Raw genomic sequence first — 115,343 nt, 5'->3', positions numbered from 1 at the left:
GGGTGGCAATGGCACCGCGATTGGCAATCAAAACCTTGTTGAACATGACTTTTTCTCTTGTCGGGCTGTCTCTGGGACAGATGACGGGCCGTCCCGTCTTTATAGCCTTGGCCGCCGGGGTCGTCCCCAGGGAAATTGGTCGGTGCTCAGTCGTTCCAGATAAGAACGTCAATGGGTGTCGGGTTGTAACCGTTGCAGGGATTGTTCAACTGAGGACAGTTGGAAATGAGGATCAGCGTATCCATGCAGGCGGTCAGTTCAACGTATTTACCCGGGGCAGAAATGCCGTCTTCAAAGGTCAGGCCGCCTTCGGCCGTCACCGGCACATTCATAAAGAAGTTGATGTTGTGGGTGATGTCCTGCTTGGCAAGATGGAATTCCGGGTGCTGGTTAATGGCCAGCATCCAGCTGTCACGACAGGCATGCATGCAGCGCTTTTCCAGACTGTAACGCACGGTATTGCTTTCGGTGGCGCAAGCGCCGCCCAGCGTGTCGTGGCGACCACAGGTATCGGCAACGATTTTTAGCAACGGGTTCATGCGGTTGCTCATCAGTACGGTGCCGGCGGTGAGATACACATTGCCCTGTTCACGGATGGTATCCACGGCGCTGTAACGCTCAGCAGGATCTGCCGCATTGTAGAACAGGGTGTCGGCAGCCTGGTTGCCCTCCAGATCCAGCAGGCGAACAGTCTGGCCTTTCTTGATGATACGGATGAAATAGTCGCCGGCCGCCACTTCTTCACGGAAGAAGGCCTGCTCCGGTTGACGTTGGCTTTCTTTGATCATGGGTCTTTCCTTGGCGCCTCAAACAGCGCTTTTACTGAAAATTACAGGCCCAAGTGATACAGGCGATTGTTTTCAAAGGCGCGGCCGTTTTCAGGGCGGGCATTTTTGCAGTAGTCATCGTCCGCTACAGGGGCAGCTTTCAGCATCTCAATTTGTACTGGCTTGATGGGGTAGTCTTCGGCCGGATTCAGTGGATGCGGGCAGGTGTGCATTATCACCAGGGTGTCCATTTCGAAACGCAGGGTGACGTGTGCACCGGCTCTTGCCGCAGATGGATCGAATACCAGCTTGCCGTCGTTATCGGCGGCGACTTTGGAAAACAGATTCAGATTGGCTGCCATATCCCGTTCGGTAAGGCCGTATTTGGCCAGTTCGGTGAGGAAGCAGTGCTCCCCGCTCAAGGTCCACTGGTTGTGGCAGTCCTGGTAGGAACGCACGGCATATTTTTCTTGCAGGGCTTTTTCGCTAAGGGTGCCGCACACGGTGTCGTGCCAGCCAAATTCATCCTCCACGATGGAGGCGAAGACACGGCCCATGTCGGAGTACAGGCAATTTCCTTTGGTGAGCTTGAAGGTGTGCTGCCCCTTGAGGCTATCTGGCGCGTTATAGCGCTCCAGCGGCATCTCCGGGTTGTACATCAGCATTGAGAGATTGGCGCCGCCTTGCGGGTCGGTGAGACGCAGTTGCATACCGCGGCGTACGCGCAGGGACCAGTGGGCACTGCCGGGCAGGATGGTGGTGTAAAGGCTTTCGCTCATGATGAAGTCCTTGTCGTCTTACAAAGTGTCGTTGAGAACGCGGCTGGTACGCCCCACGTTCTGGTTGATGTCGCTAAGGGTGCCGCTCTGGCAGTCGCCCACCGGCAGGTCGTAGGTCACCCGGGCGCCGTAGGCGTCGGGGGCCTGCGGGTCCAGCCGAGGCTTGTCGAATACCCACAATCGTGTACCCAGATAGAAGCCTTCAGTAATGTCGTGGGTGATCATGAACACGGTCAGCTTTTGCTCTTTCCAGAGTGTCAGCACCAGCGTGTGCATGTCGGCACGAATGCCCGGGTCCAGGGCGCCAAAAGGTTCGTCCAGCAGCAGGATACGTGGCTTTTTGATCAGAGCCTGGGCAAGTGCAAGACGCTGCTGCATACCGCCGGAAAGCTCGTGGGGGTACTTGTCGACCGCCTGGCCAAGGCCCACGGATTCGAGCATTTTCAAGGCATCCTTACGAAGTTGGCGCCGTGTCTTGCCGAAGCTGATGCCCAGCCAGCGGTTGCTCTGCAATTCGCCGCCCAGCATCACGTTTTCCAAAGAGGTCAGGTGATTGAGTACCGAGTAACGCTGGAACACGATGCCACGGCTTTCGTCCGGCTCCGCCGGCAGCCGCTGACCATCCAGCAGCAGCTCGCCTCGGGTGGCTTGTTCGGTGCCGAGCAGAAGTTTCAGGAAAGTGGTCTTGCCGCAGCCAGAGGCGCCGACAATGGTGACGAATTCGCCTTCTTCCACAGTGGCGTTCAGCCGTTCCAGCACGACTTGTTCACCGTATTCTTTCCACAGATTTTTCATTTCGATAATCGCCATGGTGCACGCTCCTTAATGGCCTTTCTGGTGGAACCAAGGGTGGCGCCATTGCGAATAGCGGCTGAGAATTAAGTCTATTGCGAAGGCCAACAGAGTGATCCACACCACGTAGGGCAGAATCACATCCATGGACAGGTAGCGACGTACCAGGAAGATCCGGTAGCCCAGCCCTTCGGTGGCAGCGATGGCTTCGGCGGCGATCAGGAAAAGCCAGGCGGGGCCTAGCGACAAACGCACTGCGCTGATTAGCCGTGGCATCAGTTGCGGCCACACCAGCCGGGTGATGATCTGCCAAGTATTGGCGCCTAACGTCTGCAGCTTGATGATTTGTTCTGCAGGAATTTCCATCGCCCGCTGTTGCAGGTCACGAATCATGAAGGGCGTGATACCGATGATAATGAGCATCACCTTGGCCAGTTCGCCCAGCCCGAAAATGATGAACAGCACCGGCAGCATGGCCATGGGGGGAACCAGCGACAACCCTGTGACCAGCGGTGAAAATGTGGAGCGGATCAGGGGGATGCTGCCGTTGCCAATGCCCACGATAATGGCGACCAGGGCGCTGATGGCTACACCGATAGCCAAACGTTGCAGGCTGGCCAGGGTATCGGCGAGAAGCAGGTACTCACCGCTGCGTTTGCTGGGCTCGAATGCCATGCGATTAATGGCCTGAACAAAACTGTCCAGTGCAGGCAGGAGTTTGTCGTTTGGATTGTCGGCAAGACGTGCATCTGATGCCAACATGTAAACGACAATCAGCAGTGCAAAGGGAAGTAGCCCCAATGCCCAGCTTGCTGCCCTGCTGGGCTGTCTGTTGATCAGTTTCTTCATGGGGGTTCCCACTGGTAAGTGTCGGAGCTAGTGCAATGGTCGACGCCGAAAAAAGCTAACTCTGTCCGGCCTCGACCTGAGCCTTCAGGTGTTACAGCTTCCCGTCGGCGGCCATGGCCATGTAATCGGCGATAAAGCGCAGCTGCACATTGCTTTCGCTACCGAATACGCCAACCGGGGTTTCGATACCGACGAAGCCGGCGTTCGGAGCGCCTTCCCCGAGCAGGCCGTGATCGAATGAAAACTCCGCCACTTTCTGCATGGTGTCTTTCAGCTCGGGGCTGTTGACGAACGTCACCGCTTCGCTGGCCTTGTAGAACATGCGGGTTGACGCCAGCTGAGCGTCGTATCCGGCTAGATCGGTGCCGGACGCTTTGGCCATGAAGGTGCGGGCAGCCTTGCCGGCATCGTCATCGGCGGACATGGTGGCCATGATTTCATACCACGCACCGGTGAGTGCCTTACCGAAGTTCGGGTTGGCTTTGAGGGTCTCGGTGTTCACCACCATCAGGTCGATGATTTCGCCCGGGATCTTTGAAGAGTCGAAGACCTTGTGGCTGTCCGGCATGGCGGTGATTTCGCTGAGTAGGGGATTCCAGGTGGCCACAGCAGTGACCCCCTTGGTAGTGAAGGCGGCCACCATGTCGGCGTCGGAGGTGTTCACCACGGTCAGGTCCTTTTCGCTTAAGTTGACAGTGTCGAGTGCGCGGGCCAACAAGTAGTGAGAAACGGACAGTTCTACCAGATTTACATCCTGGCCCTTGATGTTGGCTAGCGTGTCAGTGCCCTTGAGCACCACGCCATCGTTACCGTTGGAAAAATCCCCCACAATCAGGGCAGTAGAGTCCACACCCCCGGCGGCGGGAATGGTCAGGGCATCCATGTTGGTCATGGCGCAGCCGTCGTAGGCACCGGCAGTGTACTGGTTGATGGATTCCACATAGTCGTTGATCTGAACCACATCGATGGTGATGTCGTATTTGGCTGCCCACTTGTCGACGATCTTTTGCTGGGCGCCATAGTCCCATGGCATCCAGCCCACGTAGATAGACCAGCAGACGCTAAAAGAATCTTTGGCCAGTGCAGTAACAGGTGTGAGCGTGGTAAACAGAACGAGTGCTGCAGCTGCAGCTATTTTGCATAGGGAACGGGTCATGTCGGACCTCCTTGGCTACGGACGAAGAGGAATCCAATGACACTGCTGTCATCGTGTCCTCCCGGGCTTTTGTCCCGCCGTGTAACCCCCTGCCGGTAGATGCTGCTGCCAATCTATCGGCGCCAAGAAGGTCGAAGGCTCTCGGACCAGGCATCGGCTGCTGGCGTAGCCGATCGGAACCCTAGCTTTCTATTGGTGCAGATTGTGTTGAGTGCTTGATGGCAACAAAGCCATTCGATTCCTCTACCCGTAATAAAGCAAAGGAAGTGCCAACCTGAATCAGGAAAGGCGAAAAGGCCGTGTCTGCCGCACAAGGCACGGCTTGGCATTGGAAATTAGGGGGAGGGGAGCAGAATTGGGGATACCATGCCGGCGCGATGAAGTGTGCCGGCATGGTGCATGGCGCGCGTCTTTGCGCTCGGGTGGTGCGGGTTACTCCGGCTGTTCCAGGAAGTCGATCAGTGCCTCCCAGCTCACCTGATCCGCATGAGCGCTGTAGGCCAGGGGCATTTCGAATCGCTCACCGGCAGCATCGGCCCCGGGGTTAGTGAAGCCGTGCTTGGCCTCCGGGAAACTCAGTAATTGGAAATCGGCTCCGGCAGCGGTCATCTCGCTGACAAAACCACTTACTTGTTTTGCGGGCACCATGGGGTCAGCCTGCCCTGTAGCGACTAGAACCCGAGCTTTCAGCTCGCCGGATTTTGCCGGGTTCTCGGTGCCCAGGCTGCCATGGAAGCTGGCTACGCCGGCCAAATCAGTACCCCGGCGGGCCTGTTCCAGCACCACTGCGCCACCAAAACAGTAGCCGATGGCAAACAGGCGCCCTGGCTCAACTTGCTGCTGTTTGAGCATCAGGGTGCGAGCAGCCTGAAAGCGGGCATTCATGGTTTCCGGGTTTGATAATGCGGTTTCCATAAAACTTTTCGCATCTTTCGGATGGCTGGCAACTTTGCCGGTGCCGTACATATCTACCGCAAAAGCGGTGTAACCCGCTTCCGCCAACATGTGCGCGCGGTTACGGGCATAGTCATCCAAGCCCCACCATTCGTGCACTACAATGACTCCGGGGCCCGGGTCTTTCTGGCGATCATTGAGGTACATGACGCCCTTACCTAGGCCGTCAGGCAGGGTAACTTCGGTTTCAATGATGTCGGTGTAGCCGGTTTGGCCGGCAAAGATAAGGGATGCGAGTAAGATGAGCCGTTTCATAGACCTGTCCTTGCTAAGTTTCAGCGAAATTATTTATTTTGCCAGACCCAACGAAGTGGTTCGCCGAAGTCGTCGTAAATGAGTTTACGTCGTGGCTGGGCATTGAGCTGTTGGCGATGAGGTTTATGTTTGCGAGAGTCTATGTTGGCAGCCACTTGACTCAGATCTGTGCGCTGATTCTGGCGGGGGCCATTAAACAGCACGGTTTGGTGCCCTTTGCCGGATACAGCATCAGCGCCACTCACACCGTTCGGTACCTCATTAATGGCCCCGCCTTCAGAAAGAAAGCGTTCCATATCGCGTTCCAAGCGATGCCGCTGTTGTTCTTTACTGTTACGAACTTTCACGGGGCTCATCGGGGCTGATGGGTGGATCAATCACAATAACAGGCTCATATAGAGGCTGCCACCATGATAATTGCGGTTACGGTTAGGTTTTGTGTCGAATCAGCCCTGGCGCAGGGAGGTGAGAATCTGTGGTGGCGCCTGCTAGCGGAACCTTATGTCCGTTGGTAAGTGATCGTTAAAGGTGCATATCGCTAATTCGGGGAATAAAGAGTAAAGGGCGAGGGTGGATTGCTCATCACCCTGCCCAAGGGCGGTGGATCGTTACTTTGCGGCCAAAGGCGGAGTATCAAAAGCCACATTGGTCAGCCCATGACGCATGAGAGTGCGGATATTGGCGTGGTCGTTGCCGTCTGGATTACCCAGAACATGGTCGCGGTAAAAGTGACCGAAGCAGGCCAGCGTCTGAGCGTCAGAAAGAAAGTTGATTTTGGCAAAGGCCAGTATCTTGCAGGACCCTTCATTCGTACCAGCGTCATTGTACACGCAATCATCACCGTGGCCGTTGCTGAAGGCTGCAGGCGTGTAATGGTAATGTTCTGTAATCACGGCTTGTACTGCGTCGAAGGTAACGGTGTCCGGGTCGGCTTTTAGGGTGTCTAACAGGGTGTTTAGCGAAGAGGCCATCGTTCTTCCTATGCCAGGTTGAAACAGGGCCTGAAGGCAGCCCATGCAGAGCTGACAATCAGGCTGTTAGAGAGTTGGGGGTATTACTGGGCGGCGGAATCTTTGGGCAGAACCATACCGGTGCTTTGCAGCGGGTTACAGTTCTTAATGACCACCTTACCTTCTAGCATATTGCCGCGGGAATATTCGCGGAAAATGCATTGGTTGGTTTCCGGGTCGTAGTTTTCAATCCACAGGTTGTCATCTTTCCACGTGGCATTTAGATGGTACTGCTCTTCTGGCACGGAAATATGCATGGTGCCGCCAAAGCGCTTCACAAACACCTGCTGTAACCAGAAATAATAGGCGATGGTAGCGGTGAGCCAGATAATCACAGCGATAATCACGGCAGGCTTCCATTTGCCTAACCGTACGCCAACACCAAATAGTGCACCAATGACTAGTGCTGCTACCAGGAACCAATAGAGATAGGTAACCATACTTGCATCCTTGTCGTTTGAGGTTTGTTGTAATGGCGCTTAAGTGCGCGAAGTGTCTCTGGCATCATAGCAGTCAACGCAGGGGTGGGTGTAAAACCATGCAACAGTGGTGGCTATATATGCTGGAGTGTGCGGATCGGTCGCTGTATACCGGTATCAGCACGGAGCCGGCGCGTCGGGTTCATGAACATAACACTAGCCTGAAAGGCGCACGTTATACGCGGGCTCGCCGTCCAGTACGCCCGGTATTATTGCTGCCGGCGGGCGATAGAGCTTCTGCCAGCCAGTTGGAGGCTCGCATTAAGCGTTTAAGCCGCCGCGACAAGCAGCTCCTGCTGGTGGCGCTGGAAATGGAAAAACGGCAGCGACCGCTGTCTGTCTGGATTGAGTCACTAACTGAGTCAGTCAGGCATTTGGAATAATCAAACATCATGATGGAGAAACGATCGATGACAAATACGCTGAGCGCCAGGTCAATGCCGCGCCTGAATACTTTTTGGCGCAGTGCTTTGCTGGTCTTGCTAGTAGGCTGGTTAAGTGGTTGTGGTATTAACAATATCCCGACCTATGACGAGCAGGTGAAAGCCGCTTGGTCACAGGTAGAAAACCAATATCAGCGCCGCGCCGACTTGATACCCAACTTGGTGAATACGGTTAAAGGCTATGCTAGCCACGAGAGAGAAGTGTTGGTGGATGTTACCCAAGCCCGAGCTAAGGTGGGCTCCATTCAGGTGGATGGCAACATGCTTAACAATCCAGAAAAGCTAAAGCAGTTCGAACAGGCTCAGCGCCAGCTTGGTTCTGCTTTGCAGCGTTTGATGGTGGTGGCCGAGCGCTATCCAGATCTGAAGGCTAATCAGAATTTTTTGGCCCTGCAATCGCAACTGGAGGGCACGGAAAACCGCATCAGCGTGGCACGCCGGGATTACATTGCGGCCGTGCAACGGTATAACACCGAGATTCGTACCTTTCCCGGTCGTCTCTGGCACAGCTTTTTGTACAGTGACATGGAAACCCGCGAAACCTATGAAGCCACGGCTGAAAATGCGGACCAGGCCCCCAGCGTGAACTTTAACTGATGCGCTATTTCGCACTGATCGCCCTATTGCTTAGCACCTCGTTGTGGGCGGCGCCGGAATTTCCGGCGCTGTCTGGACGGGTGGTGGACGAAGCGGGGTTGCTGACCCCCGCTCAAACTCAGAGCCTTACCCAGGCGCTGGCGGCGGCGGAGCAAAATACGTCTAACCAGCTGGTGGTAGTTACCCTGTCCGATTTGCAGGGCTATGACATCGCCGATTATGGCTATCAATTGGGCCGTGAGTGGGGCATTGGCAGCAAAGAAAATAATAATGGCGTGCTGCTGATCGTGGCGCCCAATGATCGCAAGGTACGCATTGAGGTGGGCTATGGTTTGGAAGGCGTGCTCACTGATGCCCTGTCCAGTGTGATCATCCAGCAGGAAATTTTGCCCGCGTTCCGCCAAGGTCAGTTTTATGGCGGCATTCAGGCTGGGGTGACGAGCATCCAAGCCGCCATTCAGGGTGAATATCAAGGCGAGCGCCAACCCCGCGACAAACCCAGCGGCCTCAAGGCTTTGCTGATGCTGATCGGCATGGTAGTGGTCACCTTCCTATTGTCATTTGGGGGTGGCGGAGGCCGGGGTGGCCGCCGTGGCGGCATGTTCCTGCCGGTGCCCATGGGCGGCTTTGGCGGCGGTGGTGGATTCGGTGGCGGCGGCTTCGGCGGCGGCGGTGGTGGTTTTGGAGGCGGTGGCGCCTCGGGAGGTTGGTAATGTTGCTGGATCACGATGCTCAGAGCGCTTTGGCCCGCGTCATCAGCGAACAGGAAGCGCGTACCGATGCGGAAATGGTGACCGTGCTGGCGCGTCAGGCGGACGACTACCGTTATGTGACAGTCATGTGGGCTGCGCTGTTATCGCTGTTAGTGCCAGCGTTACTGCTTTTCCTGCCGGTGTGGCTTACCCCGCTTGAAGCCTTGCTGCTGCAGTGGGGGGTGTTGTTGGCGCTCGCGGTGCTGTTTCGGCTGAAACCGATCCAGTTTCGCCTAGTGCCACGGCGGTTACAGCAAACCCGCGCGGCTGGGCTGGCGCGCCAGTCGTTTCTGCAACAGGGGCTTCATCGCACCAAAGGCGCAACCGGCGTGCTGATTTTTGTTAGCGAAGCCGAGCACTATGTGGAAATTTTGGCCGATCAGGGTATCGCCCAGCATGTGCCAGACAGTGAATGGCAAAGCATGGTGGATGCCTTTATTGCAAAGCTGAAAAACGGTGAAGTGGCAGAGGGCTTCCAAGAATGCGTGGCTGCCTGCGGCGACAAGCTAGCAACCTACGTGCCTGCCACTGAGCAGAAAAATGAATTGCCTAATCATCTGGTGGTTCTCTGAATTAAAAGGTGAAGGAAGGTTGTTTTCAAGAAAGGGGCCATTCGGCCCCTTTTATCTATAGTCATGAACGGCTTCAGGGCTCCCGCTTCAACGGTCCTGTTATCGAGACCTCCGAGTAGTTTCATCAGCATGACCCTGCTCAATCCGGGTAAGAAAAAGTGCATGGGGAAGTGCAGGGAACCGTGTCGCCGCCGTCAGGCGCTGTGTCTTGATGTGGTGGCCTAGTGGGCACCGACGACTTCTGGGGCGCCGATTTTAGCTCTGGCCTCGATAACCTGAAATTGCGCGGCAGCGTGTGCGGCTATGTTCTGCAAAGTTTAAGACGCTCAAATTGTTCTGACTCTTCAGCAATTACTCAAAATCCTCAATCTCTTCGATCGTGGGGCGCTGCTTGACGGCGGTTGTCAGTGTCATGCCCAGAGTCTGGAGATAGAAGGCAACTGTCAAAATACGCCCGGTGAACTTGCCCTTCTCAATCTTGATGACGTCGTTGCGATGGATAAGACTTCGTCTCGCCACCTCCTCCTGAGTTAGGCCCATCGCCTTTCTTCGGCTTCTGCCGTCACTTCCAATTTTTTCCAAGTTGTACATGACGGCCACTAATTTGCACTAATATTGCTGCAAACTACTTTTTTTCCATCTAAATGCAATGATATTTGTGCAAAGCCCCCCTTGCTTCTGCGCTTGCCAAGAGAGCTGGTGCGAGCCTGGCAGTGATTAAAGGGCATGTTGGAGGGTGTAAACAAAAAAAACCGGCTAAGCGGGTTTTTGTTGACCCCATTTTGACCCCGGCGCGGATCGGGGATGGGGTTATGTCTCGTGGATTTTCGTAACCTACTGATCCAAAAGACTGAATTGGTAGCAAGGGGCGGACTTGAACCGCCGACCCCAGCATTATGAGTGCTGTGCTCTAACCAGCTGAGCTACCTTGCCATTTGAGGCCGCGAATTTTCCGTGAGGGAGAGGCAGGTGTCAAGCACTGCTGGTGTGGCTGGGCAATGTTTAACCAGAAGTTGCCTGTGGGGCGTGGAATCTGCCATAGTTGCAGTGTAAATGAAAATCACTATCATTAAATGATTGGGTTCATTGGCCTTACGGGCAAGAATACTTGACCAAATTGCTCAGGATTACTACTCTCACTCTTAGAATACACGCAAGAAAGGTGTGGATATGCGTTTGACGACTAAAGGCCGCTATGCGGTAACTGCTATGTTGGATCTGGCGCTGCATGCTGCGACGGGGCCGGTGTCGTTGGCGGATATTTCTGAGCGTCAGGGCATTTCCATTTCTTATCTGGAACAGTTGTTTGCCAAGCTGCGTCGCAATGGCCTGGTGAGCAGCGTGCGTGGCCCCGGTGGCGGTTATCAGCTTAGCCGTAATAGTGGGCAGATTGATGTGGCCGCGGTGATTGCGGCGGTGGATGAGTCCGTTGATGCCACGCGCTGTGGCGGCCATGGGGATTGTCAGGAAGGGGATATCTGCCTGACTCACCACCTATGGTGCGATTTGTCTGGCCAGATTCAGGATTTTCTCAGCGGGATTACGCTGGGGGAGCTGGTGGCCCGCCAGGAAGTGCGGCAGGTGGCCCAGCGTCAGGATCGACACCAGCAGCGTTTGCCCGTTAGCAGCCTTTGATTGTGTGCCGGCAGTGCCGGCTTCTGTAACCCAATACCAGCCATACGATACCCATCATGAGTAATGCCGTTTATTTGGACTATGCGGCGACCACTCCGGTAGACCCGGCAGTGGTGGACGCTATGGTCCGTCATCTTGGCCCTGAGGGCACCTTTGCCAACCCTGCGTCCCGCAGCCACCTTTATGGTTGGCTGGCGGAGGAAGCCGTGGAGTCCGCCCGTCGCCAGGTGGCTGATTTGTTGAATGCCGATCCCCGTGAAGTGGTGTGGACCAGTGGTGCTACAGAGGCCAATAATTTGGCCTTGAAAGGCGTGCTCGATGCCTGTGGAGGCGGCCATGTGATTACGGGTGCGACGGAGCACAAAGCGGTGCTCGATGCCTGTGGCTGGCTGGAGACGAAGGGCTACGCTGTGACCTACCTGAAACCGCAAAGCAATGGCCAGATAAGCCCTGAGAGTGTTGCCGCGGCGCTCCGAGACGACACCGTGCTGGTGAGCGTAATGCATGCCAATAATGAAACCGGTGTGATTAACGATATTGCTGCCATTGGTGGGGTGTGCCGTGAGCGGGGTGTGCTGTTCCATACCGATGCGGCCCAGTCTGTGGGGAAGTTACCCCTAGACGTAAAAAACTTGCCGGTGGATCTGGTGTCAGTGTGTGCTCACAAGGTCTATGGGCCAAAGGGAATAGGGGCTTTGTATGTGCGCCGTTCCCCGGATGTAAAGGTGGCCGCACAAATTCATGGCGGTGGCCATGAGCGGGGCATGCGTTCTGGCACTTTGGCAACCCACCAGATTGTGGGCATGGGTGAAGCTTTTGCGTTGGCTGGCTCTTTGAAGGATGAGGAAGGGCCGCGTATCTGCGCGTTGCGTGATCGGCTGTGGCGTGGCATCGCGGCGCTGGGTGGTGTGAGCGTCAATGGTGAGGGTGCTGCGCGCTTGCCTGGCCATTTAAATGTGGCGTTCGAGGGTGTGGATGGTGAAATGCTGCTCACGGCCATGAATGGGGTGGCGGTGTCTTCAGGGTCCGCTTGTACCTCCGCGTCGCTAGAGCCTTCTTACGTTCTCAAAGCTATGGGCGTGACCGATGCGCTGGCCCATGGGTCGATCCGTTTTTCGGTGGGGCGTTTTACTTCACCGGAGGATATTGAGCGGGCGATAAGCTCGGTGGTTGATGCCGTAAACCGCTTGCGCACGGTATCCGCTTAACGCCCCTGGTGATGTGGTTTTCTATGCCGGGCCGGGCTCGACCAGCGCCCCTGTTTTCGGGGGCGATGTTGCGGAGAAGGAAAGAAAGCCTGAGTTCAGGCGGCTAGCTGGGTGGCCTGTTGCTTGATTTTGGCGACCATGGCACGCAGGCCGTTGCCGCGGGTAGGGCTCAGGTGGCTGAGCAAGTCGATACGCTCAAAGAAGGCGTCCATGTCGTAGTCGCGGGCGCCCTCAGGGGATTGCCGATTCAGTGCAGAAAGCACAATGGCGGCTAAGCCTTTAACGATGAGCGCATCGGAATCTACCGCCAAGTACAGAGTGCCAGCGTCGTTGTCGTAATCGGTTTCCAGCCACACTTGGCTTTGGCAGCCGCGTACGAAACGGTCCTCGGTTTTTAAGTCCTCCGGCAGGGCTGGCAGCTGTTTGCCCAAGTCTATGATATAGCGGTAGCGCTCTTCCCAGTCATCCAGAAATTCTAGATCTTCGGCGATATCTTCCGCGGTAATCTCATTGCCAAGCTTAATGCTGCGAATATCAAAATCAGACACGTTGTTGAGCTCCGTGGCCTGACGCTGGATGCCTGACGCCAAAGGCTAACCGCTGTCGTGGTTTTGCGCGTCTGGCGTTTGGCGTCCGGGGTCCGGCGTAAACTAAAACATCCCCAGCTCGAGCTGGGCTTCTTCGCTGATCATTTCGCGGCTCCAGGGCGGGTCGAACACTAGGGCCACTTCCACCTTGTCTACATTGGGAACCTTGCCCAAGCGGTCTTCCACGTCGCCCACCAGCACTGGGCCCATGCCGCAGTTGGGGGCGGTGAGAGTCATGCGGACCTGCACCACATTTTGTCCGTCTCGTTGAATAACGTCGCAGCCGTAGACCAGGCCCAAGGCCATAATGCTCACCGGAATTTCCGGATCGAAAATGGTTTCCAAGACGGTGTTCAGGTCGTCGTCGCGGACGCTGCCATCGTCATTGGCGGGGGCAAAGTTTAGCTCCAGAGGCTCTTGGCCGATGGCATCCGCATCGGTGCCGTCGATGCGCGCCATATTGCCATTAATGGTAACGGTATAGGTGCCGCCCAGCGCCTGGCGCAGGTTGACGAAGCTGTTCTTGGGAATGGTTATACGGGTGCCGTCCGGTACCTTGCGGGCCGGAACGTCGCGTTGAACCACTACCGTGCGTTGGTCTGCCATTATTTATCCGGGCTACGGGTTAGACGTCGTCGACGGTAAAGCTTTCGCCGCAACCGCATTCGCCGGTGGCGTTGGGATTGCGAAACTTGAACAGGCTGTTGACCCCTTCGGTGACGTAGTCGATAACCAGACCATTCAGCATGGGCAGCCATTTTTCCGGCACGTAGAGGTTTACGCCGTCGATTTTGAACAGCTTGTCGCCGTCTTTGGCGCTTTCCACGAAGTCCAGGGTGTACATGAAGCCGGAGCAGCCGGACTCGTCCAGATCCAGACGAATACCGGTGGCACCGGCCCGCTGGATCTCGCGCAGGGCTTGTTGGTTGGCGGCCTCGGTCAGGTGCAGTGTGACCTGGCCGGGGTGGAATGTCTGAACTGTCATGTTGTACCTTCCTTGCGAGCTTGCGAGGAGTGAGTTGCACGTTCAAAGTTTAACGTTGAAAAGGCGCAGGCATGGGCAGAAAACCTTTCCATCATGCGTGTGCGCTATGGGTAATTCTGAGCTGTCGCTGCTGTTTTAGTTTAGCGTCAATACGCGACTACGCTTAAACTTTGAGCTTTCAACGTCCGCTGCATGAATATTTCAGTCAGTGGGGCAATCAGTAGCGCCCTAATTTTCAGAGAAATGTTTTCACTTTCTCTAGTCCTTCGAACAAGCGATCTACCTCTTCCAGAGTATTATAAATCGAGAATGAGGCCCTAACAGTGCCGGGTATGCCTAGGGTATCCATCAGGGGCATGGTGCAGTGGTGGCCGGTGCGTACGGCAATGCCTTGTTTGTCCAGCAGCATGCCCACATCGGCTGGGTGGCCGCCATCCAACAGAAAGGACAGCACACTGACTTTATTGGCGGCGGTACCGATGATTTTCAAGCCGTCGCAGGCTTGGGCCCGCTCTGTGGCATGGGCCAGCAGGGCGTCTTCGTGGGCCGCCAGTGCCGGGCGGTCCTGTTGTCGCAGCCACGCAATGGCGGCGGCCAGGCTGATGGCGCCGGCAATGTTTGGGGTGCCGGCTTCGAATTTGTAGGGCAGCTGGTTCCAGGTGCTTTTTTCGAAGCTCACCGTTTCAATCATTTCGCCGCCGGTCTGGTAGGGCGGCATAGCCTCGAGCTGTTCGCGGCGACCGTAGAGTACGCCTATGCCAGTGGGGCCAAATAACTTGTGGCCGGAAAAGGCGTAGAAATCCACGTCCAAGTCCTGCACGTCCACCGGGAAGTGCGCCACCGCTTGAGCGCCGTCGACCAGGGTAATGGCGCCGGCGGCTTTTGCCTTGGCGACCATCGCTTTTACCGGATTCAGGGTGCCCAGCGCATTGCTGGCATGGCCGATGGCGAAAATCTTTGTTTTGCTGCTGAGTAACTGCTCAAAGGCGGCCTGATCTAGGCTGCAATCATCGTGCAGCGGGATCACTTTCAGGGTGGCGCCGGTGGCGGCGCAGGCCTGTTGCCAAGGCACGATATTGGCGTGGTGCTCACTGGTGCCAATCAGTACTTCGTCGCCCGGCTGCAGGCGCTCACGGGCAACGCACTGGGCCACCATGTTGATGGACTCGGTGGTGCCCTTGGTCCACAAAATCTCTTCGCGGCTGGCGTTGAGGAAATCCGCCACGGTTTGGCGGGCGCCTTCAAACTGGCCGGTGGCCTCGTCACTCAGATAGTGGGCGCCGCGATGTACGTTGGAGTTCACCGTGCGGTAGTAGTTGTCCAGTGCGTTGAGCACTGCTACCGGTTTTTGGGTGGTGGCGCCGTTATCCAAGTACACCAGCGGTTTGCCGTTGACTTGCTGATCCAGAATCGGAAATTGCGCACGCAGGGCCTGAATATCCATCACGCGGCAGACTCTTGCGCCGGCGAGGCGTGGGTCAGTTCGGCTTCCAGCCAGGGTGTGGCCCACTGTGCCACTTTTTCGTGGGGCAGGGTCATCAGCAGTTCGTTAACAAAACCTAGGCTTAGCATGCGCTTGGCTTCGGCTGCCGGGATGCCGCGCGATTGCAGGTAAAATTGCTGCATGGCATCGAGCTGGCCTACGGTGGTGCCGTGGGCACATTTCACGTCATCGTTGTAGATTTCCAGCTCCGGCTTGGTGTTGATCTCCGCGCCGGGGTTGAGCAGCAGGTTCTTGTTGGATAGCCCGGCATTGGTGCCGCTGGCACCGGGGTGGATATGGATGCGGCCGTTGAACACCGCCTTGCCTCTTTCGCCGGCTAGGCCTTTGAAGTTCTGATCCGATTCCCCGTTGGGAACCGCGTGCTCCACGCACATCTGGTTGTCCACGTGGCTGTTATCCCGCACCACGAAGATACCTTTCATGTTTAGCTCGGCGCCGCTCTTGTTCATTAGGGCGCGTACATCGTTGCGGCGCAGGCGGTTGCCGGTCATCAGCTGGTAGCTGTCCACCTTGCTGGCGCCTTGCTGATCAATGATCAGGGTGCCGATATGTATGGTGGATGCCTGTTCGCCTTGCAGCCGGTAGTGGGTCAGCTGCGCGTTGTCGGCGGTGATCAGGGCGGTGACCGCATTGGTCAACGCCTTGCCTTGCGCATGGTAGTGTTCGATCACGGCGGCTTCGGCACCCTGATTGAGTACCACTACCAGACGGGGGTTGCAGTGTGCAGGAGTATCACTGGCCGCCTGAATTTGTACATGAATGGGCTGCTCGATGCGCGTATTGGCAGCCACAGTAAGCACGATGGGCTGGCTGGCAACGGCGCTGTTATAGAACGCAAAGGGCGTCTGCAGGCCGTTGATGGCGGGGCCATCGTGGGACAAGGTCACGCCGTCGGGCAGGTTGTGGTCGACTAACTTCCCGTTGTTGATGGTCACCACATGCTCAGACAGGGCGGGCAGCGGCGGGTTGATTTCGCCGTCGGCAATGGCGTTGAGGTGGCCATCGGCCAGCGCCTGCAAGGAGGTGTACTTCCAGCTCTCGGTCTTGCGTTCCGGGAAGCTGGCGGCTTGCAGCGCGGCCAAAGCATCGCCTGCGCTGCCGCTACGCTGTGCGTTGGCGAGCGCTTGGGTTTTTAATTCCTGTGCTAGAGAGGAAGCAGAGAGACTCATGCGGATTCCTCTTCTCCGGTAAGCCAGCCGTAACCTTTTTCTTCCAGTTCGAGAGCCAGTTCTTTACCCCCGGATTTGATGATTTGGCCATTGGACAGGACGTGCACGAAGTCCGGCACAATATAGTCCAGCAGGCGTTGATAGTGGGTTACCAGCACGATGCCGCGCTCGGGGCTACGCAGGGAATTGACGCCCTTGGCCACGGTTTGCAGGGCGTCGATGTCGAGGCCGGAGTCGGTTTCATCGAGCAGCGCCAGTTTCGGTTCCATCAGCAGCATTTGCATGATTTCGTTGCGCTTTTTCTCGCCGCCAGAGAAGCCTTCGTTAACCCCGCGCTTGAGAAAGCTGGCATCGAGATTGACTTGCTTGCAGGCTGCGCGGGCCTGGCGCAGTAGCGTAACCGAATCCCACTCTTCCTTACCTTGGGCACCGCGCACAGATTCCAGTGCGGCTTTCAGAAATTCCATGTTGGAGACGCCGGGAATTTCCACCGGGTACTGGAAGGCCAGGAACAGGCCAGCCTGGGCGCGTTCTTCCGGTTCTAGGTCTGCCAGGCTTTTGCCTTCGAAAAGGGCTTCACCACCGGTGATTGCGTAATTGTCACGACCCGCCAGCACGTTGGCCAGAGTGGATTTGCCGGAGCCATTGGGGCCCATGATGGCGTGCACTTCACCCGGTTTAACGGTCAGGTTCAGGCCCTTGAGAATCGGCTTGTCCGCCACGGTGGCGTGCAGATCACGAATTTCCAGCATATTTTGATGCGCCTTTCGGTTGGGCTGGGAGGCCAGCCCGGGTTGATTCGGTTTGCGGTGGGCGCCGGCCTGCTCGCGATCCATGATTGGTAAAGGGTGAATCGCTTGCGGGCAAACTCCCACACAGTCATTTTCAGGGTGAGGGCTTAGCCCACTGCGCCTTCTAGGCTAACTTCCAGCAACTTACCCGCTTCCACGGCAAATTCCATGGGCAGTTCCTTGAACACCTCTTTACAGAAGCCGTTCACAATCATGGAAACCGCCTTTTCCGGGTCGATGCCGCGTTGCCGGCACAGGAACATTTGGTCGTCACTCACCTTGGAGGTGGTGGCCTCGTGTTCGATGGTGGCCGTGGGGTTTTTCGACTCGATGTACGGGAAAGTGTGTGCACCGCAAGTGTCACCGAGCAACAGTGAGTCGCACTGGGTGAAGTTACGGGCGTTTTCTGCCCGCGGGCTGATGCGCACTAAGCCACGGTAGCTGTTGCTACTGCGCCCGGCGGAGATGCCCTTGGAAATAATGGTGCTCTTGGTGTTCTTGCCCAAGTGGATCATCTTGGTGCCGGTGTCTGCTTGTTGCATGTGGCGGGTCAGCGCTACGGAGTAAAACTCACCGATGCTGTTGTCGCCACGCAAGATCACGGACGGATACTTCCACGTGATAGCGGAGCCCGTTTCTACCTGGGTCCAGCTAATTTTGCTGTTGTCGTGGGCGATACCGCGCTTGGTCACGAAGTTATAAATGCCGCCTTTGCCGTTCTCATCACCGGGGTACCAATTCTGTACGGTGGAGTACTTGATCTCGGCGCCGGGTAGAGCAACCAGTTCAACTACCGCCGCGTGCAGCTGGTTTTCGTCGCGCTGAGGTGCGGTGCAGCCTTCCAGGTAGCTCACGTAGCTGCCTTCGTCGGCAATGATCAGGGTGCGCTCGAACTGGCCGGTGTTGGCTTCGTTGATGCGGAAATAGGTGGACAGCTCCATGGGGCAGCGTACGCCCTTGGGGATGTAGACGAAGGAGCCGTCAGAGAATACTGCACTGTTCAAAGCGGCGTAGAAGTTGTCGCCTTTGGGCACCACGGAGCCCATGTATTTCTGCACCAACTCCGGGTATTCCTGAATGGCTTCGGAAATAGAGCAGAAAATTACTCCGGCTTCCCATAGCTTCTCTTTGAAGGTGGTGAATACCGAGGAGGAATCGAACACTACGTCTACAGCGACACCGGCCAGCATTTCCTGTTCGTGCAGGGGGATGCCCAGTTTTTCATAGGTGGCGAGTAGCTCTGGGTCCACTTCATCTAGGCTTTTGGGGGCGTCGTCCAAGCTTTTGGGCTTGGAGTAGTAAGACACCTCGTTAAAGTCGATGGGCGGGTGGTGCAGATGCGCCCAGCCCGGTGTGGGCATCTCCTGCCACTTGCGGTAGCTGTCTAGGCGCCACTCAAGCATCCATTCCGGTTCGCCTTTTTTGGCGGACAGAAAACGGATGACTTCCTCGCTCAGCCCAGGGGGCAGGGTCTCGGTGTCCACCGTGGTGGTAAAACCGGCCTCGTAATTGGAGCGAATCAGCTTGTCCAGTTCGGCTTGGCTCATAGATCAGGGCCTGCAGTTGAATACCAGAGTAATTTAGTCGGGTATTATACGCCTTTACAGGGCGCTGTCGAATGAGGGGGCGGTAAGAAAACGGGCGCCCCCGCAACGGCAGGGCATGGGCGCCTCCGACGGGGTCGCAACGGTATCATAATTCGCCCCGCATGCGTATAATGCGCCGGTTCCAAGGGAGGGTGAAACTGGCGGCTTTGGCCGGCCTGCAATCCCTCCTGTCATTGCCCCGGGCAGCCCTTGCTGTAGCCGAGGACCATTTAACGCAAATCTGGAGTGAACTGACTGATGGCTGTTGAGCGCACACTCTCTATCATCAAGCCTGATGCCGTGGCCAAGAACGTGATCGGCGAAATCGTTACCCGTTTCGAAAAGGCTGGCCTGAGCGTGGTTGCCATGAAAATGGTACACCTGAGCGACGAAAAAGCGGGCGGCTTCTATGCTGAGCACAAAGAGCGTCCTTTCTTCAAGGATCTGGTGGGCTTCATGACCAGCGGTCCTGTGGTTGTACAGGTGCTGGAAGGTGAAGATGCGGTTGCCAAAAACCGTGACCTGATGGGTGCTACCAACCCGAAAGAAGCGGAAGCTGGCACTATCCGTGCAGATTTTGCGGAAACTATCGACGCAAACGCGGTCCATGGTTCTGACTCCACCGAGTCTGCTGCCCGCGAAGTGGCCTATTTCTTCTCCGATGAAGAAGTGTGCCCGCGCGCTAGCTAATGTCAGCCAGCGTGCAATACCAGCCACGGCCTTGTGCCGTGGCTGGCGTTTAAAGGAAACCCGGTTTCCTATTGGAGAATGTTATGACTGCCCAACAGAAGGTGAATCTGCTCGGCCTTTCTCGCCCGCAAATGGAAGAATTCTTCCTGACCATGGGGGAGAAGAAGTTCCGTGCCCAGCAGGTGCTCAAATGGATCCACCACCACCAGGCGGATTCCTTCGAGCAAATGACCGATGTGGGTAAGGCATTGCGCCAGAAATTGTCCGAGGTCGCGGAAATACGCGGCCCGAAGGTAACCCACGAGAGTATTAGCCGTGACGGCACCCGCAAATGGGTGTTCGAAATGGATAACGGCGGTGCCGTGGAAACCGTTTTTATTCCCGATGGTCGGCGCGGCACCTTGTGTGTGTCATCCCAGGTGGGCTGTGCAGTGGACTGCAGCTTCTGTTCCACCGGTAAGCAGGGCTTTCAGCGCGACATGACCAGCGCCGAGATCATCGGCCAGGTGTGGCAGGCTAGCCGCGCCTTTGGCCCGCGCCGTAATTTGGGCCAGCATCCGATTACCAATGTGGTGATGATGGGCATGGGTGAGCCCCTGCTTAATTACGACAAGGTGCTTACGGCCATGCGGATCATGAAAGATGATCTAGGTTACGGTATTGGCAAAAAACGCATCACCGTGTCCACTTCCGGGGTGATTCCGAAAATGAATCAGCTTAGTGAAGATCTGGACGTGTCATTGGCGGTGAGCCTGCACGCACCCAATGACGAGCTGCGTAATCAGCTGGTGCCATTGAATCGTAAGTACCCGCTAAAAGACCTGATGGCGGCGTGCAAGCGTTACAGCAAGAATATCACCCATCGTCATAACACCATCACCATGGAATATGTGATGTTGCGGGATGTGAACGACAAGCCGGAACACGCTCGCCAGTTAGTTAAACTGCTTAACGGCATCCCCGTGAAGGTGAACCTGATACCGTTTAATCCGTTCCCGCATGCGGGTTATGAGCGGTCACGTAAAAACGATATTTTGGAATTCCACAAATATTTGAATGACAACGGGGTGATGACCACAGTGAGGACAACCCGCGGTGATGATATTGATGCCGCTTGTGGTCAGTTGGTGGGGCAGGTGAAGGATCGTACCCGGCGCAGTGAGCGCTGGAAGGAATCTATTTTTCATCGCACTGAACAAACAGATGACAATACAGCGCAGACCCAATGAGACGTTTTTTTCAGGTTATTTTCATCCTGTCTCTTGCAGGGGCTTTTGCCGCCGGGTGTGTCACGGTGGACGATGGCCCAAAAGTAAAAGTGGATGAAGCGGTTAATAGCCGCGTGGCAGCCGGGTTGCAGTATTTGCAGCAGGGCAGCCCGTCGGAAGCTCGCCGTCATTTTTCGCGCGCGTTGAATCTGGATGATGACAGTGCCGTCGCGCATAATGCCATGGCATTGCTCTACAAATATGAGCAGGACCCTACCAATGAAGAGTACCATTACCGCAAAGCACTGAATGCGGACCGCCATTACTCCCCGGCACTGAATAACTACGGCACCTTGCTGTACGGTCGTGGTGAGTACAAAGAAGCACTCAAACATTTCAAAAAAGCCGCCAACGATCCGTCCTATGAGGGCCGAGGCAGCGCCTGGGAAAACATGGGGCGTTGTTACCAGCGATTAGGAAACAGCGAGGACGCCCGCAGTGCCTATGTTAAGGCCCTGCGCCTGAACCCCCGTTCTGTTCAGCCCAGCCTAGCGCTGGCGCAATTGTATTTTGACGAAGGCCGTAGCCGCCTAGCATGGGATTATTACCAGCAATATGTGCAGCGCACGGGCCGTCAGAGTGCCCGCGCCCTGTGGCTGGGTATTCAACTGTCCAATTCGTTGGGCTACCGCAACCAGCAATCCAGCTATGAGCTGGCCCTGGATAATCTTTACCGCCGCTCTGGCGAGTACCGTCAGTGGCAGCAATGGAAAGCTGAGCAAGCAAAAGGAGCGCAGCAATGAGCGATGACATGGTGGTATTACCCGGCGAACGTTGTCGCAGAGCCCGTGAGGCCCAGGGTATGACTCAGGCTGAGGCGGCCCAGCGCTTGCACTTGTCTCTGACCTATCTGCAGAGCTTGGATGCTGACGATTATGAGCGTTTGCCGGAAGCCACCTTCGTGAAGGGCTACCTGCGTAACTACGCACGGTTGCTTGGGCTGCCGGCGGAAGAAATCGCCGGTACCTTCCAGCAAATGGTTAATGAGGATGCGCTAGATAAGCCCCTGCTGCTGCCGTCTATTGCGCCACCGCCTGCGGCGTGGCTCAAACCGCTGCTGATTGCCCTGGCGTTGGTAGTGCTGGTTTCCTTGCTATGGGCGTTCTGGCCTAGCAAAGGTGAATTGCCTGCGCTGCCTGACAAGGTTCAGGAAATGAGCCAGCAGAGTGAAGCCGAAGCAGACGCCAGTAATAACGACATGGGTGTTCAGCGCCAGGCCCAATTTGATGACGAAATGGCGGGTGTGATCCAGGGTGCAAGCCTTAACGGTACCGATGCTACTGACGAGGGTGGGCCGCAGGCGGCTGCTGAGTCGATCTCTGACATTACCACTGAAGACGTGGGAAACGATGACGGCCAGCTCCAGAATAATGATGACGTTTCATCCATGCTGGCGGCCAATGGTCTGGATCGCCTGTCACTCAGTTTTACCAGTAACTGCTGGATTAAAGTGACCGATGCCAACGGCCGCACTTTGCGCCAAGGCGAACAATCTGGTGGCGCCTCTCTGATGTTGGATGGCAAAGCGCCGTTCAACCTGACTCTCGGCAACGCTGGGGCGGTGGATGAGTTGCTGGTTAACGGTAAAGCTGTCACCTTGCCGACGGATTCCCCCGGTAAAGTTGTGCGGATCTCCGTTCCCTGATTCGCGAGGGTAGAAAACACCATGGAACCGGAAGTTAAGATTGAACGTCGTAAAACCCGCCAAGTCATGGTGGGCAATGTCCCTGTCGGTGGCGATGCCCCGATCTCCGTACAAAGCATGACCAATTCTGAAACCTGTGATGTAGATGCCACTGTCGGCCAAATCCGCCGGTTACAAGATGCCGGTGTGGATATCGTGCGTGTTTCGGTGCCTTCCATGGAGGCCGCCGAGGCTTTCGGCAAAATTCGCAAGCAGGTGGATGTGCCGCTGGTGGCGGATATCCATTACGATTACAAAATTGCTTTAGCTGTCGCTGAGCAGGGCGTGGACTGCCTGCGTATCAATCCTGGCAATATTGGCCGAGAAGACCGTATCAAGGCCGTGATTCAATGCGCCAAAGACAAAGGCTTGCCGATTCGTATCGGTGTGAATGCCGGCTCCTTGGAAAAAGAATTGCAACGCAAATACGGCGAGCCCACCTCTGATGCATTGGTGGAATCGGCCTTGCGTCATGCGGACATCCTCGACCGTTACGATTTCCAAAATTTTAAAGTTAGCGTTAAGGCCTCCAATGTATTTATGACGCTGCAGGCCTACCGCAAGCTTTCCTCTCAGCTAGAACAGCCGTTGCACTTGGGGGTTACCGAAGCGGGAACCTTCCGTTCTGGCACGGTGAAGTCTGCCGTGGCGCTAGGCGCGCTACTGATGGAAGGCATTGGCGACACTATTCGTGTTTCTCTGGCGGCGGACCCGGTAGAAGAAGTACGCGTTGGTTTCGATATTCTGAAAAGCCTGAACCTGCGCAAAAAAGGCGTGAACATCATTGCCTGTCCTAGCTGTTCACGGCAAAACTTTGATGTGATCAAAACCGTGAACGAGCTGGAAGCGCGTCTGGAAGACATCAATGAATCCGTCGACCTGGCGGTGATTGGCTGTTTGGTAAATGGCCCCGGCGAAGCCCGTGAAGTGGATGTGGGGCTCACCGGCGGCACGCCCAATAATTTAGCCTACCGTGACGGTGAAAAAAGCCACCACATTACCGCTGACGATCTGGTCGACGAGCTTGAGCGAATGGTGCGCGCCAAGGTCAAGAAACAGCGCGAAGACGAAGAAAAAGGCATTATCGCCCGTAGTGAATAGAAGGCGAGGGATCCAGTGGGCCGGGCGTGATGGGTTTGCGTCTGGTACTTGGCGTCCAGCGTTCTGCGTTTTTTTAAGGAATTGCAGTGAGTAAGAAAATCACGTCTATCCGTGGGATGAACGATATCCTGCCGGAACAGACCGGCCTGTGGCAGTGGCTGGAAGCAAAAGTGGGTACGGTGCTGGCCAGCTATGGTTACCAGGAAATCCGCATGCCGATTGTGGAGCAGACCGACCTGTTCAAGCGCAGTATCGGTGAAGTTACGGATATCGTCGAAAAGGAAATGTACACCTTCGACGACCGCAACGGTGATAGCTTAACCCTGCGTCCAGAAGGTACCGCCAGTTGCGTACGCGCTTGTGAACAGCATGGTCTGTTGTACAACCAGACCCAGCGCTTGTGGTACGCCGGGCCCATGTTTCGCCACGAACGCCCTCAGGCGGGCCGCTATCGCCAATTCCACCAGATCGGTGTAGAAACCTTTGGTATGACAGGGCCAGATATTGATGCGGAAGTCATCCTGCTTACCGCACGCCTGTGGAAAGCTTTGGGGCTGGAAGACAAGGTGGTCTTGGAACTGAATTCCTTGGGCGACAGTGCTGACCGGGCTCGTTATCGTGATGCTCTTGTGGATTATCTGAAGGCCCATTTTGACGACTTGGATGGGGACTCGCAGAAGCGCTTGGAGCGTAGCCCGCTGCGTGTCTTGGATAGTAAAGACACGGGCACTCGCGAGGTGCTCAAAGGCGCGCCGCAGCTGGCGGATTATTTGAATGATGAGGCGGTGGCCCATTTTGAAGGGCTGAAAGCCTTGCTAGATGCCAGTGGCATTGCTTATAAGGTGAACCCGTATTTGGTACGCGGGCTCGATTATTATGGCAAAACTGTTTTCGAATGGGTGACCGATGCGTTAGGCGCACAGGGCACAGTATGCGCCGGTGGTCGCTACGATGGCCTAGTGGAGCAGCTGGGTGGCAAACCGACCCCAGCAGTGGGTTTCGCCATGGGGATCGAGCGGTTGATTTTGCTTATCGAGCAGGAAAGACCGGAACTGTCAGCGCCGGTGGACGTCTATGTGATGGCTATGGGGGATGTGCTGGCTCCGACCATGGCGTTGTCCGAACATCTTCGTGATGCTTTGCCCGGTCGTGCAATTCAGTTGCACTGTGGTGGCGGCAGCTTCAAAAGCCAGATGAAAAAAGCCGATCGCAGTGGTGCTGCGGTGGGCTTGATTATGGGTGAAGATGAATTGGCCAGTGGCGTGGTGACGGTGAAGCCACTGCGCGGTCAGGGCGAACAGGTGCAGGTTGCTCAGGGCGATGTGGCCAATGCGGTGACATCGTTTCTTGAATAATAGAGTGTTCTGAACGAGACAACAGACGAGTTTAAAGTTTAAAGTTGAAACGAGATCAAGATATTGCCATCCGGAAAGGATTTCTCCGCACTCTTGAGCTTTAAACTTTCAACTCGACAAACAACGACCCGAACCAACCTCGGGATATAAATACGAAAGGAGAGCAGGGTGGCAGATTACATGCGCGATGAAGAAGAACAGGCAGAGCTGCTAAAAGAGTGGTGGCAAAAGAACGGTACGGCCACGATTATTACCGTGGTGTTAGCTGTAGCCGCTCTGATTGGTTGGCGTGAATGGCAAGACCACCAAGGCGAACAGTCCGCCGAAGCCTCCAAACACTATCAGGTGATGGTCGAAGCGCTGACTGCACAGGAAGTGGATGAAGCGACAGTGAACCAGAAGGCAGAAGCGTTGAAAGAAAATTTCCCCGGCAGTGCCTACGCCAACTACGCCAATTTGGCGCAGGCTCGTTTGGCGGTGCAAGCGGGTGATTATGAAAGCGCTGCATCTCTACTGCAGAGCGTGGTTGATGATGGCGCTACAGATGCGCTGATTTACACCGCCCGCCTACGCTTGGTACGTGTGTTGTTGCAGCAAGAAGCCTATGACAAGGCCGCCGCCGAGCTGGATAATAGTTTCCCGAGCGCCTTCAATGGCATGGCTCTGGAGCTGCGTGGTGACTTGGCGAAGGCCCGTGGCGATCATCAAGCTGCCACGGATGCCTATACCCAGGCGCTGGAAACCCTGCAGGATAACGGTGAAAAAGACCGTGTGCAGATGAAACTGGACGACCTGAAGAGCTAAATGAAATATTTCCTTCTCCCCCTCGCACTGACCGGCCTGTTGTTGACCGGTTGTAGCTCCAACCCGAATGCCATTGAGCCCAATGACTTGCCGGATTTTGATGCCAGCTACAAGGTAAAACGGCTCTGGAAGGAGGGCGTGGGTGACGGGGTGGAAGAAAGCCAGTTAACCCTGCGCCCGGCGGTGACCCAGCAACAGGTGTTTGCCGGTGATGTGTTCGGTGAGGTGTATGCCGTTAGCCGCGATAAGGGCAAGCGCCAGTGGCGGGTTAAAACCGGCGATCGCATTGGTGGTGGCTTCTACGCCGGTTACGGCATGGTGCTTTACGGTACACGCGAGGGTATGGCTGTAGCTCTGTCCATGGATAATGGTGAGGAACTGTGGCGAACCCGACTTTCTGGTGAAGCGCTGGCAATTCCTGCCAGCAACGGCGCTATTGCTGTGTTTCAGACTCAAGACGGCCATGTGACGGCGCTGGATGCTAGCACGGGTGAGAAAATGTGGGATTACGAAACCGTGGTGCCCACTCTGACCCTGCGTGGGCTGGCCCAACCCGCCATTGTCGATGGCCGTGTGTATGCCGGTTTCGCCAATGCCAAGCTAGCGGCTCTGGACGCTGAAACCGGTGTGCCCGTTTGGGAGCAACGCATTGCTGAACCTACCGGGCGTTCTGAACTCGACCGTCTTACTGATGTGGACGGGAATTTGATCGTGGAAGGCGGCGGCGTTTTCGCGGTGGCGTTTCAAGGCAAGGTAGGTGTGGCGGACCAGGTTAATGGCCGGCAATACTGGGCTAAGGAAATGTCCAGCGCTCAGGTGATCAGTGCAAGCGGTGGCCGTTTGTTTGTGGCCGATGACAATGGTGTGGTGTGGTCTGTGGACCAGCGCACCGGCAGTATCATTTGGAAGCAAGACAAACTTTATGGGCGCCGGCTCACTGGCACAGCGGTTCAGGGAGAGCTGGTCGCAGTGGGTGATTTTGAAGGTTATCTGCACTGGATGAATACAGATGACGGCACCCTGCTAGCACGCAAGCGGCATGACCGTGATGGCTTTGCTGGCACCCCGGTTAGCTTTGACGATACCCTTTATGTGCTGAGTTATGACGGTAAGCTTGCGGCTTATGGATTGCGTCAAAAGTAACCCGTGCATTTAGTTTACCTTTGAAAAATCTGCGTGCTGCGCAGATTTTTTCGTTTGGCGCCGCCTTTGGCGTTACCATAGCGCCGTTGAAACCTCGTTGAGATGACTATGAAGCCGGTAATCGCCTTGGTTGGGCGGCCCAATGTGGGCAAATCCACACTTTTTAACCGACTGACCCGCACTCGTGATGCCTTGGTGGCTGACTTTCCGGGGCTGACCCGTGACCGTAAGTACGGGGATGGCCAGCTGGGCGGGTATTTGTACACCGTAGTGGATACCGGCGGTATCGGCGAGAACGATGACGGCATTGACGTACCGATGACCAGTCAATCCTTGCAGGCGGTAGGTGAGGCGGATGTGGTGCTGTTCATGGTGGATGGCCGTGCCGGCCTGACCGCCGCCGATGAGCAGATCGCCAGTGAGTTGCGCAAGCTGCCCAAGCCCACCTATCTCATCGTCAACAAGACCGATGGCGTGGACGCGGATTCGGCCATGTCTGAGTTCTTTGCGCTGGGGCTCACCGAAGTGTTACCTATCGCCGCGGCCCATGGCCGTGGTGTGACCAGCATGATTGAACATATCCTCGAAGGGTTCACGGATCTGGAGCTGCTTCCGGAAGGCGAGCATCGCACCTCTAAGAAACCCGGTGAAGACAGCATTCGCGTGGCGGTATTGGGGCGCCCTAACGTGGGCAAATCTACCCTAATCAACCGTATGCTTGGTGAAGAACGGGTGGTGGTGTTTGACCACGCTGGGACCACTCGTGACTCCATTGAGGTGCCGTTTGAGCGCATGGGCCGCGCTTATACCTTGATCGACACTGCCGGAGTGCGGCGGCGCGGTAAAGTGTTCGAAATGGTTGAAAAGTTTTCTGTGATAAAAGCGTTACAGGCCATGGAAGCTGCCCAAGTGGTGGTGGTGGTGATCGATGCCCGCGAAGGTATTACCGATCAGGATCTGCACCTTCTGGGCTATGCCCTAGATAGCGGCCGCGCTTTGATGATTGCTGTGAACAAATGGGATGGTCTGGAGGCAGATCATAAAGAACGGGTTCGAGTGAATCTTGGGCGACGTTTGGAGTTTGCTCCCTGGGTAAAGATAAAATTTATTTCTGCTCTGCATGGTACTGGGGTTGGGGACCTTTGGGGCATGGTAGAGCAAGCTTGGGATAGCGCCTTTATCAAGATTGGCACCAACGAGCTGACTCGGATGATGGAAGAGATCACCAACGGCCACCCGCCACCGCGCAATGGACGCTTTCGTGCCAAATTGCGTTATGCTCACTTGGGCGGCAATAACCCACCGACGTTGGTGTTGCACGGTAACCGCACGGAAGCCTTGCCGACCAGCTATAAGAAATTTCTGGAAAATCGTTTCCGCGAGCTGCTGAAACTGGAAGGTACGCCTATCCGGCTGGAATTTAAATCTGGCACGAATCCTTATGAAGGGCGCAAGAATGTACTGACAGACCGGCAAGTGCACAAGCGCAAGCGGATGATCAAGCGGATGAAGAAATAACCCTTCTGGGCAATGCCGGGGGCGGTAACGCATATCACGGGGGATGGGTTATCAAACGTTGGGGATACGTTGGAATAGCCGGGGGGCTAAGCCTGCTCTGTGCATCGGTGCAGGGTATGGAGCCAATAATGGAACCCGCCCAGCAGCCGGCCATGGTGCTGACACCTGCCCGTGTCAGCCAGCCTCAGTCTGAGGCCCCCGCCAGCGTTACCGTTATCGATCGCACCTTAATTGAAGCCAGTGGCGCTCGCGAACTCTACGAGGTTCTTAAGCTGGTGCCGGGCATGGCCGCCGTGAAAGTGGATGGCAATGTTCCCTCTGTGGCTTACCACCCAACCCTGGCGCGGGATCAGCGCCGCATGCTGGTTCTATTGGATGGCCGTAGCCAGTACCAACCGGGCCTGTCCCGGGTCAGCTGGAACGATATGCCGGTGGATATACGGGATGTGGAACGCATAGAAGTGACCCGTGGCCCGGCAGCAGCAGCATACGGTGCCAACGCCTTCACCGCGGTCATTAATATCATTACCCGAGATCCGCGCGATATCAGCAGCAGCGGTGTGACAATGCTGGGCGGAAACAATGGCATTCGTGATGCCCATTTGGTCGGAGTTCATCAGCTGAGCAATGGTGCCGTGCGGGCCTCGGTGTCCCGTCGGGCGGATAACGGCTACGATGAACCTTTCGAAGGAAAAACCCTGCCGGATGACAAGCACATCGAAACACTCAACACTGAATGGGTGTGGGAAGCGGATGAGCGTAACACGCTTACGGTGCAGGCAGGGGGAAGTCAGAGCCGCTTGGAGCGCCAGCAGGAAGCGGGACTGACGGATATGGGTGAATACCAAGAAGACCCGATACAGAAAGGCGAACGGGCCTTTTTATCGCTGCAATGGCAGCACAACTTTAGCCGTACTCATCAGCTGCAGATCCTCACATACGGCCAATACAATCAAGAAGTAACCGGTTTTGAGTTGTGTTATCTGGACCCGGTGACCGGCAAGCCAGGCCCTGGTGGCGGTCTGTTTTTTAGCAAGGAATTACGGGATTTGTATTTGCAAAATGGCGGTGACATAGAGGCGACTTTCGCTGCCTTCCCGTCCGACCTTGATGTCATGAATCGTTATTTGAGCCTTCAAAGTGCGGGCTCGCCTTTTTGTGCCAGTAGTGAGCTGGATATTCAAGAGGTTCGCTATGATTTGGAAATACAAGACACCTTACACTTGGCTCGCTGGGCTAGATTAGTCAGTGGTGCGGAAGTCCGCCATGACCGGGTTCAGTCCGATAGTTACCTGGGCGGCACAGAGGATAATGTCAGCTATCGTCTGTTTGGCAATTTGGCACTGGATGTTCTGGATCCGGTAACGGTAAATTTAGGTGGCTATTGGGAGCGAGACCAGATTAGCGACGATCACTTCAGTCCTCGTGCTGGCGTAAACTGGCGAGTGTTCCCCGGTCATCACCTGCGTTATGTTTATTCTGAGGCTCTACGCACCCCGGATATTTATGAAGAACGCGCCAATATCAATTTCCAAGCGCAAGCTCTGTCATCTCCCTTTGGCGAAAACGCCCAGACACTACTGGGCTGGTCGCCAGCCTATTTTTTTGTGACTCAACAAAGTCCTGCGACCTTTAAACCAGAGAAAATGCGCTCCTGGGAGGTAGGCTATTACGGTCAGTTTTCCGCGGTTGAGCTGGATGTTCGTTATTTTCAAGAAACCCTGACTAACCTGCTCAGCACAGCATTGAATTCCTTTGATTTTGAACCCAACAACGACGGTAGGGTGAATCACCAGGGCACCGAAGCCCAGCTCACCTGGCGCCCGGCAGCGTCGCATTTGTTCCGCGTAACCGGTGCTCATATCCACACCCGGAGCAATGTGAAGACTGAGTACCGTCTGGCTGCACGGAATTCCGGTAGTGCTCTTTGGTCATGGCAGTTCAGCCAGCATTGGGCATTTTCTTCGGCCTACTACCTATCTAATGATTACAACGATAATCGTTTTGAACGTGTGGATATGCAGCTCCGTTTTCGACATCGTGCGGGCCCTACGGAGCTGGAATGGCAGGCTGTCGTGCAGCATGGGCTGAACAAGCAGCCGGTAGTCTTTCCAGAGAACCGTTATCAGCAAGACAGGATGTGGTTTGGTGTGACGGTGAGGATGTAATCGGATGCGGAGCTGGCAGGGACCTATTCTCGGTTTCCTTTTGCTGTTGGTATCGGCAGTCCCTGCGTTGTCTGCGCCGCCAGTAACGGTGCGTGTGCTTGCTGAACCCTCCCCTTTTAGTGATGTATTTGTGTCGTCTCTGACACAAGAGCTACCGAACAACCTGCGTATGGTTGATGAGCCTGAGGCTGCCGATGTGTTGGTGGCGCTCGGTGATGCGGCTTTTAGCGATGCTCTGGTCCATGGTAAACCGTTGCTGGGCATTTATGTCAGCCGTGCGTTGAGTGAAGACGCCGAACGGCAAGGCTGTCAGTGTGCGGCTGTTTGGGCGGGAGTGAGCCTGCTTGACCAATTGCGCATGGTGCACACCATGATGCCCCTAGCCCGTCGGGTCGGCGTGGTAATGGGCACAAACAGCGTTTGGCCTATAGAGGTGGTGCGCCGCCACCGTGGCGCGATCAAGCTGGAGCCGTTGCCGGTAAACAATGCCCGGGGTTTGGGCAATACACTGCGTGAAAATCTTAATCATCTCGATGCAATTGTGTTGCCCGTGGATGATGCCTTGTTGGGGCCTGATGCGGCCAAGCTGGTGTTACTGACCAGTTACCGCCAGCGTCGCCCGGTGTTTGGCCCAGACCTAACGTTTGTGAATGCGGGTAGCGTTGCTTCATATTTTGCCAGCGGCAGCGACCTGGTCAGCGAAGGGGCTCAGCGGCTGCATTACTTTGCTAATAACAGGCAATGGCAGGCATCGTCGTTCGTGGTTCGCCCATCGGTGGTGGTTAACGAGCATGTGGCCAGAGGGTTTGATATGCGTTACCGCACCAGCGGTACGCTCCAAGATGCCTTACAAGACGCGAGGGCGTTGCCTTGACTGGTTCTGACTCACCGCGCAAGGGCCCGGGCATTCGCAAACAGCTGCAAATCTTGGGGCTAGCACCTGCGCTGTTTATGCTCGGCCTTTTGTTGATGGCGTTGACTTGGCAGCGTTTTGAAGATGCAGACCGGGATCTGCACGAGTTAGGCAGTTTCCTCGCTCAGCAGATTGCCTCGGCGTCAGAGTATGGTGTGTTGGCGGGCAATTACACGGATTTGCGTCGTCAGGCACAGATGGCCATGCAGCGGGCTGATCTGCAATACGTGGTGTTCCGGGATAGCGATGGGCTGGTGTTACTCTACGAGGGGCGCGATGCACTGGAGGAAAACGCGGATATTATCGAATTCCACTCCGGTATTTATCGTCAGCCGGTGGTGCCCGAAGGCATGCTCGACCATACCGAAGGGCGGAACATAAAGCCGGATCGTATTGGTGAAGTGGTGTTGGGGATGTCCAGCGCCCGGTTGCTGGCCCGGCAGAAAGAAATTTTGAAGGCTAGCCTGATTCCGGCCTTCTTTGCGATAATTTTGGGGCTCTGGATCGCACACTATCTGACCCGGCAGATTGCGGCCCCGCTTGGCGACCTGTCTGGTCTGCTTCGGACTCTACGTTACGGGGAATACACGGTACGCGGCCGTCGTCGTTTGCAAGGCGAGTTGGGTGAGCTGCAGGACAATATCAATGAATTGGCCGGCGCTCTGGAAGGCGCCCGCCGCAAGCAGCAAGCGGCCATGACTGAATTGCAGGATGCTCATCGTCATGCTCAGACGGCAAGCCAGGCAAAAAGTGACTTTCTAGCGATGATGAGCCATGAGCTACGTACGCCTATGAACGGCGTTCTGGGTATGCTGCAACTGCTGGAAGAAACCGCTCAGAATGATGAGCAGCACGAATATACGCAGGCGGCCTTGGAGTCCACCGGACATTTACTCGATGTAATCAACGATATCCTTGATTTTTCTCGCATCGAAGCCGGCCGCATGGATCTCGACCCCTCCTTTTTCGAGATACTGCCTTTGCTGAAAAATTGCGTGGCGACGTTCCGCTATGTGGCAGAAAGCAAAGGCCTGTATTTGCAACTAGAAGGCGCAGAGGCGCTGGCTGGACAAGTGGCGCGCAGCGACCCAACCCGGTTGCGACAGGTGCTTAGCAACTTGATTTCCAATGCGGTGAAATTTACTCAAGAGGGGGGGGTTACTGTGTCCGTATCGGTATCACCGGTACATGGCGACTGGCTAGATCTGAGTATTGCCGTGGCCGATACCGGCATCGGTATTCCTCGAGAAAAACGCGCAGGCCTATTCAAGGCGTTCTCGCAGATTGATTCGTCCACCTCGCGCCGTTTTGGTGGTACCGGGTTGGGGCTGGCCATCGCTCGCAAGCTTAGTGAAATGCTTGGCGGCACTCTGACCGTGGACGGCCGTGAAGAGGGCGGCAGTATCTTCACGTTATCGCTGCGTCTATTGTGCCGAGAACAGCGAGAGCCCAGTGACGGTGATATTGCGAGTCGGCAGATTGAACAGGATCAGCCCATTCTGCATGGGGTAGTTTTGTTAGTAGAAGATAATCCGATCAATGCCATGGTAGCCCGGCGTATCCTTGAGCGGATGGGCGTTTGCGTGGTGACAGCCGGAAACGGTCACGAGGCGCTGGAAAAGGCGCGCCAGCGCGACTTTGACTGCATTCTCATGGATGTGCAGATGCCAATAATGGATGGGCTGGCCGCTACCCGATTGTTGCGGCAATGGGAGCGGGAACAGGGGAGGGCGCCGATGCCGGTAGTGGCGCTTACCGCCAATGCCATGAATGAAGAACGTGAACGTTGCCTAGCGGCGGGGATGAACTCCCATCTCGCCAAACCCTTCCGTCGCCAGCAATTGGCGCGAGTGCTCAGTCCGTATCTGACGCCTGGACGTGTTCTACCCGGGCGATAATTTCGCCGTCGGCCAGCCGGGTAGTCAGGGTGTCGCCGGCTTGCAGCTGTTCCACAGAGCGCACCGCCTGGTTCCCCTTAAAAGTAATACTGTATCCTCGTGCTAGGGTTTCCAGCGGGCTGGCGGTATGCAGGCGCTTACTCAACCCGGCTAGCTGCAGTTGTTGCTGCTGAAGTTGGCGCAGGATTGGCTGAGGGAGTCGCTTGCTCAGGGTTGCTAGCCGTTGCTGGCGCTCCACCAGCAATCGTTGCGGGGACAGCCGCGCCAGCCGTTGCTGGCTGGGTTGCAGGCGGCCCTGCAGCAGGGTGAGGCGATGTTGCATTTGCCGCTGCAAGCGGTTTTGTAGCTCATCCAGTCGCTGGCTGCTCTGTTCAAGGTGCTGGCGGGGGGAGCGCAACCGTTGGCTGAGATGGCGCAGGCGCTCTTGCACAGTACGTAGCTCTTGCGCCATGACCCAGCGAAGTCGCCGGTGTAGCCCCGCAAGTCGTTGACGGACAATGGAGAGATCCGGGCTCACCAGCTCGGCGGCGGCGGAGGGGGTAGGCGCGCGCAGGTCGGCGGCAAAGTCGGTCAAGCCGGTGTCCACTTCATGGCCCACCGCTGAAACAATGGGAATGGGGCAGTTCGCCACGGCTCGCGCCAACCCTTCGTCATTGAATGCCCACAAGTCCTCCAGAGAACCGCCGCCACGGCCCAGGATCAGCACATCACATTCATTACGTGCCACGGCCAATGCCAGCGCTTGGCGCAATTGCGCCGGAGCCTCGGCTCCTTGAACGGCAGCGGGGTAGATCACCACGGGTATGGAAGGGCATCGGCGCTGCAGTACTTGCAAAATATCGCGAATAGCGGCGCCGCTGGGTGAGGTGATGACCCCAATCTGGTTGGGCCAGGCGGGCAGCGTTCGTTTGTGCTCCTGGGCGAACAGGCCTTCACTTTGTAGCTGGGCTTTCAAGGCGTCGAACTGGGCTTTTAATGCGCCCTGGCCAGCGGGCTCCATGTGTTCGACCACAATCTGGAAATTGCCGCGGGGAACGTAAAGGGTGATCTTGGCGCGCACCAGCACCTGTTGCCCGTTTTGGGGGGCAAAATCCAGTAGCCTGTTACGATTACGAAACATGGCTCCATTAATCTGGGCACGGGTGTCTTTCAGGCTGAAATACCAGTGGCCGGAGGCCGGGCGAGAGAAGTTGGACAGCTCTCCCTGGAGCCAAATCAGGGGAAAAGAACTTTCCAGCAGGCCCTGGGCATCCAGGTTTAACTGGCTGATAGACAGCGGTTCGGCGCGGGATGAAATGGTCATCGCGGGAGGGTAGCCCGTTTTTTTGTACCCTGCCAGCGGTGATTGTGTGGTTAGCCGGTAATGTCGTATAATCGCCCGCCTAATTTAACGGGGTGCCTGTCTAAATTTTAGGTGCTACCGCTCCGCCCGGTGGAATCCGCCAGGCTCCCCCCTCACTTCCTACGGTGCAATATGCTCAGAATTGCCCAAGAAGCACTGACGTTTGATGACGTTTTGCTTGTGCCCGCCCATTCCAATGTGCTGCCCAAAGATGTGTCCCTGAAGTCCAAGTTGACTCGGGGTATTGCTTTGAACATTCCGCTGGTATCCGCAGCCATGGATACGGTTACCGAGCACCGCCTAGCCATTACTATGGCGCAGGAAGGGGGTGTTGGTATCCTCCATAAAAGCATGGATATCGAGGATCAGGCGCGCAACGTGCGGATGGTTAAAAAGTATGAATCCGGGGTAGTGAAAGACCCGATTACCGTCACCCCAGATACCACGGTTGCCGAGCTGATTCGTATTACCGAAGCGAATAATATCTCCGGTGTGCCGGTGGTTGAGAAAAAAGGGAATGGCGATAAGGTTGTGGGTATTGTGACCAGTCGTGATACCCGTTTCATTACCAACTATGACCAATGTGTTAAAGACATCATGACCGGCAAGGATCGGTTGGTGACTGTGCTGGAAGGCGCTGGCGCCGATGAAGTCCAGGCCCTGCTACACAAACACCGCATTGAGAAAATCATTGTGGTGAATGAAGCGGGTGATTTGCGTGGCATGATCACCGTCAAAGACATTGAGAAAGCCGCTAAATATCCTAATGCCTGTAAAGACTCCCAAGGTCGCTTGCGTGTTGGGGCCGCGGTGGGTACCGGTGCGGGCACTGACGAACGTGTTGCTGCGTTGGTTGAAGCCGGTGTGGATGTGATCGTTGTCGATACCGCTCACGGACATTCCCAAGGTGTGATTGATCGGGTGTCTTGGGTGAAGAAACACTTCCCCGATGTACAAGTCATTGGCGGTAACATTGCTACCGCTGCGGCAGCAAAAGATCTGGTTGCTGCTGGCGCAGATGCAGTGAAAGTCGGTATCGGCCCTGGTTCCATCTGTACTACCCGTATTGTGGCCGGTATTGGTGTGCCGCAGATTACCGCTATTTCTGACGTGGCGGCAGCATTGGAAGGTACGGGTGTGCCCTTGATTGCTGACGGTGGTATCCGTTTTTCCGGAGATATTTCCAAAGCGGTGGCGGCAGGCGCCAGCGCCATCATGATCGGCTCCTTGTTGGCGGGCACAGAAGAAGCGCCGGGCGACGTTGAGCTGTTCCAGGGTGGCTATTACAAAGCCTACCGTGGCATGGGGTCTTTGGGGGCCATGTCTGGTTCTACGGGCTCCTCAGACCGTTATTTCCAGGATGCTGCTGCAGGCATTGAAAAGCTGGTTCCGGAAGGTATCGAAGGCCGGGTTCCCTACAAGGGCCCAATGAGTGCCATCGTTCATCAGTTGACGGGTGGCCTGCGTGCCTCCATGGGCTATACCGGTTGCGCCACCATCGAAGAGATGCGGACCAAGCCGGAATTCGTGAAGGTGACTAACGCCGGCATGAAAGAGTCCCACGTGCACGATGTGACAATTACCAAGGAAGCGCCTAATTACCCAGTAGGGTAATGCGAACGTAGACGTAGTGTCGCTGGCCAAGAGCGCTATGCTTGAAGCCAGAGACGGAATGCTGAAATCGGTCGAGCCGCGCTCGACCGATTTTTCTTTTTAAAGTGCTAGGCGGCAAATATTTGGCGCTTGGTCCGTTCTAACCAGGTTCGGCTCTAACCGCCGGCAACCACCGGGATAGACCCCAATGACAGACATTCATGCCCAGCGCATTCTCATTCTGGACTTCGGATCCCAATACACTCAACTGATTGCGCGTCGTGTGCGTGAAATCGGGGTATATTGCGAAATTCGTGCCTTTGACATGACGGCTGAAGAGCTGGCCGAATTCGCGCCCAAAGGCATCATCCTTTCCGGTGGCCCTGAATCTGTTACCGCAGCGCAAACGCCACGGGCGCCTCAAGCCGTATTCGAAGCGGGCATTCCGGTGCTGGGTATCTGTTACGGCATGCAGACAATGGCCGAGCAGTTGGGCGGTAAGGTCATCGCTGGCGAAAAACATGAATTCGGTTATGCCCGTGTGGAAAAAGCAGAGCCTAATGCGCTGCTTGATGGCATCGTTGACCATGAAGAGCAGGGCAAGGAATTCCTCGATGTATGGATGAGTCATGGCGATCGTGTTGGTGAAATGCCAGCGGGGTTTGTGGCCACCGCCACCACCGGCAGTTGTCCCATTGCTGGCATGGCCAATGACGAAAAGCGCTTCTATGGCATTCAGTTTCATCCGGAAGTGACCCATACCTTGCAAGGTGGTCGTCTGCTGGAACGCTTTATACGCGAGCTGTGTGAATGTGAGGCGCTTTGGACGCCGAGCAACATCATCAGCGATGCCATTGATACCATCCGTGAGCAGGTAGGCACCGACGAGGTGATCCTGGGGCTTTCCGGCGGGGTGGATTCTTCCGTAGTCGCAGCGTTGCTGCACAAGGCAATCGGCGATCAGCTCACTTGTGTGTTTGTCGATAACGGTCTGTTGCGTCACCAGGAAGGTGACCAAGTAATGGAAATGTTTGCCGATAACATGGGTGTTAAGGTGATCCGGGTGGACGCGGAAGACAACTTCCTCGGAAAACTGGCCGGTGAAGCGGACCCGGAGAAAAAACGCAAAATTATCGGTAATACCTTTATCGATATCTTCGACGATGAAGCGAGCAAATTGCAGAACGCTAACTGGCTCGCCCAAGGCACTATCTACCCGGACGTGATTGAGTCCGCCGCCAGTAAGACTGGCAAGGCCCATGTTATCAAGAGCCACCATAACGTGGGTGGCCTACCGGAAGATATGAAGCTCAAGCTGGTTGAGCCTTTGCGTGAATTGTTCAAGGATGAAGTGCGCAAAATTGGCTTAGAGCTGGGGCTGCCCTACGACATGGTTTACCGCCATCCTTTCCCTGGACCGGGGCTGGGCGTACGTATCCTGGGTGAAGTGAAGAAGGAATATGCTGACACCTTGCGTCTAGCGGATCATATCTTCATTGAAGAGCTGCGAGCGGCAGGCCTGTATCACAAAACCAGTCAGGCTTTTGCGGTGTTCCTGCCAGTGAAATCGGTCGGCGTGGTGGGTGATGCCCGTCGCTATGAATACGTGGTGGCCCTGCGTGCAGTGGAAACCATCGACTTCATGACCGCCCGCTGGGCGCACCTACCCTATGATTTCCTGGAACTGGTTTCCAGCCGGATCATCAATGAAATTCCAGGTATTAGTCGGGTGACCTACGATATTTCTTCCAAGCCACCTGCAACTATCGAGTGGGAGTGACGGGCACTGGCTGGCAATGTCTAGCAACGGCAGGCATTTCGGCTGAGGGTAAAAGAACTTTCCGCTAAGCGATAGACTGTATGTAAACACAGTATTGCAAGGACGCGGAACATGCCTCATGTGGCGGCCAGGACGGCCAGCCGGGATCGGGATACTGGTCGTTACCAGAGCCACCGACCCGAGCAAACCCTTCTCTATCAGATCGTTGACGAGTATTACCCGGCATTCGCTGCGCTTATGGCAGAGCAGGGAAAGGAATTGCCGGGCTATGTGCAACGGGAATTTGAAGAATTTCTCCAATGCGGGCGGCTGGAGCATGGCTTTCTACGGGTTCGCTGCGAGTCTTGCCACGCCGAGCACCTGGTCGCTTTCAGCTGTAAGCGTCGCGGTTTCTGCCCGAGCTGTGGGGCGCGGCGGATGGCCGAAAGTGCCGCCTTGCTGGTTGATGAAGTACTGCCTGAACAACCCATGCGTCAGTGGGTGTTGAGTTTCCCGTTTCAGCTGCGTTTCCTGTTTGCCAGCCGGCCCGAGATCATGGGGCGGGTGCTGGGCATCGTTTACCGCGTCATTGCCACGCACCTGGTCAAGAAAGCGGGCCATACCCACCAAGTGGCCAAGACGGGCGCGGTCACCCTGATCCAGCGTTTTGGATCGGCGCTCAATCTGAATGTTCACTTCCACATGCTGTTTCTCGACGGTGTGTATGTCGAGCAATCCCACGGCTCAGCGCGTTTCCGCTGGGTCAAGGCGCCGACCAGCCCAGAGCTCACCCAGCTGACGCACACCATCGCCCACCGGGTGGGTCGCTATCTGGAACGGCAAGGCCTGCTGGAACGGGATGTCGAAAACAGCTATCTGGCCTCGGATGCGGTGGATGACGACCCGATGACACCCCTGCTGGGGCACTCGATCACTTACCGTATCGCTGTCGGTTCACAGGCGGGGCGAAAGGTGTTCACTTTGCAAACTCTGCCGACCAGTGGTGATCCGTTCGGTGACGGGATTGGCAAGGTAGCCGGGTTCAGCCTGCACGCCGGCGTGGCGGCCAGGGCCGATGAACGCAAGAAGCTCGAACGGCTGTGCCGGTACATCAGCCGCCCGGCGGGCGTTCGACCTGATTCAGCCATGACGCATGCGTCGGTGTGAAATGAACATGGAATCGTGGACGCTGGGCAAACCAAGCACGTACCTTTGGATGCTTATGCGTCGCATAGTTGTCCATGATCAAGTGGATATCCAAGTCCTCTGGTACGTTCTTTTCAATATGGCGAAGAAAAGACAAGAACTCCTGGTGTCGGTGCCGGGCTTTGCATTGACCCAGCACCGTCCCGTTGGCGACGTCCAGCGCCGCAAAGAGTGTCGTGGTGCCATGGCGGAAATAGTCGTGTGTCACGCCTTCTACGTAGCCCAAGCCCATTGGTAGCACAGGCTGACTGCGTTCCAACGCTTGGACTTGGCTCTTCTCGTCGACGCACAAAACCAAGGCCTGCTCTGGCGGATTCAGGTATAGGCCAACAATGTCACGTACCTTCTCAACAAAGAACGGGTCGGTCGAGAGTTTGAAGGACTTGCTGCGGTGCGGCTGGATACCAAAAAGCTTGAAATAGCGCTGAACGGTGGACTTCGACAAGCCGTTGGCATCGGCAAAACTGCGCACGCTCCAATGGGTACCGTCCTGAGGTCTTGTTTCAAGGGCTTGCTGCATCAATCGGGCGACTTCGTCGTCGCCATAGGTCCTTGGCCGCCCAGCACCCGGCAAGTCGTACAGCCCATCTATCCCTTCATCGATGAAACGCTTGCACCACTTCCTAACGGTGGTCTCGGTCATCCCCAAACGTTCAGCTATCATCGTATTGGGCATGCCTTCTGCAGCATGAAGAACGATAGCCGCACGACGACTCAGGCCATGGGGCAAACTGCGCGAACGCAAAAACGCTTCAAGTTGTTCGCGCTGTGACTCGTTAAGTGTGACTTGGTGGAGCTTCGGTCGCCCAGTTCGCATGAGTACCCTCCGTAAAGATGATACCTTTATTGACCGCTAATACTTAGATTAGTTTATTGCGGGACGGGACACTAGAAGGTCAATTTCACTGTGGTGCCCGCGCCAGCTTTGCTGGTGATGTCGATAGTCCAGCCATAGCGATCGCATATGCGCTTTACCAGATTTAAGCCCAAGCCTGTGCCGCCGGGTTTGGTGGTGTAGCTGCGGTCAAATATCCGCGGCAGGTCTGCCTCGGCAATGCCGGAACCGGTGTCGCCAATTTCCAGGCTGTGGCCATCGCTGTTTATGTCAATGCGGCCATGATGGCTGTGCTCAATGGCGTTGCGCAGCAAGTTAGAGAGCATGATTTTGACCAGGCTCTCCGGCGCCTGCACAGTGAGCGCGGTGTCCACGTGGGTGCTGAGCTCAATGCCGGCGGCGTCGATATCCCCCTTTAAATCGGCGACGAGCTGCTCTGCGACGTTGCTAACCGTGCAGGGGCCGCCCTCGTAGATGGTGCGGTCCTCTTCCCGGGACAAAAACAGCGCCGCCTCGATAAAGGCCAGCATCTCGCTGCAGGCCCGGCGGATGCGGGTCACCGCGCGCTGGGTGGCGGGCTGGGGACAGTCGGCCTCGATAATATCCACGGCGCCGATCATTACCGACAAGGGGGTGCGCAGCTCGTGACTGGCGGCCGCGGTGAAGGAGCGCTCCCGGTCCACAAAGTGGTCGATGCGCTCCAGGTAGCTGTCCACGGCGGCGGCAATCTGGCTGATATCGCTGTCGCCAAACTCCGCTTCGATTCTAACGCCGCGCTGTTTGGGCGATAGCCCTGTCAGACGCTGGGTAAGTCGGCGCACCGGCTCCAGCACACTGTCCGCCGCTTTACTGGCCAGGTAAAGGGCCACGATCAGCACCACTAGCATCCCGGCAAGGAGAATGGCGAGCAGTGTATGCTCCTGCTCCTCCCAGTCCGAGATGTCGTAGAGCAGGTACACTTTGTCGCCGGCGTCGCTAACGATTTGCAGGTGGTAGTGCCGCTTGTCCAGCTTGATGCTGTGGTAGGCGCCGGGTGGCAGGGCTTGAATGTCCGCCGGCAAGCGCTGGACGTCATCGCCGCGATAGTACTGCCATTCATTGAGCAGTGGGTTGTCCAGGGAGTCGGCATTGGCGGGATCGGCCAACAGGATGTCGATATGCCGACTGACGATCTTGCCGAAGGTGGCCTCTTCCAGTTGCTGCTTGATCAACAGCAAACCGCCGGCGAACAGTGTGCTGGTCACCGTGACAATTACCGCGGTGACCAGGATAAGCCGATATCTCAGGGTTTTGACTTTCATGATTTGCCTGCGGTGTCTGCCAAGCGGTAGCCGACACCGTGTACGGTATGCAGCAAGGGTTTATCAAAGGCTTTGTCGATGGTGTTGCGCAAACTGTAAATGTGAGTCCTGAGTATGTCTTTGTCCGGCGGGTTATCCCCCCAGATAAGCTGTTCCAGCTGCGCTCGTTTTACCACCTTGGGGCTGTTTTCCATCAGGTAGTGCAGCAGCTTGCGCTGGATGGGGTTGAGCTCCAGGGCCTGATTGCCCCGCCGCACCTCCAAGGTTTGGGTGTCGAAACTGAGGTCGGCCACGTGCAGTGCCGGCGCCTCGTTTTGCTGACGTTTTAATAGTGCCAGCAGGCGCGCTTCCAATTCTTTTACCGAAAAGGGTTTGACCAGGTAGTCGTCAGCGCCCACCTCAAAGCCCAGCAGTTTGTCGTCGAGTTGATCCCGGGCGGTGAGCATAATGACCGGGGTGTGGTTGTGGCCAGCGCGCAGCTGTTTGCACAGTTCGATCCCACTCATTCTGGGCAGCATTAAATCCAGCACAATGGCGTCAAACTCGGTGCTGCGGGCCAGCTCCAGGCCCTGTTGTCCGTCGATGGCAAAGTCCAGCTGGTGGCCCTTGGGCTCCAGATAGTCGGCAATGTTTTCCGCGATGTCGCGATTGTCTTCCACGATCAATAGATTCATCGGCGATCGCTCGGTGGTTTCTTGTATTGGCGAATCTAGCATGACAAACGCCAAAAGGATGTCAAAAGCGCATTTTGCCCCCGCCGTCACGTTGTCGACATATTTTTGACAAGCGCCTCTTTACCCTGTGCCGCACATTCACTGACTGCGGACATCAATGTGAAAGCCTTACTAGCGTCTGCCGGACTGTACTTGATAGTGGCCGCTGTGGTGGCCAGCCCGGCCCACTCTGCCGATGTTGAAGCCCGGGAAACCGTGGCTCACCCCCACAGCGAGCACCCTCATCTGGGTGTTGATGCGAGCCTGTCCATCGATCGGGTTTTTCAGGCGGCATTGCAATTGGCACCGGAACAGGATCTGGGCAGTGCCTATCGGCAGCAGGCCGAAGCCCAGCAACGGGTCAGTCGCCGCCTGATCGCCAATCGACCGCGCCTCAACCTCAGCTACTGGGATGATCAGGCTGGTGACAATACCGGCATGCAGGAAACTGAATTGGGCGTAGAGGTGGACCTGTGGCGTTGGGGCGAGCGCGGTAATGCCCAGGCCCTGGCCGACAGCTTTAACAGCGGCAGCCAGGATTGGCAGGCCTACCAACAGTTGTTGGTGTCGGGGCGGCTGCGGGACGCGCTCCATCAACTCAGCGCCAGCGCCGCGCGGCGCCAGCATGCCGTGGACGCGGTAAGCGATGCCCAGCGCTTGTTGGCCGTCAGCCAAAAGCGATTCAAAGCCGGCGCCATTCCCCGGGCGGCGGTGATGCAGAGCGAGGCCCTGTTGTTAACCGCCCGCCAACAGTTGTTGGAGCAGGAGGCGGAGCTGGTCGACGCCGAGCGCCAGTACGTGACCCTGACCGGTTTGCAGCAGCGTCCCGAGACTTTCTCGGAGGCCCCGCCCCAGCGGCGACAGATAGATCAACAGCACCCGCAACTTCGCCTGCTGCTGACCCGCCGTCAGCAGCAGGCCGAAAAATTGACCCAGCAGCGCCACCAGGCGGCGGGCAACAGCACCGTGTCGCTGGGCGTGCGACGGGAGCGGGGCAGTGACAGTGAACCCGAGCTGGAGAGTTTTGGCGTCAGTGTGTCGATCCCGTTTGGCGGTAGTGCTCACAGCGATGCGTCCAGCTCTGAGGCGGCTGTGGCACTGGCGGATATCGACGTGCAGATCAAACGTGCCCGCCTGCAATTACAGCAGCAACTGCACGAGGTGGAGCATCAGTTGGATGTGCTGGAGGAATCCCTGGATTTTGCCACCCGGGCCCGGGATCTTGCCCGACAACAGTGGCAGATGGCAGAGAAGGCCTTTGCCATCGGCGAGTCCGATATTCGCCCCACTATTCTGGCGCTGCAGCACTACCGGCAAAGCCAAGTGCAGTGGCAGTTGCTCACCCTGCGCCGTCACCAATTGATTTCCTCCCTGAGACAGACTGTTGGAGAACCCCTATGACCTTTTTTATCTCGCGCCCCCAGCGGGCCCTGGCTGCTCTCACCGTGATGCTCTCTGCCAGTCTGGTGCAACCGCTCTCGGCCGCCGCCGAAACCATTGCGCTGTCCAGTGAGGACCAGGCGCGTTTGGGTATCGTCAGTCAGCCTTTGGTTGCCGCGGACAGCGGTGTGGGTATTCACGTACCCGCAGTGATCATTCCCTCGCCGGAGTCGCCCTCGCAATTGGTGGCCCGCTACGACGGCGTACTGGTGGGCTGGCACCAGCCCGGCGGTGCCACCGTCGAGGCCGGTGATCTGGTCGCCACCGTCAACAGTCCGGCGCTGGCTCGTGTACAGGAGCAGTGGTTGGCGGCGGTATTTGCCCAGGCCAACCAGCGGGCCCTGTTGGCCAAAGATCGGCAGCTGTTTGCCGACGGTATTATCTCCCAACAGCGGCTGGCACAAACCGAGCGCGCCGCTCAGCAGGCGGCCTTCAATCGCGATGCCTGGCGGGGGCAGTTGCAGCAGGCGGGCTTTGACGAGCAGGCCCTGCAACAACTGCGGGACGGCAAATTAGCGCCGGGGGACTACCCCCTCAAAGCGACCCGCGCGGGGGAGCTCAGCCGGGAATATCTTCGCGTCGGCGATGCGGTGGCCGCCAATCAGCCCCTGGCATCCGTGACCGGCGCCGATGGTTTGTGGCTGCGCGCCTCTATCAGTGCCGCGCTGGCTGACGGTTTGGCCCTGGGGCAGGAATTGCAGATTGCCGAACTGCGCGACAAACAGGCTCGGGCCACGCTGACCTTGGTCAGCAAAAATCGCCAGCTCAGTACCCACACCCAGCGGGTGGAAATCCTGGCGCGCTTTCAGCAGCCGGTGGCGCTGCTGCCCGGTCAACGGGTCAGTCTTATTGTGTCCAGCACCGCGCCGGGGGTGAAGGTGCCGGCCAGTGCGGTTACCCGCAGTGGCGCCGAGGCCTCAGTCTATGTGCGGGCCGACGGTGGCTTTGAAGTGCGTCGCCCGTCGCTGGTGCCACTGGGCGAGGACTACCTGGCCACCGCGGGTTTGCAATCCGGTGAGCAAGTGGCGGTGCAGGGCACTGCCCAGTTGAAAGGCATGTTGCTGGGCCTGGGAGGCGGTGAATAATGTTGTCGCGACTGATTCAATTCTCCCTCAGCCAGCGCCTGCTGATCGGCCTGTTAACGCTGTTGTTGATCGGCCTGGGCGGTCGCGCGGCGATGAATATCGCCATCGACGCCTTTCCGGATATCTCACCCACCCAGGTGAAAATTATCATCAAATCGCCGGGTATGACCCCGGAAGAAGTGGAGAGCCTGATCACCCAGCCCATTGAGGTGGAGCTGTTGGGTATCTCCCGGCAGTCGATGCTGCGCTCTATTTCCAAATACGCGCTGTCGGCGATTACGCTGGATTTTGAGGAAGGCACAGATATTTACTGGGCCCGGCAACAAGTTGCCGAACGCATGAACAATATCTGGGACCAGCTACCCGCTGGCATTAGCGGCGGTCTGGCGCCGATGAGCACGCCGCTGGGTGATATGTTTATGTTCACCGTGGACAACGAGCAGATGTCACTCAGTGAACGGCGTTACCTGTTGGACTGGACTATTCGCCCGGCGCTGCGAACGGTGGACGGCGTGGCCGACGTCAACTCGCTGGGGGGCTTTGTCAAAACCTATGAAGTGGCGCCCCGCCGGGGCGATATGGCCACGCTCAAGGTCAGCACCCAGCAACTGATTGAAGCCCTGGAGCGCAATAACCGCAACGATGGCGCGGGCCGCCTGGACCAGGGCGAGGAAGCCATCCTGGTGCGGGTTGCCGGGGCGCTGAATTCGCTGGAAGAGATTGCCGACCTCCGGGTCAGCAATGCCGATGGCGAGACCTTTGCGTTGCGGCAGTTGGCGGATATTCGCCTCGGCGCTTTGGAGCGCTACGGCTCGGTAACCGTGGACGGCAAAGGAGAGGCGGTGCAGGGCCTGGTCATTGGTTTGCGCGGCGCTAACGCCCGGCATGTGGTGCAGGGGGTGAAGGATAAAATCGCCGAAATTCAGCCCGCCTTGCCGGAGGGCACCACCCTCAATGTATTTTACGACCGCAGCCAGCTGATTGAGCTGGCGGTGGGTACGGTGGGCGAAGCCCTACTGGAAGCGGTGCTGCTGGTGCTGGTGGTGCTGGGGCTGTTTCTGGGCAATGTGCGCGCGGCGTTGACGGTGGCCAGTATTCTGCCGCTGTCGGCCTTGTTCACCTTTTTTATGATGGACCGCCTGGGTATGAGCGCCAACCTGATGAGCCTCGGCGGGCTGGTTATCGCCATCGGCATGCTGGTGGATTCCGCCATCGTGGTGGTGGAGAACATGGTGTCGCTGCTGGCCCGTCACGACGGCCCCTCCCAGCAGGGCGCCCGCCGCTTGCCGCTGCTACATATTCTGTTTCGGGCGGTCAAGGATGTGGCGGTGCCGGTGACCTCCGGGGTAATTATAATCGTGATTGTGTTTCTGCCGCTGATGACCTTGCAGGGGCTGGAGGGCAAATTGTTTGTACCGGTGGCGCTGACGATTGTGTTCGCCCTGTTCGGTGCACTGATAATGTCGCTGACCGTGATCCCGGTTATCGCGTCTTTGTTGTTGAAAAGCGGCCAGGACGAAGAGCCCTGGTTGAGCCGTAAATTGATTAGCCTGTATCAGCCCCTGTTGGCCAAGGCCCTGCAGCGCCCCGCTGTGGTGGTGACCTTTGCCGGCGGTCTGCTGGTATTGATGGCGGTGCTGTTTCCCTTTGTGGGTAAAACGTTTATGCCCACCATGGATGAGGGCGACTTGATTGTGCAGTTGGAGTCGATTCCCTCGGTGAACCTCAGCAGTGGCATCCGCATGGTACAAAGCGTGGAAAAAGCCCTGCTGGACAACGTCGAGGAAATCGAGCGCATTGTGTCCCGCAGCGGCTCCGACGAAATCGGTATGGACCCCATGGGCCTGAATGAGACCGATGTGTTCCTGCAACTGAAACCCCAGGATCAATGGCAGGTCGCCGATAAGGCCGCCCTGCAGGACAAGATGCGGGCGGTGTTGGAACAATTCCCGGGGCTCAATTACGGCTTTACTCAGCCGATTGATATGCGGGTGTCGGAAATGCTGACCGGCTCCCGGGGCGATATCGCCATTAAGGTCTTTGGTCCCGACCTCAGTACCCTCAATGACCTGGCCCAGCGCATTAGCCATATTGTCGGCAATGTCGACGGCGCGGTGGATACCACGGCCACCCTCAATGAGGGCGCCCAGTATTTACAGGTCAATGTCGACCGGCTGAAAGCCGGGGCACTGGGCTTGAATGCCGATACCCTGCAACACCGTCTGCGGGCTGAAATCGAGGGGCTGCCGCTGGGCAACATCATTGAGCAGAGCGCCCGGGTGCCGCTGGTACTGCGCTACGACAAACCCGCCGGTGACGGCGTGGTGCAATTGCAGAACAGCCTGATGACCCTGGACGATGGCCGGGTGGTGCCGCTGTCCGAGCTGGCCAGTATTGAGCGCATCGACGGCCCGGTGGGGGTATCCCGGGAGTCGGGGCGGCGCTTTGCCGTGGTGCGCAGCAATGTGGCGGGCCGCGACCTGGTGGGTTTTGTCGACGAAGCCAAGCAAGCCATCGCCGCGCAGCTCGATATGCCCGAGGGCTATTCGCTGGCCTGGGGCGGGCAGTTTGAGAACCAGCAGCGCGCCGCCGCCCGTCTGGGTCTGGTTGTGCCGGTGGCCCTGGGGTTGATTGCCCTGCTGCTGTTTATCACCTTCGGCTCCCTGAAGCAGACGCTGATTATTCTGTCCAATATCCCCTTTGCCCTGACCGGCGGTGTGGTGGCGCTGTGGCTGACCGGCGAGTTTATGTCGGTGCCGGCGTCGGTGGGCTTTATTGCCTTGTTGGGCATTGCGGTGATGAATGGGGTGGTGATGATGTCCTATTTTAATCAACTCCGGGCCAAGGGCCTGGACATCCACACCGTGGTGACCGAAGGCGCCGTGCGTCGTTTGCGGCCGGTAATGATGACGGCTACCACCTGTGCGCTGGGTTTGGTGCCGCTGCTTCTGGCCAGCGGTCCGGGGTCGGAAATTCAAAAGCCCCTGGCGATCGTGGTGATCGGGGGACTGATCAGCTCGACCCTGCTGACCTTGTTTTTGCTGCCGATTATTTATCGCCGCTTCCACCGCCCGCTGATTCGCCAAACCCATCTCGCTGAGGAGCAAGCCTAATGTCCAGTCAGCAACGTTTGATACTGACCATTCCTCCGAGCTTGGAGGATGACTTGGTCGACTACCTGCTCAGTTTGGAGGCGGTCGGCGGTTTCACCTCCTACCCGGTTCACGGTCACGGCGAAAACCGCCAGCTGTCCATTGCCGAGCAGGTGACCGGACGCCAGAAGCGGGTGCAATTTGAGCTGATTCTGCCCAGCGACAAGCTGGAGGCGGTGCTTGCTGGTCTCAGAGAGCAGGTGGGCAGTGATACTTTTTACTGGCACCAGGACGTCAATGGCAGCGGGCATTTGTAGTGCCCCTGAGTGCGACGGCTGCTCAGCGCTGAATCCAGTGCAACACCTGCTGGGCGGCGAGAAAGTCCTCCGCCTCCCGGCCATGGAGCATAGCCAGGGTGGCCAGCAGTCCAGCCTCCACGCAGGTGTTGGCCGCCACCGTCACTGAGCGCGGGGCGTCCAACACCGGCCAACCGGTGCGGGGGTTGAGGACATGGGGGTAGCGCTTGCCGTTTTTCAGCAGGAAGCGGCGGGCGTCGCCACTGGTTGCCAGGGCGCCGCGCTGCAACTGAATCATGGCCGACTGCAGTCCACCGATACTTTCCACGCCCACTAGCCAATGGGGCTGGCCGGCAGGGGGCGCGGTGGCAAACAAATCGCCGCCAAAGTTAATCAGCACCGGTGTGTCAGTGATATCCCGCACCAGTGCGGCGGCCCGGTCCACCGCGTACTCCTTGCCGATACCGCCAAAATCGATCTCCATACCCGGCTTTAGACGCAGAATCGGCGATTGCCAGTGCAGCTTGTCCCAACCGACGATGTCTAGCAGTGCGTCGATGTCAGATTGGGGGGGCAGGCGGCGCCGAAACCGGTGGTGGTGGCGATGGACACCACTTCGAAGATGCCCTTCGATATCGCCTTGGTGGGCCCCAGGGTAGCGGTGTAAATGAGTACCAGTACGGTGACCACGCTTACCACTGCAAGGATGCTGAAGTAGAAACGGAACTCCGAATCCTGCCAGTAGGCCCTGAGACTGCGTTGGCGAAAGGCCATGAAGTGCAGTGCGAAATTGGCCCCCGAGATGATCATGAAAACCACCGCAATCATTTCGATCAGCGCACTGTCAAAATACCCGATGCTGGCGTCGTGGGTGGAGAACCCGCCGATGGCGACGGTGGAGAAGCTGTGGCCGATGGCATCGAACCAGGTCATGCCGGCGGCCCAGTAGGCAAAGGCGCATAGTGCGGTGAGCGCCACGTAGATGTACCACAGGGCCTTGGCGGTTTCCCCGATGCGGGGGGTGAGCTTGTTGTCCTTGACCGGCCCCGGCACTTCGGCCCGGTACAGCTGCATACCCCCGATACCCAGCATGGGCAGGATGGCGACCGCCAGCACGATGATCCCCATGCCGCCCAGCCATTGCAGCTGCTGGCGATACCAGAGCATGGACTCCGGCAGTGAGTCGATGCCGGTAATGACGGTGGCCCCGGTGGTGGTGAGCCCGGAGACGGCTTCGAACAACGAGTCGATATAGGTGTAGGGGGCGTTGTTGCTGAGGTAAAAGGGAATAGAGCCGGCCACGCTCAGTACCACCCAGAACAGGGTGGTGATCAGGAAGCCGTCCCGCACCCGCAGGTCACCGGCCACCCGCCGGAAGGGGAGCCACACCACCAGGCCACCGAACATGACCATCATCAGGCCATTGGCAAAGCGCTGCCACTGGCCGTCGTCGTAGAGCAGGGAAATGCCCAGGGGCGGCAGCATGGTGAGGCTGAACAGCATCATCAGCAGGCCGAGTACCTTGGCAATCACCGGCAGGCGCATTCTACAGTCCCTTCGGTTGCGGTGGATGTGTCATCAGAAGAAGGTCAGCCCCACCTGGAACAGCTTTTCCACCTCGCGGATGCGGGTCTTGTCCACCAGGAACAGCACCACGTGGTCGTCCGGCTGCACCCGCAGGTGATCGTGGGCGATCAGTACCTCGTTGTGGCGCACGATGGCGCCAATGGTTGTGCCCTGGGGCAGCTTGATCTCGTCCAGGCGTTTGCCGACAACCCGTGAGGAACGATGATCGCCGTGGGCGATGGCCTCGATCGCCTCCGCCGCGCCCCTTCGCAGGGCGTGCACATTGACCACGTCGCCCTTGCGCACGTGGGTCAGCAGGCTGCCAATGGTGGTTTGCTGAGGCGAGATGGCCACGTCGATTTCGCCACCCTGGATCAGGTCCACGTAATCCGGGTTGTTGATCAGGGTGAGCACCTTGCGGGCACCAAGGCGTTTGGCCAGCAGCGAGGCCATGATGTTGGCCTCGTCATCGTTGGTGACCGCGCAGAATACATCGGTGCTTTCGATGTTCTCTTCCAGCAGGATGTCCTTGTTGGCGGCGTTGCCTTCCAGCACGATGGTCTTGCGCAGGTTCTCCGACAGCATCACGCAGCGGTCCCGGTCCTGCTCCAGCAGCTTGACCTGGTAGCGACTCTCCAGGGTATGGGCCAGGCGCTGGCCGATGTTGCCGCCACCACAGATGAAGACGCGCTTGTAGGGTTTCTCCAGGGGCTGCAGTTCGCTCATCACCGAGCGGATGTGGTCGGTGCCGGCAATGAAGAAGACCTCGTCACCATCCTCGATGACGGTGTCGCCCTGGGGAATGATGGGCCGATCCTTGCGGAAGATGGCCGCCACCCGGGTGTCGACGCGGGGCATGTGGGTGCGCAGATAGGACAGCTCATGGCCCACCAGCGGACCACCCTCGGTGGCGCGGATGGCCACCAGCCGCACCAGGCCGTTGGAGAATTCCAGCACCTGCAGGGCACCGGGATATTCGATCAGCCGGGTGATGTGCTGGGTAACCAGGTGTTCGGGGCTGATCAGGACATCCACCGGGAAGCCGTTCTCGCCAAACAGCTCCTTGCGGGCCAGGTAGGCGTTGGCCCGCACGCGACTGATCTTGGAGGGGGTCTTGAACAGCGAGAAGGCCACCTGGCAGGCAACCATGTTGGTTTCGTCCGAGTTGGTGACGGCAATGAGCATGTCGGCATCTTCGGCACCGGCCTGCCGCAGAACCGTAGCGCTGGCCGGGCGAATCAAGGTGTTCGACCCTCTGCTGGAGCATCACGCATTCGTGCAACAATTGCAGTCAGCGCATGGGCGTAAAAGCAGTTTTTGGGCACGCCTGTAGACTTGATGTAGTATTAAAGCCCGCTAATCGAGCATGAGTCTCATACGGATGCTCGGGTCGAAAGGGAATCCCCAGGCGAGTAACCTGTTTGCGGTGATCCATTAGCTGCAGGAGCAGAAGAGCATACATCTGGAAGCAAAGCCAGGAAAGCGGCCTATGGAGCTGTGCGGCAGCGCTCAGTAGGCAATTTTTCAAAATATTGTTAAGCCTTTTCTGAGCATGGTATTTTTCATGGTATTACCAATTAGCAGGAAAATAAGCCATTGAATATAAAAGATAAAAATGTCTTGTTTACAATAGAGTGGGAATGATCACTCGTTAGGCACTAGCTGGTACTAACTGGCATTTAATGACAAAAAAGGCCCATGTTTTCATGGGCCTTTTTTGTTTTTATATCTGGCAGTCTTTGGCAAATGATGGCAGCGGGAAGCATCGATTGAGCGTGGTATCCAAGGTGGTATTATCGAGACATGAGAGGTAGGTTCAAGGGGGCATGGTACAGAGGGCTTGAATAACTTTCTCTTGGAGCAATCTGAAAACTGTTATACCCGTATAGCGTCAAGTTGCTTTGCCTTATCTGTGCTGGCTGATCGATGCCGAGTTCCGCCGATGTTCCACAAGAGCAGCAGGAATTTTTATGATGGACAGAAATTCGGGTCAAAAACTGACATTGAAGCGGCTCGTAAGGGTGAACATTGCTCGGGTCGTCGTCGCCGCGATTGTCGTCGGCCTAGGCGCTTGGGCGTGGTGGTTTGTTCAACCAAAGGGTTTGCCAGAAGGCTTTGCTGCTGGCAACGGCCGAATCGAGGCCGTTGAGATCGACGTCGCGGCCAAGACTGCGGGCCGGGTCAAGGAGATCCTGGCTAACGAAGGCGACTTTGTCCGCGCCGGGCAGGTGCTGGCGAAAATGGATTCGGTCGTTCTGGAGGCACAACTGCGCGAGGCCCAGGCACAGTTGCGGCGCGCGCTTATCGGCATAGAGACTGCGCAAAGCCAGGTGACCCAGCGAGAAGCCGAGAAGCAAGCGGCCGAGGCGTTCATTGCTCAGAGGAAGGCCGAACTCGATGCTGCGAAGAAGCGCCTTGACCGTACAGAAGAGTTGGCTTTGAAAGGGGCCGCGGCCCTGTCCATGCGGGATGACGATCGTGCCGCCTTCCAGGCGGCGAAAGCCGCAGTCGGCGCCGCGGAAGCGCAGGCGGCCGCCGCCCAAGCGGCCATAGGACGAGCCAAGTCGGATGTTATTGGGGCGCAGGCGTCGGTGGAAGCGGCGCGGGCCACCATCCAGCGCATCCAGGCTGACCTTGATGACAGCGTTCTGAAGTCGCCGCGCGACGGTCGTGTCCAGTACCGCGTCGCTCAGCCCGGCGAGGTGTTCTCTCCGGGTGGCGTCGTGCTGAATATGGTTGATCTCGCCGATGTCTACATGACCTTCTTTCTGCCGACAGAGCAAGCCGGGCGCGTCGCGTTGGGAACCGAAGCGCGGCTCGTGCTCGACGCCGCTCCGCAGTACGTGATACCGGCCCAAATCTCGTTCGTCGCGGATGTCGCACAATTCACGCCCAAGATGGTGGAGACGGAAGAAGAACGCCAGAAGCTAATGTTTCGCATCAAGGCGCGGATCGACCCGGATCTGCTTAGGAAGCACCTCCACCAGGTCAAGACCGGCCTCCCCGGCATGGTCTATGTGCGCCTCGACCCGCAGGCAAGCTGGCCTCCTGAACTGCAACTCAAGCTGCCACAATGAAACGGGATACGAGCCAAACGTCCAATAACAGCGAGTTGGCGGCCATGCCGGTCGCCCGCTTGAGGAACCTGACCTTGCGCTACAGGGAGGTCCACGCGCTCGATTCCGTTAGCCTTGAGATCCCGGCCGGCTGTATGGCCGGGCTGATTGGCCCGGACGGGGTCGGCAAATCGAGTCTGCTGGCGCTGATCGCGGGTGCCCGCGTGATTCAGGAGGGAGAGGTCGAGGTACTCGGCGGCGATATGGCCAATGCGCGCCACCGCCGTAGCGTTGGTCCGCGCGTTGCGTATATGCCGCAGGGGCTCGGGCGGAACCTTTATCCGACGTTGTCTGTGCGCGAGAACCTCGACTTCTTCGGACGCCTGTTCGGGCACGACGGCGGCGAACGGGCGCGTCGCATCGAAGCGCTGACCGAGGCCACCGGACTCAAGCCGTTTCTCGATCGGGCGGCGGGCAAGCTATCCGGCGGGATGAAGCAGAAGCTCGGACTCTGCTGCGCGCTGATCCATGATCCGGACCTCCTGATCCTCGACGAGCCGACCACTGGGGTGGATCCTCTGTCACGACGCCAGTTCTGGGAATTGATCTCCGAGATCCGTTCTTCCCGAGCCGGTATGAGCGTGCTGGTGGCCACGGCCTATATTGAGGAGGCGGCACGCTTTGATTGGTTGGCGGCGATGGACGGTGGGCGGGTGCTGGCTTGTGACAGCCCCGAAGGTTTATTGCAGCGTACAGGAATGGATTCGCTGGAAGCGGCCTTCATCCGGCTGCTGCCGGAAGACAAGCGCCGGGATTATCGGGCGGTCGAGATTCCACCGCGGTCGGAAGAGGCTGTCGATACCGCGATCGAGGCGCAGGATCTAACCATGCGTTTCGGCGATTTCACTGCCGTAGACCGTGTGAACCTGCGAGTCCCAAGGGGCGAGATCTTCGGTTTCCTTGGCTCTAACGGCTGCGGCAAGACCACCACCATGAAGATGTTGACCGGCCTGCTGCCGCCGAGTGAAGGCCGCGCCTGGCTGTTCGGGCAGGAGGTGGACCCGCACGACCTCGCCACCCGTCGTCGCGTAGGCTATATGTCACAGTTTTTTTCGCTCTACACCGAACTGACGGTGCGGCAGAACCTGGAACTGCACGCCCGGTTGTTCCAGGTGTCCGCCGCCGAGATTCCGCAGCGTGTGGAGGAGATGATCGAGCGCTTTGATCTGGTCACCGTGGTGGACAGTTTGCCGGGCCGACTGCCCCTCGGGCTCCGACAGCGCCTGTCGCTGGCGGTGGCCATGATCCACAAGCCCGAGATGCTGATCCTCGACGAGCCCACCTCGGGTGTCGACCCGGTTGCACGTGACGCTTTCTGGCGCATGCTGGCTGAGCTGTCGCGTCGGGATGGGGTGACTATCTTCATCTCCACTCATTTCATGAATGAGGCCGAGCGTTGCGACCGCATTTCGCTGATGCACGCCGGCCGGGTGCTGGTGACCGATACGCCTGCTGCTCTGATCAGCCAGCGGGGCGTGGAGACTCTGGAAGAGGCGTTCGTGGGGCATCTGGAGGAGGCGTTGCAGGAGGCCGAGAGACAACCAGAAGGGATAGCTTCGCTCGGTTTGGTTGATGCGTCAGCAGGCCATGTTGAACTACAGGGCTGGCGACGCCGGTTTGACCCCCGGCGCATGCTCAGCTATGCGTGGCGCGAAGGGCTGGAGTTGCGCCGCGATCCCATCCGGCTAACGTTGGCGCTGGTCGGTAGCGTCATCCTGATGTTCGTGATGGGCTATGGGATCAGCCTTGATGTTGAGGACCTCACCTTCGCGGTACTGGACCGCGACCAGACCACCGTCAGCCGCGATTATACGCTTAACCTCGCCGGCTCCCGGTACTTCGTCGAGCGGGCGCCGATTACCGATGATGCCGATCTCGACCGGCGGATGCGCGAAGGCGACCTTAGTCTGGCGGTCGAGATCCCGCCGGGTTTCGCGCGTGACATCGCCCGGGGCCGGCGGGTCGAAATCGGCGCTTGGATTGACGGCGCCATGCCGGCACGGGGAGAGACCGTTCGCGGCTATGTGCAGGGGATTCATGCCCACTGGCTGGCGACCAAGGCGCGTGAGGCCGGCTACGGCGAGGCTTTGGCGGGACTTGTTAATATCGAGACTCGGTTTCGCTATAACCCGGACGTCAAGAGCCTGGTGGCGATGGTGCCGGCGGTGATCCCGCTGCTGCTTATGCTGATCCCGGCCATGCTCGCGGCGCTCAGTGTGGTGCGGGAAAAGGAGCTCGGCTCCATCACCAACTTCTATGTCACGCCGACGACGCGGCTTGAATTCCTGCTCGGCAAGCAGTTGCCCTATGTTGTGCTGTCCTTCTTGAGCTTCCTGCTGCTCACGCTGCTCGCGGTGAGCATCTTCGGCGTGCCGCTGAAAGGTAGCTTCCTGACGTTGGCAGTGGGTGCGTTGCTCTATGTCGGCACCGCGACGGCCTTGGGGCTCCTTATCTCTACCTTCATGCGCAGCCAGATCGCGGCGATCTTCGGCACGGCGGTGCTCACTATCCTGCCTGCAGCGAACTTCTCGGGCATGATCGATCCGGTGTCGTCCTTGGAAGGAATGGGCCGGCTGATTGGCGAGGTCTATCCGACCACGCATTTCTTGACGATTGCGCGCGGCACCTTCTCGAAGGCCCTCAATTTCTCCGATTTGCATGCCGCTTTCATTCCGTTGGCGCTGGCCGTGCCGGTCCTGACCGTGCTGTCCGCCGCGCTGCTCAAGAAACAGGAGCGGTAGCCCATGCGCCTTGCCAATATTCTCCACCTTGGGGTCAAAGAGTTGCGCAGCCTCGTCCGCGACCCGATCATGCTTGTGCTTATCGTCTACGCTTTCACCATTTCGGTCTACACGGCGGCCACGGCCATGCCGGAGACCTTCAACAAGGCCCCGATCGCGATTGTGAATGAGGATCGCTCTCCAGTGTCATGGCGCATCGTCAGCGCCTTTTACCCGCCGTACTTTGTTCCACCCGACGTGATCGACCAGGCCGAGATGGATGCCCGCATGGATGCCGGCATCGACACCTTTGCCCTCGACATCCCTCCCGACTTCCAGCGCGACCTGCTGGCGGGGCGCAGGCCAACGATCCAACTCAACGTCGATGCCACGCGCATGAGCCAGGCTTTCAACGGCAGTGGCTATATTCATAGCATTGTGAGCGACGAGGTGCGGGCCTTCGCGCAGCGCTACCGCGAGGTTCCGGAGTTACCGGTCGATCTGGCGCTGCGGGCGCGCTTCAATCCCCAGCTCAACAAGTCGTGGTTTGGCGCCATCATGCAGGTCATCAACAACGTGACCATGCTCTCCATCGTCCTCACGGGCGCGGCGTTGATCCGCGAGCGCGAGCATGGCACGGTCGAGCATCTGTTGGTCATGCCGGTCACCCCTTTCGAGATTATGACGAGCAAGGTGTGGGCGATGGGGCTGGTGGTCCTTGCCGCCACCGCCTTCGCGCTTACCGTCGTCGTGCAGGGCTGGCTGTCTGTGCCGATCGAAGGCTCGCTTACGCTATTTCTGGCCGGGGCGGCGCTGCATCTTTTCGCAACCACCTCGATGGGCATCTTCCTCGGCACCGTCGCCCGCTCCATGCCGCAGTTCGCCCTGCTGCTCATGCTGGTGCTGCTGCCGTTGCAAATGCTCTCCGGTGGCTCGACACCGCGCGAGAGCATGCCGGAGGCTGTCCAGTACATCATGCTCGCCGCGCCCAATACCCATTTCGTGATGCTGGCCCAGGCGATTCTGTACCGCGGCGCGGGCTTCACGGCGGTCTGGCCGCAGTTCCTCGCCATCGCCGTGATCGGGTCGGCCTTGTTCGGCTTCGCGCTCGCCCGGTTCCGTCGCACCATCAGCACCATGGCTTGAGCATACAAAAAAGACAGGGACAAAAGGTCTGGACGCCCTCGCTGGCCGAACAGGCCCAGAAAATTATTCACTAAATGTCAGGTTCTTAGGAGCCGCGTGGCTGGAATAGCCAACGTAAGAACGAGCCGGCGCGTTCGGCGTTACCTTGACCTGGTAGAACGTGCGACTTTAGGGTGTGGCTTAGAGTATTACGCTAATACCTGAATGCTTGCTTCTCGAATTCAAGCCTCGAAACGAATTGGATGAGTTGGGAAAGTGCGCTTGGATGATGCGCCGTCGCCCAGTTCCTCTTTCTGGTTCAATTGTTTGTGGTGAATTATTTTACAGAAAGGCCCATGTTCTCATGGGCTTTTTTGTCTCTGTTTGGCCGCCGATTACGTTTCGTAAAAGCGAGTAAAACTGGCCATTGGTTTAATGCGTTGTTGTTGTTTTGGGAGTACTACTTGGATCGACCTTTAGGATCGTTTTTGTTGCAGTACACGGTTAAGGGGGCGAACAATTTTTAAGCATGTTCTAATCATGGTGTTTTCATGGGTCTCGCACTCTGTGCGATACCGAAATACGTGCCGTAATATTACTACTCAGCGATAGACTCTTAATGTTCATTGGGGGTCTATGAGCGATACAGGAGTAACACATGAGCGATAAACCAGCGAAACCCACCACAACAGATGGTGGCATCCCAGTAGCCAGTGATGAACACTCCCTCACAATAGGAGCGGACGGGCCGATTGTCCTTCACGATCACTATTTGATTGAGCAAATGGCGAATTTCAATCGCGAGCGTATCGTAGAGCGCCAACCCCATGCGAAGGGCGGCGGTGCCTTTGGCCACTTCGAGGTGACCAAGGATGTAAGTGCATACACTAAAGCTGCAGTATTTCAGCCCGGCACCAAGACGGACACTCTGATTCGATTTTCTACGGTAGCCGGTGAGCGCGGCAGCCCAGATACTTGGCGTGACCCACGAGGCTTTTCGCTGAAGTTTTACACCAGTGAAGGCAACTATGACATGGTGGGTAATAACACGCCGGTTTTCTTCGTGCGGGACCCAATGAAATTTCAGCACTTTATCCGCTCGCAGAAACGTCGCGCCGACAACGGCCTACGCGACCACGATATGCAATGGGATTTCTGGACGCTTTCGCCTGAGTCGGCGCACCAGGTGACTTGGTTGATGGGCGATCGCGGTATACCCAAGACGTGGCGTCACATGAATGGCTATTCCAGTCATACCTATATGTGGATCAACGCCAAGGATGAGAAGTTTTGGGTTAAATACCACTTCAAGACCGATCAGGGTATTGAATGCATGACCCAAGATGAAGCTGACAGTATGGCCGGTAAAGATGGCGACTATCACCGCCGTGATCTGTTTGACTCCATCAAAAACGGCGATTACCCAAGCTGGACTCTGCACATGCAGATCATGCCGTTTGAGGATGCCAAGACCTATCGGTTAAACCCTTTCGATTTGACTAAGGTGTGGCGGCACAGTGACTACCCCTTAATGGAAGTCGGCAAACTGACGTTGAACCGCAACCCGACTGATTTTCACACCGAGGTGGAGCAAGCCGCATTTGAACCTAATAACCTCGTGTCCGGCATCGGTTTGTCCCCCGACAAAATGTTGCTAGCTCGTGGCTTCTCATACGCGGACGCTCACCGTCACCGGCTGGGGGTGAACTACAAGCAGATTCCTGTCAACAAGCCAAAGTGTCCGGTGAACAGCTACAGCAAGGACGGAGTGGGGCGTACCGAAAATGTTTCCGATCCGGTTTATGCGCCGAACTCCTACGGTGGGCCAGAAGCTGATCCGCAACGGGGCCAGGATGGTACGCAGTGGTATGCCGATGGCGACATGGTTCGCCAAGCGTACACGTTGCGCAAAGACGACGATGACTTCGGTCAGGCGGGAGCCTTAGTACGCGAGGTACTTAACGACGAAGAGCGTGATCGCCTTGTAGATAACATTGTTGGTCACCTGTCTGCGGGTGTATCCGAGAGGGTTCTGCAACGCGCGATTGAGTATTGGTGCAATGTTGATAAAACGCTGGGTGATCGTATTGCCAAAGGTCTTAAAGGCTAGTGGCTGCATGAACCGCAGGGTGGTCGACGTTTAGGTTTCTGCGAAGACGTTTTAAACCCCCGCTAGCAGGCCTTTCGTCAGCCTGAGGCAGCCGTCAATGGTTGTCTCAGGTGCTACAAGGCGTTCAGTTACTGATTGGCCCTAATCCAAAGAAATACACAGGTTATCGTTGGCGTTTATGCTCGGCGCCGAATCACTGAAGGTTCGGTCTAGCGCCCAATTGCTAAAGGGCAGATAGAGCTCTTCCTTCTCTCTACATTTCTGTTGGTTTGTTACGGTTTATAGCTAACAGTTCCGACGGCGGGTGTTGATCGCCAAGCCAAATAACACCGGCACTAGCAGTGCCAATCCGAGTATCAAATTGATAGCTCCTTGTGCGCTCCCCGTATGTGTCCAGTAGCCTGCAATTGCCCAAGGTGCAACGGCCCGTGCCAGCGACATGGGAATCAGCATGATGCCGTTAATTCTCCCGTAATGGTGGCGGGACAGTAGCTCGGGAACGGCCATTGCGCGAACGATGGTGAAGATGCCATTGGCGCCACCGTAGAGTAGACACAGCGCAACCAGCGTTAGTGTGCTGGGCGGAGCTTTGAGCAGCACAATGGCAACGGGGAAGGTGATACCGGTGAGCAGGCCCAATTGTCTTATCGTGATCTTTTTGAAAAGTAGTATCAGTACCCTTGCACCGACTTGGGCAGGACCAATGAGCGCTATGGCCAGGACCACGGATTGGGTGTCATCAGAGAGCGCGACCAGCAGGGGGTAGAGGTGATACGTGAAACCTGAAAACAGGGCCATGTAAGCACAGAATGATGCGCTTAAAAGATAAAATGTTGGCTGCCGCAAGATGGGGGAAAGGGACGGTTGATTTGCGGCGACGGTTTTGGGTGGTGTGACGTTGCGTGTTGTTGTGGCTGGCGGAATGGCCCAGTAATAAAGTGGTGCGGCGATGGCCAGGTTAATGGCGGCAAGAGACAGCAAGGTGCCGCGCCAGCCTAATGCATCCAGCATGGACTGCACTAAGGGTACGAACAGGGTGCTGGAAAAGCCTGCCCAAAGGGTTATCGCGGTAATGGCTGAGCGCGCCTGCTGAATGTTCAATTGACGAACCACCACAGCAAAAGCGGGCTCATACAACAATGTGGCTTGAAGCCCAGCCAGCGTAATGATGGCTGCATAAAAGGCGGGCGCCGTTGCGGCATAGGACCATAATAGCGTGGTTAGTGATGCGGCGAAGGTTGCCCCCACCATAATCTTGCGGCCATGCCCACGATCGACCAGGGTGCCAACCGGATAAGCCATGGCTGCCGCGAGAAGTAAGCCGGCAGTGGCCGCACCGTAAATCGAACTGCGGCTTATTCCTGTGTCGTTAATCATCGCCTCTGCTATCAAGGGGAAGCTGTAATACAGCACGCCCCAAGATACCAGTTGCGCAAGGCCCAAAGCGGCAACAAAGCCATATTTAGCGGGCTGCACATTCATCCCGGGCACGTGGGTGCCGCGCAGGGTTGAACTGGAGTTGGCTCCTCTTCGCTGTGCAGCGCGGAGATCACCGATAAAACCTGCTTATAACCGGTGCGAAGCAAAAAAGTGGGAGCCCGACCGTAGCTTTTTATGCCAACGATATAGAGATTCGATTCAGGGTGAGACAGTTCGGCTGCGCCATGCTCAGGTACGGAGCCACAGCTGTGCATGTTTGGGTCGATCAAAGGCGCTAGCCTGGTGGGGCTTTGTGTGGCCGGATCGATGGTGGTGCGAAGCTCGGATAACACACTGAGGTCAGGACGGAAGCCGGTTGCCGCAATGATGCGGTCAACAGGAGGAAGTGACTTGCCATTACTGTGTACGATAAGGCGGTTCCCGTCTTGGCTAATGGTGTCGACCTCAATGCCGGTATGAACGTGTATTCGGTCTTGCTCGAGTAACGCTTGTATATGCACCTCCAATGCTCTGCGCTCTTGGAGTTCATCATTAGCAGGCGAGCGAACTACGTTAGTGACGGGTTCGCTGCGAACAGCCCAATGCACTTGCATGCCGGCGCTTTGTTCTGAAAGTCGAACCAGGTCTTGTAAGGCATTAAAAGCCGAGTGACCGCCGCCAACCACAAGTACCGATTTGTCGGTGTAGTGTGCACGGTCAACGCCAAGGACATCAGGAACGCCGTAGCGAATGGCGTTGGACGCAGCATTTTCTCCTAATGCAGGAATGCCATGGGCGCCAAGCCAGTTGGGCGTTTGGTAGGTGCCTGAGGCGTCGATTACCGCTTGAGCGGTGACGTCGTGCTCTCCATCAGGTCCTGCAATGCGGAGCACAAAAGGGGTGTCGTCCCGTCCTTTTGTGCGTAATACATCATGGTTGCATCGACTCACATGGAGAACCCGGTTGTTAAGGTGCAGGTGCGAGGCGATTTTGGGGTGGTTGGCTAGCGGCAATACATAATGCTCTAGGAGCTCTTTCCCGGTGGGAAACTTCGCTAGCGAGGGTTCCGTCCAGTTACCTTGGTTCAGCAGCTCAACGGCGGCAGGGTCGATGTTGTACGACCAGGGTGAAAACATGCGGACATGTCCCCAGCGAGCAAGATGGGCGCCGGCCTGCGTGCCCGCCTCAAAGATGATGGGTGTGTAGCCGCGATTAAGCAGATGAACGGCGGCGCTGAGGCCAATCGGGCCTGCGCCGATAACGGCGACCGGGAGAGTGGCGAGTGTTTTGTGCATACTGTCATCCTTCTTAATCTGTTGGTACTAACAACAAAATGGTTAAAAAATGCCGCTATGAGCCTAGGCGAGCGCGGGCCGCAGCGGTCAGCTGGCGGATCAAGGTCAGGGCGCCATCGACCACTTCCGGGGGCAGGTTCTTTATCATTGAGGCTTCTTCAGCCACCAAATCCTGGCGGATCGTCTGATACAGTTTTTTGCCCTCAGGCGTCAGCGAAAGTTGCACCGCGCGTTGATCTGACGGATCCGGGGTTTTCAGCACATATGCCTTGCGCAACAGGGAGTCGACGACTCTGCTGGTCGTGCTTTTGTCCAGATACATCTCCGAAGCCAGGGCCTGCAGCCGTAAAGGGCCACGCTTTACTAGGGTTTCGAGCGCATAGCACTGAGCCACGGATACGTCGTGGGAACAAATGTAATCGCGATCGCGGAACTGGTGAACCCGTATCAACTGATTGACGGCTTCATACAGCTGTTCGGCACGATCTGTACTGGAGGACATAGATAATTGTCTAAACGTTTATGTTGTTACTGGCAACTATATTAATGGAATCGGCACAGTGCAACATCACGCGTAAGTAAATATGGATGTGATGCTTGAAAAGTAACCGGATTTGCTTAAAATACCCATCCTTCCTGGGAGTTGGGGCCAGTCTTCAAGAGGGTAGGCCGTGCTTCGATTAGGCTTTCAGGTAGAACTCATTCCGTTTCAGCTAGTTGCGTACGTCGGCCAGAGTAAGGGTCGGGGTTGTTGTGCCCGTTGTGGTGGCATACAATGCGCGCCTATTTACTGAGGCGGTGAGGCTACTCGCCTCGTTTTCGACAACAGATTGGAGGTTCACGACATTAAGCGTGGAGGCAAAGGCCGCGAGCAGCGCGCCAATACAAATCAGCAAATCCAGGCAACCGAAGTTCGGTTGATTGATGTGGATGGTGAGCAGGTCGGTATCGTCAGCCTGCAGGACGCCTTGGAAAAGGCCACTTCTAAACAGCTGGATCTGGTGGAAATCTCCCCTGGTGCAGAACCACCGGTTTGCCGAATTATGGATTACGGCAAACATCTGTTCGAGGCTAAACAAAAGGCCAAAGAGGGGCGCAAAAAGCAGCGTCAGACTCAGGTCAAGGAAATCAAATTCCGTCCCGGCACCGATATCGGTGACTACGATGTGAAACTGCGTAACCTCATTCGTTTCCTTGAGGCCGGCGACAAAGCAAAAATCACCGTCCGCTTTCGCGGTCGTGAGATGGCTCACCAGGAACTGGGCCGGGAACTTCTTGCTCGTATCGAGAAGGACTTGGAAGAATACGGTTCTGTTGAGCAACGTCCGAACATGGAAGGGCGCCAGATGATCATGGTGCTCGGCCCGGGCAAAAAGAAGAAGCAGTCCTAACGGACTGTTTAATTAATTCATCAACTTGAGAAGGTACCATGCCTAAAATCAAGACAAACCGTGGGGCTGCCAAGCGTTTCAAAAAAACCGCCTCCGGTTTCAAGCGCAAGCAGGCATTCAAAAACCACATTCTGACCAAAAAGTCTTCCAAGACTATTCGTAAACTGCGTCCGAAGCAGGAAGTCCACGAGAATGATGTGGCTCTTGTTAAACGCATGATGCCCTACGCATAACTTTTACGGATCTGGAGACTAAACAATGGCACGAGTAAAACGTGGTGTGCAGGCGCGCCGTCGGCACAAGAAAATTCTCAAGCAGGCTAAAGGCTACTACGGTGCCCGCAGTCGTGTATTCCGCGTAGCGGTACAAGCCGTTACCAAAGCCGGTCAGTATGCTTACCGCGACCGTAAGGTTCGTAAGCGTCAATTCCGTCGTCTGTGGATTGTGCGTATCAACGCGGCTGCGCGTTTGAACGGTCTGTCTTACAGCCGTCTGATCAATGGACTGAAAAAAGCGTCCATCGACATCGACCGTAAAGTACTGGCGGACATCGCTGTCCGCGATCAGGCAACCTTTAGCGCTTTGGCCGAAAAAGCCAAAGCGAGTCTCACCGCCTGATTTACTGTTCGGTCTTAGACTGAACAGCATACTCAACGGGGGAAGAGTTCGCGCTCTTCCCCCGTTTTTGTTTGAAAAAAGACCAGTTGAAAGTTGAAAGTATAAAGTTGAAACGCGGTTGGGTTTTAATGCCAATCGAGTGGCTTTTCCCCACGCTTTACTGGGGCGCGGCTTTAGCCGTGTCGGGTCGTATCTTTCTGGAATCGCGCTTTGCAACTTTCAACTTTCTTCTGATTTAAAGACTGCGGAGTCTTAAATGGAAAATCTCAATGCCCTGGTCGACGCTGCTCTGGCAGAGGTCGAACAGGCTGGCGACATTCGGGCCTTGGATGATGTGCGGGTAAAGTACCTGGGCAAGAAGGGCGAAATCAGTGCCCTGATGAAAGGCTTGGGTAAGCTGAGCGCTGAGGAGCGCCCGCAGGCGGGTGCGGTGATCAATGAAGGCAAGCAAAAAGTCCAAGACGCCATTGCCGATCGCAAGAGTGCAATGGAGGAAGCGGCGTTAAAACAGCAGCTTGCCAGTGAAACCGTTGATGTCACCCTGCCGGGGCGTGGAGAGTTGCCGGGTGGGTTGCATCCGGTAAATCGTATGCGCCGTCGCATTGAAGATTTCTTCCTGCGTTTGGGCTTTGACATTTCCGAAGGCCCTGAAGTGGAAGATGATTTCCACAATTTTGAAGCGTTGAATATCCCTAGCCATCACCCGGCCCGGGCCATGCATGACACCTTTTACTTTGGTGATGGGCGTTTGTTGCGTACCCATACCTCACCGGTACAGGTGCGGGTGATGGAGCAGGGCAAGCCCCCGTTCCGGATTATCGCCCCGGGTCGAGTGTATCGTTGTGATTCGGATCTGACTCATACCCCCATGTTCCACCAGGTGGAAGGTCTGTTGGTAGACAAGGGCATTACCTTTGCGGACCTGCGTGGCACCGTAGCGGAATTCCTGCGTTACACCTTTGAAGTGGAAGATCTGCCGGTGCGTTTCCGTCCCAGCTATTTTCCGTTTACCGAGCCAAGCGCCGAAGTCGATGTGGGCTGTGTTAGCTGTGGTGGAGAAGGCTGCCGGGTGTGTTCGCACACAGGTTGGATCGAAATCATGGGCTGCGGCATGGTGCACCCAACGGTGCTTGAGGCCGGCGGCGTTGATGCAGAAGAGTACAGCGGTTTTGCGTTTGGTATGGGCATCGAACGTATCGCCATGCTCCGTTATGGCGTAAACGATTTGCGGTTGTTCTTTGAGAACGACACCCGCTTTTTGTCCCAGTTTGGCTAACGCCTCCCGCGAACAAGTTTAAGGAATTTCGACAATGCGTTTTAACGAAGCCTGGTTGCGGGAGTGGGTTAACCCGGCCATTGATACCGAGACCCTGGTACAACAACTGACCATGGCCGGTTTAGAAGTGGATGCCGTGGAGCCCGCTGCACCGGCCTTTACCGGTGTTGTGGTTGGGCAGGTTGAAAGCTGCGAACCGCACCCGGATGCAGACAAGCTGAGTGTTTGCCAGGTCACAAACGGTACCGACACGGTGCAGGTGGTTTGCGGTGCATCCAATGTGCGTGTCGGCCTGAAAATGCCTTTCGCCCAAGTGGGTGCAGTGCTGCCTGGCGACTTCAAGATCAAGAAAGCCAAGCTGCGTGGCCAGGAATCCAATGGCATGCTGTGCGGTGCTTCCGAGCTAGGCCTGGAAGACCTGATTGATGGTTTGATGGAGCTACCGGAAGATGCGTCGGTGGGCGCGGATTTCCGTGACTATCTGAGCCTAGACGACACCGTCATCGAGGTAGATCTAACGCCTAACCGGGCGGACTGCCTGAGCCTGCGTGGTATCGCGCGGGAAGTAGGGGTGATGAACCAGACGGCGCTCACCGAAGCTTCCATTAGCAAAGTGGCCCCTGTCATCGACGACAGCCTGACCGTGACATTGGCGGACAGCGCCGGCTGCCCCCGTTATCTTGGCCGCGTCATTAAAGGAGTGGACGTCAATGCCGCCACTCCACTGTGGATGGTAGAGCGCCTGCGTCGAGCTGGCCTGCGCACCATCGACCCGATTGTGGACGTGACCAACTATGTGTTGGTAGAGCTGGGCCAGCCGCTACATGCATTCGACCTGGCAAAACTGAACGGTGGCATCACCGTCCGTAAGGCCAAGGCTGAGGAAAAGCTCACCACTCTGGACGACCAGGAGCTGACCCTGCGCGATGACACTCTAGTGATCGCCGATGATGGTGCTGCTTTGGCGTTGGCCGGTGTGATGGGGGGCAAGCCCTCATCAGTGACCACGGACACGCAAGACATCTTCCTAGAGTGTGCCTTCTTCGCGCCGTTGGCCATTGCTGGCAAGGCTCGCTCTTACGGTTTGCACACGGATTCTTCTCACCGCTTCGAGCGGGGTGTCGACCCACAACTGCAAAACAATGCCATTGAATACGCCACTGCCTTGATCCAGAAAATTGCCGGCGGTCAGGCTGGCCCTGTCACTGAAGCGGCGGACGAAGCGCAGCTGCCCAAACAGGCTGAGCTCACCTTGCGTGCCGAACGCATCGAGGGCTTGCTGGGGATGGGCCTTCCCGCTCAACAAGTGGAAGACATTCTCAGCCGCTTGGGCATGGACATCTCAGCCAAGGGTGAGGGTGAAGAGTGGCGCGTGCTTGCGCCCAGCTGGCGCTTTGATATGGCCATCGAACAGGACTTGATCGAAGAGTTGGCGCGTATTTACGGCTATGAAAAACTGCCTAGCCGCGTGCCCGCGGGCTCACCTTCCGGTGATACCGTTCCAGAGCATATTGTGGCACTGCGGCGTTTAGCCGACACCCTGATGGACCGGGGCTACCAGGAGGCTATTACCTACACCTTCGTAGAGCCAGGCCTCTTGGCTAAAGTGGAACCCCGAGTAGAACCGCTGCCATTGCTCAACCCGATCTCTATGGATCTGGGTGTCATGCGTACCACGCTGTTGGCCGGATTGTTCAGTACCGCCCGCCACAATTTGAACCGCCAGGCTGATCGCCTGCGTCTGTTCGAGACCGGTCTGCGTTTTGTCCCTACCGATGCGGCAGACGTGGAAGGCGGGCTAGCCCAGACGCCCATGATCGCCGGCCTGCTTTACGGCAGTGCCCAGCCGCAGAACTGGGAAGGCAAACGCCCGGTAGATTTCTTTGACCTGAAAGGGGATGTGGAAGCCTTGCTGGCCTTGTCCGATGCGGATGCCTTCAGTTTCGAGCCCGCCGAGCATCCGGCGTTGCATCCGGGACAGACCGCTGCGCTGAAACGTGACGGCGAGATCGTTGGTTATCTGGGGCGGATTCACCCACGGCTAGCGGCAGATCTGGACCTGCCGGGTCAGCTGTACGCCTTCGAGCTGGCCCAGGCGCCATTGCAGCAAGGTGTCCTGCCGAGCTTCCAGTCGGTGTCTGATCAGCCACGCATGCGCCGTGACCTGGCCTTCGTGGTAGAGGATAGTATCCCCGCAGGTGAGCTAATTGCGGCGGTGCGTTCTACCTGTGACGAGCGTCTCACCGGGGTCAATATTTTCGATATATATCAAGGTGATAGCATCGGTGAAAATCGTAAAAGCCTCGCTTTGGGCTTGACCTTCCAGGACCGTTCGCGCACTCTTAAGGATCAAGAGGTGAATGACTTGGTGGATGCCGTAGTATCCCAGTTAAAACAACAGTTTAACGCCATCTTAAGGGACTGAATTAAGGAAGGGCAGGGGAGCTATTAATGGGAGCGCTGACCAAAGCAGATATGGCCGAGCGTTTGTTCGAAGAATTAGGGTTGAACAAGCGTGAAGCCAAAGAAATGGTGGAAATGTTTTTTGAAGAAATCCGCCATTCGCTGGAAGATAATATTCCGGTGAAGCTCTCAGGCTTTGGCAATTTCGACCTCAGAGACAAGAGTGAACGCCCAGGGCGGAACCCGAAAACCGGTGAAGAAATTCCCATTACCGCTCGCCGGGTTGTTACCTTTCGTCCAGGGCAAAAATTAAAACAACGGGTTGAGGCGTATGCTGGAACCAAGTCATAACGACGAATTGCCGGCGATTCCAGGGAAGCGATATTTCACCATTGGTGAAGTCAGTGACCTATGTGACGTCAAGCCGCATGTATTGCGCTATTGGGAACAGGAGTTTCCACAGCTCAACCCGGTAAAGCGCCGTGGTAACCGCCGCTACTATCAGCGTCAAGACGTGCTGATGATTCGTCAGATCCGCAGCTTACTGTACGATCAGGGCTTTACCATCGGTGGTGCCCGTCAACAGCTTTCTGGCGGCGCCAACGCTGAGCAGGTCACACAGTATCATCAACTCATCAAGCAGATGATTGTGGAGATGGAAGAGGTTCTAGACGTACTTAAAGCCTCCTGATCCAGACAGATCTCTTGCAGGTGTTTGCCTGTAAGCAAGAAGCCCCGGCAGCCTCGCTTCCGGGGTTTTTTCATGCCTGCTTCCCCGCAATCCGCTCACCTCGTAGGCGCGGTCGTTCGGCTGCGAATGGGCAGCCGGCTATAGTTTTCGGTGGAACTACCCTTTTCACAGGCCCGGTCTGACAAGCCGGGCTGGAGAGCGGATACGACGTTGCTGTCTCGGCGCCGCATGAGTCCGACTTGTTGCTTGCAACTTGGCGCTTGTGTCTTCATCGCTTAAACCCTGATCAACCAGTACGTTACTGGTTCCATCCCCCAATCAAATCCGCTATTATGCTCGCCGCTTTGGTAGCACTGCCTACCAAGCACATCTCGGGGCGTAGCGCAGCCTGGTAGCGCACTTGCATGGGGTGCAAGGGGTCGGAGGTTCGAATCCTCCCGTCCCGACCAATCGAGATACAAAAAAGCCTGACTGGAAACAGTCGGGCTTTTTTGTGCCTGAAATTTGGTGGTTCAACAAACCTTGATCTTCACTGTGGGAGGTGATCCCGTTCTCCCTCATACATCTCCGTTACTGTCATGCGCAAAGCCCGATACTCTCTGTTAGACAGACAGGAAAAAATGGTGAGCAAAGCTGGTAGCTCCGTAGCCTTGTGATAAGGTTCACAAATAATAATGAATGGCCTTCAGGCAGGGATTGCCAAAGCAGATAAAGGGGATAGGAATGCCAGAGTGCCCATTTTGTATCGTGCCGGCCTATTTGCCGGATGGCCCGGACCTGAAAAATGCGTTGGCCTATGTTCGCGAAGACAAATTCCCCGTCTCTCCTGGCCATCTGCTGGTGATCCCTAAACGACACGCTAACGACTGGTTCTGCCTCACCGAGCAGGAGCAGAGCGCCGTGATGGAGTTGATCAACCAGGCTAAAGATTACCTGGATCAGCGCTACGCCCCGGATGCCTACAACATCGGTATGAATTGCGGCGAAGCAGCCGGCCAAACCGTCCCGCACATGCACTGCCATATCATTCCCCGCTATCAGGCAGACAGTGATGATCCCAGAGGGGGCGTGCGTTGGGTGAAGCCGGAACAGGCGGATTACTGGAGTGGACAATGACTCCGACACAGTATCTGGATCAGCTCAGCAGTCTGCGCATGGACCGCACCAAGGAGCGGCCCCGGCCTCACAAGGTCTGCCTGTTGCTGGCCGTTCTGGATCTGATCCGCTTAGGCACACTGCGAGATAACCAAATCCGCTTTGATGATGCCCTGCGCAAGGCCTTCTCCAGACGTTTTAATCAGCTCAAGCAAAACAATGACCGGGGCAACCCGGAGTTTCCTTACTTTTACCTGCAATCCTCTGGTTTCTGGTATCACCGGCCTGTTAAGGGTAAGGAAGAGGAGTACCAGAAACGGGTAGAAGACCATAAGGCACCCAGCCCACGGGCAACCCTGAAACTGATTGACTACGCTTGGCTGGATACACCGCTATTTAACCTGCTTTGTGATTCGGCCATGCAGCCACAAATCGAAGCGGCGCTGTTGGCCAATCTTCATAATCGTCGCAAGCACTTTTCTCACTGGACTGATTCAATTGGCAAGAGTGAACGGGCGATCAAAAGCTATGCTGGCGCATTGAACAACGCGCTGCCGAAGTTGCTGCAAGGCAAGGACGGGCTGATCGAATCTTTTTTTGATGTGGGTTCGGTGGAGCAATACCCGCTGCTGAGCTATTGCATCGAAAGCCAGCCGACCTTTCAGGTAAAAGATGAGATGGGTCACGGTATGTACAGTGCGGCTTTGCGCCTTTACGGCCAGTTTCTCAAAGATGCTACAGATTATGCGTTAACCAACGACCTGGCCGATCTGGATAGCGATGCTTCTCTCTCGGAAACCGAACGTAGCACCCTGCGTACTACCCGCCTGGGCCATGGCAAATTCCGGGAGGGCTTGGTGGGCTATTGGCGCGGCTGTGCGGTGACCCAGTATCCGGGTGTGAGCTTATTGATCGCCTCCCACATCAAGTCCTGGCGAGAGGCGGATAACAGGGAGCGCTTGGACCCGTATAATGGCCTTTTGTTGGTGCCCAATCTTGACAAGGTCTTCGACCGGCAGCTTATTAGCTTTGATGGAAGAGGGCGCATTCTGATCTCCAGTCACTTGGAAGACCCTAATAAGCTAGGCATTCACAAGGACATGGTCGTCAAGTTGGACGACAGCCATCAACGTTATCTGGCGCACCACAGAGAGCATTACCGCGAAAAGCAGGCTGGAAGAGGTTGAGCCTGCCGAAAAATTGACAGCCAAACGTCAGAGCATGCCTAGCCTAAGCCGGGCAGCAAAAACAGGAAAATGACATTGAGTAGCGACACCGAAAAGAAGAAGCCTGCTCGTAAAAAAGCAGCAGCCAAGAAGGCTACCAAGTCCTTCGAGCAAACCCTCTGGGATACCGCGGACAAGCTCCGTGGCTCGGTGGAGTCCTCTGAATACAAGCATGTGGTGCTTTCCCTCATCTTCCTCAAGTTCATCAGCGACAAGTTCGAGGCCCAGCGCCAGAAGCTGGTGGAAGAGGACATGGCAGACTATGTGGACATGGTGGAGTTCTACGCCAAGGACAATGTCTTTTACCTGCCGGAAGACGCCCGCTGGAGCACCATCAGCAAGCAGGCGAAGCAGGATGACATCGCTGTGCGCATCGACACCGCCCTACACACCGTGGAGAAGACCAACAAATCCCTGCGCGGTGCCCTGCCGGACAACTACTTCTCCCGCCTGGGGCTGGATGCCAGCAAGCTGGCGGCGCTGATCGACTCCATCAACAACATTGATACCCTGATTGATGAGGGTGCCGGCAGCGTTAATGGAGAGCGCGCAAAGAGCGAGCAAGACATCGTTGGCCGCGTCTACGAATACTTCCTCGGCAAATTCGCCGCCACCGAAGGCAAGGGCGGCGGGGAGTTCTATACCCCCAAGTGCGTGGTTAACCTGCTGGCGGAAATGATCGAGCCCTACCACGGCAAGATCTACGACCCCTGCTGCGGCTCCGGCGGCATGTTCGTGCAGTCCGTGCAGTTTGTGGAAAGCCACAAGGGCAACAAGAAAGACATCTCCATCTACGGCCAGGAACAAACCGCCACCACCTACAAGCTGGCCAAGATGAACCTGGCCATCCGCGGCATTGCCGCCAACTTCGGTGATGTGCCGGCGGATACCTTCTTCAAGGATCAGCACCCGGACCTCAAGGCCGACTTCATCATGGCCAACCCGCCCTTCAATCTAAAAGCATGGCGCGGCCCGGATGAACTCACCAACGACCCACGCTGGGCCGGTTACGAAGTGCCGCCCACCAGCAACGCCAACTACGCCTGGATTCTGCACATGGTCAGCAAGCTCAGCGAGAGCGGCGTGGCCGGCTTTGTATTGGCTAACGGCTCCATGAGCACCAACACAAAAGGTGAAGGCGAGATCCGCAAGAAGCTCATCGAGAATGACCTGGTGGATTGCATGATCGCCCTGCCGGGCCAGCTGTTCTACACCACCCAGATTCCCGTGTGCCTCTGGTTCCTCACCAAGAACAAGAAAGCCGAAACCATTCCCGGCCACAGCGACAGCAACCACCGCAACCGCCAGGGCGAAACCCTGTTTATCGATGCCCGCAATATGGGCTCCATGGTGGACCGCACCCACAAGGAGCTCACCACCGACGACATTGGGGAGATTGCCCGCACCTACCATGCCTGGCGTGGCGAAGAGAAAGATGGCGACTATGAAGATGTGCCCGGCTTCTGTAAGGCGACCACGCTGGATGACATCAAGGCCAATGATTATGTGCTAACGCCGGGGCGCTATGTGGGGGCGGCGGAGCTGGAAGATGATGGGGTGCTGTTTGAGGAGAAGATGCAGGCTCTAACTCAGACCTTGTTCGAGCAAATGGCAGAAGCGGAAAAGTTGGATGCTTTGATAAAGAGCAATCTGGAGGGCTTGGGCTATGGCCGGTGATTGGACAACCATCGGGGATATTGCTGAAGTATTTGACGGACCTCATGCGACGCCCAAGAAAATTGAAGAAGGCCCGTATTTTCTTAGCATATCTAGCTTAGAGCAAGGAAAGCTAGACCTGTCTAAGTCTGCCCATATTAGTGAAGAGCAATATATAAAATGGACCAAAAGAGTAACTCCTCAGGAAGGAGATGTTCTTTTTTCGTATGAAACAAGGCTTGGTGAGGCTGCGCTCATGCCTGGTGGGATTAAGGCATGCCTTGGAAGAAGAATGGGGCTATTGAGGCCAAACAAAGAGGTGGTGGATCCTAGTTACCTTTTGTTTGCCTATCTTAGTCCTGATTTTCAACGCGAAATCGTAGCGCGAACAAATTCTGGTGCGACTGTAGATCGTATTGCGCTAAAGGAATTGCCGTCATTCCCAATTCGTATCCCTAAGCTACAAGAGCAAAGGGAAATCGCATCTGTGCTTTCTGCGCTTGATAACAAAATCGAACTAAACCGCCAAATCAACGCCACCCTGGAGTCCATGGCTCAGGCGCTGTTCAAAAGCTGGTTTGTGGATTTTGATCCGGTGATCGACAACGCCCTGGCGGCGGGCAATCCCATTCCCGAGCCATTGCAGGCCAGAGCCGAAAAGCGCGCCGCCCTGCTGGCTGCCTCTGCGGCGGACACCCGCAGCCCCAACGCCACGGATAACACACACCCAACCCAAACCGCCCCCCACACGCAATCGGGCACAACGGCCCCCGCCACCCCCTTGCAACCCCTCCCCGCCGACCTCCGCGCCCTCTTTCCCGACAGCTTTGTCTTTAATGAGGAAATGGGCTGGGTGCCGGCAGGGTGGCCTTCGGGGTTGCTTGATGAGATTGCGCACTATGGTTCTGAACGCATATCAGTGGGGGAAATCGGGCATGCAAATTATGTATCGACAGAGAACCTGATCCCAGAGCGGGGCGGTGTACGAGAGGCTTCGTCGTTGCCAACCTCCGAGTGGGTTCCTGCTTTCACGGACGGCAGTATCCTAGTGTCGAATATTCGTCCCTATTTCAAGAAGATCTGGATGGCTCGCAGGGTGGGCGGTCGTTCTAACGACGTATTAGGGTTTGAGTCGAGGCTGGCTGGTGCTGAGGAGTACCTGTACTGCCTGCTGTGCCAAGATAAATTCTTTGATTACATGATGGCGACAGCAAAAGGGACCAAAATGCCCCGGGGGGACAAGAAGGCGATAATGAACTGGCAGGTTGTCATTCCTTCCGATCAATTGATGCGAGAGTTTTCAAGCATTATTCGAGGTTTCTTATTGTCGGCGCAGGCCCGTAGCGAGCAATCTTTGTCATTGGCCTCGATTCGAGATTCGATTCTTCCTCGGCTTCTTCGAGGTGAGATCAGAATCGAAGACGTGCATCAGAGCTTGGCTGAGGTCGTATAGCTTATGAGTATTACGCCAGATCAGATCGATTTTTGGAGGGCTTCCAAGTCAGAGACACAGAATCTCGAGTTTAAGGAAGCCAAGACCCAATACGATAATCAGAAGCTTTATAAGTATTGCGTCGCTATAGCTAATGAGGGTGGAGGTCACCTGATACTGGGCGTTGCAGACAAGTCCCCAAGGCCGGTGGTCGGAACTCGAGCATTTGATAATCCGATAGAAATGGCCTCGAAAATATTTCAGGCGATTGGCTTTCGCGTCGATATTGAGGAAGTGGCGCACCCTGAGGGGAGGGTGTTGGTGTTCATCATTCCTCCCCGCCCCCGGGGCACGGCTTATCATTTCGGTGGTGCGTACTTGATGCGTTCTGGTGAAGAACTGGTGCCCATGAGTGAAGACCAGCTAAGACGCATTTTTTCCGAGGGGCAGCCGGGCTGGCTTGAGAATGTTGCATTGCAAGACCTGAGTGCCTCGGATGTGGTGCGCTTGCTGGATACGCAGACCTTCTTCGATCTTCTTGGTCGCCCCTACCCGACGACACAAGAGGCAGTGATTGCCTATCTGGAAGACGAGCACCTTATCGAGCAGGGTGCTCAGGGCTACGCCATTCTTAATATTGGAGCGTTACTTCTTGCCAAGCAGCTTCGTGATTTCCCTCAGGTGGCCAGAAAGGCTGCCAGGGTTATTGTTTATGAGGGAGAGTCGAAACTTAAAACGAAATCAGATGTAACTGGTGAAAAAGGCTATGCGGTTGGTTTCTCTGGTTTGGTGGGCTATGTGATGGGCCTGCTGCCTCAGAATGAGGTAATTCAAGAGGCTATCCGAAGGGAGGCTAAGCTACTGCCAGATGTAGTAATTCGGGAGTTATTGGCTAATGCCCTGATTCATCAGGATCTCGATATGACGGGGGTTTCCCCAGTGGTAGAGATTTATAGTAATCGTGTGGAAATCTCGAACCCTGGTGAACCAGTTGTTCCTGTCGAACGCTTTATTGATGGTTATCAGTCTAGAAATGAGCGTTTGGCCGATCTGATGCGCAGGTTTGGTATTTGTGAAGAGAAAAGTAGCGGTATTGATAGGGTGGTCGAAGCTGCGGAGGTTCTACAGCTTCCGGCGCCTGAATTCTTGGTGAGCCACAGGCGTACCATTGCAGTTATTTATGGACCTCGTAGTTTTCGTGAGATGAGCGGCAGCGATCGTATTCGGGCGTGCTATCAGCACTGTGTGTTGCAATGGGTGCTGCGTAAACAAATGACCAATCAAAGCCTCCGAGAGCGATTTGGCTTGTCTGAGGGGAGTGGTAATACGGTGTCTCAGATTATCGCGGCTACCTCAGAACAAGGATTGATCAAAAATGATCCAAACGCGCCAGACTCCAAGAGGTATGCCCGATATATACCAGCATGGGCTTGAGGCAGCCATTTCAGGGCAAGTTCAAGGGTGGAGCCCTAAGGGCGGTAACTGGTTGATATATAAGGAAAGGCTTATTTCATCGCAAATCGAACTGCCAGCCATCCTTGGCCGACTGCTGGAGAAGGGCCTGCTGTTTCAGGATGGGAGCGGCCGCGGGACCGTGTATTTCCTGGAAGAGGCGAGGCTGGACGATGCCTATGAGGCCTTTAACAGCTCTGGTGGTTTGGGAGGGAGCTCTGGGGGTTTGCCAGAAAGCTCTGGGGGTTTGGCGGAGGGCTCTGGGGGTTTGGAGGCGCTCAGATCCATTGCGGAACCGGTCTCGTCCACGAAGAAGGCGTCTAAGCCATTGGTTGAAAAGGTGATTCTGGCCCTGTGTGCAGAACAGCCTTGCACCCTTGAGCTGCTGACCGATCTGCTGCAGCGATCAGAAGGGGTGGTTCGCAAGGATTATCTGCAGCCGATGATCAAGGACAAGCGCTTGCGCTACCAGTACCCGACCATGCCCAACCACCCGAGCCAGGCCTATATCACCAATCGGGAAGGGGATGTATGAGCTTTACAGAAGCAAAGCTTGAGCTGGCCGTTATCGCATTGCTGGGTGAGCAAGGTTATCCCTACACCTTGGGTGCTGATCTGGCTCTTCCTGCCGCTGAAGTGCTGCTCAAGGACGACCTGCGCCAGTTCCTGTTTACCCGCTATGCCACTGACGGCATCACCTCAGGCGAAATCGACAGCATCATCAACCGACTGAATGCCCTGAATCCTCAGGATCTGTACGACTCCAACAAGACCATTCAGAAGCTGGTGGCCGATGGCTTCCTGCTTAAGCGCGAAGATCGCAGCAAGAAAGACCTCTACGTTCAGCTGATTGATTACAGCGGCCTACCGCTGCAGCGCCTGCCCAAAGAGGGCGAGGTGGAAACGCTGGTGGCAGACGGTGCTGGCGGTTATGGCGACAGCAACCTGTACCGAGTGGTGAACCAGCTGGAGATTGAGGGGAAGGTCAAGCGCATTCCGGATGTGATTCTCTATATCAATGGTCTGCCGCTGGTGGTGTTCGAGCTAAAGAGCGCCATCCGCGAAGAAGCGACCCTGCATGATGCCTATGTCCAGCTGACCACCCGCTATGCCCGGGATATTCCCGAGCTGATGAAATACAACGTGCTGTGTGTGATCAGTGACGGGGTGAATTCGCGCCTGGGCTCGCTGTTTGCCCCCTACGAGTTTTTCTACACCTGGCGCAAGGTGACGGGGGAGGAGGCCATCGGCAAGGATGGTATCGATTCCCTGCATACCATGATCCAGGGGCTATTCGACCGGGATCGGTTGCGGCAGGTTATCCGGCACTTCGTGTTCTTCCCGGATGTGTCGCGCAAGCAGGAGAAGATCGTCTGCCGCTACCCGCAGTTCTACGCGGCCACCAAGCTTTACGAGAATATCCTGCGCCACCGCAAACCTGAGGGTGACGGCAAGGGCGGCACCTACTTTGGTGCCACCGGCTGCGGCAAGAGCTTCACCATGCTGTTCCTGACCCGGCTGCTGATGAAGAGCGCGGCGTTTGAGAGCCCGACCATCGTGCTGATTACCGACCGCACCGATCTGGATAACCAGCTTTCCGGGCAGTTCACCAATGCCAAGGGCTATATCGGCGATCAGGCGGTGCTCAGTGTGGAAAGCCGTGCGCACCTGCGTGAGCTACTCAAGGGGCGTAACAGTGGCGGGGTGTTCCTGACCACCATCCACAAGTTTACCGAAGACGCCGAGCTGCTCACCGACCGCACCAATGTGATCTGTATTTCCGATGAGGCCCACCGCAGCCAAGTGAATCTGGACCAAAAGGTGCGGGTGACGGAAAAGGGCGTCAAACGCACCTACGGCTTCGCCAAGTACCTGCACGACTCGCTGCCCAATGCCACTTATGTGGGCTTCACCGGTACGCCCATCGACGCCACCCTGGATGTGTTCGGTGAGGTGGTGGACAGCTACACCATGACCGAATCGGTGAAGGACGAGATCACCGTGCGCATCGTGTACGAGGGCCGTGCCGCCAAGGTGGTGCTGGATAACGAGAAGCTCAAGGAGATTGAGGCCTACTACGACCAGTGTGCCGAAGACGGCGCCAGCGATTACCACATTGAGGAAAGCAAGAAGAGCAGTAGCAGCATGGCCGCCATTCTCGGCGACCCGGACCGCATCAAGGCGCTGGCCATCGACTTTGTTCATCACTACGAGAAGCGGCTGGAAGAAGGCTCCACGGTGAAGGGTAAGGCCATTTTTGTGTGCAGTAGCCGTGAGATTGCCTGGGCCTTCTGGCAGGAAGTGGTGGCGCTGCGTCCGGCCTGGAATGAGGTGCTGGCCTGCGAGGAAGGGGTAGAGCTGACGGAGCAGGAGCGCAAAGAGATCAAGCCCATGGAGCGGGTGAAGATGATCATGACCCGCGGCAAGGATGACGAGAAAGCGCTGTGGGAAATGCTGGGCACGCAGGAGTACCGCAAGGAGCTGGATCGACAGTTCAAGAACCCCAAATCCAACTTCAAGATCGCCATTGTGGTGGACATGTGGCTCACCGGCTTTGATGTGCCGTTCCTGGATACTATTTATATCGACAAGCCGATACAGCGCCACAACCTGATCCAGACTATCTCGCGGGTAAACCGCAAGTTTGAAGGCAAGGACAAGGGCCTGGTAGTGGATTACATCGGCATCAAGAAGCAGATGAATCTGGCGCTGGCCCACTACAACAAGGCCGACCAGCAGAATATCGAGGAGATCGCCCAGTCCGTGGTGGTGGTGAAAGACCACCTGGATCTGCTCGGCAAGATCTTCCATCAATTCGATACCAAGCCGTACTTCGACGGCAGCCCGCTGGAGCAGCTCAATTGCCTGAATAGGGCGGCGGAGTTTGTGCAGCTCACCGACAAGATCGAAAAGCGCTTCATGGCGCTGGTGAAGCGCCTCAAGGCCGCCTACGACATCTGCTCTGGTTCCGAGTCGATCACCCATAGCGAACGTGACCTGATCCATTTCTATCTGGCGGTACGCTCCATCGTCTTCAAGCTCACCCGCGGCCATGCCCCGGATATAGCCCAGATGAATGCCAGAGTGCGGGAAATGGTGGCAGAGGCCCTGAAAGCGGATGGGGTGGAAGAAGTCTTCAAGCTCGACGACGAGAGCGCCGAAGGCGTTGATCTGTTCGATGATGACTACCTGGCCAAGATCGAGAAGATCAAGCTGCCCAACACCAAGATCAAGCTACTGCAGAAGCTGTTGGCCAAGGCCATCGAAGACTTCCGCAAGGTAAACCGCACCAAGGGCATCGAGTTCTCAGATAAATTCCGGGCGCTGGTGGATAAATACAACGAGCGCAAGGAAGACAGCGTTCTGGTCAGCAATGTACTGGAAGATTTCTCCACCGAAATCATCGACCTGATCAAGGCGATCAAGGATGAAAAGGGCGACTTGGGGGATATGGATAGCCTGGAAGAGAAGGCCTTCTACGACATCCTCAAGAAACTGGCGGTCAAATACGACTTCACCTACCCGGAAGACAAGCTGGTGGCGCTGTCCAAGGCGGTGCGTGAGGTGGTGGATGACAAGGCCAAGTACACGGACTGGAGCGAGCGTGATGACATCAAGGCTGGGTTGAAAGTCGGGCTGATCCTGGTGCTAGCCGAATATGGCTATCCGCCAGTGGATCGGGATGAGGTTTACAAGGAAATTTTCGAGCAGGCGGAGAACTTCAAAAAGTATCAGGCCGTAGAAAAAGTAAAGAGTAAGACGAAAGAGCCTATTGTTATCGGCGGTCGAACTCTGCATACGGTTGGCGAGGTTTCGTTAATGCTTGGTGCGGTGAGGGTGGCTGATATTTCTATCAGACTGGATCAGGAATACAAGCAAGACACCACTGGTCTGCTTTATGCGAATGGTTTCGCTGAGCTAAAAAAGCTTGGTGTTGTTAGTCTTGAGATAGTAGATAGCTATTTCATTGCCGAATCTATTATCGCTGGTTATCTCTCAGATTTTTCCGAAGATATGAGTGAGTTTGGGCTAAAGCAATACGTCTGTCTTGATAGGGCGCGTTCTGGAAGTGTTGATATTCTATTTGGGATATTCATCGTTGGCAGCTTTGCACTCAGATTCCTTGAGAAGTACCCTGCGTATGCAGACGGTTTTGAAAGAATGAAAAAAGATTTGTCTAAGCGTTGGAAAAAAGAGAAAGAGAATAATAAAAATATGCCCTCTATGATTGATGCAAAGGTTCAATTTAAGCATAAAGGGAACTCAACAATTCACTAGATAAAAGCGTCAGGTTGATGCATGTACCTAACTTCATTGTTGCCAGTGCATCGGCATCCTATGGCACGAATTTTGAGGCTCGGGGCTTGTTGGCATTAGATACTCCAATCTGCGGATACTAAATAATCAGTAAATTCGGTTTTATATAAAAATAAAACAGCTGTCGGCATTTTCGCCAAGACACGGCAAGCCAATTATGCTGCGAGCTTGCGCTTGAAAGGTTTTGTGGTGCAGCAGGAAGGTGCGGTGAAAAAGCACTCCTCTCGCAAGGCCGCGGTGATTGCTCATACACGCCAGGTAAAAGCCAAGGGTGATACGCGTTTTTGCACTACTTCACGCATTTTCCTGAAGCAGACAAGCTCTTTACTCAGCGGGAAGCAAAAAATTGGCTGGAAAGACTTTTCCGCGAAGCACTGATTGACGAGTTTGCAGCCCTTTTCGGTAAACTGAACATGATGCATCCCTTCCGTGAGGGTAATGGCCGTGCCCTGCGGCTGTTGTTTGAATTCATCATTGTCAATGCGGGCTATGAGATCAGTTGGAGCGCTGTGGATGAAAAGAGTAGTTTGAGGCCAACGTTCTTTCTGCGTTGGCCGCTGATGTATCAGCGGTTGGTAGCCATTTTTGATAAATCTATTGGTGCACCGATTACTGACTAGTTCCCTTTATTTCCCTTCGCCTTATAAGCCGCCTTCCTGGCTTTCTTCTTCGCCTCTTTTTCCTCTTCTTTTAGCCTGCGTATCTCCGCCACTTTCACATGCTCTTTCTCGGCCATGGCCGGGGTTTCCAGGGTGATGGGGCCGAGTTTGCCGCTGCGGTATTCGTTGATGAGCAGGGCGGCGGTGCGGTCGAAGTCCACGTGTCCGCCTTTGCCGATACAGCCGCGTTGCTTGCCGATGGTTTCCAGAAACGGCACGCCTTCATCGGGCAGCGTGTCGAGTTTGAAACGCTCCTTCATTAATTCTGGATAGGCTTGCATGAAATACTCGGCGGCAAACAAGGCTACGTCGTCTTCTTGCATGGCGGTGGCTTTGATGGCGCCGGAGAGGGCCAGGCGGTAGCCGCTGTCCGGGTTTTCAATTTTAGGCCAAAGGATGCCGGGGGAGTCGATCAGGATCAGGCCGTTGCGCAGGTCGATGCGCTGTTGGCGCTGGGTGACGGCGGGCTCGTTACCTGCCTTGGCAATGATACGGCTGGCCAGATTATTGATCAGGGTGGATTTGCCCACGTTAGGAATGCCGGTGATCAGGGCGGTGACGCTGGTGGCCCGGTCTTCGCGTTTACCAGCCATTTTCAGGGCGGTGTCTAGCAGCTTGCGGATCTGTTCCGGTTTTTCGGTGGTGATGGCTAGGGCGCGGACGGTTGGATCTTGCTCAAGATGATCCAGCCATTGTTGAGTAATGGCGGGATCGGCCAGGTCGCTTTTACTGAGCAGTTTCAGGCAGGGCTTGTCGGCGCGAAATTGTTCGATTACCGGGTTGGCACTGCTATAGGGTAAGCGGGCGTCTACCACTTCGATGACTAGGTCCACCTTGGGGAGAATGTCGCGAATTTCGCGGATGGCCTTGTTCATGTGGCCGGGGAACCAGTTGATGCTCATGGGGCGCCGTATCGTTTGTATTGAATGAAACGGCAGTATAAACCAGCTGAGCGGGGGAGTATTGCCGGTTGCTTGGGGCTGGGCCCTGCGGGCTATTAACATTGCCAAGCCATTCTTAATGCGTGCTTTTGAAAAGCTCGTGGGCTTTCTGCGCTATTTTGGATTTTCCCGATTTGCCTGAAAAGGGTGAAGGCGTCTTTATCACTCCCGGTTACAAGGCACATTGATGCTGCTAATAGTATTGGGGCTAAGCGCACAACCCTTGGCGGCGAGGTGATCGCCAACAGCCTGCAGGCGATGCTGTTGAGTTACATTGCATTGAAGTTTGTAAATCGGCAGGAAAGCGCCACCATCGAACCAATTACGCTGGCGGCCCTCTAACCATTATGGTTCGACTCTCCTCACGCATGCTTCGCCCACTAGGCGCTGGCTTGTTGTTATTGCTGGTTATCTTACTGCTGCTGATTCTGGTGGCGGTAGGCTGGGCCTATAGCGCAGGAATACGCGTCAGTGAGCCGGGGTGGCAGCACGGCCTGACGCTGGGCCAGTGGCGTGTTGTGCGCGACGACTGTGTGGCCGCAAAAGGTACCGACCTGAGCATTGAGAGCGTTTGGCCGCTGAACGTGACGCAGCAGACGCTAGCGTTATATCACTGTGCGAAAAGTGATTCTGCGCAGACGTCGGCTAGCCCCTTTGCTGACGGGCTTCCCTGGGCGCCCCCTTTCCATCTAGACGTTGTCGAACTGGATTTGGCCGGCGTGATGGATTATCCCCTTCCGGTAATGATGCTGACACTCCACCAGCAGGCGCAGCATTGGCAGCTGCAAGCCTCCGCCCCGCACGTGGCGCTACAGGCGCAGTATCAGCGAGCCAGCGGGGCTTGGGAGGCCAGCGGTGAGGGAGCGTTAAACGCAGTATTACCGGACTGGCAGGGCCATTGGCAATGGCGTGGCCAAGGGGCTTGGCTGGGCGAACCCGCTGGGGAAATACAGCTGGATCTTGATTCGGCCGGGCCAGTGTCGCAAGCACAACGGGCGGACCTGCTGGCGCAGGCTCAGTTTCAAGGTGCCCAGTGGCAGTTGGAGGCGGGCCTGTCCCAGCCGTTAGCGCTGAATAGTGACTGGCAGCTGACGGCCGCAGAGCCTCTTAGTGTTTCCGGCAATGGCGTGGCATTAGCTCGGGCAAAAGTGGCGCTGGCGTTGGCCGGCCCGCTTGGCACCGTGACGTTGCAGGCAGCCACTCACTGCGTGCCACCCGAAAACTGTGAACCAAAAGATGGCGCAGACTCGCCTCAGGCGATTGAAAAGGGGCGGGGAATGCTGCGATTGCAGGGCGAAAGCCTGGAGGGAGAAGTGGCGTTTTACTGGCAGGATCGGCTGCTGGTGCTTGAGCCCGCCTCCCTGACTTTGCCGCAAGCAGTCACTGCCCAGTGGCAGGAGCCCTTGCAGATACCCATGGCCCGCTCTGGGGTCACAGCGTTGCCGTTGGCGTTGGGCTACCAAGGATTGAAAGTAACCACCGGTGCCAGTGAGGTTCAGTGGGCACTGGCAGACGACGATGCGCTGGCAGCGATAGAGTGGCAGTGGGCTGGCGATGTGGCCTTGCATGGCCAATGGCAGGGATACCAGTGGCAAGGGGCCTGGCAAGGCGTGGTCGGTAGCCACGGCCTGGAGGGGGCTCCACTCACGCTGAGCGCACGACAAGGGAGTGACCAGCTGACCTTTCGGTTGCCCGTGGATACCTTGCAACAGGCACCATACGGTGCCGAGGCTAGCGTGGCTGGCAGTCTGTCCGGTTACCCGCTAGAGGGTAGCCTGGCGTTTGCCCAGTCTGGTGCCGGTTGGGCCGGCACCTTGCAGGCAAACACCGTCTTGCCGCAGTTTGAACAGGGTGGGCAGGTGACGGTTAAGGCGCCTTGGTCGCTGGTGGATGGCACTGTCAGCGTGGCGGCGGGGAGCCAGGCATCAATCTCTGAAGGTTTGATCGGGCAGGTCTTGATCCGGCCTTTATCGTTGAGTGCAACGGGGCCGTTGCGGATCAATGAACAGGGCATCAGTGGCGACCTGGCCATCCACAGCGAGGGCTTGCTGGCGGCACGCTGGCGTTTGCCGCCGATATCGGGAACCGCGACGGTGGAAGGCGACCAGATTCAGAGCCGGTTAACGGTTAGCGAGTGGCAAAGTGACCTGTGGGCCAACGCCACGCTTGATGGTAATGGGGGGGCGAAAGGGGCCATGGCGCTGCGTAGCGCGCTGAGCCCTGCCATGGGCGTCGGCTTGGACGTCACGCCACGGCAAGGGCAGCTGGAAGGGCGTGGTCACTGGCAATGGGGAAAAACGCTGAAAGCCAGCGGCGATATTACTCTCACCGAGACAGACTTAGACTGGGGCAGCGTCACCGCTCGTGGTGCTGCCGCTGAGCTCCATGGTGAATACCATGACGGTGATATTCAGATCAGCAGCACGGGGCCGGTGACGGTGCACACTCTGGATATCGGTACGCCAATGACCGACCTGGCGTTAACCGTGAAGAGTGACCTGTCACAGTGGAATGTTACCGATCTTCGCGCGAATCTGCTCGGTGGTTATTTGCGCTCTCCGTCGCTGGACTGGCCCTCTGCTCGGCCTCAGCCGGTAGTGATCAGTCGCATTGATCTAGCCCAAGTCGCGGCGCTGCAGAACCCGTCGCCAGTGTTGCTGGCCGGGCGAGTAGGGGGGTATGTTCCGCTGCAACTGGGTGAGGATTTTATGGTTATCGAGCAGGGGCGGCTGGCTAACGAGGGGCCGCTGTCGTTGATCATTCCTGATTCGTCCAGCGTACAAAGCATGGCGGAGTCGAATCAGGCGGTGAAGCTGGCGCTGGATAGCCTTAGTACCTTGCTGATTAGCGATTTTCAGGCTCGCATGGCGATGAATAAAGCCGGTTGGCTGGATGCGAAGATTACCATCAAAGGCGAAAACCCACAGAGAAATAATCTGCCGGTGGTGTTTAACTACACGCACCAAGAAAACATGTTAGCGCTGATGCGTAGCTTACGTATCGGCGATGAAATCACCGAACAACTGCGCACGGAGAATCAATGATGAAACAAGTCGGGCTGGGCACGGTGTTGTTGGCCGGGTGTCTGTTGGCGGCTTGCACGCCTACGGTGGCCCTGAAAGCGCCGGAAGAACCCATCACCATTAACTTGAATGTGAAAATTGATCATGAAATTCGCTTGAAGGTGGAAAAGGATATTGATCAGTTGTTTAGCGAAGATAGCGACCTGTTCTAAGGAGGGGTTATGAAAATGTTAAAACCTGCATTGGCCATGGTGGCATTATTGATGAGCATGGCCGCGTTTGCGCTGAACCTAGGTGAGGCGAAAAGCCAGGGGCTGGTGGGTGAGCAAACGGATGGTTATCTGGGAGTCGTTAAAGCTACACCGGCTGCGGTGGAGCTGGCTGCGGATATCAATCAGAAACGCAGAAATGCCTACGAGCGAATTGCCAAAAAGAACGGCATTACCCTAGATCAGGTGGCGAGGCTGGCAGGGCAAAAAGCCATCGATAAAACGAGACCAGGGCAATACGTAAAAACACCCGATGGACAGTGGGTAGAAAAATAATTTTCATGAAAATTATCCAAATAATGATTAGGTGTCATTAGTGTGTAAGGCAGTGATCACGCAGGATATGCTTCAATAAACCCTGTGTGAAATAACGATTTTTATGGCCGATTTTTTTCTTTTTTATGTTTGGATATCGCAAAATTTGGACGTGACACGAAAGAATATTGTCATAAAAAATGGGGTATTGCGGTTGCCATGCGGCTGCTGATTAGGCCCTTTGCTCTGGCCGGAGAAAATCTCTCTGGCCAGTGCGGGTACATCGGTACACGCCCGCCGTGTGGTAGGCCTCTATTTCGCGCTTTTCAACGTTACACTTTTAACTCAACCTCTCTGCTAACCCCGATGCCCGCCAAGTCCGCTTTTTCACCGCACTGTCCAGCACGGCCGATTTGCCGAATTCCAGCAAGGTGAAGCGATCCCGAGCCCGGGTGACGGCAGTGTAGATTAACTCTCGGGTAAGCAGGGGGTGGGGGGCATCGGGTAATACCAGCAGGGTATGCTTGAATTCCGAGCCTTGGGATTTGTGCACGGTCATGGCGTAGACGGTTTCTACCCCGTCCAGGCGGCTGGGTAATACCCACTTGATGCGCCCGTCCGGCAACTGGAACGCCACTCTTAACAGCAGCTCCGCGGTACCCTTCCTAGTCTCAAGTAAGGGCAGCGTCAGCCCCACATCGCCATTCATTAACCCCAGCTGATAATCGTTGCGCGTCATCATCACCGGGCGACCGGGGTACCATTCCCGTTCCGGCGCCAGGCCCTGTTGTTGTAGGTGGTGGGTGATGCGTTGATTGAGTTGTTCTACCCCGAAAGGACCGCTGCGCAGGCCGCTGAGCAGTTGCTGGTGGGTGAGCTGTTTGAGGAGGCCGGCGGCCCAATCATCGAAATCGTGTCGCTGTGCAGGTGGTGTTGCTACCGCACTAAACAGTGCCCGCAGGCCTGTGTGACCATTACTGCCGTTGAGCAGCAGGGTTTCCAGTTGCTGGTTATCGCTGCTCAGGTGTTGGCGGTACAGGCTGTCCGGGTAGCGTTGAAAGCTCTTGCGGACCTGCGGCAGGTTTTCTTCGTTTACTGCCCGCGCCAGTTCGCCGATGCCGGGGCTGTCCTTGGAGCGCCAGTTGGTGCGCAACATGGCGGTTTGTTGCGCTAGGGCGTTGCCTGGGTTCTGGTCTGTCTCCTGATAGTCACTGATATCCGCGCCACAGGTATTGTTAACGAAGTCGATAGTACGTTGCTTGTAGCGACCTTCGTGGGCATGACGGCACAAGTCACCCATCACGGCACCGGCTTCCACGCTGGCCAGTTGGTCCTTATCGCCGAGTAGAATCAACCGGGTGTGTGGGCTCAGGGCTTCCAACAGGCAAGCCATCATGTCCATGTCGATCATGCTGGCTTCATCCACCACCACCAGATCTGCGTGCAGTGGATTATCCCCATGATGGCGAAAGTGACGGCTGTCTGGCCGGGTGCCGAGTAGACGGTGCAGTGTGGTCACTTCGGTGGGAATGGCATCGCGCACGGTGGCGTCCACGTGGAGTTTTCCTACCTGCTCACCGATGGATTCGGTGAGCCGTGCCGCAGCCTTGCCGGTGGGAGCGGCGAGACGAATACGCAGGCGCTGGTTATCGGCCATTGCCAGGCTTTGCAGCAGGCCTAACAGGCGTACCACTGTGGTGGTTTTGCCGGTGCCGGGGCCGCCGGTAATGATGCTGATCCCGCTGCGGCTGGCCAAAGCACAAGCCACCTGTTGCCAGTCGGTCTGGTTGTCGGAACCGGGAAATAATTTGGCCAGGGCTTCGCGCAAGGGGGCTTCAGGCAGTGGATTGACGGTGGCCAGTTTTTGCTCGATGGCGTCGGCCACGGCCACTTCCCGGGCCCAGTTGCGGCGCAGGTAAAGGCGGCTGCCGTCCAGTACCAATGGTGTGCTGCCGTTTTGGCTGACCAAGGTGCTTTGCTGCAGTTCATGGAGCCAGTTATTGGGCTCGCCGGGTAACAGGGCGACCAGCTCCGGCGGCGGGTTGCTGCCCCAAAGCTGGGTGGCTAACGCGCGGTTTTTTAGATCCAGACACAGGTGGCCACTGGCTTGCTGGTTGCTGGTGAAGGCGGCGAGTAATAACACCTCGTAGCTTGCTTGCGGGCATTGTTGTTTCAGGAAACGGGCAATGGCCACGTCCAGATCGCGCAGCAAATTGTTGTCGCGCAGCAGGATTAGCGCGTCTTCCCAGGTGAGGGCGGAGAACAGGTCAGCTTGCATAGGATGTCTCCAACCCGGTGGGAGGTTGAACGTTGATCGTTGGAACGCGAGAAGGGCTCGAGCCTGTCGAGCAGGCTCTATGTTGCGATTTGTGTGTGGTGCGCGGGCACGGCATTGCAGTGACAGCAGAGTGCGTTCGCATTTCTGAACGTTGAACTTTCAACTTTTCCCTCATTCCTCACCCCCAAACATGACATCCAGCGCTTCGATCAGTTCGCTATCCGGTCGATCGAATACGGTACCCGCCGCCGGGCCTTGTAAACCACGCAGAAAAACATAAACCGCGCCGCCCAGGTGCTGGTCCGGGTGGTAATTCGGTAGGCGGCTTTTTAGCAGGCGATGCAGGGCCAGCAAATAAAGCACGTATTGCACTTCGTAGCGTTTTTCCAGCACCGCGGCGGTCATGGCATCCAGGGTATAGGCGCTGTCGTCTACGCCCAGCCAGTTGGATTTGTAGTCGAGCACGTAGTATTTGCCCTCGTGTTCGAACACCAGGTCGATAAAGCCCTTGAGCATGCCATTGAGGGTGTCGGCTTCCAGTTTTGGGCGCGGGTAGTGCGGGGCAATATGTTGTGGGTGAACGTGCTGGCGGATCAGGGTGTCCATGTCGGCCACGTTGACTCGATGGGCAGGAAACAGGAATTCCAGCTCAGGCACATAGGTGTGCAGGGTATCGAGAGCGACGCTTCCTTCGCTTAATGGCAGCGCAGTGGTGACCGCCTGCTTCCACCAATGGCGGATGACGTCGGTGTAATCCTGCCAGCCCCGGGCCTGGAGTTTTTCTTCCACGCTGGTTTCAAAGTCCATGGGGTCGGCCAGGGTTTGTTGGAAGCGCTGGTTGGCGGCCTGCTCAAGCACATCATGCAGCAGCGTGCCCGGCGCTGCGCCGCGTGGGAAAGCGTGGATGGTATCGGCTAACGGTTCCACATCCGCGGCGGGTTGTTCGTCCTGTTGTTCTGCCAATTGATCCCCGCGCGGGTCCGCGGGTGCCAAGGTTTCCTGCTCCTGTTTGAGCGCGCTGTAGCTGGCAATCCACCAGGGTTGCCGTTGGCGGGGCGCAGGTATCAAGGGCGGGCGCAGGGTCTGTGATTGCGCTTGAGGCTGATACGATTCGGTGTTGCTGTGCGGTGCCTTAATGATGTTGACGGCATCGTTTGCGACGGGTGCAAGGGCGGTGCTCAAGCCATCGTTGGCCACGCCGTTGCCGAACAGTAACCGGCCGATGGCGCTTTTTTCCAATTGGTTCTGTTTACCCCGGCCTTTGATATAGGGGGCCAGCCCCAGCGTGCAGCGGTGGCAGGCGCGGGTCAGTGCCACATAGAGCAGGCGCATGTCTTCGGCGAGGCGCTCGTGATCCGCCTTGCCTTGTATTGTGTCGTCCGGTTCCAGCGATACATTGAGATGATCGTTCTCGTGGTAACGCAGGGGTGGTTTGTTTTTGTCCGCCGGGCGGAAGCTACAAATAAAAGGCAGATACACCAGCGGGTATTCCAGCCCTTTAGATTTGTGAATGGTGATGACCTTTACCCGGTCGTTGTCACTTTCCAAGCGCAGGATGCTTTCCTTGCTGCTGCCACGGCCTGCTTCAACCGTACTTTCTACAGTGTCTTCAAGATAACGAATCAAGGATTGCTCGCCATCCAATTGGGTAGCGGCTTGCTGTAACAGTTCGGCCAGGTGCAGCAGGTTAGTCAGGGCACGCTCACCGTCCAGGTTTTGGCTAAGCCGGGCGGGCACATGGAAATCCATCAGCAGGCTGCGCAACATGGGCAGCACGCCCTGGTTTTGCCATTGCTGCCGGTAGCCGTGGAACTGCTCTACGGTTTCTTCCCAGCGCACTTCATCCTGGTTGAGGGCATCCAGCTCCGCGTAGGCCAGATCCAGCACGGCGCAGGCAAGGGCACTGCGTACTCGAGTGTCGGATTCCGGGGTCGCGCAGGCGTGCAGAATCAGCAGCAGATCATGGGCTTCGGGCTGGGCGAAAACGGAATCCTGATCGGACAGATAAACGCTGCGCACATTGCGTTGCATTAACGCATCGCGGATGGCTTTGGCTTCGGTGCGGTCGCGCACCAGAATGGCGATGTCGTTGGGGTGCAAGGGCCGGAAGGTGTCGCCTTTCTGAAATCCGGTAACGCCGTTGACCGCACCATTAAGCAGGTGCGTAATTTCACTGGCGCAGCGTGCGGCCTGTTCGTCACGGTACTGGCCGGCACTAACGGGTTTTTCCTTGTCGTCTACCCACAGGGTAATGCCGGATTGTTCTGTCTTGTCGATCAACAGAACATCCTTGCGGCCATTGGCTTTCACGGCGTTGAAGGGGATGGCGTTGTCCATCATGAACACATCGCCAAAGGTGCTCTGGCTGTAGTGGAATAGATGGTTCACCGCCTTCACCATAGTGCGAGAAGAGCGGAAGTTGGTGTCCAGCGTGTAGTGGTTGCCTTCGGTGGCCTGGCGCGCTTTCAGGTAGGTGAAAACGTCGGCGCCTCGGAAGGCATAGATGGCTTGCTTGGGGTCGCCGATCATAAACCAGCCGGTGCTTTGCTGCCCTTCATAAAGGGCGGAAAAAATGCCGTACTGGGTCGGGTCGGTATCCTGAAATTCGTCGATCAATGCCACCGGAAATTGATCGCGGATGACCTGGGCAAGCCGTTCGCCATTACCGCCTTTCAAGGCGTCGTGCAGGCGGCTGAGCATATCGTCGAAGCCCATGGTGGCGGTTTGCCGGCGTACTTGATCCACGCGCTGGTCGATCCAGGCGGCGGCATGGGTGAGCAGCTCGGTGCGGGGCAGTGCGCTGTTCGCCCGGCCTTCCATTACCGCATCCAGTTGTTGGCAAAAGGCAAAGCTCGGGCGGTGCTCTTGACCAGCCTTGGTGAGCTTCATGCCTTCGTGGGAAAACTTGGCCAGGGTGTCATAGGCCTTGCCGCTGAGCCGTTCGCCATTGGCATAGCGCTGCAGCGTATGCAGCATGCCGGGCAGGCTGGTGGTGCGGTAGCTATTGCCGTTTAGCCATTTGTTGTCGCGAGCGGCGCGTACCCATTCAAGAAAGTCCGGCAGTTCGTGGGCCAGTTGCTGGCGGGCCTGCTGGTCCCGTTCCTCTTGCGGGCCGGTTTGGTTCAGCCAGTGAGCCACGCTTTGCGGTAACGCTGACGGGTCGGCTTCTTTCAATCCCAGTAAAGGGCGACAGGCTCCCAGCAAGGCGTCCGGGTTGCCCAAGTTCTCGTTTTGCAGGGCATTGGCCGCGCTTACTGGAAATTGGCTAATCACCGAGCGCCAGTAATCTCGAGCAGCCAGTTGCTGCTCTTCGCTGGCGTCTTCCTGCAATTCCAGGCTGAACAAGCTGCCCGAGTCGAAGGCGTGCTGTTTGAGCATGCGGTTGCAGAAGCCGTGGATGGTGTAGATGGCGGCTTCGTCCATCCACTGGGCGGCGGCATCCAGGCGCTGGGCGCAGCTGGTGCGTTGTTCGTTTTCACTGTAATCGCTAAGCAGTGCCGCCAGCACTGGATCGTCGGCTTCAGCGTGGGGGTCGGCAAAAATGCGCGCGGCATCAGCCAAGCGGTCGCGGATGCGTTCGCGTAGTTCTTCGGTGGCGGCTTCGGTGAATGTGACCACCAGAATTTCCGGCGGCAGCAGCGGACGTGAAAACCCGTTTTCGCCTCCATGGCCCAGTACCAGGCGCAGATAAAGAGCGGCCAAGGTAAAGGTTTTGCCGGTGCCCGCACTGGCTTCGATCAGCCGGGTGCCGTGCAGTGGAAAGGTAATCGGAAGCGGACGTTCAATGTTCATGCGTCATCCCCCGGTTCGAGCCACTGGGCATGCTGGTAGAGCGGGGCATAGAGTTGTTCAGTCCAGTATTCGAAGGCGTTGGCATCGCCATGGGAGGCGGCCAGTAAGGTGTCGAAGTCGGCCCAGGCGCGGGCAATGGCCGGTTCTTTTTCCTGTTCGCCGGTATGCATAAAACCGGACTCAAACACCTTGCGTGCTTCGTTCTCACCGTTGTCTTTTTCTTCCCCTTTTAGCCAGGCGAAGGCGGTAGCGCAGGCCACGGGCAGGGGTTCGCATAACGCCTTCTGCCAGGCGTAACCTAGCTGATCCAGGCATTGCTGGGCGTCGCTGCGATGAATGTGGGGCAGGCTAAAGCGCCCGTCCTGACCTTGAATATGCGTGGTCAACGGCAGCCCGGCGGCGCAGGCGGCCAGGTGTAAGGTCCAGTCCCGAGTCAGTTTGTCGAATCGCTCTTTTAACTTGCCGGTGTGCAGCACCAACCGTTGGGCGTTGGCGCTAGAGCCACGCAAATCAGTGAGCCAATCTTCGATTTGTAAGGGGCCGGCGGTGAGGCGAATTTCCTGCTGTGGTTGCAAGGTTCCGCTGTCGGCCAGCAGCGTAAAGTAGTGTTCCAGTGGCTGCGCGAGCGGCAACAACAGGCTGTCGCGGTTGCCCTCGTCAAAGGGCGCCAGGGGTAGGTCGCCGCTGCCAGCGAGACGGTCCATGGCTACGCGCATGGCGTCATTGGCATGTTCCGGGCCGGCGCGCAGCGCTTCATTAAGCAACTGATCCTGTAACTGGAAACGTTGCAGTCCATCGAATGAAAACGGTTCGCTGTCATCCAGCACTTGGCGCTGTTGTTTCAGGCGCGCCTTTAAGCGCTGCTCGAAAAAATGGGCCACGGGTTGTTTGAGAAAACGCCCCAGGGCGGCGCAGGAAATGGGCTCGTTATTTTCCAGTGGCGGCAAGGGCTGATCATTGTCGACCCTGTGCGTTTGCTCCTCGTGGAGGGCGCGCCATTCGTTGGCGTAGGTGTGCAGGATGTGGGCGTCGGCGTTGTTGGCTGCACTGGCGTCGTTGGCCGAATAAAAATAACGGGCGCTGAACGGTTGCAGCGGATGCGACACAGTGAGGGCGTCCACCGGTTCGCCCTGATCGGTGTGCCAACGTTGATTAATGTGATCGCGTAGTTGTGCCACCAGTACCGAGGGCGGGCGTTCACTGTTGTCGCGGACGTTGCGGCCTGTCCAGCTAATGTAGAGGCTGTCGCGGGCACTGAGCAGGGCTTCCAGAAACAGGTAGCGGTCGTCGTCGCGGCGGGAACGATCCCCTGGGCGGTAGTTACCCCATTGCCGCATTAAATCAAAGTCCATGGGTTGCTGTTGGCGCGGGTAGTCGCCGTCTTTCATTCCCAGCAGACAGACATGGCGAAAGGGAATGGCGCGCATGGGCATCAGGGTGCAGATGTTAATACGCCCGGCCATGAAGCGCTGTGACATGCTCTCGGCATTGAGGGCATCGAGCAGGGGGCGGCGGGCCACGGTGAGAGGCAGGAGGCTGTCGAAGTCGGCTTCGGCGCAAGCGGCCAGCCAGTCGTTAAGGGCATCGCGCAGGCTTGCATCCAGGGTTTGGTCCGCTTCGTCCACGGGGTTGAAAAGATCATCGAAGAGGGCGGTAAACCGTTGTTGCCAGTGCCGGGCACTGGTGTCCTCGCGCGATTGTTGCCAGTGATATTCCAGGGTGTCGAGCAGTCTGGATAATCGGCCGGCCAGTTCGGCGCCCAGACCAGCGACTTCGTCCAGGGGTTCAATGCCCATCCAGGCCGGGCCGTCGCCGAGCAGGTAGCCGGCCAGCATCCGTTTCAGGCCGAAGGCCCAGCTGTTTTGTTCGAAGCCAGGGACATCCAGGGTTTTGCGTTGCGTGCTGTTGAGCCCCCAACGAATCCGCGCCTGATCGATCCAGCGGGCCAGTTGTGGCAGATCGCTTTCGTCGATGCCGAAGCGTTCGCGTACGGCGGGTACATCCAGCAGGTCGAGAATGTTGGTGGCGGTGAAGCGCCATTGTGGCAGGTGTAGCAGAGACTCGACGGCCTGTGCCAACGGCGAGGCCGCACCGGCGCTGCGGTCGCTGAGGGTGTAGGGCAGATAGCGCGGATCGTCCCGTTCCAGCCGGCCGAATACGGCCTCAATGTGCGGGGCGTAGACCTCGATATCCGGCACCATCACGATCACGTCGCGGGGCTGCAGGGTGGGGTCGGTGCTGAAGCGATCCAGCAATGCGTCCTGAAGAATTTCCACTTCCCGTTGAGCACTGTGGGCGATGCGGAAACTGAGTGAGCCATCAGCGGGTGACGCGCTACCGGCTCTCAGTGGCGGACGTTGATCCGGTTTGGGCAGGGGTTCCAGGTCGAGAATATCCTGCTGCAATTGTTGCAGCACACTCTGTGGCTCAATGGTTTCAAACAGATCAATCTGATTGTGAAAGACGCTGCGATAGCTGTCCGGATCGTCGTGATCGTAGAGCAGGCCGATAAAGTCTCGCCCTTGTTTGCCCCAGGCGGCCAATAATGGATTAACCCGGTTTTCCGGCATGGTGGTCACATGCCGCTTGCGGTTGTCCAGTTGGCGGCGCAGCAGTTGTTTATCTTCGACGATATCCGCCCAGTAATGCTGACAGGGATTTTGTACCAGCATCAGTATTTGGCAATGCTGGCTAAGCGCGGCCAGCGCTTCCAGAGCCTGCTGGGGCAGAGCGCTGATGCCGAAGATAATCAGCCGGCGTGGCAGGCCCGCAGGTGACGTGCCTTGTTCCTTTTGCAGAGTGAGCGCGGCGATGAAATCCCTGTGAATGGCGCTGCGGCTTAGGCCCCGTTTACTGGAATCCATGTCTGCCAGCAGAGCACGCCATAGGTGGGCCTGCCATAACTGACTGGTGGGAAATTCATCGAAGGTATCCCGATCCTGGGCTTTACGCAGGCGGTCGTTGCCGTTTTCCCAGTCGTCCAACCAATCTGCCCGGTACATTTGATAGGCATCGAACAAATCCGCCAGTCGCTCGGCCAGTTGGTGGCGTTTGCGGCCATCCACATCGTCGGCAAGAAAGTGGCGTAGCGGGCCGAAGTGTTCGCTATTGAGCAGGGTGGGCAGCAACCGGTACAGCCGCCACAGCAGGCGGGATTTGTCGAACGGGGATGTGCGCGGTACCTGGTCTTCACCCAGCACGGTGCGATAGGCCCCCCACAGGAATCGGGCTGGCATCTGGAACTGGAAACCGGCGCTGATGCCGAGTGCATCCGCCAGCTGCAGTTTCAGCCACTGCGCCATGCCGTTGGACTGCACCAGAAAGGTTTCCGTTTCCAGTGGTGGCAGTGGCTCACGCTGCAGCCAGTCCGCCACCAGCTCGGTGAGGGTTTCCAGACGGTTGCCGTGCAGCACCATCAGCCCGTTTTGCATGGACATTCCTTGCGCGAAATTGCGTTTGTGCGAAAGGGCCTAGCCTAAGGGAGAAGCGCTTGCCGCGCTACAACAGGTGCTAAAGCAGGGGGAGCTAGAAGAGGGGGGCGGCCAGGTTCTGTTGTGGGGAAATAATTGGGTGGCAGGGGCGAGTAACGAGTTTCGAGTCTCGAAAAACAAAAAATACTCTTCAGGCTGAAGGTTTTGACCTTCGCAGCTGGCTCCTCGTAACTCGCCCCTCATTACTCACTACGGAATCGCTATAGCACGCTCATCCACCAGTTAAGCCGTTCGCGCTTTTGTGTTTGTGGTTTCTCCAGCTGCTCTTGCGCTGGCGGGGTGTCGTCTTCACTGGCCTGGCTGGGCTGAATACCAAAGGTTGGATATAGCGATGCCACCAGCAGCACCGCCATGGCGCGATTAAAAGCGCGCAGACGCCGCCCCTGATGCAGCCAGTTCTTCAGGGCCGCGCCAAACAGGTTCCAGCTGCTGATCAGCGGTAATCCGACAATCAGGAAGGTGCCAGCAATGATTGCTGCGCTAAGGGTAAAGTTCTGCGGCTGGGTAAAGGTGGCCACACCGGTGAGAATCATCATCCATGCCTTGGGGTTTACCCACTGAAACAGGGCCGCCTGCATAAAGGTCAGCGGTTTGGCGTTGTAGCGTTTGCTTTTCAGGTTGCGGGTGCGCACCAGTTGCCAGGCCAGATACAACAGGTACAAGGCACCGCCCACACGCAGTGCGGCAACGGCTTGTGGGAAGCGGGTTAGTAGCTGACCGAGCCCCAGCGCTACGTACAGTAGTATTACCTGACAGCCGATGGCGATGCCCAGAATGTGCGGCAAGGAACGGCGGAAGCCTGCGTTGGCACCGGATGCCATCAGCATCAGGTTGTTGGGGCCGGGGGTACCGGTCATGACAGCGACAAAACCGATCAATGCCACAAATTGTTCCGTCAACATGAGGATATTCCTGTTGTCTCAAACGGGGTTGGGAGGGTATTTCTCTCGTGCAGATACGGGGCAATAGCGTGCCAGGCTCTGGCGACGTACTGGTCTTTTTCACCAACCGGGGCCACGTAGTGCAAGGCACTTTTAGCTGCGGCTTGTCCTTCGGTTCGCGCGATAATCCATGCAGCCAGATAGGGGGATGCGAGGCAGCCCCCCGCGGTAGCGATGTTGCCGGTTGCATGGAAAGGCTGGTCCAGCACGGTGACCCCGGCGTCCTGTACCCACAGTTTGCTGGTGAGGTCGGTACAGGCAGGGATATCGCCGAGCAGCCCCAGCCGGGCAAGAACAAGCGCTCCCGAGCACTGGGCGGCGATCAGCTGGCGCGCGGGGTCTAGCCGTAGCCTTGTCATGATGGCGCTGTCGTTGATGACCTCTCGGGTATTGATACCACTGCCGATGATGACCGCGTCGGCAGTGGGAGCTGCGTCCAGGCTGGACTGGCTATGCACCGTGACGCCGTTCATGGAGGTGATCTGGCGCTCGGGGCTGCAGAGCGTGACGCGCCAATCCGGCTTGTGGATGCGATTCAACACGCCGAGGGCGATAAGCGAATCCAGTTCGTTAAAACCCTGGAAGGTGAGTATCGCGATGTGCATAGCTGTCCGCCTGTCCGTTTTGTGAGTGTGTAGATGGCATCGGAGCGCCTCTGGATAGACTAGGTGGACAGTCTCTATGGATACAGATATAACAATGTGAAATTGATGCGGTACAGATTGGATTTTCTTTTATCTGTACTGCTTGTGGCGCACGCAACTGTATCGATTTGGACTATTTCATGACCTTGTATCAGAGCCTGGCGGACCGGCTTCAGCGATTAATTGGCGAGCAGGTATACCCGGTGGGTAGTCGTCTGCCCGGCGTGCGGGTGCTGGCCGAACAGCAACAGGTCAGCGTGTCCACGGCGGTGAATGCGTGCCGGGAGCTGGAACAGCGCGGTGTGCTGGAAGCGCGCCCCCGCTCGGGGTATTACGTCCGTCAGCCACCGGTGCTGCGCGAGCCGCCCCGGGTGGCCACTGCCAGCCGGAAACCTCGCAAGATCACCGGGCAGGAACAGGTTCTGCAGATGCTGCAGAACGTGAACAACCCGGCGGTGGTCAACCTCGGCGCGGCGGTGCCGGCGCCGGAATTTATGCCGGTGGCGGCCATGGAGCGGGTTTTCCATGGCGTGTTGCGTGAGCAACGGCGTCGTTGTGTGGGGTATGAATTCCCGCCCGGGGCACCGGAGTTGCGCACCCAGATCGCCCGTCGATTGGCGGGCATGCAATGCGCGGTGGCACCGGAAGAGGTGCTGATTACCAATAGCTGCCAGGAATCCGTGGCGATTGCCCTGAAGCTCACGACGCGCCCCGGCGATACCGTGGCGATTGAATCGCCCACGTATTACGGCTTGCTGCAGGTGATCGAGTCTCTGGGCCTGAAAGCGCTGGAGATTCCCACCGACCCGGAGCAAGGGATCTCGCTGGAGGCGTTAACGCTGGCCCTGGAGCGCTGGCCGGTGGCCGCCTGTGTGGTGGTGCCGAATTTTTCCAATCCGCTGGGCGTGTGTTTGTCTGATGCCCGCAAACGGGCCCTGCTGACGTTGCTGGGCCGTTATCAGGTGCCCTTGGTTGAGGATGATATCTATGGGGATCTGCCGCTTTCCGGACCGCGTCCCCGGCCCATCAAAAGCTGGGATGATGACGGCCTGGTGTACTACTGCGCTTCATCGTCAAAAACCTTGTCTGCCGGGTTGCGGGTGGGTTGGCTGGTGTCGCCACCGGCGCAGCAGGAACGCGCAGAATATCTGCAGTTCATCAATACTGTTTCGGTGAATACGCCGGGGCAACTGGCCCTGGCAAAGTACCTGGAAACCGGGCGTTATGACCGTTTTCTTCGCCAGTTGTGCGCAGATCATGCATTGGGGGTGGCAAGAATGACGGAGCGGGTCACCCAGCTTTTTCCCCGGCAAACCCGGGTCAGTCGTCCGGCCGGCGGGTTCGTTCTGTGGGCAGAATTGCCCGACGACGTGGACACCACAGAGTTGATGGCGGCCGCGCTGGAAAAGGGCGTCAGCTTTGCACCGGGGATTTTGTTTTCCGCGTCCGGAAAATTCAGCAATTGCCTGCGACTCAATTGTGCGGTGAAGTGGGATAACCGGGTGGAGCAGGCACTGGTGACGCTGTCGCGGTTGCTGTAACGGCGGAATGGAAGACTGCTTTCTAGTTACGAGTTACGAGTTACGAGTTACGAGAAGCTAAAACCGGTTTTGCATTTCGCTTCTCGTAACTCGTAACTCAGTTTCTATGCCTTCGGCGGCGTTGCCTGGATTTGGCTTACATCATTACAGAGCCAAGCACTTCGCGCTTGTCGTCCTGCACTTTGATGATCTGGCCGCCTTCCTTGATCAGGGGATAACTTTCCTGCGTAGCGATGACCGAGATGGAACCATCGGCGTTATAGGTCAGTTCAGCTTCATTGCCCAATCCGTCGGTCACGGTCTCGGTGGTGCCAGCCACCTTGGCGCCTTCCTTGCTGATCGGGTGGTGCCAGTCCAGAACCCGATGGAGTTAAAAATGATGATATCGCCCAGCAGCGACAGGCCGTAAACGGGAATCCACCAGAAGGCAAAGGAAATCCCCTGATTGATGAACTTGTTGTTGGTGGCGTCTGAGTTCCAGTCCTGCACGGTATCGAACAGGGCATTCTGGCCAAGACAGCCGGTCAGCAGAGCGGCGACAGATACGTTGGTGATGATCTTTTTCACCGGACTCACCTTGAGTTGGATGCGTGAATTATTGCTGTCATTCTGCGGCAAGGGGAAGCAGGGACAGTGAATAGTTAATCGTTAATAACGACGCGACTGGAGTGGAGTGCTGTTGCAAACGCAAGAGGCCACGCCCGGACTCCGGGCGCGGCCTCTTGCACTTCAGAATCAACAACGCGTTTCTGCGCCGTTATTAATTATTCACTCTTAATTATTAATTGGGTTTACTCGCTTTCCATTTCTGCCAGCTCATCTTCAAAGAAGAATTTCTCTTCGCCGAAGGCCGGTTCCAGATGATTGAGCCAGGTGGCTTCTTCGTTGTATTTGGCGAAGAAGGGGCGCTGGACCCAATCGTGGTTGCGGCCTTGAATGAAACGCAGGGCGAAAACTTTCTCGCCGTTGATTTCGGTAACGCCCTGGATTTCCACCTTGCCCGGGTGGCTGGACATGCTGGGGCCGCGCGCGGTGCGAGCGATGCCGGAGACCTGTTTCATGGCATCGCGATAGATGTTCCAGGCCTTGGCCAGCGGCACTTCAAAGTAATGGCGGGCGCCGGTGTCTCGCTCTACGAACATGTAATAAGGAATGATGCCCAGCTCGACCTGGGTTTGCCACAGGCGCGCCCAGTCGTCGGCGTTGTCATTAATGTGCGCCAGCAGCGGCCCCTGGGCACGGATCACGGCACCTGTGGCGCGGACCCGTTTCACCGCTTCACGGGCGATGTTGGTTTCCAGTTCCTGCCAATGGTTGTAGTGGGCCATCAGCGCCAGGTGTTTGCCGCTGGCGATCACTTCTTCGAACAGGTGTAGCAGATCCTTGGCGTCGGCATCGGAGACCACGCGCTGGGGCCAGAAGGTGAGTGCCTTGGAGCCGATACGGATGGTGCGGATCTGTTCCAGTTCCAGCAGCGGCTCGATATGAGCTCGCAGGTTCTTGGTTTTCATCACCAGCGGATCACCGCCGGTAATCAAGACATCGGAAATTTCCGGGTGGGCTTGAATGTACTTCTTCAGCTGGCCGGCTTCCTTGGTAGCGATTTTCAGGTCGTTGTCGCCGATGAACTGGGCCCAACGGAAACAGAAGGTGCAGTAGCTGTGGCAGACCTGACCCTGGCTGGGGAAAAACAGCACAGTCTCGTTGTACTTGTGTTGGATGCCTTCGATCTTCTCGCCGTCCACTTCTGGGATGTTGTGTTCCATCTGCCCCGCAGGGTGCGGGTTCAGCGCTTCACGCACTTCGGCGATAGCGGTTTTAATGGCGGTTTTGTCGCCGCCACGCATGGCATCGGCGACCTTGTCGAAGTGTTCCGGGGCCAGCATGCCTTTCTGGGGAAAGGTGAGCTGGTAGATGGGATCATTGGGCACATTATCCCAGTTGATCAGTTCGTTGATCACATATTCGTTGACCCGAAACGGCAGAACATTGGCCACCACGTCCATGGCAAAGCGGGTCTCGTCGTCCAGGCGCTGTAGCGGTTCGATTTTGTCCAGCTGGCGCGCGGTGTAGACCTTGAAGCGACGGGGCTCGTCGTAGGCGTGGTCGAAAGTATGGGCCAACGTGGCGGTGCTTTCTTGGATGTCCTGGTGCAACGGAATAACGGTATTGGTTTCGGGCATGGTATTGCTCCTCATCATGCGCCGGCATGACGTAAACGCCGTCAACACCGGTACACTGGTGTTATCTAAACCAGTGGAATAATCGTGACTACTGATGGCCAGCGGCGGCTGGCGCTAAGCTGGGGCTTGTTAGCCCGTTTTACGTGCGTCGGCGTGGCAACGCAGAGGACTTGGAACGGATTGCCCCCCAGCCATATCGGGGGGGAGAGTGGTCGTTATCTGTACGCGGCTTAACTGGCGCCAGCTGACCGGTGCTCCAAAAGAGGGCGTATTCTAAGGAACCAACGAGCAAAGCGCAAAGCCCCACCGCCTCGGGCCTAGCCGGTTATGCTATCGTTGGGCCGATACCCGCTTCAGGGACGGAACTTGATGCCTTTGGATGCCACTTACTGGACCGCTGAGATTGATGCATTATTGATAATGCTGGAACCCTATTGGCCCTACGTGGCAGCCGTCATTAGTATCGGGTTGGCGGTAACAGTGACCGTGCATGTCGCTCAGAACAAACGTGATGCTCGGGCGGTGGCAGCGTGGACCGGTTTGGTCTGGCTGGTGCCGGTGCTGGGTGCTGTGCTGTATTACATGCTGGGGGTCAATCGCATTCGTCGGCGGGCTCGTCAGCTAACCGGTGGGTTGATCGACAGTAACGATGGCTGGCGTATCGCTGCCGAACCTGAACCGGATCTTGAACACCTGAAGGTCCTTAGTCGTCTGGTGGGGCGGCTGACACATCTGCCGCTTACTGATGGCAATCATATTACCCTGCTGGATGCGCCCATCGCTTATCAGGCAATGATGGATGCCATCGATAGCGCCACGGAAAGCATTTATCTGGCGACCTACATTTTCGGCAATGATGCTGCCGGCAAGCCGCTGGCGGATGCGCTTTCGGCGGCGGTGGCGCGCGGGGTCAAGGTGCGGGTGTTGGTGGACGGCGCCGGCGCCCTGTATTCCTTGCCTTCGATAGTCTGGCGCTTGCGCCGTGGCAAGGTGCCTGTGGAGCGTTTTCTGTATTCCCTGGCGCCGTGGCGCATGCCGTATTTGAATCTGCGCAATCATCGCAAATTTATGGTGGTGGACCGTCGCTATGGGTTTACCGGGGGGATGAACATCCGGGCGGGCTATATACAGCAGCCGCCAAAGATCACGGATTTGCATGCCCGTATTGAAGGCCCAGTAGTAGGGCAGTTACTGCGCACTTTTGCTGCTGATTGGTATTTCACTAGTGGTGAATTGCTGGACACCTGTTATTGCGGCCCAGCTTGGCTGGGCGCAGTGCAGTCCCGGGGTATCAGTGCTGGGCCGGATGCGGATTTCGATAAACGTCGGATGACGTTGCTCGCGGCCATTGGCAGCGCTGAATCCCGAATTCGCATTGTTACCCCGTATTTTGTGCCGGACCTGACTCTGCTGGCCACATTGCAACTGGCGCTGCTTAAAGGCGTGCAGGTGGAGATTGTGATTCCTCGCAAGAATAATCTGCGGCTGGTGCACTGGGCCAGCCTGCATGCTTTGCGCTGGTTGGTATCGGAAGGCGCGGAGCTGTACCTGTCACCGCCGCCATTCGACCACAGCAAGGTGATGACGGTGGACCGGCACTGGGTCATGTTGGGCTCGGGAAACTGGGATGCGCGCAGCCTGCGATTGAATTTTGAGTTTGACCTGGAATGCTATGGGGAGGCGTTAGCTGGGCAGATTGATGAAATGCTGGATGAACGTATTGCGTTGTCTCAGCGGTTCGACCAAGCGGGTTTTGAGCAGTTGGCACCTTGGCGACGGGTCCGTAATGCACTCGCGCATATGCTGGAGCCCTATTTATAAAAGGGGGTTAGTTAGCGCTTAGAGAAAAGCGTGATTATTTGTGTGGTCTTGATCGCGCACTGCCGGATTGAAGGGGCACATTTGCGCTATTGCTAGTGTTGATGGTTGTGAGCCTGCCCAGCGTTTGTCTGGGTGACTATGACGCGGTGGGCATGTATATGCATACATGGGGCTGGGCATTGGTTATCTAAGTCATCCCCCCTCTTGGCCAGTAAAAACCGGATGCCCCTGTGCGAGAGCCTGTTACCCAGGAGCCCAGCGGGCCACACGGGATTACCTCACGGCTACTTGCAGACACTGGGTGCCTGGCAGCAATCCGCAGGGAATCGAGCGGTGGCCGCGGTGACCCCCGAAAAGAAGTTAGCGCTTCAGGGGGGACCCTGGTCCCATCAGTGCCCAGATAATTAAGCCAATCAGCGGCACAATCAGTACCAATAATACCCACAATACTTTGGCGCCGGTTTCAGCGGAGGATTGGAGAATCATTACGATGGCGTAGATCGCCACGGCCAGTTGTAACAGTCCCAGTAATTTCATCGACATTCCTTTTTTATCCAACGTGGGCCTTCAATTTAGAGGACTTGGTGGAAAGGGTAAATCACTGAGGTGTAAAACCGGGTCAAGATTGCGGGCGCTCGCCCCATAGTTTTGTCTAGTGATCAGCATCAGACCCCTATAGAACAGGGCTATCACCGACAGGCGGCTCCAGAAACACAATGCTCACCAGCAGGTCGGCCAACAGAAAAGGCTGCTGATCCGAATGATCATAAAAAAGTGATGCAGAGGAAAAGGAAAGGTGGTGCCCCGGAGACGATTCGAACGTCCGACCTAGCGCTTAGGAGGCGCTTGCTCTATCCAACTGAGCTACCGGGGCTGAAAGAGGTGACGATTGTAAGGATTTTGCTGCGCGGTGCCAGTTATGGGGGAGCAAGCGGCTATTTTATCGGCGCTTACTCGCCCTGCGGGCGCCGGCAAAGCGGCGGTATCCGCTTCGCGTTCGTTCGGCCAAAGCACGCTTTGGCCCCCCCCGCACTCACCCAACTGAGCTACCGGGGCTGAAAGAGGTGAAGATTGTAAGGATTTTGCCGCGCGGCGCCAGTTCCGGGGGATGGTGGCTAATGTTGCGACGACTTTGGGTGATGTTGTGAGACATGTAGCGCTCCGCCCATTCCGCTATTGCTTGAAGCTTTCACGTAACGTTTGCGACAAGCCTGCATCTAATTGATAGCATTAAAGAAATTGAAAAAGGTGAAGTATGCAGGACACCCACGATTTATTGGTGCGCAGCAGCACAGATTTTCCGTCACTACGTCGCTATGGAACGTCCGTGTTGCAAGTGAACTTGGGTTATCTGTGTAACCTGAGTTGTGTGCACTGCCACGTGAATGCTGGCCCCACGCGCACCGAGCTGATGGATAAGGCCACTATCGACCTGGTTCTTCAGGTGATCCGCAAGCGGGATATCAAGGTCATCGACCTTACCGGCGGCGCGCCGGAGATGAACCCGCATTTTCGTTACCTAGTGCGTGAATGCCATGCACTCGGTGTGGAGGTTATCGATCGCTGTAACCTCACCATCCTGCTCGAACCCGGCTATGAGGACTTGCCACAGTTTCTGGCCGATCACCATGTGCATGTGGTGGCTTCTTTGCCGTGTTATTCCGAAGAGAACGTGAATAAGCAACGCGGAAAAGGGGTGTTTCAGGGGAGCCTAGAGGCGATTCGGCGGCTTAACGAAAAAGGCTACGGAGAGGATCGAGTATTGGATCTTGTCTATAACCCCACCGGTGCCTCCCTGCCGCCTCCCCAGCAGGCCCTGGAAGCCGATTACAAGCGCGAGCTGATGGAGCATTTTGGTCTGCGTTTTAATCATTTGTTGACGATTACTAATATGCCGATTAGCCGTTTCGGCGCGGTGTTGTTGGCCCATAATCAGTTCAACGACTACATGCAACTGCTGCGTGACAGTTATAACCGCGAGACTTTGCCGGCATTGATGTGCCGTTCCATGGTCAGTGTGGATTATCAGGGGTATCTCTACGATTGTGATTTCAACCAGATGCTGGATATGCCGCAAGGTCATCATGAAAACCATCAGCATCTGTCGAGCCTGCTGGATGAGGATATTGAAGGCGAGCCGATTTATGTGGCAGATCATTGCTTTGGCTGCACCGCCGGTGCCGGAAGCAGTTGCGGTGGCGCGCTGGGATGAGTCGGGTGAGCGTTATCATCCCTGTGCTCAATGAGGCCGATGTGTTGGCCGAGTCACTGGCGAGAGTGCGCGCTGCATTGCATGCAGGTGACGAACTGATTGTGGTGGATGGCGGCAGTACTGATGATAGTGTTGGTATTGCCCGGCAGATTGCCGATACGGTGCTAACCAGTGAGCCGGGCCGTAGTGCCCAAATGAATGCCGGTGCGAAGTGTGCCACTGGCGTATGGCTGTGGTTCGTGCACGCGGATACCGTGCTCGACTCGCGTCACCGTGAGGCCTTGGATGAGGCGCAGCCGAAAGGGCAATGGGGGCGTTTCGATGTGCGCTTGAGTCAGCCGCGTTTTCTGTTTCGCATAATCGCTTTCATGATGAACTGGCGTTCTCGCCTCACTGGCATCGCCACCGGCGACCAGGCCATCTTTGTGCGCCGGGATGTATTCTGGGAGCAGGGTGGATTTCCCGCCCAGCCATTAATGGAAGATATTGCCCTGTCACGCAGGTTGCGTGCGCAGTCTCGGCCCCTGTGTTTGCGTCCACCGTTAATTACCAGTAGCCGGCGGTGGGAAGCCAACGGCCCCTGGCACACTATTTGGCTTATGTGGACGTTGCGTTTTCGATACTGGCGTGGTGCTAGCCCAGATGTTTTGTATCGGGATTATTACCGGGGGGATGCGGGTTGACGGACACGCCATTGCTGATCATTTTCGCCCGAGCTTTGCAGGCAGGGCAGGTAAAAACACGGCTGATCCCGAACTTTGGTGCCGAAGGGGCCATGCAGATTTATAAGCAGTTGCTGTGGCGTACCTTTTCTGCCGCGCAGGAGTTTCCTGGCGATGTGCAGTTGTGGCTGGATAAGCCAGATGCGGCGTTGAAGGCTGAAGCAACAGTGCGTGGCTGGTCTTGTCATTTACAGTCGGATGGCGATCTTGGTGAACGGATGGCCAGGGCGCTCTCACATGGATTGGATCACTTCTCTCGGGTTTTGCTGATAGGTAGTGATTGCTTGCTGCTAGGTCGCCCCTACTTCGAACAGGCACTGCATACACTCGCGCACGCGCCTGTAGTGTTTGGTGCCAGTGAAGATGGTGGCTATGTGCTTCTGGGTAGCAGTCAGGCATCGCTCTGGTCTGCCGCTCGTTTTAACGGTGTCCGCTTTGGTGGTCACCATGCACTGCAGGATAGTTGTGCCTGTTTTGCTCCGGAACAAATAGTGGTGTTGCCGCCGCTATGGGATGTGGATGAAGCGAGTGATGTTGCCAGGGCCCGCTCGTCCGGACTTTTACCGCCTGTCGCTTGTCCTGAGTTGGTGGGTGCGAGGAAGGGTTGGACTTGATTAAATCTCTAGCCTGTAACACAAACAGAGTTTCTGTCGTGGCTGTGGTAGCGGCGGTAAAGGATCACGGGGTAGGTTGATGCAAGATGGATCGCTCCTCGATGCTGAGCTCGTTTCCGAATTGCGGGAGATAATGGGCCAGAATTTCCAGATGCTGGTTGAGTCCTTCCGGCGTGATGGTGAGCAACGTCTGGCCGCCATGGAAAAGGCGCTGGAAGCAGAGGATAAAGAGGCTCTTCGCCGCCAGGCGCACAGCCTCAAAGGTAGCAGCAGCAACCTTGGTGCTGTCCGTGTCGTAGATGTGTGCGTGGCACTGGAGTTAGCGGTGTCTAATCGTGAGTTAGCCAATGTTCCCGTTTTGCTTGAATGTTTAAAACAGCAATTCAGGCAGGCCTGCACGGCACTGCAGGCCTGCCTAGCGTAAAAAGATCGTCAGGGCTGGTCGGATTTTAGGCAAAAAAAACCCTCTTCCGAAATTGGGTGGAAGAGGGGTGTTGTGAGCGCTATTGCTAGCGCCTTGGGGGGATACTGGTCGATCTATGGTGCCATGTAGCACCACGTTTCTATGGAAATAATGCTACCGAGAAGTGCTTCCTCTTGCTGTAAAGAGCGGTGAGGAAATGTAAGAGTTTGAGTGGCTTTTGGCTTCGAGATGTAGCCATTTTGCTCCGAGCACTGGTTATTGGGTGAGGTATCTTGTAAGCAATCTCTTACAAGACTGTAGGATAAACTGGTGTTTTTGGCAAGATTTTAGGATTGAAACGCAGAAAAATATCATTAAGTATTTGTTTTTAATGGTTATTTGTCTTTTGTGTGATTTTCGTCCAGACTTTTAATATTTATTTTACCCACAGAGCAAAATCCGGTTGATATAGTATTTGCGTGTTCAGGGAGTTGGGCACAAGGATTTGCAGGGATTGCAGTACAAGGATGTTGCGGTGAGCGCAAAAGAGTCAGGATGACTCGACGCAAAAAGGGCGGCAGGATGCCGCCCTTTTATTTTGCCCAGAGAAAAAGGATCCGCTTAGCGGATCAGTTTCTCCCGCTTGTTGGGCACACCGTCCCACTCTTCAGCGTCGTCCGGCGCATCTTTCATTTCCGTAATGTTCGGCCACTTCTCTGCCAGCTCCGCGTTGATCTCTAGGAAATCTTGCTGGTCGTCTGGCAGCTCATCTTCCGAAAAAATCGCGTTTACCGGGCACTCCGGCTCGCATAGTGCACAGTCGATACACTCGTCCGGGTGGATGACCAGAAAATTCTCGCCTTCGTAGAAACAATCTACCGGGCACACTTCCACACAATCGGTGTGTTTGCAGTTAATGCAGTTCTCACCTACTACGAACGTCATATCCTGTCCTCGCCAGGTGTCTTCAATTTATACAGCGCCAGTGACTGATTATAACAGCAACGGGCACGGTCTCGCTTGGGGTGGCGCTAGTCTAGCGATATGCCCTGAGGCAGGCAAACGGAGTGTTGATATAAGGTTATAGCGCCAACACTCTTTCTATGCGCGCCGGCAGCTCGCGCCCACTTAGGTTGCTCTGCAGCGTCTCTAAGAGGGCTTAAGTCAGCTTTTTCAATGTATATAGCGCCTCCAGGGCTTGCTTTGGTGTCAGCTCGTCTGGGTCTAGATCGGTCAACGCCAGCTCGATCGCATTGGGTTCGTTGAATAGTGAGGCCTGGGCCGGAGCCGCCGCCGGTGATGGGGCGGCATAGCTGCTGGGGGGAGTGGCTGAAGGCGCCAGCGGTTTGCTTTGTTCCAACTCGCGTAATTTCTCACCGGCTCTATGGATCACGCTGCTCGGCACTCCCGCCAGTTGGGCTACCTGAAGACCGTAACTGCGACTGGCCGGTCCTTCTTGTACTCGGTGCAGAAAGACAATGCGGTTATCGTGTTCGCTGGCGGTCAGGTGTGCGTTGTAGATGCCCGGCAGTTGCTCTGGTAGTTGAGTCAACTCGAAGTAGTGTGTGGCGAACAGGGTAAACGACTTGAGATTGCGCGCTAGGTGCTCGGCGGCAGCCCAGGCCAGGCTCAGGCCATCAAAAGTGCTGGTGCCGCGGCCAATCTCGTCCATCAGTACTAGGCTTTGGGCGGTGGCGTTGTTGAGGATGTTGGCGGTTTCTGACATTTCCACCATAAAGGTGGAGCGGCCACCGGCCAGATCATCGGACGAGCCAATGCGGGTGAAGATCCGGTCCAGGCTACCGATGCGGGCACTGGCCGCCGGCACGCAGCTGCCAAGGTGAGCGAGCAGCGCGATCAGGGCGGTTTGGCGCATGTAGGTGGATTTACCGCCCATGTTGGGGCCGGTAATGATCACCATACGGCGGGCATTGTCTAAGTGCAGGCTGTTAGGAACGAACGCGTCGTCTAGCACCTGTTCCACCACCGGGTGACGGCCATCCACAATTTCGATGATCGCTTCGTCATCTACTAACTGTGGGCGCACCCAGTTGAGTGCTTCGGCCCGTTCGGCCAGCGATGCCAGCACATCGAGCTCGGCCACGGCGGCAGCACTGCGCTGAAGGGCGTGCAGGTCGTCGGCCACTTTTTCCAGTAGTGCTTCGTAGAGGCGTTTCTCCAGCGCTAGAGCTTTGCTGGACGCGGACAGGGCCTTGTCCTCAAATTCTTTCAGTTCGGGAGTGATAAACCGTTCAGCATTTTTCAGTGTTTGACGGCGTTGATAATCCGCCGGCGCCTGATCGGACTCGCGTCGCGACAGCTCAATGTAATAGCCATGCACGCGGTTGTACTTCACGCGCAGGGTGGAAAGCTGGGTACGTTCGCGCTCGCGGGTTTCGATATCCACTAAAATCGCACCGGCGTTTTCGCTGATGGAACGCAGCTCATCGAGCTCTTCACTGTAACCGGGAGCAATGACGCCGCCGTCGCGTATCAGCATGGGCGGATTCTCGATCACCGCCGTGCCTAGCAATTCTACCTGGTTCGGAAACTGGCCGATGCGCTCAATCAATTCGCAAAAACAATCGGCGGCGGGTAGGGTGCCGATTAGAGGCGGCAGCGCTTTGAGGCTGGCGTGCAGGCGCGTCAGGTCCCGAGGGCGAGCAGAACGTAACGCCACCCGGCCGAGAATGCGTTCCATGTCGCCGATGTCGTTAAGCACATCGCGGGCGGACTCAAAGCACCAGCCCTGACGCAGGGCGTCGATCTGGTCCTGCCGCTGGGTGAGCGTGGTGCGGTTGCGCAATGGCTGGTGTACCCAGCGTTTAAGCAAGCGCGCGCCCATGGCAGTTTTGGTGCTGTCCAGCACCCAGGCCAGGGTGTGTTGCTCCTGGCCATCCAGGGTTTCAGTCAGCTCCAAGTTACGGCGGGTGGCCGCATCCATGGCGACCGCATCATCAAAGCTTTCTACTGTTAGGCCGGTGATATGTGGGAGTTCGCCGCGCTGGGTTTCCTTGGCATAGCCAAGCAGTGCGCCAGCGGCGGAAACCGCCACGGGAGACGGCTCACCAAAGCCGGCCAGATCCTGCACCTGGAACTGTTGGCACAGCTGGCGACGGGCAGCGTCTTCATCAAACTCCCAGCTCGGGCGTTTACGAGTACCCGGTCGATCGGACCAGCGCCCCGGCAGACCATGCTCTTCACTGATCAACAATTCCGCTGGCGACCAGCGCTCCAGCAAGGCCTGTAATTGCTCGGCACCTTCTACTTGAGTGACGACAAAGCGCCCGGCGGCCAAATCCAGGCTGGCGCAACCGTATTGATTATTATGATCGAAAACCGCGCACAATAAATTATCCCGACGCTCTTCCAGTAAGGCCTCATCGCTCACCGTACCGGGCGTGACGATGCGAACCACCTTGCGCTCCACCGGCCCCTTGGCCAGCGCCGGGTCACCGATCTGTTCGGCAATGGCCACGGATTCGCCCAGCTTCACCAGCCGCGCCAGATAGTTCTCCGCCGCGTGGTAGGGAATGCCGGCCATGGGAATCGGCTTGCCGGCACTTTGACCGCGTTGGGTCAGGGTGATATCCAGCAGTCGCGCCGCTTTCTGCGCATCGCCAAAGAACAACTCATAGAAATCCCCCATGCGGTAGAACACCAGCTGGTCCGGGTGTTCGGCCTTAATGCCGAGGTATTGCTGCATCATCGGCGTATGTTGGCTTAGGTCCGCGGTCACAGGTCCTCCATGGGGGGTAATGAATCAGTGGGCGGTCATGATATAGCGATATGGGAGAGGATTCATGGGGAGATCTGGATGGTTTTTAGGAGGGACTATCTCTGTCTGCCCATTACCGAGTTTATATGTAGGTCGAATGAAGCCGTTTGGCTTGCACGGAGGGCATCATTCATGCTGCCCCGCGATTTAAACGAGGTTGCCGTTGCCAGGCATAAAAGCCGCTGGGGTGAACGTCCAGCAGGAAGCATCGCTCGCTATGCTTCTTTATAAAGGCGTACCTCAATCGGACTGACTGGCGAAGTACGCCGCGGCTTTTTTAGGATGTCACGCTCTTCGGTAACGCGGTTAAGCTCTTTCTGGAGCCGGCGGATCTCTGCTAGGTCATCGGTCTTAGCCTGATGCTGCTCGGAATCCGGGCCAAACTTTCTGATCCAGGCGTACAGGCTATGGGTGGTGACGCCGAGCCGGTCGGCCACTTGGGCCACACTGTGACCACGATCAGTCACCTGACGAACCGCCTCAATCTTGAATTCTTCGGGATAGTGTTTGCTGCTCATGGGTACCTCTCTGATTGCCATTTTGGATGGCTGAAAGGTGTAGCAAACTGGTGGCGATTCAGTCGGACGACTGGAATCGCCACCGCTGTGGCCGAAGAAAAACATCAATTATTGTCCAGGATTAGTTGACCACTACATTATGAGAAGAGTGGGTTTCGCCATGTTGCTCATAGCGTTCTCCTTACCCATAGCAGGCTGGGGCTATGGGACCCCGTGCTCAACAGAACGGGGGCAAATGCTCGTAGGAGATATCTCAAAATTTGCTAAGCCGTTTAGACCACTACATCTCACGTTTTGACGTTTTCCTGATAAAACCTCCACAGAATTGTTACACAGGGTGGGTCATTGTACTCACTCAATGTCAGGTCGACTTTTTTATAGTCGTCAATGTGGTGGGTTTGCTAATGAACACAGTCTTTCCTCGCCAACTGCAGGGATTTGTGGCGGCCGGAGGCATTGCTACGCTGTTCCACTGGCTTGTAATGGCAGCATTGATCGCCATCGGGCTTGACCCCATTCTGGCAACCGCTAGTGGAAGCGTGTCTGGCGCGGTGCTGAATTACACCCTTCAGCGGCGCCTGGCATTTCGCAATGCTGGCCCTCACAGGGCCACGCTGTGGCGCTATATAGGATCCTGTCTTGGCGCATGGTTCTGCAATATCGTCTTATTTTTTCTGCTCAATCACGTATTAGCCCTTCCTGTCACCTTGTCACAAATAGTGACCACGGGGCTTGTCGCTGCACTGAATTATATCGTCTACCAGAGGTTGATTTTCCATGAACAAACGCTTTGAGTTGCCAGTCATGCTTTTTGATGGTCCTCTTGATAGGCCGCTGTTGTCACTGGTAGTGCCGCTGTACAACGAACGCTCGATGCTGCCTCTTTTCTTTGAGCGCGTTCTACCTGTGCTTTTCTCCCTGGACTTGTACTGGGAAATCGTGCTGATAGATGATGGCAGTGACGACGGAAGCGCCCAATATATCCGCAACGTTATTGGTCGAACGCCCGGCATCCGGCTAATCAAGTTGAGTCGAAATTTCGGCAAAGAGGCCGCGATGACCGCAGGGCTGGAACACGCTAAAGGCGATGCGGTGATTGTTTTGGATGCAGACTTGCAAGATCCACCTGAGCAAATTCCGGCGATGGTCGAATGCTGGGAGTCGGGTGTTGATGTTGTCCTGATGCAGCGCCGCTCACGGGCAGGAGAAACTGCGTTCAAACGATGGAGTGCTCATCTCTTCTATCGACTGCTGAACCGAACTAGTAGAACAAATATTCCCGTAGATACCGGTGACTTTCGATTGATCAGCCGCAAGGCCGTTACCGCATTGTTGCTGCTGAAAGAGCGCAACCGTTACATGAAAGGCTTGTTTGCCTGGATCGGTATGTCGACTCAAGTCATCCAATACGATCGTGAACCCAGAGCGGCAGGCGAAACAAAATGGGATTACCCTGGGCTTGTCGGATTAGCACTGGAAGGGCTAACGTCGTTTTCTATATCGCCCTTACGCTGGGCAACTTTGATCGGACTAATCGCTGCCAGCATGGGCGCGGTATTCGGTGTGTGGATTGTAGTCAAGACACTCATGCTAGGCGATGCCACCAGCGGTTACCCCTCGCTGGTGGCCATCATCAGCTTTCTAGGCGGTATTCAGTTGATGAGTGTGGGCATTGTGGGTGAGTACGTCGGCAAGACTTACATGGAATCAAAGCAGCGCCCTGTGTACCTGATTGATGAGGTGATTGAAAATCGGAGTGGCACAGGCCAACAGGCGCAACGTAAAACAACGGGAATGCGATATGTCAAAGAGCTTTAACGTCTGGCTGTTGATACTCGCTGCCGTGCTGGTTAGTCGTTTCATAGGCATGGAATTTTTTCCTTTTTCGGATACCACCGAGCCGCGTTACGCGGAAATTGCCCGCCTGATGGCGGAAACTGGTGACTGGATTACGCCGTGGTTCGAGCCTGGCGTTCCTTTTTGGGGTAAACCGCCCTTGTCGTTCTGGGCTGAGGCGGCAGCCATCAAGATATTTGGTATTTCGGAGTTCTCGCTGAGGTTTCCGGCATGGTTGGCAACGCTCGCTATGGTGTGGCTTGTTTGGCGACTGGCGCGAAAAATTTGGAGTGTGCAGGTTGCTCAATGGAGTTGCTTGGTTTTTGTAACCATGACGCTCACTTACATCAGCGCCGGCGCCGTTATGACAGATGCTTTTTTTGCATTGGGTACTACCCTTACTCTCGTCAGCTTCTGTTTGGTGATGGCAGGAGAGGGAGGGTTGTGGCGATGGCTTTTTTTTCTTGGAATGGTGATCGGGCTTCTGTCCAAAGGGCCGCTGGCCCTCGTTCTGATCGGGATCCCCATCGTACTTTGGTTATCCATTTCGTGGCGGGAGGCGGCCAATAACCTTGGGCGGCTGCCTTGGTGGCGAGGCATTTTGATGACGGCCGTTTTGGTTTGCCCTTGGTACATAGTAGCTGAACTGAAAACCCCAGGGTTTCTGGATTATTTTCTCGTAGGAGAGCATATTCGACGATTTCTGGATCCCGGATGGGCGGGAGATCTCTACGGCAGTGCCCATAACCAGCCCAAAGGCATGATCTGGATGTTCTGGTTATGGGCTTCGTTCCCGTGGGGCATCGTTGCGCTGGTGAGTCTGGCACTTGCATGGTTCAGGGGGGAAAAGCGCGGTATCGTAAGCAAGACAATATCAAGTCCCTGTGTCAGCTTTTTATTGGTCAGCGCACTGGCTCCCATGCTGTTCTTCACGTTCGCAGGCAATATACTCTGGACTTACATATTACCGTCATTGCCGTTTACAGCTATTTTGGTTGGCCGTTGGGCTTCGGAATGTCAGTCTTTCCGATTGGCATGCTTACGGAGTGGTTTGGTGGCATTGGCGCCGATTTTACTGACCGTGTTCGTTGGTCTTACCGCTACGGGTTGGCAATCACTTAAAACAGAGAAAGAGCTGGTAAGCTATTATCAGTTAACCCGGACAGCTGACGATAGCCCGTTGATCTATCTGGATGACCTGCCATTTTCAGCCCGATTCTATTCAGGTGGAGCCGCTTTGGAAATGACAAAGGGCGGATTGAACAACCTACAGATGTCCGAGACGTATCAGCATTTGTATGTTGTAGTTCCCAGAACCTGGCCAGCCGAAAAAGTGGCTGGCTTAGCCTCTTCCGTTCAAAAGGTCATGGAAAATAGACGCTATCAATTGTTGGTAATTGCCGGGTTGCCGCACGACCAGCAATCGGTATCTGATGCCAATGGAGTTGACTTGAGTGACACCTAACCAACCACAGCTCAGACTATTAATCGTTGAAGATCAGGTAGACCTTGCAGAAAACCTGTTCGAGTTTCTGGGTGAAGATCGTTACATACTGGACTTTTCTCCAGATGGTTTGACCGCATTGCATCTGCTTGCTACGCAAAGCTATGACGTTATCGTGCTCGACCTGATGCTGCCCGGTGTGAATGGCTATGATATTTGCAAACGTATCCGCAACGACCTGCAGTGTCAGACTCCTGTCATTCTGATGACGGCACTGGGGGGGCTGCCCGACAAAGAAAAAGGTTTTGATTACGGTGCAGATGATTACCTCGTGAAGCCATTCGAGTTGCGTGAGTTGCAACTACGGGTTGAAGCTCTGCACCGGCGCTTTGCACCGCAGAGGCCGATCCTGAGAGCGGGTGATATTCTGTTCGATCCTGGAGCGTTGGAAGTAGAATTGAATGGGTTGAAAACGGCCTTGTCCGGCACACCTGCTCGCCTATTTGAATTGTTGGTTCGTGCATACCCTAGTTTTCTCAGCCATGAAGCATTGAGTGATGCTTTATGGGGAACTCGCCATGGGGAAATGGAAAACAGCCTTCGTACCCACATCTATACTCTTCGAAAATCCCTGCAGGCAGGCCTGGGTAACAGCCTAGTAAAAACCATCCATGGGCGGGGATACAGCCTTGAAGGCCCAGAGAAAACGCGCGCGGGTACACTGTGAATTCATCCTTGACCCAGCGCCTGGCCCGAACTCTGTTTTTCCTGATTGCCGCCTCCACAGCAACCTCAATGATTATTGTTGAGGTGTTTGTTCATGATGTTGAGGACACCATTCTTGATCTGGAGCTCAAGGAGGAGGCCGAGTATTTCACGGAGCAAATCCGGGAAGGACGCTTTCAGCCAATAAAAACAGCACAGCTGGAGGCCATTTTCTTGCCTGAAGGCGAGGCAGAAGCTTTACTCCCAGAATATTTCCGTAGTCGCCATTTGCCATTTTCCCAAGAAGTAGAGATAGGCCAGACAACACTACTGATACTGGGAGAGCAGTTGGAATTCCCCGATGGCAAGCTTTTCTTGGCCCAGGATATTACGATTATGGAAAGTCGTGAGACCTTGGTTCAGCTAGCTCTGGCTGGTGTCGCTGGTTTCATGTTCCTGATTGGTTCTATTGTTGCCCACACAGCAGCCAGGTACTTGGTACGCCCTTTCAAGAAGTTAACTCGTGAAGTCCTTAACACAACACCCGGTTCGTCTATGCTGCAAATTACCACGGATTACCGTGACCAAGAGTTTTGCAACATTGCTCAGGCATTTAACCGCTTCCTATCTGAGCTTGAAGATCACATCGAGCGTGAGAAATCATTTGTGAAACTAGCCAGTCATGAGCTGCGTACGCCGTTGGCCGTTATTGGTGGGGCTTTGAATGTACTGGAACAACGACAAAGTTTGTCGTCGGCGGATCAGAAAACGCTTACCCGTATTCGCCGTGCTATGCAGACCATGCGCGACGATACGGAGGTTTTGCTCGAACTTGCTCGCAGGGAAGCGTTCGAAAGCGAAGCGAGAACCATTGTGCTGCAAGAGCTTGTCCAGAACACTATTGATGACCTTGAACATGGGTACCTGGATCAGGCCGGACGAATCACGGTTTATAACAACAGCCCGGGGTTCAAAGTTACAACACATCCCATCCTAGTGGGTATGTTAATGCGTAACCTGTTGCAAAATGCACTTCGACACACCCGTGCCGAAGTGGAGGTTAGAATGATTGAGAACCGAATTTCAGTGCGAGACTTCGGATCTGGGCTTCCGATAAAAGTAGCTGAGCACCTGAATTCTGGTGCTGCGTCCAGCTCTAACAACTTCAAGGCCGGAGATTTCAGCAACGCTACCTTTGGGTTACTGATCGTCCGATTGGTTTGCGAGCGACTGGGTTTGGATCTGGAGGTTACGCGGTCAGGTAACGAAGGAACTGAGTTCCTGATTCACGTTCATAACCTCACCTGATCATTTGACTCAGGTAGCCAGTAGGCTTTTTCCCGATACAGATTAAGCGCAAGTATGTAGTGGTCAAGTATTTTTAGCCACCGACTTTTGAGTATTCCAATACTTTTTTCCGTCACATTCGGTGGCAGTCCATCGTTATGCTTGTGCAGCCCTCAGGCTGCTGTAGTAACCGATCATATACTCGGTGCAGCTTGCTTCGCGGCCGCCAGAGGATAACCGTTCAATAAACTGGTCTGAACCAAGGTAAATTTGGTTGTGCAGTTTCTCCTAGGCAGATGGTTGGCTGCTGCCTTCGGCAACAAATTGCTTGTAGCCTGTGCGAGAGCTGGCCAAGGTGTCGCTGAAGGCTTGCAATATCCATTCGGTTGTCAGGCAGAGAGGGGATTCAGCCAACCTTCCAGTAGGGCGATAGCTACTCCAGGGCCACTCAGCAGCAGAGTGAAGCATGCGTGCGCGTACGGGATTCAAGTCAATATAACGCGCCAGTTCGAGCAGGTAGCTTTCCTTCTCCACCAAAATTTCCTTGAATCGACCTTGTAGAAGATGACCTACACGCCTGTGGCGTGTGTTTGTCCACTCCCCCTTTAGTGAGACAGCCCTAAACTAGAGTTTTCCACTTTCTGGCGATACACCGCTGGCGGTATGTCACCCAGGCTTTCATGCGGCCGCTCGTCGTTGTAATCCAGCATCCATAGCCACGCCATTTCCCGAACCTGCCCTAGACTCTCGAACAGATAGGCGTCAAGGAACTCATAGCGGAATGAGCCGTTAAATCGCTCGACGAAGCCATTCTGTTGCGGTTTGCCAGGCTGGATGTAGGCGACCTCGATGCCTTTCTCTTCACACCAATCATAGAACTCCGCTGCGATCAGCTTTGGCCCGTTATCCACCCTGATCTGATTTGGCAGCTCACGCTCTTGCTCAAGGCGCTCCAGCGTCCGCACTACACGTCCTGCTGTAATCCCCCCATTTTTAACCGCCCG

General features: G+C 56.3%; 99 protein-coding genes, 3 tRNA genes, 5 pseudogenes and 1 riboswitch (1 of these 108 running past the window's edge). Of the genes and pseudogenes, 62 read left to right on the top strand and 45 right to left on the bottom strand.

Going from position 1 to position 115,343, the window contains the following annotated elements; genetic code table 11:
* From uca to Y017_RS13155, 10 genes are all read right to left on the bottom strand, one after another.
* On the bottom strand, positions 1-46 hold the 5' portion of the coding sequence (gene uca, locus Y017_RS13200) for an urea carboxylase (RefSeq protein ID WP_035461348.1). It extends 3,542 nt beyond the left edge of the window; only the first 46 of its 3,588 coding nucleotides appear in the window; the start codon lies at positions 44-46; its stop codon lies beyond the left edge, outside the window.
* Between the two features lie 100 nt (positions 47-146).
* Positions 147-788, bottom strand: a complete 642-nt coding sequence (locus tag Y017_RS13195) for an urea amidolyase associated protein UAAP2 (protein WP_011589170.1) — start codon at positions 786-788, stop codon at positions 147-149.
* Between the two features lie 41 nt (positions 789-829).
* Positions 830-1,546, bottom strand: a complete 717-nt coding sequence (locus Y017_RS13190) for an urea amidolyase associated protein UAAP1 (RefSeq protein ID WP_035461347.1) — start codon at positions 1,544-1,546, stop codon at positions 830-832.
* An 18-nt stretch (positions 1,547-1,564) separates the two neighbouring features.
* Positions 1,565-2,356, bottom strand: a complete 792-nt coding sequence (locus Y017_RS13185; RefSeq protein WP_011589168.1) for an ATP-binding cassette domain-containing protein — start codon at positions 2,354-2,356, stop codon at positions 1,565-1,567.
* Positions 2,357-2,368: 12 nt separating this feature from the next.
* The gene (locus tag Y017_RS13180) at positions 2,369-3,187 is read right to left on the bottom strand and encodes an ABC transporter permease (RefSeq protein WP_035461344.1); all 819 of its coding nucleotides are present in this window, start codon (positions 3,185-3,187) and stop codon (positions 2,369-2,371) included.
* Positions 3,188-3,278: 91 nt separating this feature from the next.
* Positions 3,279-4,343: a putative urea ABC transporter substrate-binding protein gene (locus Y017_RS13175; protein ID WP_035461342.1), complete on the bottom strand. Its 1,065-nt coding sequence runs from the start codon at positions 4,341-4,343 to the stop codon at positions 3,279-3,281.
* A 56-nt stretch (positions 4,344-4,399) separates the two neighbouring features.
* Positions 4,400-4,539, bottom strand: a riboswitch (guanidine-I (ykkC/yxkD leader).
* 236 nt (positions 4,540-4,775) lie between these two features.
* Positions 4,776-5,552, bottom strand: coding sequence for a dienelactone hydrolase family protein (locus tag Y017_RS13170; protein WP_011589165.1), 777 nt, complete (start codon positions 5,550-5,552; stop codon positions 4,776-4,778).
* Positions 5,553-5,581: 29 nt separating this feature from the next.
* A complete protein-coding gene (locus Y017_RS13165; protein WP_231483513.1) occupies positions 5,582-5,908 on the bottom strand; it encodes a hypothetical protein in 327 nt (108 codons plus the stop codon).
* 252 nt (positions 5,909-6,160) lie between these two features.
* A complete protein-coding gene (locus tag Y017_RS13160; RefSeq protein ID WP_035461340.1) occupies positions 6,161-6,523 on the bottom strand; it encodes a HopJ type III effector protein in 363 nt (120 codons plus the stop codon).
* Between the two features lie 83 nt (positions 6,524-6,606).
* Complete coding sequence (locus Y017_RS13155; protein ID WP_011589163.1) at positions 6,607-7,002, bottom strand: hypothetical protein; 396 nt, start codon at positions 7,000-7,002, stop codon at positions 6,607-6,609.
* A gap of 98 nt (positions 7,003-7,100) precedes the next feature.
* On the opposite strand from Y017_RS13155, the gene Y017_RS13150 reads away from it, so the two are divergent.
* From Y017_RS13150 to Y017_RS13135, 4 genes are read left to right on the top strand one after another with little or no spacing between them, the layout of a single operon-like run.
* Entirely contained in the window at positions 7,101-7,424 is a 324-nt protein-coding gene (locus Y017_RS13150; RefSeq protein ID WP_035461338.1) for a GIY-YIG nuclease family protein, read from the top strand.
* A 27-nt stretch (positions 7,425-7,451) separates the two neighbouring features.
* A complete protein-coding gene (locus Y017_RS13145; RefSeq protein WP_051428779.1) occupies positions 7,452-8,081 on the top strand; it encodes a LemA family protein in 630 nt (209 codons plus the stop codon).
* Complete coding sequence (locus Y017_RS13140; RefSeq protein ID WP_011589160.1) at positions 8,081-8,794, top strand: YgcG family protein; 714 nt, start codon at positions 8,081-8,083, stop codon at positions 8,792-8,794. Before Y017_RS13145 ends, Y017_RS13140 begins: the two co-directional genes overlap by 1 nt.
* A complete protein-coding gene (locus Y017_RS13135; RefSeq protein ID WP_035461336.1) occupies positions 8,794-9,405 on the top strand; it encodes a TPM domain-containing protein in 612 nt (203 codons plus the stop codon). Before Y017_RS13140 ends, Y017_RS13135 begins: the two co-directional genes overlap by 1 nt.
* 351 nt (positions 9,406-9,756) lie before the next feature.
* Here the strand turns inward: Y017_RS13135 and Y017_RS13130 are convergent, their stop codons facing one another.
* Together Y017_RS13130 and Y017_RS13125 are read right to left on the bottom strand one after the other, a co-directional pair.
* On the bottom strand, positions 9,757-9,996 hold the full coding sequence (locus Y017_RS13130) for a helix-turn-helix domain-containing protein (RefSeq protein WP_155849271.1): 240 nt from the start codon (positions 9,994-9,996) through the stop codon (positions 9,757-9,759).
* 265 nt (positions 9,997-10,261) lie between these two features.
* Positions 10,262-10,338, bottom strand: a tRNA-Met gene (locus tag Y017_RS13125).
* Between the two features lie 237 nt (positions 10,339-10,575).
* On the opposite strand from Y017_RS13125, the gene iscR reads away from it, so the two are divergent.
* Positions 10,576-11,040: a Fe-S cluster assembly transcriptional regulator IscR gene (gene iscR, locus Y017_RS13120; protein WP_011589152.1), complete on the top strand. Its 465-nt coding sequence runs from the start codon at positions 10,576-10,578 to the stop codon at positions 11,038-11,040.
* A gap of 56 nt (positions 11,041-11,096) precedes the next feature.
* Complete coding sequence (locus Y017_RS13115) at positions 11,097-12,248, top strand: IscS subfamily cysteine desulfurase (protein WP_035461332.1); 1,152 nt, start codon at positions 11,097-11,099, stop codon at positions 12,246-12,248.
* A 95-nt stretch (positions 12,249-12,343) separates the two neighbouring features.
* Here Y017_RS13115 and Y017_RS13110 read toward each other — a convergent pair whose 3' ends face one another.
* The 7 genes from Y017_RS13110 to sufB form a co-directional block, all read right to left on the bottom strand.
* Entirely contained in the window at positions 12,344-12,796 is a 453-nt protein-coding gene (locus tag Y017_RS13110) for a SufE family protein (RefSeq protein ID WP_035461330.1), read from the bottom strand.
* Positions 12,797-12,898: 102 nt separating this feature from the next.
* Entirely contained in the window at positions 12,899-13,441 is a 543-nt protein-coding gene (sufT, locus tag Y017_RS13105) for a putative Fe-S cluster assembly protein SufT (protein ID WP_011589149.1), read from the bottom strand.
* Between the two features lie 19 nt (positions 13,442-13,460).
* Entirely contained in the window at positions 13,461-13,820 is a 360-nt protein-coding gene (locus Y017_RS13100; protein ID WP_035461329.1) for an iron-sulfur cluster assembly accessory protein, read from the bottom strand.
* A gap of 235 nt (positions 13,821-14,055) precedes the next feature.
* Positions 14,056-15,264, bottom strand: coding sequence for an aminotransferase class V-fold PLP-dependent enzyme (locus Y017_RS13095; protein WP_035461327.1), 1,209 nt, complete (start codon positions 15,262-15,264; stop codon positions 14,056-14,058).
* Positions 15,264-16,493: a Fe-S cluster assembly protein SufD gene (sufD, locus tag Y017_RS13090; RefSeq protein ID WP_035461325.1), complete on the bottom strand. Its 1,230-nt coding sequence runs from the start codon at positions 16,491-16,493 to the stop codon at positions 15,264-15,266. The genes Y017_RS13095 and sufD overlap by 1 nt, the downstream gene beginning before the upstream one ends.
* A complete protein-coding gene (gene sufC, locus Y017_RS13085) occupies positions 16,490-17,245 on the bottom strand; it encodes a Fe-S cluster assembly ATPase SufC (RefSeq protein ID WP_011589145.1) in 756 nt (251 codons plus the stop codon). The genes sufD and sufC overlap by 4 nt, the downstream gene beginning before the upstream one ends.
* A gap of 146 nt (positions 17,246-17,391) precedes the next feature.
* Complete coding sequence (sufB, locus tag Y017_RS13080) at positions 17,392-18,831, bottom strand: Fe-S cluster assembly protein SufB (RefSeq protein WP_011589144.1); 1,440 nt, start codon at positions 18,829-18,831, stop codon at positions 17,392-17,394.
* A 297-nt stretch (positions 18,832-19,128) separates the two neighbouring features.
* On the opposite strand from sufB, the gene ndk reads away from it, so the two are divergent.
* The 12 genes from ndk to Y017_RS13020 all read left to right on the top strand — a co-directional run bounded on the left by ndk (position 19,129) and on the right by Y017_RS13020 (position 33,412).
* Positions 19,129-19,560, top strand: coding sequence for a nucleoside-diphosphate kinase (gene ndk / locus Y017_RS13075; RefSeq protein WP_011589143.1), 432 nt, complete (start codon positions 19,129-19,131; stop codon positions 19,558-19,560).
* Between the two features lie 83 nt (positions 19,561-19,643).
* Complete coding sequence (gene rlmN, locus Y017_RS13070; RefSeq protein ID WP_011589142.1) at positions 19,644-20,789, top strand: 23S rRNA (adenine(2503)-C(2))-methyltransferase RlmN; 1,146 nt, start codon at positions 19,644-19,646, stop codon at positions 20,787-20,789.
* Positions 20,786-21,571, top strand: coding sequence for a type IV pilus biogenesis/stability protein PilW (gene pilW, locus Y017_RS13065; protein ID WP_011589141.1), 786 nt, complete (start codon positions 20,786-20,788; stop codon positions 21,569-21,571). Before rlmN ends, pilW begins: the two co-directional genes overlap by 4 nt.
* On the top strand, positions 21,568-22,473 hold the full coding sequence (locus Y017_RS13060) for a RodZ domain-containing protein (RefSeq protein ID WP_035461323.1): 906 nt from the start codon (positions 21,568-21,570) through the stop codon (positions 22,471-22,473). Before pilW ends, Y017_RS13060 begins: the two co-directional genes overlap by 4 nt.
* Positions 22,474-22,494: 21 nt before the next feature.
* The gene (gene ispG, locus Y017_RS13055; RefSeq protein ID WP_011589139.1) at positions 22,495-23,613 is read left to right on the top strand and encodes a flavodoxin-dependent (E)-4-hydroxy-3-methylbut-2-enyl-diphosphate synthase; all 1,119 of its coding nucleotides are present in this window, start codon (positions 22,495-22,497) and stop codon (positions 23,611-23,613) included.
* 86 nt (positions 23,614-23,699) lie between these two features.
* Positions 23,700-24,968, top strand: coding sequence for a histidine--tRNA ligase (hisS, locus tag Y017_RS13050; RefSeq protein WP_081737628.1), 1,269 nt, complete (start codon positions 23,700-23,702; stop codon positions 24,966-24,968).
* Between the two features lie 168 nt (positions 24,969-25,136).
* The gene (locus tag Y017_RS13045; RefSeq protein WP_101235030.1) at positions 25,137-25,772 is read left to right on the top strand and encodes a tetratricopeptide repeat protein; all 636 of its coding nucleotides are present in this window, start codon (positions 25,137-25,139) and stop codon (positions 25,770-25,772) included.
* Positions 25,773-26,915, top strand: a complete 1,143-nt coding sequence (bamB, locus tag Y017_RS13040) for an outer membrane protein assembly factor BamB (RefSeq protein WP_011589136.1) — start codon at positions 25,773-25,775, stop codon at positions 26,913-26,915. It abuts the gene before it with no gap.
* Positions 26,916-27,023: 108 nt separating this feature from the next.
* Positions 27,024-28,433, top strand: a complete 1,410-nt coding sequence (der, locus tag Y017_RS13035; protein WP_035461321.1) for a ribosome biogenesis GTPase Der — start codon at positions 27,024-27,026, stop codon at positions 28,431-28,433.
* Between the two features lie 128 nt (positions 28,434-28,561).
* Complete coding sequence (locus tag Y017_RS13030) at positions 28,562-30,601, top strand: TonB-dependent siderophore receptor (RefSeq protein ID WP_231483511.1); 2,040 nt, start codon at positions 28,562-28,564, stop codon at positions 30,599-30,601.
* Positions 30,602-30,605: 4 nt separating this feature from the next.
* Positions 30,606-31,475 carry a hypothetical protein gene (locus Y017_RS13025; RefSeq protein ID WP_035461318.1) on the top strand — a complete coding sequence of 290 codons (870 nt, stop codon included), beginning with the start codon at positions 30,606-30,608 and terminating at the stop codon, positions 31,473-31,475.
* Complete coding sequence (locus Y017_RS13020; protein ID WP_035461315.1) at positions 31,472-33,412, top strand: ATP-binding protein; 1,941 nt, start codon at positions 31,472-31,474, stop codon at positions 33,410-33,412. Before Y017_RS13025 ends, Y017_RS13020 begins: the two co-directional genes overlap by 4 nt.
* Here Y017_RS13020 and xseA read toward each other — a convergent pair.
* On the bottom strand, positions 33,369-34,715 hold the full coding sequence (xseA, locus tag Y017_RS13015; RefSeq protein ID WP_035461313.1) for an exodeoxyribonuclease VII large subunit: 1,347 nt from the start codon (positions 34,713-34,715) through the stop codon (positions 33,369-33,371). The two genes, Y017_RS13020 and xseA, sit on opposite strands and share 44 nt — an antisense overlap.
* A 171-nt stretch (positions 34,716-34,886) precedes the next feature.
* Here xseA and guaB point away from each other — a divergent pair, with 171 nt between their 5' ends.
* From guaB to Y017_RS13000, 3 genes and pseudogenes are all read left to right on the top strand, one after another.
* Positions 34,887-36,368 carry an IMP dehydrogenase gene (guaB, locus tag Y017_RS13010; protein WP_011589130.1) on the top strand — a complete coding sequence of 494 codons (1,482 nt, stop codon included), beginning with the start codon at positions 34,887-34,889 and terminating at the stop codon, positions 36,366-36,368.
* Between the two features lie 187 nt (positions 36,369-36,555).
* The gene (guaA, locus tag Y017_RS13005; RefSeq protein ID WP_011589129.1) at positions 36,556-38,127 is read left to right on the top strand and encodes a glutamine-hydrolyzing GMP synthase; all 1,572 of its coding nucleotides are present in this window, start codon (positions 36,556-36,558) and stop codon (positions 38,125-38,127) included.
* 111 nt (positions 38,128-38,238) lie between these two features.
* Positions 38,239-39,231: pseudogene (locus Y017_RS13000) on the top strand (IS91-like element ISVsa3 family transposase); the annotation flags it as partial.
* Between the two features lies 1 nt (position 39,232).
* Here Y017_RS13000 and Y017_RS12995 read toward each other — a convergent pair.
* From Y017_RS12995 to Y017_RS12985, 3 genes and pseudogenes are all read right to left on the bottom strand, one after another.
* Positions 39,233-40,129 (bottom strand): annotated as a pseudogene (locus Y017_RS12995) (IS630 family transposase); the annotation flags it as partial.
* Between the two features lie 71 nt (positions 40,130-40,200).
* Complete coding sequence (locus tag Y017_RS12990; RefSeq protein ID WP_035461310.1) at positions 40,201-41,448, bottom strand: HAMP domain-containing sensor histidine kinase; 1,248 nt, start codon at positions 41,446-41,448, stop codon at positions 40,201-40,203.
* Positions 41,445-42,122, bottom strand: a complete 678-nt coding sequence (locus Y017_RS12985) for a response regulator transcription factor (RefSeq protein WP_035461410.1) — start codon at positions 42,120-42,122, stop codon at positions 41,445-41,447. Before Y017_RS12985 ends, Y017_RS12990 begins: the two co-directional genes overlap by 4 nt.
* Before the next feature lie 159 nt (positions 42,123-42,281).
* Between Y017_RS12985 and Y017_RS12980 the strand changes: the two genes are divergently transcribed.
* Genes Y017_RS12980 through Y017_RS12965 form a run of 4 tightly spaced genes read left to right on the top strand, consistent with a single transcriptional unit; the run spans position 42,282 to position 48,095 of the window.
* On the top strand, positions 42,282-43,562 hold the full coding sequence (locus tag Y017_RS12980; protein WP_035461309.1) for a TolC family protein: 1,281 nt from the start codon (positions 42,282-42,284) through the stop codon (positions 43,560-43,562).
* Positions 43,559-44,686, top strand: a complete 1,128-nt coding sequence (locus Y017_RS12975) for an efflux RND transporter periplasmic adaptor subunit (RefSeq protein ID WP_035461307.1) — start codon at positions 43,559-43,561, stop codon at positions 44,684-44,686. Before Y017_RS12980 ends, Y017_RS12975 begins: the two co-directional genes overlap by 4 nt.
* Positions 44,686-47,799: an efflux RND transporter permease subunit gene (locus Y017_RS12970; protein ID WP_035461305.1), complete on the top strand. Its 3,114-nt coding sequence runs from the start codon at positions 44,686-44,688 to the stop codon at positions 47,797-47,799. Before Y017_RS12975 ends, Y017_RS12970 begins: the two co-directional genes overlap by 1 nt.
* On the top strand, positions 47,799-48,095 hold the full coding sequence (locus Y017_RS12965; protein WP_035461303.1) for a DUF3240 family protein: 297 nt from the start codon (positions 47,799-47,801) through the stop codon (positions 48,093-48,095). Before Y017_RS12970 ends, Y017_RS12965 begins: the two co-directional genes overlap by 1 nt.
* Before the next feature lie 22 nt (positions 48,096-48,117).
* Here Y017_RS12965 and Y017_RS12960 read toward each other — a convergent pair whose 3' ends face one another.
* The 3 genes and pseudogenes from Y017_RS12960 to trkA all read right to left on the bottom strand — a co-directional run.
* Complete coding sequence (locus tag Y017_RS12960; RefSeq protein ID WP_231483520.1) at positions 48,118-48,615, bottom strand: FAD:protein FMN transferase; 498 nt, start codon at positions 48,613-48,615, stop codon at positions 48,118-48,120.
* Between the two features lie 2 nt (positions 48,616-48,617).
* Entirely contained in the window at positions 48,618-49,619 is a 1,002-nt protein-coding gene (locus Y017_RS12955; RefSeq protein WP_197017569.1) for a potassium transporter TrkG, read from the bottom strand.
* 33 nt (positions 49,620-49,652) lie between these two features.
* Positions 49,653-50,858: pseudogene (gene trkA / locus Y017_RS12950) on the bottom strand (Trk system potassium transporter TrkA); the annotation flags it as partial.
* Here trkA and Y017_RS15595 point away from each other — a divergent pair.
* The 5 genes from Y017_RS15595 to Y017_RS12930 all read left to right on the top strand — a co-directional run bounded on the left by Y017_RS15595 (position 50,788) and on the right by Y017_RS12930 (position 58,711).
* Positions 50,788-50,973 (top strand): DUF6880 family protein, encoded by a 186-nt coding sequence (locus tag Y017_RS15595; protein ID WP_369751981.1) that lies wholly within the window; start codon positions 50,788-50,790, stop codon positions 50,971-50,973. The pseudogene trkA and the gene Y017_RS15595 sit on opposite strands and share 71 nt — an antisense overlap.
* A 637-nt stretch (positions 50,974-51,610) precedes the next feature.
* Positions 51,611-52,717 carry an HlyD family secretion protein gene (locus tag Y017_RS12945; protein ID WP_011589128.1) on the top strand — a complete coding sequence of 369 codons (1,107 nt, stop codon included), beginning with the start codon at positions 51,611-51,613 and terminating at the stop codon, positions 52,715-52,717.
* Positions 52,714-55,497 (top strand): ribosome-associated ATPase/putative transporter RbbA, encoded by a 2,784-nt coding sequence (gene rbbA, locus Y017_RS12940; RefSeq protein ID WP_035461301.1) that lies wholly within the window; start codon positions 52,714-52,716, stop codon positions 55,495-55,497. The genes Y017_RS12945 and rbbA overlap by 4 nt, the downstream gene beginning before the upstream one ends.
* Before the next feature lie 3 nt (positions 55,498-55,500).
* On the top strand, positions 55,501-56,622 hold the full coding sequence (locus tag Y017_RS12935) for an ABC transporter permease (RefSeq protein ID WP_011589126.1): 1,122 nt from the start codon (positions 55,501-55,503) through the stop codon (positions 56,620-56,622).
* A 637-nt stretch (positions 56,623-57,259) separates the two neighbouring features.
* Complete coding sequence (locus Y017_RS12930; protein ID WP_035461300.1) at positions 57,260-58,711, top strand: catalase; 1,452 nt, start codon at positions 57,260-57,262, stop codon at positions 58,709-58,711.
* A 285-nt stretch (positions 58,712-58,996) separates the two neighbouring features.
* On the opposite strand, the gene Y017_RS12925 is transcribed toward Y017_RS12930, so the two are convergent.
* Genes Y017_RS12925 through Y017_RS12915 form a run of 3 tightly spaced genes read right to left on the bottom strand, consistent with a single transcriptional unit; the run spans position 58,997 to position 61,927 of the window.
* On the bottom strand, positions 58,997-60,193 hold the full coding sequence (locus Y017_RS12925; protein WP_155849270.1) for an MFS transporter: 1,197 nt from the start codon (positions 60,191-60,193) through the stop codon (positions 58,997-58,999).
* Entirely contained in the window at positions 60,190-61,425 is a 1,236-nt protein-coding gene (locus tag Y017_RS12920) for an FAD-dependent oxidoreductase (protein WP_035461296.1), read from the bottom strand. The genes Y017_RS12925 and Y017_RS12920 overlap by 4 nt, the downstream gene beginning before the upstream one ends.
* Before the next feature lie 55 nt (positions 61,426-61,480).
* Complete coding sequence (locus Y017_RS12915) at positions 61,481-61,927, bottom strand: MarR family winged helix-turn-helix transcriptional regulator (RefSeq protein ID WP_035461294.1); 447 nt, start codon at positions 61,925-61,927, stop codon at positions 61,481-61,483.
* A 343-nt stretch (positions 61,928-62,270) separates the two neighbouring features.
* On the opposite strand from Y017_RS12915, the gene infC reads away from it, so the two are divergent.
* The 18 genes and pseudogenes from infC to Y017_RS15495 all read left to right on the top strand — a co-directional run bounded on the left by infC (position 62,271) and on the right by Y017_RS15495 (position 79,602).
* Positions 62,271-62,816, top strand: coding sequence for a translation initiation factor IF-3 (gene infC / locus Y017_RS12910; protein WP_035461397.1), 546 nt, complete (start codon positions 62,271-62,273; stop codon positions 62,814-62,816).
* A gap of 38 nt (positions 62,817-62,854) precedes the next feature.
* Entirely contained in the window at positions 62,855-63,049 is a 195-nt protein-coding gene (gene rpmI / locus Y017_RS12905; protein ID WP_007149690.1) for a 50S ribosomal protein L35, read from the top strand.
* Positions 63,050-63,074: 25 nt separating this feature from the next.
* Entirely contained in the window at positions 63,075-63,434 is a 360-nt protein-coding gene (gene rplT / locus Y017_RS12900; RefSeq protein WP_007151143.1) for a 50S ribosomal protein L20, read from the top strand.
* A 256-nt stretch (positions 63,435-63,690) separates the two neighbouring features.
* Positions 63,691-64,710: a phenylalanine--tRNA ligase subunit alpha gene (gene pheS / locus Y017_RS12895; RefSeq protein WP_011589119.1), complete on the top strand. Its 1,020-nt coding sequence runs from the start codon at positions 63,691-63,693 to the stop codon at positions 64,708-64,710.
* Positions 64,711-64,744: 34 nt separating this feature from the next.
* Entirely contained in the window at positions 64,745-67,135 is a 2,391-nt protein-coding gene (gene pheT / locus Y017_RS12890; protein WP_035461292.1) for a phenylalanine--tRNA ligase subunit beta, read from the top strand.
* A 26-nt stretch (positions 67,136-67,161) separates the two neighbouring features.
* Complete coding sequence (gene ihfA, locus Y017_RS12885) at positions 67,162-67,464, top strand: integration host factor subunit alpha (protein ID WP_011589117.1); 303 nt, start codon at positions 67,162-67,164, stop codon at positions 67,462-67,464.
* Positions 67,445-67,804, top strand: a complete 360-nt coding sequence (locus Y017_RS12880) for a MerR family transcriptional regulator (protein WP_011589116.1) — start codon at positions 67,445-67,447, stop codon at positions 67,802-67,804. The genes ihfA and Y017_RS12880 overlap by 20 nt, the downstream gene beginning before the upstream one ends.
* A gap of 372 nt (positions 67,805-68,176) precedes the next feature.
* A tRNA-Pro gene (locus tag Y017_RS12875) sits at positions 68,177-68,253 on the top strand.
* Positions 68,254-68,527: 274 nt separating this feature from the next.
* Positions 68,528-68,920 carry an HIT family protein gene (locus Y017_RS12870; RefSeq protein ID WP_035461290.1) on the top strand — a complete coding sequence of 131 codons (393 nt, stop codon included), beginning with the start codon at positions 68,528-68,530 and terminating at the stop codon, positions 68,918-68,920.
* Positions 68,917-70,086 carry an HNH endonuclease gene (locus Y017_RS12865; RefSeq protein WP_051428777.1) on the top strand — a complete coding sequence of 390 codons (1,170 nt, stop codon included), beginning with the start codon at positions 68,917-68,919 and terminating at the stop codon, positions 70,084-70,086. Before Y017_RS12870 ends, Y017_RS12865 begins: the two co-directional genes overlap by 4 nt.
* A 75-nt stretch (positions 70,087-70,161) precedes the next feature.
* Positions 70,162-71,802 (top strand): class I SAM-dependent DNA methyltransferase, encoded by a 1,641-nt coding sequence (locus Y017_RS12860; RefSeq protein WP_035461391.1) that lies wholly within the window; start codon positions 70,162-70,164, stop codon positions 71,800-71,802.
* Positions 71,792-73,234, top strand: a complete 1,443-nt coding sequence (locus tag Y017_RS12855; protein WP_035461288.1) for a restriction endonuclease subunit S — start codon at positions 71,792-71,794, stop codon at positions 73,232-73,234. Before Y017_RS12860 ends, Y017_RS12855 begins: the two co-directional genes overlap by 11 nt.
* Before the next feature lie 3 nt (positions 73,235-73,237).
* Entirely contained in the window at positions 73,238-74,647 is a 1,410-nt protein-coding gene (locus Y017_RS12850) for an ATP-binding protein (RefSeq protein ID WP_035461286.1), read from the top strand.
* Complete coding sequence (locus Y017_RS12845; protein ID WP_035461285.1) at positions 74,619-75,200, top strand: hypothetical protein; 582 nt, start codon at positions 74,619-74,621, stop codon at positions 75,198-75,200. The genes Y017_RS12850 and Y017_RS12845 overlap by 29 nt, the downstream gene beginning before the upstream one ends.
* Complete coding sequence (locus Y017_RS12840) at positions 75,197-78,943, top strand: type I restriction endonuclease subunit R (protein ID WP_035461283.1); 3,747 nt, start codon at positions 75,197-75,199, stop codon at positions 78,941-78,943. Before Y017_RS12845 ends, Y017_RS12840 begins: the two co-directional genes overlap by 4 nt.
* A 168-nt stretch (positions 78,944-79,111) precedes the next feature.
* The gene (locus tag Y017_RS15345; RefSeq protein ID WP_255346570.1) at positions 79,112-79,360 is read left to right on the top strand and encodes a YhfG family protein; all 249 of its coding nucleotides are present in this window, start codon (positions 79,112-79,114) and stop codon (positions 79,358-79,360) included.
* Positions 79,333-79,395, top strand: a pseudogene (locus Y017_RS15590) (hypothetical protein); the annotation flags it as partial. The gene Y017_RS15345 and the pseudogene Y017_RS15590, both read left to right, overlap by 28 nt.
* Entirely contained in the window at positions 79,396-79,602 is a 207-nt protein-coding gene (locus Y017_RS15495; protein WP_162488613.1) for a Fic family protein, read from the top strand.
* On the opposite strand, the gene ylqF is transcribed toward Y017_RS15495, so the two are convergent.
* Positions 79,599-80,543 carry a ribosome biogenesis GTPase YlqF gene (gene ylqF / locus Y017_RS12830; RefSeq protein ID WP_035461282.1) on the bottom strand — a complete coding sequence of 315 codons (945 nt, stop codon included), beginning with the start codon at positions 80,541-80,543 and terminating at the stop codon, positions 79,599-79,601. The genes Y017_RS15495 and ylqF overlap by 4 nt on opposite strands.
* A 386-nt stretch (positions 80,544-80,929) precedes the next feature.
* Between ylqF and Y017_RS12825 the strand changes: the two genes are divergently transcribed.
* The 3 genes from Y017_RS12825 to Y017_RS12815 are packed head-to-tail and all read left to right on the top strand — an operon-like array spanning position 80,930 to position 84,150.
* Entirely contained in the window at positions 80,930-83,626 is a 2,697-nt protein-coding gene (locus Y017_RS12825) for a YdbH domain-containing protein (RefSeq protein WP_035461281.1), read from the top strand.
* Complete coding sequence (locus Y017_RS12820) at positions 83,623-83,817, top strand: YnbE family lipoprotein (protein WP_011589103.1); 195 nt, start codon at positions 83,623-83,625, stop codon at positions 83,815-83,817. Before Y017_RS12825 ends, Y017_RS12820 begins: the two co-directional genes overlap by 4 nt.
* 9 nt (positions 83,818-83,826) lie before the next feature.
* Complete coding sequence (locus Y017_RS12815; protein ID WP_035461280.1) at positions 83,827-84,150, top strand: YdbL family protein; 324 nt, start codon at positions 83,827-83,829, stop codon at positions 84,148-84,150.
* A gap of 319 nt (positions 84,151-84,469) precedes the next feature.
* Here Y017_RS12815 and recD read toward each other — a convergent pair whose 3' ends face one another.
* From recD to Y017_RS12790, 5 genes are all read right to left on the bottom strand, one after another.
* On the bottom strand, positions 84,470-86,407 hold the full coding sequence (recD, locus tag Y017_RS12810) for an exodeoxyribonuclease V subunit alpha (protein WP_035461279.1): 1,938 nt from the start codon (positions 86,405-86,407) through the stop codon (positions 84,470-84,472).
* A gap of 171 nt (positions 86,408-86,578) precedes the next feature.
* A complete protein-coding gene (gene recB / locus Y017_RS12805; protein ID WP_035461277.1) occupies positions 86,579-90,199 on the bottom strand; it encodes an exodeoxyribonuclease V subunit beta in 3,621 nt (1,206 codons plus the stop codon).
* Positions 90,196-93,630: an exodeoxyribonuclease V subunit gamma gene (gene recC / locus Y017_RS12800; RefSeq protein WP_051428775.1), complete on the bottom strand. Its 3,435-nt coding sequence runs from the start codon at positions 93,628-93,630 to the stop codon at positions 90,196-90,198. The genes recB and recC overlap by 4 nt, the downstream gene beginning before the upstream one ends.
* A 260-nt stretch (positions 93,631-93,890) precedes the next feature.
* Positions 93,891-94,592, bottom strand: coding sequence for a LysE family translocator (locus Y017_RS12795; RefSeq protein WP_035461273.1), 702 nt, complete (start codon positions 94,590-94,592; stop codon positions 93,891-93,893).
* Positions 94,586-95,236 carry a DJ-1/PfpI family protein gene (locus tag Y017_RS12790; RefSeq protein ID WP_051428774.1) on the bottom strand — a complete coding sequence of 217 codons (651 nt, stop codon included), beginning with the start codon at positions 95,234-95,236 and terminating at the stop codon, positions 94,586-94,588. Before Y017_RS12790 ends, Y017_RS12795 begins: the two co-directional genes overlap by 7 nt.
* 179 nt (positions 95,237-95,415) lie before the next feature.
* On the opposite strand from Y017_RS12790, the gene Y017_RS12785 reads away from it, so the two are divergent.
* A complete protein-coding gene (locus Y017_RS12785; protein WP_035461271.1) occupies positions 95,416-96,816 on the top strand; it encodes a PLP-dependent aminotransferase family protein in 1,401 nt (466 codons plus the stop codon).
* A gap of 136 nt (positions 96,817-96,952) precedes the next feature.
* Here the strand turns inward: Y017_RS12785 and Y017_RS14940 are convergent, their stop codons facing one another.
* From Y017_RS14940 to Y017_RS12775, 3 genes are all read right to left on the bottom strand, one after another.
* Complete coding sequence (locus Y017_RS14940; RefSeq protein ID WP_155849269.1) at positions 96,953-97,114, bottom strand: hypothetical protein; 162 nt, start codon at positions 97,112-97,114, stop codon at positions 96,953-96,955.
* Positions 97,111-97,383, bottom strand: coding sequence for a DUF3332 family protein (locus tag Y017_RS12780; protein ID WP_051428772.1), 273 nt, complete (start codon positions 97,381-97,383; stop codon positions 97,111-97,113). The genes Y017_RS14940 and Y017_RS12780 overlap by 4 nt, the downstream gene beginning before the upstream one ends.
* A 224-nt stretch (positions 97,384-97,607) precedes the next feature.
* The gene (locus tag Y017_RS12775; RefSeq protein ID WP_197017568.1) at positions 97,608-98,999 is read right to left on the bottom strand and encodes a KamA family radical SAM protein; all 1,392 of its coding nucleotides are present in this window, start codon (positions 98,997-98,999) and stop codon (positions 97,608-97,610) included.
* Positions 99,000-99,368: 369 nt separating this feature from the next.
* On the opposite strand from Y017_RS12775, the gene Y017_RS12770 reads away from it, so the two are divergent.
* The gene (locus Y017_RS12770; RefSeq protein WP_035461269.1) at positions 99,369-100,820 is read left to right on the top strand and encodes a phospholipase D-like domain-containing protein; all 1,452 of its coding nucleotides are present in this window, start codon (positions 99,369-99,371) and stop codon (positions 100,818-100,820) included.
* Between the two features lie 360 nt (positions 100,821-101,180).
* On the opposite strand, the gene Y017_RS15110 is transcribed toward Y017_RS12770, so the two are convergent.
* On the bottom strand, positions 101,181-101,357 hold the full coding sequence (locus Y017_RS15110) for a PLDc N-terminal domain-containing protein (protein ID WP_081424064.1): 177 nt from the start codon (positions 101,355-101,357) through the stop codon (positions 101,181-101,183).
* Positions 101,358-101,617: 260 nt separating this feature from the next.
* Positions 101,618-101,694: transfer RNA gene (locus Y017_RS12765), tRNA-Arg, on the bottom strand.
* Between the two features lie 381 nt (positions 101,695-102,075).
* Here Y017_RS12765 and arsS point away from each other — a divergent pair.
* The 4 genes from arsS to Y017_RS12745 all read left to right on the top strand — a co-directional run bounded on the left by arsS (position 102,076) and on the right by Y017_RS12745 (position 104,792).
* Positions 102,076-103,032 carry an arsenosugar biosynthesis radical SAM (seleno)protein ArsS gene (gene arsS, locus Y017_RS12760; RefSeq protein ID WP_011589095.1) on the top strand — a complete coding sequence of 319 codons (957 nt, stop codon included), beginning with the start codon at positions 102,076-102,078 and terminating at the stop codon, positions 103,030-103,032.
* Complete coding sequence (locus Y017_RS12755) at positions 103,029-103,715, top strand: TIGR04283 family arsenosugar biosynthesis glycosyltransferase (protein ID WP_035461267.1); 687 nt, start codon at positions 103,029-103,031, stop codon at positions 103,713-103,715. Before arsS ends, Y017_RS12755 begins: the two co-directional genes overlap by 4 nt.
* Positions 103,712-104,368, top strand: a complete 657-nt coding sequence (locus tag Y017_RS12750) for a TIGR04282 family arsenosugar biosynthesis glycosyltransferase (RefSeq protein WP_011589093.1) — start codon at positions 103,712-103,714, stop codon at positions 104,366-104,368. The genes Y017_RS12755 and Y017_RS12750 overlap by 4 nt, the downstream gene beginning before the upstream one ends.
* Positions 104,369-104,501: 133 nt before the next feature.
* Positions 104,502-104,792, top strand: a complete 291-nt coding sequence (locus Y017_RS12745) for an Hpt domain-containing protein (protein ID WP_231483509.1) — start codon at positions 104,502-104,504, stop codon at positions 104,790-104,792.
* 600 nt (positions 104,793-105,392) lie between these two features.
* Here the strand turns inward: Y017_RS12745 and fdxA are convergent.
* The 3 genes and pseudogenes from fdxA to Y017_RS12730 all read right to left on the bottom strand — a co-directional run.
* Positions 105,393-105,716, bottom strand: coding sequence for a ferredoxin FdxA (gene fdxA, locus Y017_RS12740; protein WP_035461263.1), 324 nt, complete (start codon positions 105,714-105,716; stop codon positions 105,393-105,395).
* Between the two features lie 214 nt (positions 105,717-105,930).
* Positions 105,931-108,510: a DNA mismatch repair protein MutS gene (gene mutS, locus Y017_RS12735; RefSeq protein WP_035461261.1), complete on the bottom strand. Its 2,580-nt coding sequence runs from the start codon at positions 108,508-108,510 to the stop codon at positions 105,931-105,933.
* A 181-nt stretch (positions 108,511-108,691) separates the two neighbouring features.
* Positions 108,692-109,067: pseudogene (locus Y017_RS12730) on the bottom strand (transposase); the annotation flags it as partial.
* Positions 109,068-109,471: 404 nt separating this feature from the next.
* Here Y017_RS12730 and Y017_RS12725 point away from each other — a divergent pair.
* Genes Y017_RS12725 through Y017_RS12705 form a run of 5 tightly spaced genes read left to right on the top strand, consistent with a single transcriptional unit; the run spans position 109,472 to position 114,360 of the window.
* Positions 109,472-109,861 carry a GtrA family protein gene (locus Y017_RS12725; protein ID WP_035461386.1) on the top strand — a complete coding sequence of 130 codons (390 nt, stop codon included), beginning with the start codon at positions 109,472-109,474 and terminating at the stop codon, positions 109,859-109,861.
* Entirely contained in the window at positions 109,845-110,885 is a 1,041-nt protein-coding gene (locus Y017_RS12720) for a glycosyltransferase family 2 protein (protein WP_035461257.1), read from the top strand. The genes Y017_RS12725 and Y017_RS12720 overlap by 17 nt, the downstream gene beginning before the upstream one ends.
* Positions 110,869-112,368 (top strand): glycosyltransferase family 39 protein, encoded by a 1,500-nt coding sequence (locus Y017_RS12715; protein WP_035461256.1) that lies wholly within the window; start codon positions 110,869-110,871, stop codon positions 112,366-112,368. Before Y017_RS12720 ends, Y017_RS12715 begins: the two co-directional genes overlap by 17 nt.
* Positions 112,358-113,074: a response regulator transcription factor gene (locus Y017_RS12710; RefSeq protein ID WP_035461254.1), complete on the top strand. Its 717-nt coding sequence runs from the start codon at positions 112,358-112,360 to the stop codon at positions 113,072-113,074. The genes Y017_RS12715 and Y017_RS12710 overlap by 11 nt, the downstream gene beginning before the upstream one ends.
* A gap of 8 nt (positions 113,075-113,082) precedes the next feature.
* Positions 113,083-114,360, top strand: coding sequence for a sensor histidine kinase KdpD (locus Y017_RS12705; protein ID WP_197017567.1), 1,278 nt, complete (start codon positions 113,083-113,085; stop codon positions 114,358-114,360).
* 267 nt (positions 114,361-114,627) lie between these two features.
* Here Y017_RS12705 and Y017_RS12700 read toward each other — a convergent pair whose 3' ends face one another.
* Both Y017_RS12700 and Y017_RS12695 read right to left on the bottom strand, forming a co-directional pair.
* Positions 114,628-114,873 (bottom strand): hypothetical protein, encoded by a 246-nt coding sequence (locus Y017_RS12700; protein ID WP_197017566.1) that lies wholly within the window; start codon positions 114,871-114,873, stop codon positions 114,628-114,630.
* Positions 114,874-114,944: 71 nt separating this feature from the next.
* Positions 114,945-115,343, bottom strand: a 399-nt coding sequence (locus Y017_RS12695) for an IS3 family transposase (protein ID WP_035461251.1), incomplete at its 5' end; no start/stop codon positions are given.

The organism is Alcanivorax sp. 97CO-5 (assembly GCF_000524665.1).
GTDB classification, from domain to species: Bacteria; Pseudomonadota; Gammaproteobacteria; order Pseudomonadales; family Alcanivoracaceae; genus Alcanivorax; species Alcanivorax borkumensis.
Note: the sequence above shows the minus strand (reverse complement) of the source record. Positions and strands in the feature narration are given on the sequence as shown.

What these genes read in the sequence shown, in the direction of transcription:
- Y017_RS13195 (WP_011589170.1), bottom strand. Translation starts at nt 788, where the DNA reads ATGATCAAAGAAAGCCAACGTCAACCGGAGCAGGCCTTCTTCCGTGAA.
- Y017_RS13190 (WP_035461347.1), bottom strand. Translation starts at nt 1,546, where the DNA reads ATGAGCGAAAGCCTTTACACCACCATCCTGCCCGGCAGTGCCCACTGG.
- Y017_RS13185 (WP_011589168.1), bottom strand. Translation starts at nt 2,356, where the DNA reads ATGGCGATTATCGAAATGAAAAATCTGTGGAAAGAATACGGTGAACAA.
- Y017_RS13180 (WP_035461344.1), bottom strand. Translation starts at nt 3,187, where the DNA reads ATGAAGAAACTGATCAACAGACAGCCCAGCAGGGCAGCAAGCTGGGCA.
- Y017_RS13175 (WP_035461342.1), bottom strand. Translation starts at nt 4,343, where the DNA reads ATGACCCGTTCCCTATGCAAAATAGCTGCAGCTGCAGCACTCGTTCTG.
- Y017_RS13170 (WP_011589165.1), bottom strand. Translation starts at nt 5,552, where the DNA reads ATGAAACGGCTCATCTTACTCGCATCCCTTATCTTTGCCGGCCAAACC.
- Y017_RS13165 (WP_231483513.1), bottom strand. Translation starts at nt 5,908, where the DNA reads ATGAGCCCCGTGAAAGTTCGTAACAGTAAAGAACAACAGCGGCATCGC.
- Y017_RS13160 (WP_035461340.1), bottom strand. Translation starts at nt 6,523, where the DNA reads ATGGCCTCTTCGCTAAACACCCTGTTAGACACCCTAAAAGCCGACCCG.
- Y017_RS13155 (WP_011589163.1), bottom strand. Translation starts at nt 7,002, where the DNA reads ATGGTTACCTATCTCTATTGGTTCCTGGTAGCAGCACTAGTCATTGGT.
- Y017_RS13150 (WP_035461338.1), top strand. Translation starts at nt 7,101, where the DNA reads ATGCAACAGTGGTGGCTATATATGCTGGAGTGTGCGGATCGGTCGCTG.
- Y017_RS13145 (WP_051428779.1), top strand. Translation starts at nt 7,452, where the DNA reads ATGACAAATACGCTGAGCGCCAGGTCAATGCCGCGCCTGAATACTTTT.
- Y017_RS13140 (WP_011589160.1), top strand. Translation starts at nt 8,081, where the DNA reads ATGCGCTATTTCGCACTGATCGCCCTATTGCTTAGCACCTCGTTGTGG.
- Y017_RS13135 (WP_035461336.1), top strand. Translation starts at nt 8,794, where the DNA reads ATGTTGCTGGATCACGATGCTCAGAGCGCTTTGGCCCGCGTCATCAGC.
- Y017_RS13130 (WP_155849271.1), bottom strand. Translation starts at nt 9,996, where the DNA reads ATGTACAACTTGGAAAAAATTGGAAGTGACGGCAGAAGCCGAAGAAAG.
- iscR (WP_011589152.1), top strand. Translation starts at nt 10,576, where the DNA reads ATGCGTTTGACGACTAAAGGCCGCTATGCGGTAACTGCTATGTTGGAT.
- Y017_RS13115 (WP_035461332.1), top strand. Translation starts at nt 11,097, where the DNA reads ATGAGTAATGCCGTTTATTTGGACTATGCGGCGACCACTCCGGTAGAC.
- sufT (WP_011589149.1), bottom strand. Translation starts at nt 13,441, where the DNA reads ATGGCAGACCAACGCACGGTAGTGGTTCAACGCGACGTTCCGGCCCGC.
- Y017_RS13100 (WP_035461329.1), bottom strand. Translation starts at nt 13,820, where the DNA reads ATGACAGTTCAGACATTCCACCCCGGCCAGGTCACACTGCACCTGACC.
- Y017_RS13095 (WP_035461327.1), bottom strand. Translation starts at nt 15,264, where the DNA reads ATGGATATTCAGGCCCTGCGTGCGCAATTTCCGATTCTGGATCAGCAA.
- sufD (WP_035461325.1), bottom strand. Translation starts at nt 16,493, where the DNA reads ATGAGTCTCTCTGCTTCCTCTCTAGCACAGGAATTAAAAACCCAAGCG.
- sufC (WP_011589145.1), bottom strand. Translation starts at nt 17,245, where the DNA reads ATGCTGGAAATTCGTGATCTGCACGCCACCGTGGCGGACAAGCCGATT.
- sufB (WP_011589144.1), bottom strand. Translation starts at nt 18,831, where the DNA reads ATGAGCCAAGCCGAACTGGACAAGCTGATTCGCTCCAATTACGAGGCC.
- ndk (WP_011589143.1), top strand. Translation starts at nt 19,129, where the DNA reads ATGGCTGTTGAGCGCACACTCTCTATCATCAAGCCTGATGCCGTGGCC.
- rlmN (WP_011589142.1), top strand. Translation starts at nt 19,644, where the DNA reads ATGACTGCCCAACAGAAGGTGAATCTGCTCGGCCTTTCTCGCCCGCAA.
- pilW (WP_011589141.1), top strand. Translation starts at nt 20,786, where the DNA reads ATGAGACGTTTTTTTCAGGTTATTTTCATCCTGTCTCTTGCAGGGGCT.
- Y017_RS13060 (WP_035461323.1), top strand. Translation starts at nt 21,568, where the DNA reads ATGAGCGATGACATGGTGGTATTACCCGGCGAACGTTGTCGCAGAGCC.
- ispG (WP_011589139.1), top strand. Translation starts at nt 22,495, where the DNA reads ATGGAACCGGAAGTTAAGATTGAACGTCGTAAAACCCGCCAAGTCATG.
- bamB (WP_011589136.1), top strand. Translation starts at nt 25,773, where the DNA reads ATGAAATATTTCCTTCTCCCCCTCGCACTGACCGGCCTGTTGTTGACC.
- der (WP_035461321.1), top strand. Translation starts at nt 27,024, where the DNA reads ATGAAGCCGGTAATCGCCTTGGTTGGGCGGCCCAATGTGGGCAAATCC.
- Y017_RS13030 (WP_231483511.1), top strand. Translation starts at nt 28,562, where the DNA reads ATGGAACCCGCCCAGCAGCCGGCCATGGTGCTGACACCTGCCCGTGTC.
- Y017_RS13025 (WP_035461318.1), top strand. Translation starts at nt 30,606, where the DNA reads ATGCGGAGCTGGCAGGGACCTATTCTCGGTTTCCTTTTGCTGTTGGTA.
- xseA (WP_035461313.1), bottom strand. Translation starts at nt 34,715, where the DNA reads ATGACCATTTCATCCCGCGCCGAACCGCTGTCTATCAGCCAGTTAAAC.
- guaB (WP_011589130.1), top strand. Translation starts at nt 34,887, where the DNA reads ATGCTCAGAATTGCCCAAGAAGCACTGACGTTTGATGACGTTTTGCTT.
- guaA (WP_011589129.1), top strand. Translation starts at nt 36,556, where the DNA reads ATGACAGACATTCATGCCCAGCGCATTCTCATTCTGGACTTCGGATCC.
- Y017_RS12990 (WP_035461310.1), bottom strand. Translation starts at nt 41,448, where the DNA reads ATGAAAGTCAAAACCCTGAGATATCGGCTTATCCTGGTCACCGCGGTA.
- Y017_RS12985 (WP_035461410.1), bottom strand. Translation starts at nt 42,122, where the DNA reads ATGAATCTATTGATCGTGGAAGACAATCGCGACATCGCGGAAAACATT.
- Y017_RS12975 (WP_035461307.1), top strand. Translation starts at nt 43,559, where the DNA reads ATGACCTTTTTTATCTCGCGCCCCCAGCGGGCCCTGGCTGCTCTCACC.
- Y017_RS12970 (WP_035461305.1), top strand. Translation starts at nt 44,686, where the DNA reads ATGTTGTCGCGACTGATTCAATTCTCCCTCAGCCAGCGCCTGCTGATC.
- Y017_RS12965 (WP_035461303.1), top strand. Translation starts at nt 47,799, where the DNA reads ATGTCCAGTCAGCAACGTTTGATACTGACCATTCCTCCGAGCTTGGAG.
- Y017_RS12955 (WP_197017569.1), bottom strand. Translation starts at nt 49,619, where the DNA reads ATGCGCCTGCCGGTGATTGCCAAGGTACTCGGCCTGCTGATGATGCTG.
- Y017_RS15595 (WP_369751981.1), top strand. Translation starts at nt 50,788, where the DNA reads ATGTTGGTTTCGTCCGAGTTGGTGACGGCAATGAGCATGTCGGCATCT.
- Y017_RS12945 (WP_011589128.1), top strand. Translation starts at nt 51,611, where the DNA reads ATGATGGACAGAAATTCGGGTCAAAAACTGACATTGAAGCGGCTCGTA.
- rbbA (WP_035461301.1), top strand. Translation starts at nt 52,714, where the DNA reads ATGAAACGGGATACGAGCCAAACGTCCAATAACAGCGAGTTGGCGGCC.
- Y017_RS12935 (WP_011589126.1), top strand. Translation starts at nt 55,501, where the DNA reads ATGCGCCTTGCCAATATTCTCCACCTTGGGGTCAAAGAGTTGCGCAGC.
- Y017_RS12930 (WP_035461300.1), top strand. Translation starts at nt 57,260, where the DNA reads ATGAGCGATAAACCAGCGAAACCCACCACAACAGATGGTGGCATCCCA.
- Y017_RS12925 (WP_155849270.1), bottom strand. Translation starts at nt 60,193, where the DNA reads ATGAATGTGCAGCCCGCTAAATATGGCTTTGTTGCCGCTTTGGGCCTT.
- Y017_RS12920 (WP_035461296.1), bottom strand. Translation starts at nt 61,425, where the DNA reads ATGCACAAAACACTCGCCACTCTCCCGGTCGCCGTTATCGGCGCAGGC.
- Y017_RS12915 (WP_035461294.1), bottom strand. Translation starts at nt 61,927, where the DNA reads ATGTCCTCCAGTACAGATCGTGCCGAACAGCTGTATGAAGCCGTCAAT.
- rpmI (WP_007149690.1), top strand. Translation starts at nt 62,855, where the DNA reads ATGCCTAAAATCAAGACAAACCGTGGGGCTGCCAAGCGTTTCAAAAAA.
- rplT (WP_007151143.1), top strand. Translation starts at nt 63,075, where the DNA reads ATGGCACGAGTAAAACGTGGTGTGCAGGCGCGCCGTCGGCACAAGAAA.
- pheS (WP_011589119.1), top strand. Translation starts at nt 63,691, where the DNA reads ATGGAAAATCTCAATGCCCTGGTCGACGCTGCTCTGGCAGAGGTCGAA.
- pheT (WP_035461292.1), top strand. Translation starts at nt 64,745, where the DNA reads ATGCGTTTTAACGAAGCCTGGTTGCGGGAGTGGGTTAACCCGGCCATT.
- ihfA (WP_011589117.1), top strand. Translation starts at nt 67,162, where the DNA reads ATGGGAGCGCTGACCAAAGCAGATATGGCCGAGCGTTTGTTCGAAGAA.
- Y017_RS12880 (WP_011589116.1), top strand. Translation starts at nt 67,445, where the DNA reads ATGCTGGAACCAAGTCATAACGACGAATTGCCGGCGATTCCAGGGAAG.
- Y017_RS12870 (WP_035461290.1), top strand. Translation starts at nt 68,528, where the DNA reads ATGCCAGAGTGCCCATTTTGTATCGTGCCGGCCTATTTGCCGGATGGC.
- Y017_RS12865 (WP_051428777.1), top strand. Translation starts at nt 68,917, where the DNA reads ATGACTCCGACACAGTATCTGGATCAGCTCAGCAGTCTGCGCATGGAC.
- Y017_RS12855 (WP_035461288.1), top strand. Translation starts at nt 71,792, where the DNA reads ATGGCCGGTGATTGGACAACCATCGGGGATATTGCTGAAGTATTTGAC.
- Y017_RS12850 (WP_035461286.1), top strand. Translation starts at nt 73,238, where the DNA reads ATGAGTATTACGCCAGATCAGATCGATTTTTGGAGGGCTTCCAAGTCA.
- Y017_RS12845 (WP_035461285.1), top strand. Translation starts at nt 74,619, where the DNA reads ATGCCCGATATATACCAGCATGGGCTTGAGGCAGCCATTTCAGGGCAA.
- Y017_RS12840 (WP_035461283.1), top strand. Translation starts at nt 75,197, where the DNA reads ATGAGCTTTACAGAAGCAAAGCTTGAGCTGGCCGTTATCGCATTGCTG.
- Y017_RS15495 (WP_162488613.1), top strand. Translation starts at nt 79,396, where the DNA reads ATGATGCATCCCTTCCGTGAGGGTAATGGCCGTGCCCTGCGGCTGTTG.
- ylqF (WP_035461282.1), bottom strand. Translation starts at nt 80,543, where the DNA reads ATGAGCATCAACTGGTTCCCCGGCCACATGAACAAGGCCATCCGCGAA.
- Y017_RS12825 (WP_035461281.1), top strand. Translation starts at nt 80,930, where the DNA reads ATGGTTCGACTCTCCTCACGCATGCTTCGCCCACTAGGCGCTGGCTTG.
- Y017_RS12820 (WP_011589103.1), top strand. Translation starts at nt 83,623, where the DNA reads ATGATGAAACAAGTCGGGCTGGGCACGGTGTTGTTGGCCGGGTGTCTG.
- Y017_RS12815 (WP_035461280.1), top strand. Translation starts at nt 83,827, where the DNA reads ATGAAAATGTTAAAACCTGCATTGGCCATGGTGGCATTATTGATGAGC.
- recD (WP_035461279.1), bottom strand. Translation starts at nt 86,407, where the DNA reads ATGCAAGCTGACCTGTTCTCCGCCCTCACCTGGGAAGACGCGCTAATC.
- recB (WP_035461277.1), bottom strand. Translation starts at nt 90,199, where the DNA reads ATGAACATTGAACGTCCGCTTCCGATTACCTTTCCACTGCACGGCACC.
- recC (WP_051428775.1), bottom strand. Translation starts at nt 93,630, where the DNA reads ATGCAAAACGGGCTGATGGTGCTGCACGGCAACCGTCTGGAAACCCTC.
- Y017_RS12795 (WP_035461273.1), bottom strand. Translation starts at nt 94,592, where the DNA reads ATGTTGACGGAACAATTTGTGGCATTGATCGGTTTTGTCGCTGTCATG.
- Y017_RS12790 (WP_051428774.1), bottom strand. Translation starts at nt 95,236, where the DNA reads ATGCACATCGCGATACTCACCTTCCAGGGTTTTAACGAACTGGATTCG.
- Y017_RS12785 (WP_035461271.1), top strand. Translation starts at nt 95,416, where the DNA reads ATGACCTTGTATCAGAGCCTGGCGGACCGGCTTCAGCGATTAATTGGC.
- Y017_RS12775 (WP_197017568.1), bottom strand. Translation starts at nt 98,999, where the DNA reads ATGCCCGAAACCAATACCGTTATTCCGTTGCACCAGGACATCCAAGAA.
- Y017_RS12770 (WP_035461269.1), top strand. Translation starts at nt 99,369, where the DNA reads ATGCCTTTGGATGCCACTTACTGGACCGCTGAGATTGATGCATTATTG.
- Y017_RS15110 (WP_081424064.1), bottom strand. Translation starts at nt 101,357, where the DNA reads ATGAAATTACTGGGACTGTTACAACTGGCCGTGGCGATCTACGCCATC.
- arsS (WP_011589095.1), top strand. Translation starts at nt 102,076, where the DNA reads ATGCAGGACACCCACGATTTATTGGTGCGCAGCAGCACAGATTTTCCG.
- Y017_RS12755 (WP_035461267.1), top strand. Translation starts at nt 103,029, where the DNA reads ATGAGTCGGGTGAGCGTTATCATCCCTGTGCTCAATGAGGCCGATGTG.
- Y017_RS12745 (WP_231483509.1), top strand. Translation starts at nt 104,502, where the DNA reads ATGGGCCAGAATTTCCAGATGCTGGTTGAGTCCTTCCGGCGTGATGGT.
- fdxA (WP_035461263.1), bottom strand. Translation starts at nt 105,716, where the DNA reads ATGACGTTCGTAGTAGGTGAGAACTGCATTAACTGCAAACACACCGAT.
- Y017_RS12725 (WP_035461386.1), top strand. Translation starts at nt 109,472, where the DNA reads ATGAACACAGTCTTTCCTCGCCAACTGCAGGGATTTGTGGCGGCCGGA.
- Y017_RS12720 (WP_035461257.1), top strand. Translation starts at nt 109,845, where the DNA reads ATGAACAAACGCTTTGAGTTGCCAGTCATGCTTTTTGATGGTCCTCTT.
- Y017_RS12715 (WP_035461256.1), top strand. Translation starts at nt 110,869, where the DNA reads ATGTCAAAGAGCTTTAACGTCTGGCTGTTGATACTCGCTGCCGTGCTG.